Source organism: Enterovirga sp. CN4-39, from assembly GCF_049446235.1.
GTDB lineage: Bacteria > Pseudomonadota > Alphaproteobacteria > Rhizobiales > Beijerinckiaceae > Enterovirga.
The window spans coordinates 1-115343 of record NZ_JBMSEF010000006.1; the positions used below are offsets into that span (position 1 = coordinate 1).

The window sequence follows — 115343 nt, forward strand, 5'->3', positions numbered from 1 at the left end:
GAGGCCCAGGACCTTCAGCCCGAGCATCGCGACGGCCGCCACGATGACGCCGTCGATCAGCCGGAAACTCGGGAGCTTTCCCGAACCCGGGAGCTTTCTCTTGGGGTTCACGCCGCCCTGCTCTCGATCCGGCGCGCGCTCCGCTCCGCAAGGGCCTGTGCGGCCGCGAGGGCCGCGTCGAGGCCGGACCCGGCCGGAGGCTCCTCGGCAACGGGCACGGGCCGCACGGAGGTCTGGGCGTTCAGGGCGCGCCGCGTGCTGTCGAAAACGCGCTCGAGGCTGCCCATCACCTTTTCGCCGGCCGCCGTCGCCCGGGTGAGCTCCTGCGTCTGGCGATGCGCCATGTCCATGCGCTCGGCGAGATCGCGGTCGCAATCGGCGAGCGCGGCACGCAATCCGCCGACGGCGCGCTCGGCCCGCTCGGTCGCGCCGAGCAGTTCGGCGATCGTCGCCCGCATGGCGGCCTCGTCGGCCTTCAACCCGGAGATCCGGCGCGACAGCCGGAGGGAGGACACGATCGTGGCCACGAGAAGGATGGCGACGAGCAGGTCCGCCGTGACGCTGAGAAGGCTACTCATCGGATTACGATCTCATCGGGCTACTGGACGATCACGTCCTTGAAGAGGACCGCCTCGACGCGGCTCGGCGCGACGGCCACGTTCACCCGCCGCAGCAGCTCCTCCCTGAGGCGGTGGATGCCGCCCGAGCCCTCGAGGTCGCTTGCCCGCAGCTCGCGCAGGAAGACCTGGAAGATGTCCTCCACGCGCGGAAGCAGCGGCTGCACGTCAGCCACGATCTTGGGATCCCGCACCTCGAGCGCGGCCTTGAACTTGAGGAAGCGCGGTCGCTCCTGGTTCGGCTCGGCGGCGAGGTTCACGATCATCTCCCGCACGTCGACGAAGGCGACGGGCTTCTTCTCGGGAACGGCAGCCTGCTTCGCGCCCGCCCGGCCGAACATGAAGTACCCGCCCCCGCCGCCCGCGAGCGCGAGCACGGCCGCCAGGACGAGGACGAGCTTCTTCTTGCCGCTCTTCGGAGCGCCGGACTCGTCGGCGCCCTCTTCGGCCGCCTCCTTGGGCTTCTTCGCCATGCTCTAGATGCGTCCGGCCTCGACTCTTGGTCGGGCGATGATCGTCGGGCGGAGCTTCGGTCCGCAGGGTTAACCGGCGGTTAAGTCGGTAATTTCTGCCGCCTAAAAGCTGCCGGCCCGCCCGTTCTGCACTCCATGCTAAATCAAGAAATAAGGGCGTAAGTATCTGTCATAAAACGACTTTCAGCAGAGATTCCGGTTGGCACGCCGGCTGCGATGATGGGTCTGCCGGGTTCGCGCTGGGGAGCGTCGAGGGTCCGGCGGGGAATCACAGCGGGAGCGGTTCATGCAGAACGCGCTGCTCGTCGGCCTGTCGCGCCAGATGGCGCTCCGGCGCGAGCTCGACGTCATCGCCAACAACGTGGCGAACGTCACGACGAATGGCTTCAAGGCGCGGTCCTCGCGCTTCGAGAGCTTCCTGATGCCGAAGGCGAGCGGCGACGCGTTCAAGCGTCCCGACCGCTCGCTCGACTACGTCATCGACAAGGGCACGACGCTCGACGTCTCGGCGGGCGCGATCGAGATCACGCGCAATCCGCTCGACGTCGCGATCCGAGGAGACGGCTTCTTCGCCGTCCAGACGGAGGCCGGCGAGCGCTACACGCGGAACGGCGCCTTCTCGCTGGATGCGCAGGGCCGGCTCGTGACCAGCGACGGCCACCTCGTGCTCGGCGACAACGGGCCGATCAGCTTCGACCGCAGCGAGACGGACATCTCCGTCGCGCCGGACGGGACGATCGCCTCCGCGCAGGCGCAGCACGGCCGCCTCCGGGTTGTCCGCATCCCGGATAGCCGCGCGCTCAGGAACGAGGGCGGCAACCTCTTCTCCGCGGCCGTGCCGGCCGAGCCCGCCGGCGCGACGAGCCGCCTGGAATCGGGCGCACTCGAGCGCTCGAACGTCCGGGCCGTGCAGGAGATGACGCGCCTGATCGAGGTCAACCGCGCCTATGCGAGCGTCGCCAGCATGGTCGGCCAGCTCGACGAACTGAAGCGGTCGGCCGTGTCGAAACTGGGCGACGCCCAGGCGGCCTGAGGAGAGCCATCATGCGTGCATTGCAGACGGCCGCGACCGGGATGGCGGCCCAGGAACTCAACGTCCAGACGATCTCGAACAACATCGCGAACCTTCGCACCACCGGGTTCAAGCGGCAGCAGGCCCAGTTCCAGGACCTGCTCTACGAGAACCTTCGGCGGGCGGGGTCGGCGACCTCGGACCAGGGCACCCAGATGCCCGCCGGCCTGTCGATCGGCTCCGGCGTGAAGACGGTCTCGACCCCACGGGACATGTCCCAGGGCAACCTGAACTCGACGGGCAAGCCCTACGACGTCGCCATCCGGGGCGAGGGCTACTTCAAGATCCGCATGCCGGACGGAACGGCCGCCTACACGCGGGACGGGTCGTTCAACCTCGACGCGCAGGGCCAGCTCGTCACGCAGAACGGCTACCTCGTCGAGCCGGGCATCACGGTGCCCCAGACCGCGACCGCGGTGTCGATCTCCAACCAGGGCATCGTCCAGGCGACGCTGCCCGGCCAGACCGCGCAGCAGAACATCGGCACGATCCAGCTCTCCCGCTTCATCAACAAGACCGGGCTGAACTCGGTCGGCGACAACCTCTTCACCGAGACCGCCGCCTCCGGCCAGGCGGTCGACGGCAACCCCGGCCAGGACGGGTTCGGCAACCTCCAGCAGAACTACCTGGAGGATGCGAACGTGAACGCCGTCACGGAGATCTCCGGCCTGATCGCCGCCCAGCGCGCCTACGAGATGAACTCGAAGGTGATCACGGCCGCGGACCAGATGCTGTCCTCCACCAGCCAGATGTTCCGCGGCTGAGGTGGCGACGATGCTCCGCACCCCCCTCGCTTCGGCGCTCGCCGGCGCCCTGCTCTGGTCCGGCGCGGCGCTCGCGGCCGACCGGGCCGCCCTGCGCGGCGACGTCACGGCCCAGCGCGACACGCTCACCCTGGCCGACCTCGTCCATGGCGCGCCCGCCGCGATCGCGGACACGCCCCTCTTCCGGTCGCCGGCCCTCGGCCAGACCGGCACGATCCAGACGCGCCGCATCGTCGAGGCGGCCCAGGATCTCGGCCTCGCCCAGATCGAGACCGGTGGCCGGCTCCAGATCACGGTGTCGCGGGCCGCGCGGCAGATCGGGGCCGGCGAGATCGAGCAGGCCCTCCGCCGGGCGCTTGCCGAGAAGCTCGGCTTCGACCCTGCGGCGACGGGCGTCGCGTTCGACGGAGCCTCTCCGTCCCTGACGCTCGCCCCGGACCTCAAGGGGGAGCTCGTGGCAGGCGACCTCGTCCTGGACCGTCGCTCGCGCCGCCTCCAGGCCTCGGTCTGGGTCGGGCCCTCCCCGACCGAACGCCGCGCCTCCCTGCGCGTCACCGGCACGGTCGTCGACCTCGTCGAGGTCGCGGTCCTCACGCGGTCGCTCGAGCGCGGAGAGGTCGTGAAGGCGACGGACCTGTCGGTCGAGAAGCGGCCGCGCGAGCTGGTCTCGTCGGACGCGCTTCTCGACGGCACCCCGCTCGCCGGCCGCGTGGCGCGCCGCGCGCTCGGCGCCGGCACCTTCGTCAAGCTCGGCGACCTGGCCCGGCCCGAACTCGTCGGCAAGGGCGACATCATCAGCGCCGTCTACGAGGCGCCCGGGATCGTCCTCTCGATGCGCGTGAAGGCCAACGAGGGCGGCGCGCTCGGCGACGTCATCAGCATCACCAATCCGGGATCCAAGAAGGCCGTCCCGGCCACCATCGTCGGCCCCGGACGCGTGTCCGTGCGGCCCGGCCTGACCGAACGCGTGGTCGCCGCAAGCGCCCTCCCTGTCCAGAACTGACCCGCGAACACGCGAGGACGCCCATGTTCACCCTCCCCTCCCCGGCGCGCGCCGCCCTCGGCCTGTCGCTCGTCGCCCTGACGCTCGGCGGCTGCGGCTCGCTCGACCGGCTGTCCAATGTCGGCAAGGCGCCGGACCTCTCGGCCATCCAGGATCCGACCGCGCAGCCCGGCTACAAGCCCGTCCGGATGCCGATGCCGAACCCGCAGCCGTCCTCCTACGCGGCGAACTCGCTCTGGCGCACCGGCTCGCGGGCCTTCTTCAAGGACCAGCGCGCGCAGCAGGTCGGCGACCTCGTGACCGTGCAGGTGAAGGTCACGGACAAGGCCAACCTCGACAACGAGACCAAGCGGTCCCGCACGAGCGGCGACAAGCTCGGCATCCCGAACATGTTCGGCCTGGAGTCGAAGAACCTGCTGCCGGGATCCGACCCCAACTCGCTCGTCTCCTCGAGCTCGACGACCACCACCGAAGGCACCGGCTCGATCGCCCGCAAGGAAGAGCTCATCACGAACGTCGCGGCGGTCGTCACGCAGGTCCTGCCCAACGGCAATCTCGTCGTCGAGGGGAAGCAGGAGATCCGGGTGAACTTCGAGGTCCGCGAACTCATCGTCGCAGGCATCATCCGGCCCGAGGACATCCAGGCCGACAACACAGTGGATTCGACGAAGATCGCCGAGGCCCGGATCGCCTATGGCGGACGTGGCCAGATCACCGACGTCCAGCAGCCCCGCTACGGGCAGCAGGTGATGGATATCATCCTGCCCTTCTGAGCTCCCGTTCCCCGGGCGCAGCGGCACGCTCCCCACGTCCGCCGCTGTACCCAAGGCGGCCCCGGCGCTCCCGCCGGGGCCGCATCTCTGCTAGAGAACCGGCCATGATCGCGCCATTCGAGCGCTGCGGTGCAGCCCGCCTGGCGAGCGGTGCCCCGGCCAGCGCCAAGCCGTTCCCGAGGCGGGCATGACCACCGTCGCGTCCCGGATGCCATCGGCGCCGGATGCCCTGGCGCGCCCCGGGACGATCGGGCTGTCGGGACGCCTGATCCTGCTGACCATTCTCTTCATGATCGTCGGGGAGATCCTGATCTTCATTCCGTCGCTGGCGCGCTTCCGCTCGGACTGGATCAGCGACCGGGTCATGGGCGCCCAGATGATCGCGCTCGCGCTTTCGTCGGTGCCCCCGAGCGAGCGCGCCGGCCAGCTCGAGACGAGGTTGCTCGCCGCAGCGAAAGGCGCCCAGGCGATCGGCATCCGCGGCCAGGGCACGCAATGGCTCGTCACCACGGGCGCCACGGAGCCGCCCGCCTCCGACCGGAACATCGATCTGCGCAGCCCGCCCTGGTACGGCTGGATCAGGGGCGCGCTCCGGACGATGCTCATTCCCATCCCGCCCACCACGCGAATCGTCGCGCCCGGCCCGCCTGGCACGCCCGGCATGGAATGGGTGGAGATCGTCCTCGACGAGCGTCCCCTCCGGGACGCCATGCTCGCCTTCACGCGCACCTTTCTGCTGGTCTCGCTGCTGGTGGCGGGCGTGACGGCTGCGCTGCTGTACCTATCCCTGCACGTCCTGGTGGTCAGGCCGGTCCGGCGGCTCGCGACGAACGTCGCCGAGTTCGCCCGCGATCCCGAGAACGCGAGCCGGATCATCACGACGAGCGGGCGGACGGACGAGATCGGGGCGGCCGAGCGCGCCCTGGCCCATATGGAATCGGCCCTCGCCAGCGAGCTTCGCCAAAAGCGGCGGCTCGCCGATCTCGGGCTGGCGGTCAGCAAGATCAACCACGAGCTGCGCAACCTGCTGACGACGGCCCAACTCCTCGGCGACCGGCTGGGCGATGTCGACGACCCGGCGGTCAAGAAGATCGCTCCCCGCCTCGTCGGCACGCTCGCGCGGGCCGTCGAGTATTGCGGCGCGACGCTCGCCTATGGCCGCGCGAGCGAACCGCCGCCCCAGCGCAGGCTGGTCGACGTGAAGGCGATCGTGGCCGACCAGCTCGACCTCGCCAAGCTCGGGGACGGCCACCCGATCGCGATCCTCGACGAGACCCCGCCGGGCCTCATGGTGGACGCCGATCCGGAACAGCTCGGGCGCGTGTTTCTCAACCTCATCCGCAACGCCGTCGAGGCGCTCGCCCGCGCCAAGACCCCGGACGCCTGCGTGAGGCTGAGCGGGGAGCGGTCCGGCTCGACCGTCCGCCTGCGCGTGACGGATAACGGCCCGGGTGTACCCGAGCGCCTGCGCGACCGGCTCTTCTCGGCCTTCCAGGCCTCCGAGCGCAGCGGCGGCACGGGCCTCGGCCTGCCGGTCGCGGACGAGATCGTGCGGCTTCACGGCGGCACCATCGTGCTGGAGACGACGCCCGTGGGCGCCCGCTTCTGCATCACCATCCCGGACCGCCCGGCCGCGTGAACCGCGATGGGCGACGATGCACGACGGAGCGGCCTCGGGCCGCCTTGATGGATCCAGATGGAGCTTCCAGCCATGTCCGCAGCCGACCGCGATTGGGCGGAGCGCGAGTACAATCCGCGCCTGCTCGTCCCGAATGCGACCGAGATCTACGGACGCTGGCCGAGCCGGGCGGAGGAGACGCGACGCCGCCATCCCCCTCTGGCCGACATCCGCTACGGCGAGCACCCGCGCGAGGTGATGGACCTCTTCCGCGTGGAGAAGGCACGCGGGACGGTGCTCTTCATCCACGGCGGCTATTGGCGCGCCTTCTCGAAGGACGACTTCTCCTGGGTGGCGGACGGCTTCATGCGGTTCGGCCTCTCGGTCGCCGTGCTGAACTATCCGCTGACGCCCGACGTGCCGCTCGCCCGGATCGTGGAGGCGACCAGGACCGCCTTCGCGACGCTCTATGCCGACGTGCTGACGCCGGCCGAGCGGGCGCGCGTGGTGGTGACCGGGCATTCGGCGGGCGGCTACCTCTCCGCCCTGCATCTGGCGACGGCCTGGGACGATTACGGCCTGCCGGAGGATCCTCTCGCCGGGTGCGTGCCGATCTCGGGCGTGTTCTCGCTCGCGCCGCTCATCGACACCAGCATGAACGAGGCGATCGGCCTCGATCTCGCCCAGGCCGGCGAGCTCAGCATCTACGGCAAGCCGTGCCGCTCGCGCGCGCCGCTCACGCTCGTGGTCGGCGGAGACGAATCGGCCGAGTTTCACCGGCAATCGGAGGACCTCGCCGCGGGTTGGAACGACCTCGAGCCGAAGCTTCTCGACATCCCCGGCCGGAACCATTTCGACGTGATCGACGGCCTCGCGGAGCCGGGCTCCGCGCTTCACGCCGCCATCATGGAGCTGATCGAGAAGAGCCGGTAGGCCCGGACGCGGTGCCGGGGCTCCGGCCCGTCACTTCACCGGCTTGAACACGCCGCTCGACTTGGCGAGGAGCTCGCCCGCCTCGTCGCGGACCTGCGCCTCGCAGAAGAGGATCGAGCGGCCGGCCCTGAGGACCGAGCCCTCCCCGAAGAGGACGCCCGACCGGCCCGGCGCCAGGAAGGCGACCTGCATGTCGAGCGTCATCACCGGCCTGCCCGCATGGGTTCGGCCCGCCGTGCCCATCGAGACGTCCAGCAGGGTGCAGATGGCGCCGCCATGGACGATCCCGACATTGTTCATGTGCTGCGGCCCGAGGCGCATGCGCAGCCGGGTCCGCCCGTCCGCAAAGCCGATTTCCTCGATCTCGCAATGATCCGCGAACGGGATCTCGGCCCCGAAGATGGCGGCCATCTCAGATCGACCCGCCATCGACCACGATCGTCTCGCCCGTCATGTAGCCCGCTCCCGCCGCGAGGAAGAGCATCGCCTCGGCGATATCCTCCGGCCTGCCGAGCCGGGCCAGCATGGTGCGCTCGAGCGTCATGCGCCGGCGCTCGTCCGACCAGGCGCTCGTCAGCGGCGTCTCGACCAGGCCCGGGGCCACGGCATTCACCCGGACGTCCGGCGCCAGCGCCCGCGCGAGGCTCTTCGTCAGGTTGACGAGGCCCGCTTTGCTCGCCGCATAGGCGATCGAGCTTCCCCGCCGCCCGAGGCCGGCGACCGAGGCCGTGTTAACGATGGCGCCCCGCGCCTTGCGCAAGGCCGGCGCGGCAGCGCGCGAGCAGCGGAACGGACCGACGAGGTTCGTGTCGAGGATCCTGTCCCAGAAGCCATCCGTCATCTTGTCGAGGTCGGCGAAGTCGATCGGCTCGACCGTGCCCGTGATCCCGGCATTGTTGACCAGCACGTCGAGCGTGCCGCCGAGCGCCGCGATGGCGCGCCCGACCATCGCCTCGGCTTCCCCGCTCCTGGCGGCATCGCCGGGAGCGGCGATCACGTCGAGTCCTTCGGCGCGCAGCCTCTCGACCGCTTCCGCGCCGCGCCTGTCCTCGGCTAGGTGGTTCAGCGCAACTTTGGCGCCGCAACGCGCGAACAGGGTGGCGGCCGCGAGCCCGATCCCGGATGCGGCCCCGGTGACAAGGACGTTCCGGCCCGTGAGGTCGGCGGTGATCATGCGCGCTCCTCCATCATGCCCGCTCGGTTCCGGCCCGGAGCGGCCCGCGCCAGGGCCCGAGCCGTGCGAGCTCGCGCGCCCGGCGCTCCAGCCACCAGCCCGCCTGCTTCGGCCAGGACGCAAAGGGCTGGTCGGCCGGCGCTGCGGCGAGCGCCGCCTCGGCATGATGCGGCCAGTTCGGGTCGGAAAGCGCTTCCCGGCCGATCGCCAGGAGGTCGGCCCCGCCGGCGGCCACGACATCCTCCGCGTGACGCGGGTCGGTGATCAGACCGACGGCCATCGTGGTGATCTCGGCCTCGCGCCGGATCCGCTCGGCAAATGGCACCTGGAAACCGTAATCGCGCGTCACGCGGGCGGCCGTCGCGGAGCCGGCAAGCCCGCCGGACGAGCAATCCACCACGTCGACGCCGATCTCCCGCAGCCGCGCCGCAAAGGCGAGCGTATCCTCGATCGTGACGCCGCTATCGAGGCCGTCCACGGCCGAGACGCGCACGAAGAGCGGCTTCACCTCCGGCCAGGCCTCCCGCACGGCCTGCGCGATCTCCAGGGGGAACCGCATCCGACCGTCGCGGTCGCCGCCATAGCGGTCGCCACGCCTGTTCGAGAGCGGCGACAGGAATTCGTGCAGCAGGTAGCCGTGCGCGCAATGCAGCTCGACCGTGTCGAACCCGGCCCGGTCGGCGCGGCGTGAGGCCGCCACGAAGGCATCCCTGATTCGATCCATCGCGTCGGGCGTCAGCTCGGCCGGAACGAGCCAGCCCTCGTCCAGCGGGATCGGGCTCGGCGCCACGACCTCCCAGGGCACGTCCCCGCGCGCAAAATCCTCGGTCCCGAGCGGGCCGTTGCCGAACCAGGGCCGCTGCATGCTGGCCTTCCGGCCGGCATGGCCGATCTGGATCCCGGCGGCGGCGCCATGCGTCTTCAGGAAGGCCGCGATCCTGGCGAGATCCGGGACCTGAGCCTCCGACCAGATGCCGAGGTCGCCATGCGTGATCCGTCCCTCCGGCAGGACGGCGCTGGCCTCGAGGATGACGAGCCCCGCCCCGCCGAGGGCGAAGCGGCCGTAATGGACGAGGTGGTAGTCGGAGGCGATCCCGTTCTCGGCCGAGTACTGGCACATCGGCGAGATCACGATGCGGTTCTTCAGGACGAGTTCGCGGAGCCGAAGAGGTTCGAACAGGACGGCCATGAGGATTCCCGGCTGGGGGCTAGCGCCCGGCGCGACGCCGTGGCTCTCCGGCACGAGCCGGCAGGCGTGTCAACTCGGCCGCATCCGTCAGGCCGGCGGATCTCGACACTTCCGGTTGACCGATGGCCGCCCTGGCCCTATCTAGCGCCCACGCCGCGCCGATACCGTTCGGCGCGTCCGGCGTGCGCTCACATGCTGCGCCCGTTGGGGGATAGTTTAACGGTAGAACAGCGGACTCTGACTCCGTTAGTCGAGGTTCGAATCCTCGTCCCCCAGCCAAACGCTTTCGCCCGCGGGTCAAAGGACCTGGCGGGCTTTTTCCTGCCCCTGTGTGAGGCTGACGGACCGCGACACGCGGCTCTTTTCGTCCGCGCCTCCGCCCGATGGCGTCCGCGAGCCCTTCGCTTCCCCATGTTGCCGCTGAGTCACAGACAAACCAGGTACTACTGGGTAGTATTTTTGCGTTGTCACTTTCACTGATTACGAGTTCAAAAATGAAAAAGGTTCTGCTGGCGGGCGTCGCGCTGGTTGCGCTCGGCTCCGCCGCAATGGCCGCCGATCTTCCGAGCCGCCGCGCTCCCGCTCCCTATGCGGCGCCGGTTCCCATGTTCACATGGACGGGCCTGTATCTCGGTGCGCAGGCTGGCGGCGTGGCCGGCGGCGACTTCGATTTCCGCAACAACACGCTCGGCGCTGGTCCGGTCTCTGGCCGCGCGTCCGTCGGGGGCTTCGTCGCCGGTGGCCAGGTCGGCTACAACTGGCAGTGGGGCAACGTCGTCGTCGGTATCGAAGGTGACGTCCTCTACTCCGACTACGGCAACAGCCTGAGCCTCACGGTTCCCGGCGCTGGGACGGCCACCGCCCGCGCTCGCGCAGACGGCTTCTCGGCCAACATCACGGGACGCGTCGGCTACGCCTTCGGCCGGACCCTGGTCTACGCCAAGGGCGGTTGGGCCTACCTGGACACCGTCCGCTTCAGCGCAGGCGCCACGGGCGTCGGCACCTTCTCGCGCACGACCGACATGGACGGCTGGACCGTCGGTGCAGGCATCGAGCACGCGATCCTGGACAACGTGACCCTCGGCGTCGAGTACCGCTACACCCAGTACGGCGCGAAGACGGTCAACTTCGCCGCGGCTCCGGCCTCCGTGCCGGTTCGGGTCGAGCTCGACTCGCACGCCGTCGTCGGCAAGCTGAACTGGAAGTTCAACTCGTTCCCGGGTCTCTGATCTTCAGAGCCGGTCTGAGAGCCGGGGCAGCGATGCCCCGGCTTGGTCCAAGGGCCGTAGCAGAGATGCTACGGCCCTTTTTCGTGGCCTGCTGCCGCCGACCGCGCCGCCCCTAGGCGGGGGCGAGAACCGCAGCGGCCCGAACGCCGGACGGCTTGTCCTCCCGCAGGGCCCGCTTGCGCCGGCGCAGCTGCTTGGCGACCTTTTCCAGCGCGATGTCGAACGACTGGTACGGGTCGAGATGCCGTGCCTCGCCCGTGAGGATCGGCATCGAGCCGACCTGGACGTTGACCGTGCACCGGAAATCCAGGCCTTCGCGGCTGAAATACACGGTCGCGGCCGTGAGATTGTCGAAGTACTTCGACGTCACCCGGGCCACGGCGGCCTGGACGCGCTCGGGCAGCACGTCCCCGAGGTCGACCGCAGAGCTGCGAACAGTGACCGCGACCCCGACCGGTTCCCGTTCCATCTTCAATTCTCTTCCTCCTCTTCTTCGTCCGGATCCGGGATCACCCCGAAATCGGGGAATTGCAGCCCGACGCGCTCCACCCGGACCCGGTGCAACTGCCGTCCGCATTCCGACCTGAAACGATGCTCGTCCCCTTCGCGCAGGCCGATGAGCGCGATGCCGAGCGGCGAGAGCGCCGAGATCTCCGCCCCCGGCCAGCGCAGGTCGTCGGGATGGACGAGGAGATGGGTGCGGGCTCGCGGTTCGTCGTCCAGCCGATACGTGACGCGGCTGTTCAGGCGGACCGTCCCTTCCGGGAATCCGTCGGCAGGCGCGATCCGGGCCCTGGTGAGCTCGAAGAGAAGCTTCCGCCCGGCTTTCTCGTCCGGGCGGGAGGGGGACCAGACCTCGCGCATGAGCCGCACGTAGTCGGACATGGCGAGGGTGATGGGGGGTAACGGAGAATGCGACGAGGCGAACATGCTCGAATCCCGCAGGTTGCCGCCGTCTCTTCCCGCGAAGCGGGCGTGAGCCGACGAGAGGTCTAGGCGAGATGTTGACCGAGCGCGGCCGCGTGCGGGCCGGCTCGGGCTTAGAATCCTGCTTTGAGCAGGCCCGAGCGGACCACGAGGCGAATATTCAGGCCTTCGTGCATCATGTTCTTCGCCAATGTAGCTTCTTCTACATTCGTGTCAAAGGGCGATGCGTCGCGCCGCCGGCCTCGATCCTGGCAGAAATACAGTGGCCGACCCGGCTCAACCTCGTCACGATGGAGGGAGCCGCTTGAAGCAATCCGCGGCTACCTTTCCGCCGCGGGCATCCGCCCGCCCGCCGGTTCAGTCAGGTGTGCTGGCACACGGGAACAAAGCTCGGGCCACCCCACCTGACTCTCAAGAAGGACGCCACGTCACATCTGGAGATCCCGCATGAAGCATCGTCGTATCATCGCCTCCGCCACTGCCCTCCTCATGCTCGGCACCGCGGCGGCTTCCGCCCAGACGCGATCGATGCGGGAGAGGCGCCCTGCGCCGGCCTGGAGCGAGCGCGCGCCGCAGCCCTCCTGGCAGCGCTCGCGCGGTCCCGACCTCTATTCGCGGCAAGGCGGCAGCGGCACGATCACCGCCACCACCCCGAACCAGTGGGGCAATCTGGGCGGCCCGGGCACGGGCGGCGGTGGCGGCGGCGGCCCGTGATCGGTCGGGCCGACCAAAGCGCCATGGGCCGGCCCAGGTAGCCGGAGAGCGGATCAGGATCACCTCGACAAGCCGGATATGCCCCCTTAGCCTCCCCTCAAACAACTTGGGGGCGGGAAACGATGCGGGCGAGGTTCGTCGTGTGGGCCCTGGCGGCCGGCGTTGCGGGAGCCGCCTCACCGGCATTGGCGGCGCAGGATTGCGCAGGCCTCGCCAATCTCAAATTCGAGAACACCAACCTCCTCTCCGCGACCGAGGTGCCCGCGAGCGGGGACCTGCCCGGCTATTGCCGCGTCCTCGGCTTCGTGCGGCCCGCCATCAATTTCGAGGTCCGGCTGCCGCTCCAGGGCTGGAACGGCAAGTTCTACATGGCGGGCTGCGGAGGCTTCTGCGGCAGCGTCGATTCGGACCGGCCGGGCTTCACCAACGCCATGAACTACGGCCTGCGGCGCAACTACGCCGTCTCGACGATGGATTCGGGGCATTGGGGCACGAGCGTGCTGGATGGCCGCTGGGCCATGAACAACCCCGTCGCCCAGATGGATTGGGGCCAGCGCGCCGTCACCGAGACGGCCCGCGTCAGCAAGGGGCTGGTGAAGGCCTATTTCGGCACCGAGCAGCGGAAATCCTATTTCGCCGGCTGCTCGACCGGGGGACGCATGGCCGCGGTGGCGGCCCTCCGCAACCCGAAGGATTTCGATGGCATCATCAGCGGCGCCCCTGCCCTCGACTATACGGGCCTGGTCGCGACGCTGTTCTCCTGGGTCGCTAAGGCGAATGGCGGCCCGGACGGCCAGCCGATCTTCCCGGCGGCCAAGGTGAAGCTGGTCCAGGACGCGGTCTATGCGGCCTGCGACGAGACGGACGGCGTCAAAGACGGCATCATCGGCGAGCCGCGCAAGTGCAGCTTCAGGCCGGCCAGCCTCCAGTGCAAGGCCGAGAACGGGCCGACCTGCCTCACGGCGGACGAGGTCGCGGTGATCGAGAAGTGGTATGCCGGCCCGGTCGACAGCAAGGGGCGGAAGCTCTTCCCCGGCGGCATTCCGGTCGGGTCCGAGATGCATTGGCCGCGCTGGCTGACGGGAGCCGGGAACGCGCCTCCCCTGATGCCGCTCTTCGCGCGGGATTTCGTGCGCTACATGGCCTTCGAGCCCTCGGCGGGCCCGTCCTTCAACGTGACGGACTACGATTTCGACCGGGATCCCCCGCGCACGGCCGCAATGGCTGCCGTCTACAATGCCGGCACCTTCGATCCGGCGAGCGGCGAGATGAAGGTCGGCGACATCGGCGCGTTCCGCCAGGCGGGCGGCAAGCTCATCATGTATCACGGCTGGAGCGACCCGCTCGTGACGCCCGAGCCGACGGTCGCGTTCTACGATGCGATCGCGAAGAAGTCGGGCGGGCTCACCGCCGCCCAGGAGTTCGCGCGCCTCTTCATGGTGCCCGGCATGGACCATTGCGGCATCGGCACGGACGGCCCGGGAATCAGCGACACCGGCATCGACCCGCTCACCGCGCTCGAGCAGTGGGTGGAGGGGGGCAAGGCGCCCGACGCGCTCGTCGCGACGAAGACGGCCGCGACCGGTGGCCAGACACTCTGGACGCGGCCGATCTGCGCCTATCCGAAGGTCGCGCGGTACAAGGGATCGGGCGACGTCAACGATTCCGGCAGCTTCGCCTGCGCCGAACCGTGACGGCCGCCGCGCCCGCCCGGGAGCGGGCGCGAGATCCTAGGGAAGCTGGCCCGCCGCCTGCCGGGGATGCGCGAGGTGCTCCGCCACGATGCTGTCGAGCGCGTCGTCGTATTCCTGGAGGCACACGTCGTAGCCCCAGAGATCGGCAAGATGCTGGAGGACCTCGCGCGTCGGCTTGTCCTCCAGATGCGCGCCATCGAGCATGCGGTGCTCCAGGACGAGCCGCCGGTCGCCCGAAAGGTCCACGTCGATGACCTGGATGTCGGGATCGAGATGCGCGACGTCGTATTGCCGCCCGAGCAGGCGCCGTAGCTTCCGGTAGCCGCGCTCGTCGTGGATCGCCTCGACGCGGAGTTCCTCCGCGTCCTCCCCCTCGTCCATCAGCAGGAACATGCGCCAGCGCCGCATCAGGTTCGGGCTGAGATATTGGGAGATGAAGCTCTCGTCCCGGTAATTCGCCCAGACATGGCGCAGGACGCCGTAGGGATCGCCCGAGCCGGCGATCTCCGGGAACCATTCCCGGTCCTCCTCCGTCGGCTCCGTGCAGATGCGCTCGATATCCTGCATCATCGCGAAGCCGAGCGCATAGGGATTGATGCCGGAGAAGCGCGGGTCGTCGAATTCCGGCTGGAACACCACGTTCGTGTGCGAGGTCAGGAACTCGAAGAAGGCCCCATCCTCGATCAGCCCCTTCTCGTGGAGCCGGCTCATGATCTTGTAGTGGCAGTAGGTGGCGCAGCCCTCGTTGATCACCTTGGTCTGGCCCTGCGGATAGAAGTACTGGGCGATCATCCGCACGATGCGAAGGATCTCGCGCTGCCAGGGCTTGAGCCGCGGGGCGGATTTCTCGAGAAAATACAGGATGTTCTCCTGCGGCAACTCGAGCAGGGCGCGGCGGCGGGACTCGTCCAGCTTCCGCTTCTTGCCGTTCGCCTTGGCGGGCACCGTCCGCCACAGGTCGTTGTAGATCCGCTCCTGGTGCTGCCTGCGTTCCTGCTCGCGCTTGTCCTCGGTGAGCAGGTCGGGCTTCCGCTTGCGGGGATACCGGTGCACCCCGTGGCTCATCAGGGCGTGGGCGGAATCGAGGAGCCGCTCCACGCGCTCGTGCCCGTGCCGCTCCTCGCATTCCGCGATGTAGCGCTTGGCGAAGTCCAGGTACTGCAGGATGCCCTCGGCATCCGTCCATTGCCGGAACAGATAGTTGTTCTTGAAGAAGTGGTTATGCCCGAACGCCGCGTGCGCGATCACCAGCGCCTGCATCGTGGCGGTGTTCTCCTCCATGATGTAGCTGATGCAGGGATTGGAGTTGATCACGATCTCATAGGCGAGGGCGCGCGCGCCCTGCCGGTAGACGGTATCGTGGTGGGCGAAATGCTTGCCGAACGACCAATGCTTGTAGAGGAGCGGCATGCCGATCGACGAATAGGCGTCGAGCATCTGCTCGGTCGTGATCACCTCGATCTGGTTCGGGTAGACATCGAGGCCGAGTTCGCCGACGGCGATCTCCGCGATCGCATCGTGAACGCTCTGGATGAGCGCGAAATCCCAGTCCTTCCCCGTGAAGAGCGGCTTCCGTCTGTGAGCCGCCTTCTTCATGGCGCCTCGGCCCCCTCGTGCCTGCGCTCGAAGAGCTTCCGGAAGACGGGGTAGATGTCGGTGCGACGCGTGACCTTGCACATGGCGAGGCGCTCGCCCGCTTCGGCGCGCTCGTAGGTGCGCCAGAGCTCCGTCTGGTGCGGCATGAAGCCGAAGCTCCGCTCCTCGTCGCGCCCCACCTCGATATAGGCGAAGTACTGGCAGAGCGGCAGGATCGAGTCGCGCAGCAGGGCCGCACAGGGCTCCGAATCGCTAGGCGCATTGTCGCCGTCCGACGCCTGCGCGCCGTAGATGTTCCAGTCCTCGAGCCGGTACCGCTCGCGGGCGATCTGGTACATCTTCTCCAGCGCGCTGGAGACGACGGTGCCGCCCGTCTCGCGCGAGTGGAAGAAGGTCTCCTCGTCGACCTCGTCCGCCTTGTGGGTGTGGCGGATGAAGACGACCTCGACCCGCTGGTAGCGCCGCTTCAGGAACAGGTAGAGCAGCGCGAAGAACCGCTTGGCGAGATCCTTCATGTGCTCCGTCATGGAGGCCGACGTGTCCATGAGGCAGAACATGACGGCCTGGGAGACCGGCTTCGGCACCGGCTGGAACCGGCGGTAACGCAGGTCGATCGGGTCGATATACGACACGCGCCGGAGCCGGATGAGCATCGCGTCCAGCTCCGCCTGGAGCGCCGCGACGGTTTCGGGCTGCTCACCCGCCTCGGTGAGGCGCCGGATCTCCTCCTCGAGCCTGGCGATATCCTCCTGCTTGGGCCGGCGCAGCGCGAAGCGGCGCGACAGGCTGTTGCGCATCGTCCGGCCGACCGCGAGGTTCGCGGGAGAGCCCGACACGGAATAGCCCGCGCGCTGGAGCGAGTGGCTCTCGGTGACCGCCAGCGCCCGCTTGGCGAGGTTCGGCAGTTCGAGATCCTCGAAGAAGATGTCGAGGTATTCCTGCTGGGAGAGGACGAAGCTGAAGGCGTCCTCGCCCTCGCCGTCGAGGCTCCCCTCGGAGCCGCTGCCTCCGCCGCTCTGGTCCTTCGGAAGGGTGTCGCCGGGGACGAACTTCTTGTTGCCGGGCAGAACGGCCTGGCGGCGCCCTCCGGAGCTGCTGCGCTGGAAGCGCGGCTCGCTGATGCTGCCGCCCGGGATGGTGACCTCGCCGCCCTTGTCGATCTCCTTGATGCCCCGTCCTTCGGAGCTCTCCCGCACCGCCTGCCGGACCGCAGCTTTCGCCCGACGCAGGAACCGTTGCCGGTTCGCGAGGCTCTTCCCCCCTGGGTTCAGGCGCCGGTCGATGATGTGCATGTCATCAGCCAGCCTGCTTGGTGCGCATGTACCACTCCACAAGGCGGCGGACCTGCCGCTCGGTATAGCCGCGCGCGACCATCCGTTCGACGAACTCCCCGTGCTTCTTTTCGGTTTCGCTGTCCTTCTTGGAACCGAAGCTGATGACCGGCAGAAGCTCCTCGACCTGGCTGAACATGCGACGCTCGATCACCTCGCGGATCTTCTCGTAGCTCGTCCAGGACGGGTTTCGTCCGGCATTGCTGGCACGCGATCTCAGCGAGAATTTGACGACCTCGTTGCGGAAGTCCTTCGGGTTCGCGATCCCGGCCGGCTTCTCGATCTTGGTCAGCTCCTGGTTCAGGAGCTCCCGGTCGAGCAGCTGGCCCGTATCGGGATCCTTGAAGTCCTGGTGCTCGATCCAGGCATCCGCGTAATCGACGTAGCGGTCGAAGAGGTTCTGGCCGTAATCGTGGTAGGATTCCAGATAGGCCTTCTGGATCTCGTGCCCGATGAATTCGGCATAGCGGGGCGCCAGCTCGCCCTTGATGAACTCGAGGTAGCGCTTCTCGGTGTCGTCCGGGAACTGCTCGCGCCGGATCGACTGTTCCAGCACGTACATGAGGTGGACAGGGTCCGCGGCGACCTCGATCGCGTCGTGGTTGAAGGTCGCGGCGAGCACCTTGAAGGCAAAGCGGGTCGAGACACCGTCCATGCCTTCATCGACGCCTGCGGCATCCTTGTATTCCTGCATGGAGCGCGCGCGCGGATCGACCTCCCTCAGGCTCTCCCCGTCATAGACCCGCATTTTCGAGAAGAGGTTCGAATTCGCGTGCTCGCGCAGGCGCGACAGGACGGAGAACCGCGCCAGCATCTCGAGCGTGAAGGGAGCGCAAACGGCCCCCGCGAGCTCGGAGCTGGCGATGAGCTTGGTGTAGATCATCTGCTCTTCGGCGACCCGCAGGCAGTACGGGACCTTGATGACGAAGATCCGGTCGATGAAGGCTTCGTTGTTCCGGTTGCTCTTGAAGCTCTGCCACTCCGCCTCGTTCGAGTGCGCCAGGATCATGCCCGAGAACGGCAGCGCGCCGATGTTCTCCGTGCCGACGTAGTTTCCCTCCTGCGTGGCGGTCAGCAGGGGGTGCAGCATCTTGATCGGGGCCTTGAACATCTCGACGAACTCGAGAAGGCCCTGGTTGGCGCGGTTCAGGCCGCCGGAATAGCTGTAGGCATCGGGATCGTTCTGCGACAGCGTCTCGAGCTTGCGGATGTCGACCTTGCCGACCAGCGAGGAGATGTCCTGGTTGTTCTCGTCGCCCGGCTCCGTCTTCGCCACGGCGATCTGGCGCAGCCGCGAGGGGTTCAGCTTGACCACCCGGAACTTGGACAGGTCGCCGCCGAACTCGTCCAGGCGCTTGATGCACCACGGGCTTACGAGGCCGGTGAGCCGCCGCCGCGGGATCCCGTAATCCGTCTCCAGCGTGTCGCCCATCTGCTCGGGATCGAAGAGGCCGAGCGGGCTCTCGAAGACGGGGCTGATCTCCTGCCCGGCCTTGAGGACGTAGATCGGGTGGACCTCCATCAGGGCCTTCAGGCGCTCGGCGAGCGAGGACTTGCCGCCGCCGACCGGGCCCAGCAGGTAGAGGATCTGCTTGCGCTCCTCGAGGCCCTGCGCGGCGTGGCGGAAGAAGGAGACGATGCGCTCGATCGTCTCCTCCATGCCGTAGAACTCGGCAAAGGCCGGATAGCGCCGGATCGTCCGGTTCATGAAGATCCGGCCGAGCCGGGCGTCGCGGGACGTGTCGACCGTCTCCGGCTCACCGATGGCGGCCAGGATCCGCTCGGCCGGACCGGCATACATCATCGGATCGGTTCGACACGCCGCCAGGTACTCGGAGAGCGTCATCTCGGTGGCGCGCCGAGAGTCGTAGGAGCGAGCGAACCGTTGAAAGAGGTCGTCCATGTGGCCTCCGCTCTATCGAAGCGTAGCGTGCCGGTGGTTGGGCTTTCGCACAATGGGGTTCAGCTGCGAGATGTAAGCGCAGGCTACGTTGGTCTTATTTTGCGGTGGGTTTCGCCATCTGTGCCATTGCATGCGGCACATCTTGCCGGTGATTGCGGCAGGCCCCGATTCAATTCGTGTCGAATCAGCGGCGCGGGGAGGTGATCGAACCTCGCCCGGGAGGAATGCGGGGATGGAGGACGGTCCCATTCTGATCACCGGCGCGTCGGGCCGGATCGGGCAAACCCTCGCTCAGCATTGGCAGGCCCGACGGCTGGTCCTGCTCGACCGCCCCGAGGGCGACCTGATCCGCGATGACAACGCCTGGACGAGGCGTTTCGCCGGTGTCGGTACGGTGGTGCACCTTGCGGCCGATCCCGACCCGGCCTCGGCTTTCGACAGCGCCGCGGCCGGCAATATCCAGGCGACCCTGAACGTGCTGCGCGCGTGTTCGGACCACGATGTCGGCCGCCTCGTCTATGCGAGTTCCGTCTGGGCCGATTACCGCGCCTGGCGGCTTGCGCCGAAGATGACCTGGTATGCCGCCTCGAAGATCGCCGGCGAGGCGCTGGTCCAGGCCTGGGCCGACGAGCGCGGCCGGCCGGCGGTGTGCCTGCGCTTCGGCTTTTTCGACCCCGGCGCGGCGGATGTGCCGCCGGAGGCGGAAACCCATCGGCTCAATGAAGCCGCGCTCGCCTACCACCTCGACGAGGCGCTCGCCTGGTCCGAGCCGGCATGTGCGGTCCGCTACGCGATGGGGAAGCTCTGAGAGGCGGCGGATCCGAGGCGATCCGCCGGCCAGGCAGCCGGGCGCCGCGTCTTGCAGCTGCGCCCGGCGGAGGCCTATTGCTCGATCTTCACGCCGGCGTCGCGCACGACCTTGCCCCAGCGGCCGATCTCGCTCTTCACGAAGCTTCCGTACGCATCCCCGGACACCTTGGGGACATCCGAGCCGTTCCGCTCCCAGGTCTCCTTGATGTAGCTGGTGTCCAGCGCCTTGCCGATCTCGGCCCGCATCTTCTCGACGATGTCGGCCGGCGTGCCCTTCGGCGCCCAGACGCCGTACCAGGTCGCGACGTCATAGCCCTGCACGCCCGCCTCCGCGGCGGTCGGCACGTTCGGGATGGCGGGATTCCGGCCCGGGGCGGCGACGGCCAGCGCATTGATGTAGCCGCCCGAGATCTGCCCGGCCGAGCTGCCCAATCCGTCGAAGGCCATGTCCACCTGGCCCGCGACTAGGTCCTGCATGGCCGGCCCGGCGCCGCGATAGGGAACGTGGCGGATCTTGGTCCCGGTAATCAGCTTGAACAGTTCCGCCGCGAGATGGTGCGTCGTGCCGAGGCCTGCTGAGGCGTAGGTCAGCCCGTCGGGATTGGCCTTCGCGGCAGCGATCAGTTCGCCGAGGTTCTTCGCGGTCACGCGCTTCGGGTTGACCACGACGACATGCGGCGGGCGGGAGATCATCGCGATCGGAATGAAGTCGCGTTCCAGATCGTAGCTCAGGCTCGGATAGATCGCCGGTGCGATCGCGTGGTGCGTGGCGCCGACAAAGAACGTGTACCCGTCCGGCGTTGCGCGCGCGGCGGCAGCCGCCCCCGCGGTGCCGCCTGCCCCGGCCCGGTTCTCGATCAGCACGCGCTGCTTGAGCTGGTTGTCGAGCTGCTGCGCCAGCGGTCGGGCGAAAGCGTCGGTGCCGCCGCCGGCCGCGAAGGGAACGATGAAGCTGATCGCACGCTGCGGCCAGGCATCGGCTGCAGCCTGTCCCGCCATGAGGGACAGCGTGGCCGCAACGCCGAGCAGCAGCCCTTTTCCGAATCCCGTCACCCTCTCAGCCCTCCATCGCGCCTCGTCCGGGCGCTTCCGTCAGGACTCATGCCAGGATCGGGCCCGTTTAGCCCAGAGACCAGGACATCGACTTTAGATGCATCCGGAAGGAACGGGTGCTTCGCTGGAGCTCAGTTGCGCCAGAGCGGCAGGACGGCGGAGAGCCCGCTTCGGGCCGCCTTCCGGATCTCCTTGGTCCGCGCAGCCGCCGGGTGATGCTCCGGACCGGAGGGGGAGCGTTTCGTCAGCGCGGCGGGGTCCGGCAGCGCGGCCTCGAGCAGTTCGACGGATTCGAGCGCCGCCTTGCGGGCACCGTTCACGTCATGCCCGCGGTGAAGAGCCTTGAGGAGATCGAGGCTGGCGTCGCGGACGGTGTCCGACGCCTCCCCGAGCGCACGCGCCTCTCCTGCCTCCTTCGTGATGCGGGAGAGATGCCCGCCGATCGCCGCGGCCACCATCCTCGAATTCTCCGCGCGCACCCCAGCGAGCAGATCACGCATCGCACGCACACGATCGTCGTCCCGACGCCGCACCGACTCTCTCCTGTACAAAAATACTCTGTGGATAAGTCATTAGCGTACCGGGCAGGAGAGTCGAGTCTGCCGCGCTGAGCTATCCTTGCGCCCGCATGGGCGCGAGCGCACCTCAGGCCCGACGGCCCAGGACAGGCAGGCTCCAGCCCGCCCGTCCCGGGAGCCCGGTCAGTCCTCCGGATCGATGGCGCGGCGCTCGGCGTGATGCCGCATCTCCATCGCGCGCTCCTCCGCCTCCTGGCGGTTCTCGAGCATGTCCATCCGGTAGTCGCGGATCTCGTCGGCGGTCATCATGCCCTGCGGCGGGCCAGCCGGAGGCAGATAGCCGCTCGGACGGACTGTAACGCGGCGCTCGACATAGGTCTGCGCGGATGCCGCTGAAGCGACCAGGGCCACGGCCCCGGCCAGCACGACGGACGTAAGCTTCATTCGATATCTCCGTTCGTCAGCCCCAGCGCACAACGCATGATGGCCGGTGAGGTTCGGCCAAACCGTTGCCACCTTGGGCCGTTAACGAAGCGGCAACCAAACCGAGCGAGCCTTCGAGCTCCCGGGAATACGCACGCGGGGGTCAGCATGTCCCACATCAGTGCAGCCGAGTACCTGGCCGAGATGCGCCGCCTTGAGGCGATCCGGAACGAGGCCCTTCGCCACCATGATCGCTTCGCCGTGGCCGTCATCGAGATGCGGCTGAAAGCGGTCAACCGCGTGTTCTGGGGTCCCCTCGCCCGGGGCGGATGACAAAGTCCATCGAAGACGCAATCGGGACGAAACACGCCTGAGGCATGAGAGAGGCTCCTACGGAGTTCCCTCATGCTTTCGTCCTCCGCACGAAGCGGCAAAGGCTTTCACGCGTCCGATATCGTTCTTATCCTGGCCGCGATCGCGTTCCTCGTGGTCGGCCTGTCCGTCATGCTGCTGGCGGTCTGAGCGCCCCAGCCCAGCCGCCCGACGAGCGGCACACCGCGGGCCAGCTAGCCCCGCTCCCCCTTCTCCGTCCGTCCGGTGATCAGCTTCTCGGCATCCTTTCGGAAGGCCGCGCGGGATGCGTCGCGGGTGTAGAACATGTGGCCGCCAGGATAGGTCGTCAGCGCCGCCCGGGACTTGCCGCCATAGGCCGGGAGCTGCCGGAGCAGCAATTCGCTCGCGAAATAGGGGGTGACGAGATCCGTCAGCCCGTGCGCGACCAGGACCCGAAGATCAGGATCGAGCGCCAGCGTCTCCTTGAGTTCGTCCATGACCTGCGGCGACGTGCGGCCGCGGCCGTAGCGCCAGTTCGGCGAGACCGAGTTGTTCAGGAGCTCGTAGCGCTGGTTCGGCACGCGCCAGCCGAGGGTGCGGGAGAGGTGGTCGACCATCGCGGTCGAGAGCGGCGCCTGCATGGCGGTCAGCACCCCGTCGCTGCCGCTCCCGCGGTCGTCGGTCGGGTCCGGGTCGAAGGTCGTCACGCCCGTATCGTAGGCCGACGCGATCTTGCCGTCCCCCCGCTGGAACTCGCGCTGGAAGGTGCCGAGGCCGATCCGGCCCGCATGCCGCCGGACGAGATCCTTGTCGAGGCCGGTCAGTTCCGCCACGCGCGCCGCGATGCGGGCGATCGCGTCCTGGTCCTGCATCCCGCGGGTGAGGTCGACCAGGTATTCGCCGCCGGCGTAGCGCTCGGCATCCGCGAGTGCCTTCCGGTCCGACACGCCGTCTCGTTCGAGCTTCGCGGCCGCGAAGGATGGGAGGCGCGTGACGAATTCCATCGGGTTGTGCCGGGGCTGGCCCAGCATGCCGAAATCGAGAACGGGCGAGAGAAGGATCACGCCGGAGAGGCCGATCCCGAGATCCTTCTGGAGCTTCTGGGCGACGAGCGGACCGCGGAACCCGCCATAGCTCTCGCCGACGAAGAATTTCGGCGAGGCGAGCCGGTCGTTGGTGCGAAGCCAACGCGCGATCGCGGCCGCGATCGAGGAGACGTCTCCGTCTACCGTGAAGTAGCGGTCCCGGATCTCATCCCGCGAGCCCGTGGCGCGGCTGTAGCCGGTCTCCACCGGATCCAGGAAAACCAGGTCCGTGAAATCGAGCCACGTCTCGAGATTCGGCACGAGCGCCGGAGATTGCGACGGGCTGATGCTCGATTGGCCGAGCGGCAGCCGCCACGGCCCCGCCACCAGCAGGTGGAGATAGGCCGACGAGGCGCCGGGCCCGCCGTTCAGGAAGAACGTCACCGGGCGCGTGGCCGGATTGGTGTCGAGGGCCGTGTAGGCGACATAGCCGAGTTCCGCCTGGACGGCGCCCTGCGGGTCGACGAGCGGCAATGCGCCGGCGGTGGCCGAGAAACGAAGCGTCCGGCCGTCCGGCAGGTCGAGCGTGTGTACGGTCGTGACGTCCGGCGGCAGCCGCCGTCCGGTTATCTCCTGGCCCGTGGCGCCCTGCTGAGGGCGGCTGGGTGGCGCGGTTTGCGCCTGCTCGGCTGGACGGGGCGATGCGGCTGGGCTCGGCTGCGCGGCAGCCGGCAAGGCGAGAAGGGCGGCCAAGCAGGCCGCCGAGACGAGCTTTCGGACCATCGCTAACTCCACTCGGCCCGAAGGTAGATGCGGGCGGCGACGTTTGCGAGGGCGATCCGGTGGGACGGTCAGCCGCGCTTGGCCCAGCGGCCCTCTTCGTCCTGCTGCCAATAGGAGAGCTCATGCCCCGCCTCGCGCAGGGCGCGGTAGGCCTGCCGCCCGCCGGCGACAGCCTCCTCGTTCGAGCCGTCCAGGAGATACATGACGCGCGAATACCCGCCGAGGTCGGAGGGTAGCGGGGCGCCCTCGACGAGGAAGAGGATCTCGGCACCGTTGCGGTTCGCCTCCTCCGTCGTCAGCAGGACCGGATGCTCCGGGGCATCGGCCTCGCGAGCGGTGCCGTGCGGCAGGAAACTCTCGTCCGCGTAGGTCCAGAGATGGTCGTCGAGGGCGGATAGGCGCTCCTCGCTCCCGACCCGGACGAGCGCGCGCCAGCCGCGCTCGCGCGACTTCTCGAGCAGGCGCGGCAGCACCGCCTCAAGCGGCTGTCGCTGCAGGTGGTAGAAGAAGATCTCGCTCACGCGCGCATGTTAATGGGTCAGGATCTCCTGGCGACCAGTCCTGCCGACCACGGAGGCGACTTCCGCATTCTCGACCCCGTCTCCGATCAGCACCGCGACGCCATGCGCGACGGCGATCGGCACGAAGACGAGGAAGATCATGAGCCAGAGAACGAGTGTCGTTGCACGCATGTCTCGTCTCCCTGGTCAAACGATGCGGAGGGCGGGGCGGGCCGGAGCCGGCTCGCCGGGGGATGGGTCGACGGCCGCGGCGGAGACGAAGTGCTCCATCCGGCCCACGAGGAAGTCGACCTTCTCGTGAAGCTCCGAGATCGCCGTCTCGGCCTTGAGGTTGACCTCGTAGTCGAGCGACGCGGCGAGCCGGTCCTTCGCCGCCTGGCGGTTCTGGCTCATCATGATCACGGGCGCCTGCAGGGCCGCGAGCATCGAGAGCAGGAGGTTCAGGAAGACGAAGGGGTACGGGTCGAAGGCGTTCCGCGCCAGGACGACGACGTTCAGGCAGGCCCAGAGGGCGAGGAAGACGCCGAAGCCGAGGATGAAGGCCCAGGAGCCGCCGATGGCCGCAACGCGGTCGGACAGGCGCTCCCCGAAGCTCTGACGCTCCTCGAAGACCTGGTTCAGGCTGCGCGCCAGATAGGTCCGGCGCGCGACGCGCTGGATGACACGCCGATCCCGCCCGGGGAGCGGCGAGACGCCAGCATAGAGGAGATGCTGGGCGAGGTAGCGAATCTCGTTGTTCATGGCTCACCTTTCGACCGGGCCGCCGAGGCCGGTCTGGTGAGCCGATCAGGCGATCAGGCGTCCAGAGCGGGCCGCGACGGCGCGGTCAATCGACTATGACTGTCGCTTGGCATGGGACGGATCGGTTCCAGTGAATGTCCGGTCGACGCGAGAACGCTTTCCGGCCGGATAGGGTTCAGATGACCGTTCGGACGCGCCCGGTCAAGCGCATTTTGCGCCTGCGAGATGTCGCAGGCGCGGCTCGAAACCCCCAGCGCAGGAGGGTTCCGGCCTGGAGCAGGCAGGAAGGGCTACCCCTCCCGACCCGGGCCGCCTTGGCCGTTCAGCTCTCGTAGTGATCCCGCACGAGCTGGTCGAGGAGGCGCACGCCCCAGCCCGAAGCCCAGGACTTGTTGGTCTCCGTCTGGGGCGCGTTCATGCCCGTGCCGGCGATGTCCAGGTGCGCCCAAGGCGTATCCTTGACATAGCGCTGGAGGAACTGCGCCGCCGTGATGGAGCCGCCGTGCCGGCCGCCCGTGTTCTTCATGTCGGCGAAGCGCGAATCGATGAGCTTGTCGTATTCGGGCGCGAGCGGCATGCGCCAGACCTTCTCGCCCGTGCTCCGGCCGGCCGCGGCCAGCCGATCGGCGAGTTCGTCGTTGTTCGAGAACAGGCCGGCATGCTCCTGCGCCAGCGCGACGATGATCGCCCCCGTCAGGGTGGCCAGGTCGATCATGAAGGCGGGCTTGAAGCGCTCCTGCACGTACCAGAGCGCGTCCGCCAGAACGAGGCGGCCTTCGGCGTCCGAATTCACCATCTCGACCGTCTGGCCGGACAGCGTCCTGATGATGTCGCCCGGGCGCTGGGCGTTGCCGTCGGGCATGTTCTCGGTGATGCCGATCACGCCGACGACATTGGCCTTGGCCTTGCGGGAAGCGAGCGCATGCATGAGGCCGACCACCGCCGCCGCGCCGGCCATGTCGCCCTTCATGTCCTCCATGCCGCCCGACGGCTTGATGGAGATGCCGCCGGAATCGAAGCAGACGCCCTTGCCGATGAAGGCAAGCGGCGCCGCGTCGGCATCGCCGCCGTTCCAGCGCATGATCGCGACCCGGCTGCCATGGCCGGAGCCCTGGCCGACCGCGAGCAGCGCCCGCATGCCGATCCGCCGCAGATCCTCCTCATCGAGGATCTCGACCTCGACGCCGAGCTTCGAGAGTGCCTGGGTCCGGCGGGCGAACTCCGCCGGGAAAAGGACGTTTGGCGGCTCGTTCACGAGGTCGCGCGCCAGGTTCACGCCGTCCGCGAGGCCCGCCCGGCGCCTGTCCGCCCGGCGGCAGGCGGAGGGCTCCGCCACCGCGAAGGTGATCCGCGTAGCCGTGTCCGGCTCGGAATCGTCCTTCTTCTTCGTCTTGTAGGTGTCGAACTTGTAGGCGCGCAGCCGTGCGCCGAGGGCGATCTCCGCCATCGCGTCGGCCGGATGGTCGAGGCCGGGCAGATCGCCGACCACCGTCGCCTGCCGGCCGCCGACCTTTCCGGCCAGCACCCCTCCGATGGCGCGCCAGTCCTGCTTCTCGCGCTCCGAGGCCGGCCCGAGGCCGATCACCACGAGGCGGTCCACCCGGTCGAGGCCCGCCGGCGCGGGAATCACGAGGGCGCTCGCCGCCTTGCCCTTGAAACGCTCGCCCGGCGCGGCCCGGCGGAGGATGTCGCCGACCGCGCCGAAACGCTCCGTGACGGATGGGCCGAGGGCGAGCGCATCGTCCGTGAAGACGACGAGGTCCCCTCCTTCCGGCTGCTCCAGAGTGCCGAAATCGATCTTGATGCTGTCCACGCGCCAGGCTCCGAAGCCGGTGACCGTTCGCCGGCCGACGATCCAGGCCGAGAGCCATACAACATGCGGCGCATCGCGCCAGAGACCGAGAGGTCTTGTCGTCGCGCCTCGGCCACATTGCCCGCAAACCGCCGAACTTGGCGGCGAAGGGACGAGGTCCGGCTTGCTAGGCCCGACGCCCCGAGCTAGCCCGGATCGATCGCCACGCCCATGCACCTCGTCGAGCGCTACATATTCCGGATCACGACAGGCGCCTTCGTGACCTGCGTCGTGGTGCTGACGGCCGTCATCTGGCTGACGCAGGCCCTGCGGCAGCTCGACGTCGTGACCGCACAAGGCCAGACGATCCTGGTCTTCCTCTCCGTCACGGGCCTCACGGTGCCGACCATCGTGGCCGTGATCGCGCCGGTCGCCCTGTTCATCGCGGTGCTCTACGCCCTCAGCCGCCTCAACGGCGACAGCGAGCTCATCATCATGAGCGCGGCCGGCATGTCGCCCTGGCGGCTCCTCCGGCCGTTCGTGGCGCTCGGCGGCCTGGTCGCGGCCGGGCTGGCGATCCTGACGATCGTGCTGATCCCGTCGAGCTTCCAGGAGATCCGGGACCTCATCACCCGCATCCGCGCCGACTTCCTGGCAAACATCGCGCAGGAGGGGCAGTTCACGACGCTGGAGAACGGCGTCACCTTCCACTACCGCGAGCGGGCGGGCGGCGCCCTTCTCGGCATCTTTCTCCAGGACCGGCGCGAGCAGGGGCGGATCACCACCTACATCGCCGAGCGGGGACAGGCGGTCGACCACAACGGCGGCTCGTATCTCGTCCTCCAGAACGGGAGCATCCACCGGCAGCGGCCGAACGCGGTGGATTCCTCGATCGTCACCTTCGAGCGCTATGCGATCGACCTTTCGGCGCTCAGCCAGGAGGCCGCCGAGGTGGTCTACAAGCCGCGCGAGCGCTCGACGGGCGACCTCCTGATGCCGGACGTGAACGAGGCGCTCTACAAGGCCCAGCCCGGGCGCTTCCGGGCAGAATTGCACGACCGGCTCTCGGCCTGGCTCTTCCCGCTTGCATCCGTGCTCATCGCCTTCGCGGCCATGGGCAACCCGCGCACGACCCGGCAGGGACGTGGCCTTGCGATCGCGGGCGCCATCGCGGCCGTCGTCGCGCTGCGGATCGCGGTCTTCGCGGCCAACAGCGCGAGCGCGCGCTCCCCGGCAGCCGTGTGGCTCGTCTACGGGCTTCCGATCGGCGCCATGCTGGCCTGCTGCGTCCTGATCGCCGGCGGGCCGCGCCTCCACGCCGCCTTGCACCATTCGGGGACCCGGCTCCGGCAGGGCCTCGACGGGCTCCTCCCCGGGCGCCTTCGCCTCGCCGGACGCGCCTGACGTGCTCCTCGGCGCAACCCTCAGCCGGTATCTGTCGGTCCGGTTCCTCAAGACGATCCTGATCGTCTTCGCGACGGTCTTCGGGCTCGTCTTCACGCTCGACCTGGTCGAGCTCATGCGCCGCGCCGGTGACACCGAGGGCGCGACGCCGGCCCTGATGGCGCGGCTGTCGCTCTACCGGACGCCGTCCATCGCCGAGCAGGTCTTCCCCTTCGCCATCCTGTTCGGATCGATGGCGACCCTCCTGCAGCTCAGCCGCAAGCTCGAGCTGGTGGTCGCGCGCGCGGCGGGCATCTCCGCCTGGCAGTTCCTGCAGCCTGGCATCCTGGTCGCGGCCGGCCTCGGCCTGCTGGCGACCTTCGTCTACAACCCCATCTCGGCGAGCCTGAAGGAGGAGGCGACCCGCCTGGAGGCCAACCTCTTCGGCCGCCGGATGAAGGCCAGCGGCTCCGACCTGTGGATCCAGCAGCGAAGCATCGACGGCCATGCCGTGATCAAGGCCGAAGGAAGCGTCGGCTCGGCCCGGACGGTCACCGGCGTCACGGCCTTCGTGTTCGACAAGCAGGGACGCTTCATGGAGCGGATCGAGGCGCCAGAGGCCTCCCTGCGCGAGGGCTACTGGGAATTCACCGACGCGAAGGTGTTCACGACCGTGGAGGAGCCGCAGGCCTACGCGAGCTACCTTCTCGCCTCCAACCTCGATCCCACGCAGATCCGGCAGCGCATCACGCCCGCGGAGGCCGTGCCGTTCTGGCAACTCTCGGAAACGATCTCGCGGCGCGAGACCGCAGGGCTCGACGCGAGCCGGTATCGGCTGCAATACGACATCTTAATCGCACGTCCGCTTCTGTTCGTTGCGATGGTGCTCGTCGCCGCGTCCGTCTCGCTCCGCTTCTTCCGCTTCGGAGGGGTGACCAAGATGGTGCTTGGCGGCGTGGCGGCAGGGTTCGCGCTGTACGTGGCAACCGAGCTCATGCGCGACCTGGGCAACGCCGGACTGGTGGGCCCATCGGTGGCGGCATGGCTGCCGGCGGTGGTCGGCAGTTTGCTCGGAAGCTTGGCTTTGTTGTACCAGGAAGATGGCTGACCCTTCCGTTCGGGCCGGTCGAGGAGTGAGGATGAGGCGTCTCAAGGGCACGGTCGCAGGGTTCGCGATCGCGGTGGCGGGCCTCCTCGCCGCCCAGCCCTCCCCTGCGCGCGCGCAGGGGACGATGAACGACCTCATCGCCGCCCGTCAGCGCTCGGCCTCGCAATCCGATTCCCGCCTGCTCGTCGACGCGCGCGAGATCATCTACAACAACGACCGGAACACCATCTCGGCGTCCGGGGACGTCGAGATGAACTATGAGGGCCGCACCCTTCAGGCGGACCGGATCACCTACGACCGGAATACCGGGCGCGTTTACGCCGAAGGCAACGTGCGGCTGACCGATACCAGCGGCGCCGTCACGACCGGCTCTCGATTCGAACTCACAGATGATTTCAAAACAGGGTTTATAGACAGTTTACGCGTCGAGCAGACCGTCCAGGATCGCGGCGAGACGCTGCGGACCCGGATGTCGGCCGCCAGGGCGGAGCGCGTCGAGGGCGAAACGACGACCTTCCTGCGTGGCACCTACACGGCCTGCGAGCCCTGCCGCGAGAACCCGGAGCGGCCGCCGCTCTGGCAGGTGAAGGCCGCGCGCATCGTCCACAACAACGAAGAGCGGACGATCTACTACGAGGACGCGAGCATCGAGTTCCTCGGCGTGCCCATCGCCGCGATCCCGTATTTCTGGACGGCCGACCCGACCGTGAAGCGGATGACGGGCTTCCTGGCCCCGCACTACATCCATTCCACGGCCCTCGGGACCGGCGTCTCCATCCCGTTCTTCTGGGACATCGCGCCCGACAAGGACCTGACGATCCAGCCGACGCTCTACTCGCGGCAGGGCGTGCTGATGCAGGGCGAGTGGCGGCAGCGGCTGCTGACCGGCTCCTACAACATCCGCGCCGCGGGGATCTTCCAGCGCGGCCAGTCGGCGTTCCTGCCGCCCCCGCTCGGCCCGGCCAACCGCGAGGGCCGCGGCATGCTGGAATCGAACGGCCGCTTCAACATCAACCCGCAATGGCAGTTCGGGTGGAGCGTCGCCCTGCTCTCGGACAAGTGGTTCCTGCAGAACTACAAGATCCGCAGCGAGACCCTCGCCTCGAACTACCTGATGCTGGAATCGACCTCGCAGGCGTTCCTGCGCGGCGTGGGCGACCGGTCGTTCTTCGACCTGCGCGGCTTCTATTGGCAGGGGCTCTCCTACGCCGACTGGCAGAAGCAGATTCCCTTCGTGACGCCCTCGCTCGACTACGAGAAGCGCGTGAACGGGCCGGACCCGATCGGGGGCGAGACGCGCTTCCAGTTCAACGTCACCCACCTGTATCGCCAGGCGGCGCAGTTCGATCCCACGAGCTTCACCAACCTGGCCTTCCCGTTCGGATCGGGGCTGACGACCGCGGGCTATCAGAGCTGCGTGGTCTTCCAGCGCGGCGTGTGCCTCGTTCGCGGCCTTTCGGGCGATTTCGCGCGCTTCTCGGGCGAGGTGTCGTGGCGCCGCGCCTTCATCGACGATGTGGGGCAGGTCTGGACGCCGTTCACCTATCTGCGCGTCGACGGCTTCCTGAACAGCCCCGACACGACGGGCTACCAGAACCCCGAGATCGCGAACTTCATCAACCCGAACCAGGAATTCCTGGGCCGCACGATGCCGGCCGTCGGCATGGAGTACCGGTATCCGCTGCTGGCGAACGACAGCGGCGGCGGCGCGCATACCCTCACGCCGATCGGGCAGGTGATCGTCCGTCCGAACGAGGCGCGGATCGGGAAGCTGCCGAACGAGGATGCGCACAGCCTCGTCTACGACGACACCGTCCTGTTCGACTGGGACAAGTTCTCGGGCTACGACCGCGCCGAAGGCGGCGTCCGGGCCAATGTCGGACTGCAATACAACTACCTTGCCCCGACCGGCTGGACCGCGAATGCGCTGATCGGCCAGTCCTACCAGCTGGCCGGGCGCAACTCCTACGCGGTGCCGGACCTCATCAATACGGGCCTCCAGTCCGGGCTCGATTCCCAGGTGTCCGACGTCGTCGGGCGCATCCAGGTCAATCCGAGTCAGAATTTCTCGTTCATCACGCGCGGGCGCTTCGACCATTCAGACTTTGCGCTGAACAGCTTCGAGACGCAGGCGATCATGAACTTCAACCCGTGGGTGCCGATCACGGGCTCGCTCACCTACGTGTATTACCGGGCCCAGCCGCTGATCGGGTTCCTGCATCGCCGCGAAGGCCTGCAGCCGGCAGCCGCCTGGAACATCACGCCGAACTGGTCGATCGGCGGCTCCGTGCTCTTCGACCTCGACCGCTACATCGACGCGCGCGAGGACTTCCTGCGCACCTACCAGGCGAACTTCGCCCGCGGCGGGCAGGCCCTCGCGAACACCACGATCTACAACCGGTCCGACCCGTTCACGATCGCGCAGGCGGGGATCAGCCTCGGCTACAAGGACGAGTGCACCACCTTCAGCATCAACTACGCGATGACGCCGCGCACTGCCGCGACGGGCGAGCGGGAGACCGACCGGACCGTCATGGTTCGCCTGGAACTGCGGACACTCGGGCAGGCGAGCTTCGCGCAGTCGCTCAACACGTCGAACACCTCGGACGGCGTCGCGAGCCGCTGATGCCGCCCAAGCGGGCCGGAGCGGCGTGAGGACATGGCACTTGCATTGACGCAGGGCGACCCGGCCGGGATCGGGCCGGAGATCGCCCTCAAGTCCTGGGCGAGCCGGGTCGAGGCCGGATTGCCGCCCTTCTTCCTCCTGTCGGATCCCGATTTTCTCCGGCAGGCTGCACGGCGGCTTGATCTGGACGTTCCCGTGCGCGCGGTGGCTCCCGAGGAAGCTGCCGCGATCTTCGGCGAGGCTCTCCCGGTCGTTCCGCTTGCGAGGCAGGTCTCGGCCGAACCCGGCCGCCCCGACCCGGGCACCGCAGCCGCCACCCTGGAATCCATCGAGGTGGCCGTCGAACTCACCAGGGTGGGCCGGGCTGAAGCGGTCGTGACCTGCCCGATCGCCAAGCACGTGCTCTACGATGCCGGGTTCCGGCATCCGGGCCACACCGAGTTCCTCGCCGCCCTTGCGGCCGAGCCGGGGGCGGAGGCCCCGCTCCCCGTCATGATGCTGTGGAGCGAGGAACTGGCCGTCGTTCCCGTGACCATCCACATCCCGCTCCGGGATGTGCCGGGGGCGCTGACGGAAGACCTGATCGTCCGGACGGCCCGGATCGTCGCGCGCGACCTACGCGAGAGGTTCGGCCTCGACCGGCCCCGGCTCGCGCTTGCGGGCCTCAACCCGCATGCCGGAGAGGCTGGTGCGATGGGCACGGAGGACCGCGACGTGGTCGCGCCGGCGATCGCGCGCTTGCAGGCGGAGGGGATCGACGCCTCGGGCCCCTGGCCGGCGGACACGATGTTCCACGCGAGGGCGCGCCGGGGCTACGATGCCGCGCTTGCGATGTACCACGACCAGGCGCTCATCCCGATCAAGACGATCGCCTTCGACGAGGGCGTGAACGTCACGCTGGGCCTGCCCTTCATCCGGACCTCCCCGGACCACGGGACGGCTTTCGACATCGCCGCCAAAGGCATCGCCCGTCCGGACAGCCTGATCGCCGCGCTTCGCCTCGCCGGGCGCCTTGCCGCTTCGAGCCGCGTCTCCACGTGAGCGAGCCCGACGATCTGCCGCCGCTGCGGGAGGTGGTGCGCCAGCATGATCTCATGCCCAAGCGCGCGCTCGGGCAGAACTTCCTCTTCGACCTGAACCTGACCGGGCGAATCGCGCGCTCTGCCGGGCCGCTCGCCGGCCACGAGATCCTGGAGGTTGGCCCCGGCCCGGGCGGCCTCACCCGGGCGCTGCTGGCGGAAGGCGCCGACCGGGTGATCGCGATCGAGCGCGATCCCCGCTGCCTTCCCGCGCTCGCGGAGATCGGTGCCCGTTATCCCGGCCGGCTCGAGGTGATCGAGGCGGATGCGCTCGAGGTCGATCCGCGCTCCCTGTTCTCGGGAGGGAAGCCCGCCCGGATCGTGGCCAACCTGCCCTACAATGTCGGCACCCCGATCCTGATACGCTGGCTGACGGTGCCGGACTGGCCGCCGCCCTGGGCCAGCGCGACGCTCATGTTCCAGCGCGAGGTAGCCGACCGCATCGTGGCCGACGAGACGCGCCGGGACGATTACGGCCGCCTCGGGGTGCTCTGCGGCTGGCGCACCCGGTCGAGGATCCTGTTCGACGTGCCGCCGCAGGCCTTCGTGCCGCCCCCGAAGGTGACGTCCGCGGTCGTCCATGTCGAGCCGCGGCCCGATCCCCTGCCCTGCTCCGTCCAGGCGCTCGAGCGCGTCACACGCGCTGCCTTCGGCCAGCGGCGCAAGATGCTGAGGCAGAGTCTGAAGGGCCTCGGGAAGGATCCCGCCGAGCTGCTCAAGGCGGCCGGTCTTCCCGGCACTGCGCGTGCGGAGGAGATCCCCGTCGCGGGGTTCGTGGCGCTCGCGAACGCGCTCGCTTGACAGGCGGGGCTGCGCTCCTCGAACTCGCCTGATTGCGCCCGAGAGCGCGGACAGGAAACGCCCATGAATCTCAGCCGCATGCTGCGCGAGCGCGCCGCTGCCGGACGGCCCGTCACGGTCGGCCTTATCGGAGCGGGCAAGTTCGGCACGATGTTCATGGCGCAGGCCCGCGTCACGGAAGGCATGCACCTCGTCGGTATCGCCGACCTGAATGTCGCCCGTGCCCGCTACCAGCTGGCCGCAGCCGGCTGGCCTGCCGAGCAATATGCCCCCGCCTCGCTCGACGAGGCCGCACGCTCCGGCGGCACGGCCGTCGTCGAGGATGCCGAGGCGCTCATCCGCCATCAGGCGATCGAGGTGATCGTCGAGGCTACGGGCGATCCGCGGACCGGGATCCGCTTCTGCCTCGCCGCGATCGAGGCGGGAAAGCACATCGTCATGGTGAACGTGGAGGCGGACGCGCTCGCGGGTCCCCTCCTGGCCAGGCGAGCCGAGCAGGCGGGCGTCGTCTATTCGCTCGCCTGGGGCGATCAGCCGGCGCTGATCTGCGAACAGGTGGACTGGGCCCGAGCGGCCGGCTTCCGCGTCGTCGCGGCCGGCAAGGGCACGCGCTACCTGCCGACCTACCACGCCTCGAACCCGGACACCGTCTGGGAGATCCTGGACCAGTATCTCAAGATCGAGGACCGAGCCTCGATCAACCCGAAGATGTTCAACTCCTTCGTCGATGGGACGAAATCGGGGATCGAGATGACGGCCGTCTGCAACGCGACCGGGCTCGCGGCGCAAACGGGCGGGCTCGCCTTCCCGCCGGCCAGCCGGTTCGAGCTCGCCGAGATCTGTAAGCCGCGGGAGAGCGGCGGCACGCTGGAGCGGGCCGGCGTCACGGAGGTGACCTCGTCGGTCTACCGCGACGGGCGCGACGTGCCCCACCATCTCGCGATGGGGACCTATGTCGTGATCGAGGCGGAGAGCGACTACGCCCGCCGCTGCTTCTCCGAATACCACATGCTGCAGGACAGCTCGGGCCGGTACGCCTCGCTCTACCGCCCGACGCACATGATCGGGCTCGAACTCGGTATTTCGATCGCCTCGGCGGCTCTGCGGTGGGAGCCGACGGGAGCCCCGACCTGCTTCAACGCCGATGTCGTGGCGACCGCCAAGCGCGACCTTTCGGCGGGAGAGGTGCTCGACGGAGAGGGCGGATTCCTGGTCTGGGGCCGGCAATGCCCCGCCCAACATTCGCTCGCCGAAGGGTACCTGCCGCTCGGACTGGCGCAGCATGTCAGGCTGCGAAACCCGATCCGGGAAGGCGACCCGCTGCGCTGGCGCGACGTCGAGATGGACGAGGACGACCTCGCCGTGCGGTTCCGGCGCGAGATGGAGCGGGAATTCGGGGACCCTGCCGCGCGGGCCGACGCGGCCTGACGCGGGAAGTCGGTCAGGTCACCGTTTCGGAGAGGAGGCCGCCGACGAAGTCGGGCAGGCCGACCTGCCTGTCCCGCTTCAGCCGCTCGGCGAAGAGGATGGCCTTCAGGCCCTCGAAGGAGGCGCCGAGATCCTCGTTGACGACCACGTAGTCGTATTCGCTCCAGCGCTCGATCTCGACCCGGGCGTTGCCGAGGCGCTTGTCGATCGTCTCGCGGGTGTCCTCGGCCCGCCGCTCGAGCCGATGCTGCAACTCGGCCATGGTGGGCGGCAGGATGAACACGGTCACGACATCCTCGCCCATGGTGGCGCGCACCTGGCGGGTCCCCTGGTAGTCGATGTCGAAGATCATGTCCCGCCCGGCAGCGAGGGCCCGCTCCACCGGCCGGCGGGGCGTGCCGTAATAGTTGCCGTGGACCTCCGCCCATTCGAGCAGGTCGTCATGGTCGCGCATGGCCAGGAAGTCGTCGACCGAGATGAAGTTGTAGTCGCGGCCCGCGATCTCGGACGGGCGCTTCTGGCGCGTCGTGACCGAGACGGAGACTTCCAGCCCGAGCTCCTTCTCCTCCCGAAGGGCACGGGTAAGGCTCGTCTTCCCGGCCCCCGACGGAGACGAGAGGATCAGGATGAGGCCGCGGCGCCCGACCTTGCCCTGCACGGTCAGCTCACCTTCTTCAGTCGCACTCATTCTACGTTCTGAACCTGCTCGCGGAACTGGTCGACAACAGCCTTGAGCTCCAGCCCGATGCGGGACAGCGACACGTCGTTCGCCTTCGAGCAGAGCGTGTTCGCCTCCCGCCCGAATTCCTGAGCCAGGAAGTCCAGCTTCCGGCCGACGGGACCATCGGCGCCGAGAAGCTCCCGGGCGGCCGCGACATGAGCTCGGAGCCTGTCGATCTCCTCGCGGATATCGGCCCGAGTCGCAAGCAGGGCCGCCTCTTGGTGCAGCCGGACGGGATCGAGGCTGCCCGTGGCGGCCAGGAGGGTTTCCACCTGCTCGGTCAGCCTGGCCTGGATCGCCTCGGGGCGGCGAGCCGGGCAGGTTTCCGCGGCGTCGACGAGCTCGCCGATCGCCTGCAGGTGACCTTCGATGACGGCCTGGAGCGCAGCGCCTTCCGCTGCGCGCGAGGTGGAAAGCGCCTTCACCATGCGGGCCGCAGCAGCCGACAGGTCGGCCCGTAGGGCGTCCTCGGCCGCGGGGTCTCCGGCGTCGTCCTCCATCTCGACGATGCCCCGGATCGACAGGAGCCCATCCAGGGAGGCGGGACGAATCTCGGCCGGGAGCTTGAGGTCGGCGATGGCACCGACCAGGGTATCGAGCGCCTCGCGGTTCACCCGGACCCGAGGGGCCGTGGCGCTCTTGGACAGCGTAAGATTGAGCTGGCACTGGCCGCGGGAGAATGCGGCCGCGATCTGCCGCCGTGCATCCTCCGCCGCTGAATCGAATCCCGGCGGCACCCTCGTGCGGACCTCGAGGCCGCGCCCGTTGACGCTTCTCACCTCCCAGGCCCAGTTCACTGACGCCGTAGTGCCAGCCTCGCGCGCGAAGCCGGTCATCGAATTGATGGCCATGATGTCCCGATGCCCGGACGGGGCTCCAGATTCAAGCGTCTCGGACGGCTGATCCGCGTCCGTACTGCCTACTGGGTCGCCGAGCCCGCGTCCGAGGCTGCGGCGCTATCCGCGTCCCGCGGCTTCCGCTTCGGCTTCGCCGCCTGCCGCTTGCGGGGCTCGGGCTTCGCCGCCTCGGCGGGCGCAAGGCCCGGGGGCGGCTGGAAGGCCGGCACGTTCTTGGCGGAGGTAAGGTCCCAGCTCTGGTTCCGCAGCGGATCCCGCGGCGTCCCCTCCGAGGCGTCGAATGCTCGCGAGGAACCAAGCCCAGCCCCCGCGATCGCGGACACCGTTCCAGTGTCGAGGGCGGCACCCCGCCCGGGGCTCGGAGCCTGGAAGTTCTCCGTCCGCCCCTCCGGCAACGCAGGCGGATCGACCCGGTCCACCTCGGTGGGCGCAGCACCGGCCGCCTCGCGCGAGCGCTCGATCTGACGCCAGCGCGCGACGTTCCGGTTGTGCTGGTCGAGCGTCTCGGCAAAGGCGTGGCCGCCCGTCCCGTCCGCCACGAAGAAGAGGTCGCGCGTCTTCAGCGGGTTTGCGACCGCCTCGAGCGCCGCCCGGCCGGGATTCGCGATCGGCCCCGGCGGCAGACCCTCGATCACATAGGTGTTGTAGGGCGTCGCGCGCTCGATTTCCGACCGCAGGATGCCCCGGCCCAGCGTGCCCTTTCCGCCCACGAGCCCGTACACGATGGTCGGGTCGGACTGCAGCTTCATCCGCTTGGAGAGCCGGTTCATGAAGACGCTGGCGACACGCGGCCGCTCATCCGCCCGCCCGGTCTCCTTCTCCACGATGGAGGCCAGGATCACGAGTTCCGGTGCCGTCTTGATCGGCAGGTCGGGCGCGCGCTTCGCCCAGGCCTTGACCAGCGCCTCGCGCGCTTCGGCCTGCATCTTGTTGATAATTTGCTGCCGCGGGGTCCCACGCTCGAAATGATACGTGTCGGGGAGGAGCGTCCCCTCGCGCGGCACCTCGTTGATGGAGCCCGTCAGCAGCTCGTTCTCGCGCAGGCGAGCCACGATCTGCTCGCTCGTCAGGCCCTCCGGCACCGTGAAGGCATGCTGGACGGCCTTCCCCTGGATCAGGGTGTCGATCGCCTGCTCGATGCTGGTTCCGGCCTTGAACTGGAACTCGCCCGCCTTCAGGACGCCCCGGCTGCGATTCAGATAGGCGCTGATCTCGAACAGGTTCGGATCCGAGATGACGCCCTCCTTCGCCAGAAGCGTGGCCATCTCCGAGGTGCCGGTGCCCTTCGGGATCAGGACGACCTTGTCCTGGGCGAGCGGTCCCACCTCCTGGACCTTCCGTTCGAACACGAGGAGGCCGAAGACGACGACGGCCGCCAGCACGAGGCCGAAGGTCGTCAGACCGCTCATCAGGGAGAGCATCCCACCCCTCGGCCGGCGCACGCGCGGCGGGGGAGGAGGCGGGGGAGCCGAAGGCTTCAGCGCCTCGTTCGGGCTCTTCGGGGCATAACGGCCGAGGCCCGACGAGTCGGGCGGCGGCGGAACGGCGGGCGTCTGAGGTGTCTTGGGTCTGCCGAACATGCGGTGCTACTTCGGCCCGCGTAAAGCGCGAGCTCCTTCGACCCTCTCCCAAACCAATATGGCGAAATGGCGTGAGAGCGAGGCGATCAACGCCATCAGGTCACGCCGCTCGCCGGAAGACAAGCGATGCGTTGGTGCCGCCGAAGCCGAAAGAGTTGGAGAGCACGGTATCGATCTGCCGCGGCTTGGCCGTGTGCGGAACGAGATCGATCGGCGTATCCACCGAGGGGTTGTCGAGGTTGAGCGTCGGAGGCGCGATCCCGTCGCGCATCGCGAGCAGCGAGAAGATCGCCTCCACGGAGCCCGCGGCCCCGAGCAGGTGACCGACAGCCGACTTCGTCGAGGACATCGCCAGCTTCCCGGCCGCGTTCCCGACCAGCCGCTCCACTGCCTTGAGCTCGATCTCGTCGCCGAGAGGCGTCGAGGTCCCGTGGGCGTTGATGTAGTCGATATCCGAGGCCTCGATGCCGGCCCGCTTGAGCGCAGCCTTCATGCACCGGTAGGCGCCATCGCCATCCTCGGACGGCGAAGTGATGTGGTAGGCGTCGCCCGAAAGTCCGTAGCCGGCGACCTCGGCGTAGATCCGTGCGCCGCGCGCCTTCGCGTGCTCGTATTCCTCGAGCACGACGATTCCCGCACCCTCGCCCATCACGAAGCCGTCCCGGTCCTTATCGTAGGGACGCGAGGCCTTGGTCGGGGCGTCGTTGAATCCCGTCGACAGGGCACGGCACGCGGCAAAGCCGGCGAGCGAGAGCCGATTGACCGGCGATTCGCTGCCGCCCGCCACCATCACGTCGGCGTCGCCGAGCGCGATGAGGCGCGACGCATCGCCAATGGCATGGGCGCCGGTCGAGCAGGCCGTGACGACCGCGTGGTTCGGGCCCTTGAGCCCGTGCGCGATCGAAACGTAACCCGATGCCAGGTTGATGATGCGGCCCGGGATGAAGAAGGGCGAGATGCGCCGCGGGCCCTTTTCAAGAAGCGTCACGGAAGCATCGTAGATGCCCCCGATACCGCCGATGCCGGAACCGATCAGTACGCCGGATGCGACCTGGTCCTCGTAGGATTGCGGATCCCAGCCGGCGTCATCGAGCGCCTGCTTGGCCGCCGCCATCGCGAAGACGATGAAAGGATCGACCTTGCGCTGGTCCTTCGGGTCCATCCAATCGTCCGGATTGTAGGCACCCTCTCCGCTGCGCGGAACCTGGCAGGCAATCTGGCAGGCGAGGTCGGAAACGTCGAAGCTATCGACGCGCGCCGCCCCGCTCTTCCCGCTCAGAAGCTGCTGCCAGGTTGGCTCAACCCCGCAGCCGAGCGGGGTCACCATTCCGATCCCAGTGACGACCACTCGCCGCATACTGACCCCCGGCTGGGCGCCGCGTCACGAAAACGCCGGCGCCCGAACGCCTTATCCCGCGTTCTTCTCGAGGAAGCGGATCGCGTCACCAACGGTCACGATCGTCTCCGCGGCATCGTCCGGAATCTCGACGTTGAATTCTTCCTCGAACGCCATGACCAGCTCGACCGTGTCGAGGCTGTCGGCGCCGAGATCGTCGATGAAGTTCGCGTTGTCGGTCACCTTCTCGGGCTCGACGCCAAGGTGTTCAACAACGATCTTCTTCAGCCGGTCAGCAATATCGCTCATCTGGTCCCCGTCTCATTTGGCCGGAAAATATCCGCTCGCCGGCGGTTTGAACCCCGGCCTCAGGATCGAACGCAACGCCGAAGCCCGCCGAGATAGTTGCCGGTGCAAACCCGCATTTTCGCCCCTGGTCAAGTCCCCGGGGGCTGCCGAGGGGGTCCCTAGCACATGCTCCCGAAGGTGACGAGGGTCGTCGAGCGCCGATCATAGGCGCGCCATGCCACCATTCACATGAAGCGTGTGACCGGTGACATAGGCGGCCTCGCCGGACGAGAGATAGACCACCGCAGCGGCGATCTCGTCGGGGCTCCCCAGGCGCCCCATCGGCACGGTGCCGAGGATCGACGCCTTCTGCGCGTCGTTCAGTTCGTCCGTCATCGGCGATTCGATGAAGCCGGGTGCGACGCAGTTGACCGTGATGTTTCGGCTGGCGACCTCTGCGGCGAGCGCCTTGGTCATGCCCACGAGGCCAGCCTTCGACGACGCGTAGTTCACCTGGCCGGGATTGCCGATCGCCCCGACGACCGAGCCGATATTGACGATTCGGCCGTAGCGGCGGCGCATCATCCCCTTCACGGCGGCGCGGGAGAGACGAAAAGCCGCCGTGAGGTTCACGGCGATCACGGTGTCCCACTCATCGTCCTTCATGCGCATGAGGAGGTTGTCGCGCGTGACCCCGGCATTGTTGACGAGGATGTCGAGCCCGCCCATCGCGGCTTCGGCCGCCGGCACCAGCGCCTCGACCGAGGCCGCATCACCGAGGTTGCAGGCCGCGACGTGAGCGCGCTCGCCGAGCGCAGCCGCCAGCTCTTCCAGCGCCGCCTGCCTCGTGCCGGACAGCGTGACGGTCGCACCGCGGGTGTGCAATGCCCGCGCAATCGACCCGCCGATCCCACCGGTCGCACCGGTCACCAGCGCCTTGCGGCCTTCCAGATCGAACATGACGCGCCTCAGGAGACGAGAAGGGGACGAACGGCGTCGAGATCGCCGGGCTGGCCGAACGGAGCCGCCTTGGCGCCCGACGCGATGCGCTTGACGAGGCCGGTGAGGACCTTGCCGGCCCCGACCTCGACGAAGATGTCCACGCCGTCGCGCGCCATCCGGTCGACGCTCTCGCGCCAGCGAACCGTTCCGGTGACCTGACGCACCAGCGCATCCCGGATGTCCTCCGGGCCCGTGATGGGCGCCGCCTCGATATTGGCCACCACGGGCACCACCGGGGCCGCGATGGTCACCCCGGCGAGGGCCTCGCGCATGGCTTCGGCGGCGGGCGCCATCAGGGCGCAATGGAAGGGCGCGGAGACGGGCAGCATCACGGCGCGACGGGCTCCCCGGCCCTGCGCGATCGTGACGGCCCGCTGCACCGCGGCCGCGTGGCCCGAGACGACTACCTGGCCGGGCCCGTTATCGTTGGCGACGTCGCAGACTTCGCCCTGGGCCGCCTCGCGCGCGATCTCCTCGACAGGCTCGCGATCGAGGCCGAGCAGCGCCGCCATGGCGCCCTGTCCGACGGGGACGGCCTTCTGCATCGCATTGCCGCGGATTCGGAGGAGTCGGGCCGCGTCGGCGACGCTCAGGCAGCCGGCCGCGACGAGCGCCGAATACTCGCCGAGCGAATGGCCGGCCACGAACGCGACGTCACGATGCAGGTCGAGCCCGAGTTCCGATTGCAGCACGCGGAAAGCCGCGACGCTCACCGCCATCAGGGCGGGCTGGGCATTCGCTGTCAGGTTGATCTCTTCGGCCGGGCCGTCCCGCATCAGTCCGGACAAGTCTTGGCCCAGCGTGTCGTCGACTTCCTGAAAGATCGCGCGGGCCGCAGGAAAGCTCTCGGCGAGCGCCTGCCCCATTCCGACGCCCTGGCTGCCCTGCCCCGGGAAGATGAGTGCTCGCATACCTATCGTTTCCGCCCTGAAATGGCGCGCGAGGTCGCACCGCACGTCGCGCAGAGTCAAGCGTCGTCGCGTTACGGTTGCGATCTGCAGCGCCACAACACCGCGTTGCCCGCTGTGACTTCTGCCAAATCCCCGACCGGCCGACCCGCCCCGATCTTCCTCAGATCGGAGGTTAGGTCATGTCCAACAAGTCTTTCCTCACACTCGCAGTTGGAGCGGCAGCCCTTGTCGCGACCTCGCTCGCCACGGTGGAGACCGCCTCGGCCCGGGGCGGCGGTTTTCACGGCGGTGGGTTCGGCGGCGGCTTCCATGGGGGCGGTCTAGGCGGCTTCCACGCCGGCGGGTTCGGCGGTTTCCACGGCGGCGGGTTTGCGCCCGGATTGCGTGGCGGTGCTTTCGCCCCCCGTTTCGGACACGATTTCCATGGCCGCGGCTTCCGGCGCGGGCTCGGCTTCGCCGGGGCGGGGCTGGCGCTCGGAGCCTTGGCGTATCCGTTCTACGACGGCTACGGCTACGGCGATTACTATGGCTCGAACTGCTATATCGAGCCTCGGCGAGCTCCGGGACCTCACGGCTGGACGATCCAGGATTACCACGTCTGCTACTGAGATCGGCTGTCGCGCCTGTTTCTCTTGCGATTGCGAGCGGGACGCGCTATCTCTCCGCGATCCCCATTAGGCTTGAAGCGCAAGGAGCCGCCGCATGGCGCGCGTCACCGTCGAGGATTGCATCGACAAGGTCGAGAACCGCTTCGAGCTGGTGCTGCTTGCCAGCCACCGGGCTCGAATGATCTCGCAGGGCGCCCCGCTGACGATCGACCGCGACCGCGACAAGAACCCTGTCGTGGCGCTGCGGGAGATCGCCGAGGAGACGATCACGCCGGACGACCTGAAGGAGCAGCTGATCCACTCGCTCCAGAAGTACGTCGAGGTGGACGAGCCGGAGGCCGAGGCCGTGCCGATGATCAGCGGCACGACCGTCCTGGCACCGTCCTCCGCCGTCGACGACTCGGAGATCCAGTTCGACAAGATGAGCGAAGAGGATCTCCTTCGCGGCCTCGAAGGCCTGGTGCCTCCGGCCGAGACGGAGGAAGACGAGGGCTGAGCGTTCCCGCTCGGCTCCGGTTGCGAAGCCCGGCCGTCTGGTCGGGCTTTTCTGTTTCAGAATGTCGGTTTCCGGCGATCCCGCCGCACCGCATTCAACGCGCTTGCAAAGACGCCCGGCGCTGACCGATATCGATTCCATGCAACCCGTGGTGAGGCCCTGATCCCGCGATGATGCGGCAGTTCGAGCTCGTCGAGCGGGTGAAGCGCTACGACCCGTCCGCGGACGAGGCTCTCCTCAACCGGGCCTACGTCTATGCCATGGTCGCCCACGGCAACCAGAAGCGGGCCTCGGGCGATCCGTTCGTCGCACATCCGCTCGAGGTCGCTGCCATCCTGACGGACCTCAGGCTGGACGCGGCGACCATCGTGGCGGCGGTCCTGCACGATACGATCGAGGACACCGGCGCCACGCTCGACGAGATCAACCGGCTCTTCGGCCCGGAGATCGGCTCGCTGGTCGACGGCCTGACCAAGCTGAAGAAGCTGGACCTCGTCTCGAAACAGGCCGCGCAGGGCGAGAACTTCCGCAAGCTCCTGCTCGCCATCGCGGCCGACCTGCGCGTGCTCCTCGTCAAGCTCGCCGACCGACTGCACAACATGCGCACCCTCGGCTTCATGCCGGCCGAGAAGCGCCGGCGGATCGCGGAGGAGACGCTCGAGATCTATGCGCCGCTGGCCGGCCGCATGGGCATCCAGGAGATCCGCGACGAGCTCGAGGAGCTCGCCTTCAAGAACCTCAATCCCGAGGCCTACGAGACGATCAGCAGGCGGCTGAAGGATCTTACCGACCGGAATCACGGCTTGGTCGACGAGATCGAGAGCGCGCTGAAGGAGAAGCTGGCCGCGAAGGGTCTCGAGGCCAAGGTGTTCGGCCGGCAGAAGCGGGTCTATTCCGTGTGGCGGAAGATGGAGCGCAAGTCGCTCGCCTTCGAGCAGCTCTCGGACGTCTACGGCTTCCGCATCCTCGTCGGGACCCCCGGCGATTGCTACCAGGCGCTCGGCATCGTCCACACGGCCTGGCCGATGGTGCCGGGGCGCTTCAAGGACTACATCTCGACCCCGAAGCAGAACGACTACCGCTCTCTCCACACCACCGTCATCGGGCCGCAATCGCAGCGCGTCGAGTTGCAGATCCGGACGCAGGAGATGGACGAGATCGCCGAGTACGGCATCGCGGCGCACCCACTCTACAAGGAAGGCAAGACGGCCGGCGCCCAGCTCGGCGCGGAGAGCCGCGCCTATCAGTGGCTTCGCCGGACCGTGGACCTCCTGGCGGAGGGCGACAGCCCGGAGGAATTCCTCGAGCACACGAAGCTCGAGCTGTTCCACGACCAGGTCTTCTGCTTCACCCCGAAGGGCCGGCTGATCGCCCTCCCCCGCGGCGCGACCGCGATCGACTTCGCCTATGCGGTCCACACCGATGTCGGCAACTCGGCCGTGGGCGCGAAGATCAACGGCCGCATGTCGCCGCTGTTCAACGAGCTGCAGAACGGCGACGAGGTCGAGATCGTCCGGGCCGACGGGCAATTGCCTCCCCCGGCCTGGGAGGGGCTGGTCGCGACCGGAAAGGCCCGTGCCGCCATCCGGCGTGCGACCCGGGCTTCCGTGCGCCGGCAATATGCCGGGCTCGGGCGGCAGATCCTGGAGCGCGCCTTCCAGCGCGCCGGGAAGGCCTTCTCGGACGACAAGCTCAAGGGCGCCCTGCCCCGGCTCGCCCGGACCTCAATCGAGGACGTCCTGTCGGCCGTCGGGCGCGGGGAGATGTTCTCAGGCGACGTCGTTCGCGGCGTCTATCCCGACTACAAGGAGGAGCGGCGGGCCGGGAGCGAACGCGACGAGGCGCGAGCCAGCCGCTCGGGCCAGAACGGCGCCGGTGGCCCCTCGGCCAACGCGATCCCTATCCGGGGCATCGAATCGGACCTGCCGATCCGCTTCGCCCCGAATGGCGGCGCGGTGCCGGGCGATCGCATCGTCGGCATCCTGACGAAGGGCGAAGGCGTCACGATCTACCCGATCCAGAGCCCCGCCCTGGCGGCGTTCGACAATGACCCCGAAAGCTGGATCGACGTCCGCTGGGACGTGGAGCCCGGCGAGGAACGGCGCTTCCCGAGCAGGCTCGCGCTTCAGTCCATCAACGAGCCGGGCAGCCTCGCGACGATCGCGCAGGTCATCGCGGACCATAACGGCAACATCGACAACGTCTCGATGAAACGCCGCACGCCCGACTTCACCGAGGTCACCATCGACCTCACCGTGTTCGACCTGAAGCACCTCAATGCGATCATCTCGGAGCTTCGGGCCAAGCCGGCGGTCAGCAAGGTCGAGCGCGTTCTCTCCTGAGCCCCGTCAGGCCGCGCCGTAGAGCGCGGCGTTCTCCTGCCGCAGCACGTTCTTCTGGACCTTGCCCATCGTGTTGCGGGGAAGGTCGTCGACGAAGATCACGCGCTTGGGCAGCTTGAACTTGGCGAGCCGCCCCTCGAGGGCCGCGTGCACGGCCGCCTCGTCGATCGCGGCGTCCTTGTCCTTCACCACGACGGCCGTGACGCCCTCGCCGAAATCGGGATGGGGCAAGCCGATGACGGCGCTCTCGACCACGCCCGGCAGGAGGTCGATCTCGGTCTCGACCTCCTTCGGGTAGACGTTGAAGCCGCCCGTGATGATCAGGTCCTTGCCGCGCCCGACGATGTGGACATAGCCCGCCTCGTCGATCTTCCCGAGATCGCCCGTGATGAAGAAGCCGTCCGGCTTGATCTCGGCCGCCGTCTTCTCCGGCATGCGCCAGTAGCCCTTGAAGACGTTGGGGCCGCGCACTTCGATCATGCCGACCTCGCCGGCCGCGAGCTCCTGGCCCGAATCCGGGTCCACGACGCGGATCTCCACCTCGGGCAGCGGGAACCCGACCGTGCCGGCGATGCGGTCGCCCTCATAGGGGTTGGACGTGTTCATGCCCGTCTCAGTCATGCCGTAGCGCTCGAGGATGGCGTGACCGGTCTTGTCCCGCCACTCGCGATGGGTCTCCGCAAGGAGCGGCGCGGAGCCCGACACGAACAGGCGCATATGCGCCGTGGCCTCCTGGGTGAGCCCCGGATGCCTGAGCAGGCGCGTGTAGAAGGTCGGCACGCCCATCATGGCGGTCGCGCGCGGCATCAGCCGCATGATCTCGTCCGGGTCGAAGCGCGGGCAGAAGATCATGGACGCGTCGGAGATGAAGGTCACGTTCGACGCCACGAACAGCCCGTGCGTGTGGTAGATGGGCAGCGCGTGCAAGAGCACGTCCTCGGACGTGAAGCGCCAGTAATCCTTCAGGGTCAGGGCGTTCGAGACGAGGTTGCCATGGGTCAGCATGGCGCCCTTCGACCGGCCCGTCGTGCCCGACGTGTAGAGGATGGCTGCAAGGTCGTCCTCGCCGACGATGGCCGTCGGGAAGGCGCGGGAATCACCCTCGGCCAGGTCGACGATCGAGCCCTTTCCGTCCCGGTCCAGCGTCTCGAGCGCTGCGCCGGCGCGCTCCGCGACCGGCGCGAGGCCTTCGCGCATCTTGGGATCGCACACGACGAGGGCCGGCTCGGCATCGCCGATGAAATATTCGAGTTCGGCCAGCGTGTAGGCCGTGTTCAGCGGCAGGTAGACGGCCCCGGCCCGCAGGCAGGCCAAGTAGAGGATCACGGCCTCGACCGACTTCTCGACCTGCACGGCGACGCGATCGCCGGGCTTCACGCCGCGGTCGACGAGCGCGTTGGCGAAGCGCCCGGAGCCGAGGATCAGGTCCTCGTAGGTGTAGCGGCGGCCCGCACTCGTCTCGATGGCGACCTTGGCCGTATCGGCGACCGCATCGGAAATCCGCTGGAAAAGATTGGCGTTCATGAGCCGGCTATCGCCTCGTCGTCCCTTCGCGGCGCCGGGAAAAGGGCGCGGCGCGCATAGGGCTTTACTGGGGTGGGGTCGCATCGCGCAAGGAACTCCGATCGCGAGAAGCCTTCAAGCGCTGGAACAGCTTGGCATCGGGCGATTTGACTCGCGCCATGGCCAAGCTTGCCGCCTATCGCGCGAAGCGGGATTTCGAGAAGACGCCGGAGCCGGAGGGGGATCCGGGCGATACCGGCGGCTTCTCCTTCGTCATCCAGAAACATGCCGCCACGCGCCTCCACTACGACCTGAGGCTCGAGCTCGACGGCGTCATGCTGAGCTGGGCGGTGACCAAGGGTCCAAGCCTCATCCCGGGCGAGAAGCGGCTCGCGGTCCATGTCGAGGACCACCCCATCGCCTACAACACCTTCGAAGGCACGATCCCGAAGGGGCAGTATGGCGGCGGCACGGTCCTCATCTGGGACCGTGGCCGTTGGGAGCCGGAAGGAGACCCGCGCAAGGGGATGGCCAAGGGCCATCTCGATTTCCGGCTCGACGGCGAGAAGCTGCACGGACGCTTCCACCTCGTGCGGCTGAAGCCCAGGCCGCGCGAGAAGCAGGAGGCCTGGCTCCTCATCAAGTCGGACGACGACTTTGCACGCGGTGCCGCCGACCCCGACATCCTGGAGGAGATGCCGCTCTCCGTCGTGACGGGCCGAACGCTCGACGAGATCGCGAACGACAAGGGCAGCGCCGTCTGGAACTCCAATCGCGGCATGGCGGCCGAGGAGCGCGAGGCCAAGAAGGCGGCCGCGGCCCCTACTCGGAAAAGGAAGGCGGCGGCGAAGGCCAAGCCCGCGGGGGACACGGCTGCTGCGCTGCCGGACCCGAACGGGCCGCCAAGCCCGGATATCGGAAAGCTCGCGAGGGGAGGCACGAAGGCCGCGATGCCCGAGGCCATCGCGCCCTGCCTCGCGACGCTCGCTGCGGACGTGCCTCGCGGGCCGAACTGGATCCACGAGATCAAGTGGGACGGCTATCGGCTGATGGCGTTCAAGTCTGGTGAATCGACCCGCATCCTGACCCGGCGCGGCCACGACTGGACGGCCCGTTTTCCGGGGATTGCCGATGCCGTGAGCGCGCTGCCCGTGAAGACCGCGATCCTCGACGGCGAGGCGGTGGTCGAGGACCAGAACGGGCTGCCGGACTTCTCCGCCCTGCAGAACGCACTGTCCGACGAGCATGGGAAGGCCGCCAGGAACGCGGTCCTCTACGCCTTCGACCTCCTCTACCTGGACGGCTACGACCTTCGCGGCCTGCCGCTGGAGGAGCGCAAGGCGCGGCTCTCCGCGCTCGTGCCCGTCCGAAAGGACGGCGTCCTGCGCTTCAGCGAGCACATGGAGGCCGACGGGGCCGCCATGGTGAAGAGCGCCTGCCAGCTCGGCCTCGAGGGCGTGATCTCCAAGCGCCGCGACCGGCCCTACCGGTCCGGGCGCGGCGAGGACTGGCTGAAGATCAAGTGCACCGAGCGCCAGGAATTCGTGGTCGCCGGCTATGTGCCGTCCACCGTCTCGAGCACCGCGGTCGGCTCGCTCGTGCTCGGCTACTACGAGGGCGGGGAGCTGAAGCATGCCGGCAAGACCGGAACGGGGTTCACGGCGGAATCGGCTCGGCAGATCTTCCGAAAACTCAAGGACTTGAAGCGACCAACCTCGCCCTTCGCGTCAAAGCTCTCGGCGGCGGAGCGACGGGGGGTAGCCTGGGTCGAGCCGAAGCTCGTAGCCGAGGTCGAGTTCCGCGGCTGGACGGCGGATCGACGGCTGCGGCACGCCGCCTTCAAGGGCCTCAGAGACGACAAGACCGCCGAGGAGGTCATGCTCGAGCTGCCGAAGGGCGAGCCGCCCGCCGCGGCGCCACCGAAACGCTCCGCCTCCCTCCGATCACGCGGCGGGAGCGAGGTCGCCGGCGTCGCGCTCACCCATGCGGACCGCGTCCTCTGGGAGGAAGGTATCACCAAGCTCGACCTCGCCCGCTTCTATGAGGGGATCGCCGACTGGATCCTGCCGCATGTCGCCGGGCGCCCGCTCTCGTTGGTTCGCTGCCCGAACGGCGCCGAGAAGGGCTGCTTCTTCCAGAAGCATTCCTGGGCCGGACTCGGGGACGACATCCGCCGTGAGACCGTCCGTGACGAGGACGGCGAGGAGGAGGTCCTCTACATCGAGGACATCCGCGGCATCGTCTCCCTGGTCCAGGCGAGCGTGCTCGAGATCCACCCCTGGGGGGCGAGGATCGAGGACGTGGACCGGCCGGACCGCATCACGATGGACCTCGATCCCGGGCCCGACGTCGCGTGGCCGGACGTGATCGCGGGAGCCAAGGACATCCGCGAGAGGCTCAAGGCCGTCGGGCTGGAAAGCTTCGTCAAGACGACCGGCGGCAAGGGGCTGCACGTGGTGATCCCCCTCACCCCGAAGGCGGATTGGACGGAGGTGAAGACCTTCGCCCAGGCGCTCGCCCTCGCCATGGAGGCGGATTCGCCCGACCGCTACATCGCGAAGGCGTCGAAACAGGCCCGGAAGGGGCTGATCTATGTCGATTACCTGCGCAACGGCCGCGGTGCGACGGCCATCGCGGCCTATTCCACCCGCGCCCGGCCGGGAGCCCCGGTCTCGGTCCCGCTCGCATGGTCCGAGCTGTCGCCCGATCTCGCGCCTAACGGTCTGACCATTTCCAATCTCGGGGAGAGGCTGTCGAAGCTGAAGCGCGATCCCTGGGCCGAGATGTCCAGGGTCGACCAGGTCCTGCCGGCAATCGGAAAGCCGCGTCGCGCCCGCAAACGAGCGGCTTGAGCCCCGCAGCAGGCCCTTTGCCGTGGCTCGAACAGGCCGCGGCGTCGCAGTGGGGTCCGCCGGCCCGCGCCGGAACTCCGTCAGATTGGGGACGTTCACCCTTGCAACTACGGTGATTCAGAAGGTTCGCATATGGCCAAGGTAGTGGCAGATCAGCGTGCGCGGCAGGGCGGCCCGGGGCGCCCGGTTCTCATCGTGCTCGTCGCAAGCCTCGTGCTTCTCGGGATCTACATGGTGTCCATGATGAGCTGGTCGGGCTCCACCTCGCCGACTAGCCCGCAGCAGACGTCGGCCCAGCAGACGAACAACAGCGCGAGCTCCGCGAACACCTCCGGGGTTCCGACCGAAAATCCCGCCTACCCCTCGCCTGCGGCGCCCGCAGCGGGTACGACTGGCAGCACGACGCCGCGGTAATCGCCGCGGCAGCGCGCGCCTCCGGTCCTCGCGGCCGGAGGTTCCTTTGACCGGTCAAGACGAGTTTTGCTCCTGCTTCGTTGGTTAGTTCTCGCAGCAATGCTCGCCGCGGCCGGTCCGGCCGCGGCTCAAGCCGTTTCTGCGCCCGCTCCTCAGACCGAGGCCGCTCCTTCCACGCCGGCACAGCCGCCACCTCCGCAGGATGCCGGCGGACAAGGCGCATCTCCCGGTGAGCGCGTCCGGGCCAGCCTGGAGGCGGCTCGGGCGGAGCTGGCCCAGCTGCAGGCAGCCCTGCGGCGCGGTGACTTGTCCCAGACGGAGCTCCAGGACCTGCGGGCCCGGATCGATCCAATCGCGGAACGGCTCCGCGAGATCGTCGCCAACGTCGCCCCGTACGTCGAGTCTGCCAAGAACCTCCTCGAACAGCTGGGGCCTAAGCCGAAGGACGGCGGCACCGAGGGTCCGGAGGTTACGAGAGAGCGCGCCGAACGTGAGGCCGCCCTGTCGCGGACGGATGAGATCCAGCGCGTCGCCCGCTCGCTGCTCGGCCAGGCGGATCAGCTCGCCACCTCCATCAGCGACAGGCGAAAGACCGCCTTCACCAATGCGCTGTTCGAACGCAGCTACAGCCTGTTCAGCCCGGAGCTCTGGGTCTCCGCCACGACTTCGTTCCCTCGCGACCTGAAGGCCCTTCAGATCGTCGTGCAGGACGCCGCATCGCGGTTCGAGGGCCGCTCGTCGCCCGCAACGCTGACCTTGCTGGGGCTGGCGATCGGCGCGGCCGTTGCCCTTCATGTCGCGCGTCGTCACCTCGCGCCACGGCTGATACGACGCTCGGAGGCCGCCACCGAGGTGGGTCGCCGGCGCAAGGTCAGATCCGCCTTCGGCGTTCTCCTGCTCGAAGCGGTTCCGGCCGCCGCGGGCAGCTTCATCGTCTACCAGCTGCTGGTTACGGCGGATCTCTTCCCCTACCGGCTCTATCCCGTGCTGGCGGCCCTGTTGGCGGGGCTCGCCTTCGTGGCCTTCGTCCGCGCCGCGGCGGACGCCATTCTGGCCCCCGATCGTCCCGCCTGGCGGGTTGCACCGATGAACGACGGGCCGGCGAACTGGACCGCGACCTTCGCGGTCGCATTCGCCACGACCGTGGTGACCGGCAAGGTGCTGGACGCCCTGAACAAAGCCATCGCGGCCGGGCTCCCGCTCACCATCGCCACCCGGGCGGTGGTCGTCCTGGTCGCGGCGGGCATCGTGGCCGAGTTGCTTCGCCGCTTCGCGGTCAGGACCGAGACGGACGAGAGTTGCCTGGGGCCCTACGTCCCGACGGAGCCGGCCCTGGCAGGCCCCGCACGCCTGCTCGGCTGGGCCGTCATAGGCGCCGTCGCGATCGCTCTCCTCGGCGGCTACGTCGCCCTGGCGTCCTTCCTCATCGACCAGATCGCTTGGATCGGCTCGCTCGCCGTCCTCCTGTACCTCGGCGTTGCGCTGACAGACGAGTTCCTGGGCGAGACCCTCCGCAGCCAGAGCCGCGTTTCCACGACCCTGCAGGCCAATCTCGGCCTTCGGCGCAAGGCTCTCGAACAGCTCGGCACCCTCGCGGCCGGCCTCGCCCGCCTGGTGCTGTTCCTGGTGGTCGCCCTCCTGGCCCTCGCGCCTTGGGGAGTCGAATCCGGCGACTTCACCTCGAACCTCCGGGCCGCCTTCTTCGGCTTCCAGGTCGGCGACGTCACGATCTCGCTTTCGACCCTGTTCGGGGCATTGCTCCTGTTCGTCGGGGTGATCGGCGCGAGCCGCATCATCCAGCGCTGGCTCGCGAACACCTTCCTGCCGACCACCGAGCTCGATGCGGGGCTGCGCAACTCCATTCAGACGGCCACCGGATATATCGGCTTCTTCGGCGCGGCGGCGCTGGCGCTGTCCTATCTCGGCCTCGGCCTCGACAAGATCGCGATCGTGGCCGGCGCGCTGTCGGTCGGTATCGGCTTCGGCCTCCAGTCGATCGTGAACAACTTCGTCTCCGGCCTCATCCTGCTCTGGGAACGCCCGATCCGGGTCGGCGACCTCGTGGTGGTCGGCGACGGCGAGGGCTATGTCCGGCGCATCAGCGTGCGGGCGACGGAGATCGAGACCTACGACAGGTCGAGCGTCATCATCCCGAACTCGAACCTGATCTCCGGCATCGTGAAGAACCGGGTCCGCGGCGACCGGACCGGGCGGATCATCATCTCCATCGGGATCGGGCGCGAGAAGGACCCGACCCGCACGGCGGAGCTCCTGATCGAGCAGGCGAGCCGGCATGGCGACGTCCTCCACGAACCGCCGCCGCGGGTGCTGTTCAAGGCGATCGGAGGGTCATCGCTCGACCTCGATCTCGTGTGCTTCGTCGACGACGTCACCAAGCAGGGCCGCGTCCAGAGCGACCTGAACTTCGCGGTGTTCAAGGCTCTCGTCGCGGAGGGCATCATCCCGATGCCGGGTCCCGCGATCACGAACATCGCCGGGCTGGAACAGGTCCAGGCGGCGCTCCAGCACATCGCGGACGCGATCGCGGCCGAGCAGCGCAAATCCGGCCCGCCTCCACGCGAGGGCGGCGACAAGGGGTCGCCGCGCAAGGACCGGCGGGAGGATCGCTCCGGCGCCGAGCCGGCGCGAGGTCCGGCCCCGGCCTGACCGGGCTCAGGGCCTCAGGCCGGGAGGAAGAGGCGGCGCCTCGTTCATCAGCGTGATGGTCACGCGCCGGTTCGCGGCGAGGTACGGGTTGTCCGGGAACATGGGCTCGACATCGGCCTTGCCGGCAACGCTCGCGAATCGGTCGTCCGGCACGCCGCTCGAGGCGAGGACCTCGCGCACCACCGTCGCCCGCCCGGCCGACAGGTCCCAGGCGGGCCCTTCGGGCCGCTGGCCGGGACGGTTCGTCGCCGTATGGCCCGTGATGGAAACCCGATGGTTCACCCGCCGGAGGGTCGGTGCGATGTGCTCGAGAATGCGCCGGGTCCGGTCGTAGGGCTGGGTCGACCCGACCCCGAACATCGAGCGGCCGTCCTGGTCGATCAGGGACAGGTTCATCCCGTCCGTCGTGTCCTCGATGATGATGTTCTTGGAAAGCTCCGCCACGTCCGGAAGGTCCTGAAGCGCCTGGCGAAGTGCCGCCGCGGCCTGCGAGAAACCGGCCCCCGTGAGGTCGCGATTGGCCGGGTCGAGATCCATCTGCCCCGGTCGCGGCCTGTCGGTCGCGTGCTCGGGCGGCACCTTCTGCAGGTTCCGCACATGGGCCTTCACAGGGATCCCATCCTGCTCGACGATGCCCGCGTAGCGGCTCTCCTTGATCACGCCGAAGGCGTCGCGCATCGAGCCGGCAACCAGCTGGAGCTTCTTCTGGTCCTGCGTGGAATAGGCGGCGATCATCACGAAGAAGCTCATGAGGAGCGCCATGAGGTCGGCGAAGGTCACGAACCAGCCGTGACCGCCGTGGGCTCCGCCCTTCTTTCGCCGCGCCACCTCTCAGCCTCGCTCAGACCGCCTCGGCGAACTCGGCGCGGTGGTGCTCCGGCAGGTAGGCGACCAGCATCTCCTTGACCACGGCGGGGCTCTTGGAATCCCGGAGCAGCAGGACGCCGTCGATGATGAGGGAGCGGGAGATGTCCTCCTCCTCCATCTTCACGTGCAGCTTGTCGGCCAGGGGAAGGCAGAACAGGTTCGCGATCACCGCCCCGTAGAGGGTGGCGAGCAGGGCGGTCGCCATGGCGGGGCCGAGCTTTGAAGGATCCGACATGTTCGCGAACATGGTCACCATGCCCAGGATGGTGCCGATCATGCCCCAGGCCGGGGCGCAGTCGCCGTAGGCGCGATAGACCTTCGAGCCTTCGTCCAGCCGCATCAGGAAGTTGTCGCGGTCCTTCTCCATCGTGTCGCGGATGAAGTCCTTGTCGTAGCCGTCGACGAGGTAGCGCACGCCCTGCGCCAGGAACGGGTCCCTGATCGCCACGGATTCGAGCGCCATCGGGCCGCCCTTGCGCATCAGGTCGGCGATCTTCGTGAATTCCTCGATGAGGTCGCGCGGATGCATGGTGCGCGTGCCGAACGCGACCTTGATGCCCATGGGGAGCCCATGCGCGATGACCGAGAACGGGAAGCGGGTCATCGTGGCGGCGGTCGCGCCGCCCAGGATCACAATGACGGCGTGCTTGTCGTAGTAGGCGGCGAAGTTGCCGCCATCGATCATGATGAGGCCGACGACGACACCGATGCCCCCCAGCAGCCCGAGTCCGGTTGCGATATCCATGTGCTCTCGTGGCGCCCCGCCGGCTCGGGCACACCTGAGGCCCTCTGCCGGGCAAAGCTAAGTTCCCGCCCTGAATTTAGGGTTAAGCGAAGGTTCCGCCCGCGAAACAGACGCTGCCGGGGCCACGACATCCTCCTGAAATGCCACACCCCGAACTATCCGGACATAGGCGTGCAGCTTCCGGCTGACGGGGCGGCTTGGCCTATGGTAGTCGTACCGTAAGCGGGACGACATCTGCGGAGATCAATCCGCTCCGGGCCACGGCCAAAGTGCATCGTGGTTACACCGGAGCATTGGGGGAGCTACGGGCCGTGTTGACCGAAGACTTGGCCGGCGGCTGGTTCGACCTGCCGCTCGCATCCGCCAAGCCGTTGCGTCAGATCGAAATCGATCTTGATTCGGCCGAGAGCGTACGGATTCCCGATGCTCACCTGATGTTTCAGGGTGAGTACAGCCGGGAGGGGTTCGACCTCGTCATAGAGAACGAGACGTCCCGCCTTCTGATCAGCGACTACTTCCGGGCAGCGAAACGTCCTACCCTGGAGGGGCCCGATGGCGCCTTCCTGACGGGCGACGTCGTCGCCGCGCTGGCGATCTCGGAAGACGGGCTTCGCTACGCCCAGGCCACCCCCCCGGCACCGCAGGCCGCCATCGGACGGGTCGAGACGGTCACGGGCCAGGCGACCGTCATCCGCAACGGCACCCCCGTCGTCGTCAACCAGGGCGACCTGGTCTTCAAGGGCGACGTCGTCCAGACGGATCGGGGATCCTCGCTGGGCATCACCTTCATCGACGGATCGACGTTCAGCCTGGGCGCGGGCGCCCGGATGGTGCTGAACGACATGGTGTACCAGGCCGGAGGAGCGCAGAACTCCGCGCTGCTCAACATCGTCCAGGGTTCCGTCACCTTCCTGGCAGGCCAGATCGCCAAGAGCGGCGAGATGCGCGTCGGCACGCCCGTCGCCACGATGGGCATCCGCGGCACGCTCGTTAAGGCGGATATCGACGCCAATAACGGCACCACGAGCTTCGCCGTCATCCAGGAATCCGACGGCCGGGTCGGGTCCTTCGTCCTCCGGAACCAGGCGGGCGACATCATCGCCACGATCTCGCAGGCGGGCCAGGTCACGACCGTCTCCCCGAGCGGCACGGTGTCGGTGCAGCAGCTGTCACCGGCCGAGATGCAGGACCATGCGCTCGCGGCCGCCATCGTCTACCAGATCGCGGCGATCAGCGCGGCGAACCCGCTGCTGCCGGGCATGACGGGTCCGGGCGGGCCGGCGCCCGGTGGTGGTGGCGGCGGTGGCGGGGGCTCGAGCGACCCGGGCAACGGATCGGCCACGCCTCCCCTCGCGGGGCTCCAGGGATCGGGCGGCCTGGTGACCCCGTTCTCGCTGGCGAGCGCGGATGCCCCCTTCACGCCGGTCCCGACCGTAACCGTCCAGGCCATCGGGTTTGGAGGTGGCGGCGGCGGCTCGTCGTCCGGCGCCCAGACGGAGGCTTCCGCGCGGGTCGTCACCCTGGCCAAGGCCGGCCGGGCGCAGGACGCGGGCGACTTCGTGGCCGTCACGGGCGACCGGACGGCGGTTACGGGAGAGTGGGGCACGCTCTTCATCAACCCCGACGGCAGCTACAGCTACGTGGCGGACCGGGCAGCCCCCCTGCCGCAGGGTGCGGTCGGGCAGGACGTCTTCACCTATCAGCTCGGCAGCGGCGCCGATGCCGAACTGGTGACGCTCGACTTCACGGTGACCGGCGTCAACGACGCCCCGCAGCTGGCCAATTTCGAAATCAGCCTTCCGGAACAGGGCAGCGCGGGGAGCAGCTCTTCGGGCGCGGGGACCATCGGCAGCGTTCTCGACAACGCCAATGATCCGGACACCGGCGACACGCTGGCGGTGACCGATGCCCGCAGCGCGGGGGGGAACGGGTCCGGGCTCGTCAACGGGCAGTTCGTGGCGGTGGGCACCTACGGCACGCTCACCATGAACCCCGACGGCACCTTCACCTACACGGCGAACGCCGCGGCCGCGCGGGCTCTCGGCAGCGGCGAGGTCGGCCGCGATACGTTCACCTACACGGTGACGGATGCGGGCGGCCTCAGTTCCACGGCCCGGATGGACTTCCTGGTCCAGGGCGTGAACGACGTCGCCACGATTGCCGGCACCACCTCGGGCGATGCGGTCGAGATCGGGGACGGCCAGCCGGGTTCGGGGATTGCCACGGGCCTGCTCACGATCCAGGACCCCGATGCCGGCCAGGCCGCCTTCCGGGCGGTCACGACCCCGACCGCGAGCGCGAACGGCTACGGCACCTTCACGATCACGGCCGACGGGCTTTGGAGCTACACGCTCGACGACACCAATCCCGCCGTGCAGGCCCTCAAGGCCGGGCAATCGACGACGGACACCTTCACGGTCCTGTCCGCCGACGGCACGCAACAGACGATCACGGTCACGATCACGGGCAGCAACGACGCTCCGACCGTCTCGGGGCCCGTCCTCGCCACGATCGGCGAGGATACCGGCACGGCATCCCTCGATCTCCTCGCAGGCGCCAGCGACGTCGATGCCGACACGATCCTCGGCATCGAGAACCTCGCGCCGGAAGGCGGTACGCCGGGCGAGCTTCCGCCGGGCTTCTCGCTCTCCGAGGACGGCCGGACGCTGCTGGTCGATACCGGCCACTCGGCATTCGCGGATCTCGGCGCCGGCGAGAGCCGCATCTACCGCTTCACCTACGACATCGTCGACGACCAGGGCGCGCGCGTCTCCCAGACGGTGGAGATGTTGGTCCAGGGCGTGAACGATCCCGCCACGATCTCCGGCACCACCTCGGGCGATGCGGTCGAGATCGGGGATGGCCAGCCGGGTTCGGGGATTGCCACGGGCCTGCTGACGATCCAGGACCCCGATGCGGGCCAGGCCGCCTTCCGGGCGGTCACGACCCCGACCGCGAGCGCGAACGGCTACGGCACCTTCACCATCACGGCCGACGGACAGTGGAGCTACACGCTCGACGACACCAATCCCGCCGTGCAGGCCCTCAAGGCCGGGCAATCGACGACGGACACCTTCGCGGTCCTCTCCGCCGACGGCACGGAGCAGACGATCACGGTCACGATCACGGGCAGCAACGACGCCCCGACCGTCTCCGGACCAGTCACCGCCACAATCGGCGAGAATACCGGCACAGCGTCCCTCGACCTTCTCGCAGGCGCCAGCGACGTCGATGCCGATACGGTTCTCGGCATCGAGAACCTCGCCCCGGAAGGCGGTACGCCGGGCGAGCTTCCGCCGGGCTTCTCGCTCTCCGAGGACGGCCGGACGCTGCTCGTCGATACCGGCCACCCGGAATTCGCGGATCTCGCAGCGGGCGCGAGCCGCACCTACCGCTTCACCTGCGACGTCGTCGACGACCAGGGCGCGCGCGTCTCCCAGACGGTGGAAGTCACCGTGACGGGCAGCGGCGGAGGCCTCGAGGTCGATGGCAGCTTCGAGACGGGCTTCACCGGCTGGAGCCTCGCGGGCGACACGAGCCTCGTCCAAGAAGCCACGGACGGGGTGCAGGCCGCCAGCATCACGACCTCCTCCGAGGCCAGCATCGGCTATAGCGAGATCGAGAGCTTCCTCGGCGTGCCGGCCGACAGCCTCGCCCGCGACGAGAGCACCACACATACCAGCAACGACGCGACGATCGGCTCTGCGATCCGCACCAATGCGATCCGCCTCGAAGCGGGCCAGACCCTGCGGTTCGACTGGAACTTCAGCACGGACGATTACCGGCCCTTCAACGATTTCGCGGTCTTCACCATCGACGAGCTCGATGCGATCTTCGCGCTCGCCGATGTCGAGAGCGTCGGCGATTTCGGCTCCACGGGCTGGCGGACCTTCTATTTCACCGCGCGTGTATCGGGCGACTACCATTTCGGCTTCGCGGTCTTCGATACGGGGGACGGGGCCGTCGCCTCTACGCTCCTGATCGACAACCTGCGGGTCGAGAGCAACGGCGCGCCGATCCTGACAGGCGCCGTCACGGGGACGGGTCTGGAAGGGACCGGGACCTTCTCCGTCGATCTGCTCTCCGGGGCGAGCGACCCGCAGGGCTCCTCCCTCCATGTCGAGAATGTCAGGTCCGCGAATGCGCCGGAGGGCCTGCCGCCCGGCTTCTCGTGGAACGGGAGCTCGATCGAGGTCGATTCGGAGCACCCGGTCTTCCAGGCCCTCGCCCAGGGCGAGACGCGCGAGTTCAGCTTCACCTACGAGGTGGTCGACGAGACCGGAGCGCGCACCAGCCAGACGGCGCGCGTCACCGTCCAGGGCACGAATGACGGGCCGACCTCCGCCTCGGAAACCATCGCAGTCCAGGAGAACGGGATTGCCACCGCGGAAAGCCGTTCCGATGGCGTGTTGGCGAATGATTCCGATCCCGACGCGAACGAGACCGATACGCTCTTCGTCGGAGCTGCCCGAGCGGGCTCGGGGTCCGGGACCTTCACGACCGTGCCGGCGGCAGGCCTTACGATTGAGGGCCTCTACGGCACGCTGACGCTCTATCCCGACGGGACCTATTTCTACACGGCGGATCGCTCGGACGGGTTGCCGGCCGGCGAGACGGCCGAGGACAGCTTCCTCTACGAGGTCGTCGACACTCACGGGGCGCGCAGCACCGCGACGCTGACGTTCTCCGTGACCGGCGTAAACAACCCGCCGACGGCCGGAAGTGGGTCCTTCACGACGGAGGAGGACACAGCCGTCACAGGCAGCCTGCCCGCAGCCTCCGATCCGGACGGCGATGCGGTCACCTATGCGCTCGCGAGCGGGCCGGAGCATGGCAGCGTCGCGGTCTCGGCCTCCGGCACCTTCACCTATACGCCGAGCGCCGACTACAGCGGCCCGGACAGCTTCAGCTACACGGTCGCGGACGGGAACGGCGGCTCCGCCACCTACACGGTCGCCCTCACGGTCACCGGCGTGAACGACGCCCCGACGGCCCTCGCGGACAGCAGCAATGTCGCGGAGGATGAGACCGCGACGGGCAACGTCCTCGCGAACGACACCGATCCGGACAGCGACGCTGTCCTGACCGTCACGGGCATCCGGGCCTCCGCCGGCTCCGGCAGCTTCGCGAGCAGCGCGTCCGGCATCTACGGAACCGTCACGATCGCCAGCGACGGCACCTACAGCTACGTGGCCGACAACACAGCTGCCCAGGCACTCGCCGAGGGCGAGACCGCGACCGACATCTTCACGTACCGGATCACCGACGAGCACGGGGCGGCGAGCACGGCCAGCCTCACGGTCACGGTGACCGGCGCGAACGACGCCCCGACGGCCGTCGCGGACACCGGCGATGTCGCGGAGGATGCGACCTCGACAGGGAACGTCCTCACGAACGACACCGATCCGGACAGCGACGCCGTCCTGACCGTCACGGGCATCCGGGCCTCCGCCGGCTCCGGCAGCTTCGCGAGCAGTGCGTCCGGCGTCTACGGCACCGTCACGATCGCCAGCGACGGCACCTACAGCTACGTGGCCGACCACGCGGCGGCCCAGGCGCTCGCCCAGGGCGAGACGGCGACCGACACCTTCACGTACCGGGTTACCGACGAGCACGGAGCGGCGAGCACAGCCAGCCTCACGGTCACGGTGACCGGGGCGAACGACGCCCCCACCGCCGAGGATGCCGCCTTCACGACGGAGGAGGACACGGCCCTCGGCGGCATCCTGCCCGGCTCGGATCCCGATTCCGGGGACACGCTGACCTACTCGGCGTCGTTCTACTCGGCCAATAGCGGCACGATCTCCTTCGACACGACGACGGGCAACTTCACCTATACGCCGCCCGCCGACTTCTCCGGCACGGACAGCTTCACCTACACGGTCACGGACGCTGCGGGCGCCACGAGCACGGGAACGGTGTCGATCGAGATCGCGCCCGTGAACGACCCCGCTGTCTTCAACGAAGGCGAAGCTGGAACCGGCACCTATACGGGCTTCGTTGGGAACGAAGGCATTTGGGCCAGCCAGAATTTCACCGTCTTCGATCCCGACGGCGAGAACACGGCTACCCTGGTCGAAGACGGAGCGACCGAGAACGGCCACGGGATCTACTGGGTCTACGAGAGCGAGTCCGACGGCTTCACCTGGGAGTACTGGCTGGACTGGGAGAACCCGGCTGTCACCGCGCTCGCCGAGGGCGACCTCGCGACCGACAGCTTCGACCTCGTCGCGGCCGACGGAACGAGACGCACGGTCACCATCACGATCGAGGGATGGAACGACGGGCCCGTGGGCGAAAACGACGAGAATGCCTTGTCGGGCGGAGAGGCCGCGGGGAACGTGCTCGCCAACGACACCGATCCTGATCAAGGCGAGACCGGCCTCCTTCTAGTTTCCGGAGCCTACAGCGCGTCGGGATCCTTCATAGCGATCGACAGCGCGGACTCGCCTGCGACGGTCGCTGGAAATTACGGGACCCTGATCCTTCACGAGGATGGCAACTACGAATATCAGGTCGGCAGCGGAACGTTCTCGCCGGGCGAGTTCGACAGATTCGAGTACAGCCTCGTCGATCCGCACGGCTCAAGCTCAACCGCGGAGCTGTCCATCCAGCTCGCGCCTCCGGATCTTGCAGACGACCGGGTCATCACGACCCAGACAGGGCTGATTTCCATTCCTCAATCGGCCCTGCTCGTGAACGATGGTGCGGAAGGCCTTGCCGTTCGGGGGGTGACATCCCCCGCCTCGCTCTCAACCGATGGCACGATCGAGGTAGGCACGAGCCCCGGAACCTTCGGCTATACGGCGGACAGCATCTCCTCGACGAACCCTCCGGGAGCGAATGTCGAAATCGTCTCGGGTGCGACGGGCCTCACCGGAACGGGCGCGGACGAGATCATCCTGTCGAGCCCCGGATCGGTCATGACCGGCGGCGGTGGTCGAGACGTGTTCGTCGCGCATCTCTACGACCCTGACACCGAGGACCCGGCTATCGCGGCGCGGATCACCGACTTCGACACGTCGGAAGATGCGATCGACCTGAGCTTCTGGATCGCGACCGGAAACTATTCACCCGGTGACGGTTGGCTTCAGCTGAGGCCGGACCCGGAAAGCTGGGACCACCTCGTTGTGACCCTGAGGGGAGACGTCGTCGCGCATCTCGATAATCTCGACGTCACATCGGACGCGACCGCGTTCGTGTCCTGGCACGGCGGATCCGAAACCACGTATTACAGTCCCGCATACTGGGGCTACTGGGCCTGAGACGCGTGCCGCACGTCGTCGGCACGAATGGCGCCCGGCGCATGAGCCCGGGCTCGCCAACACTCCTCATCGCGACGCCCACCGCCGACGGGATCGCGATGGCGGGCTATGTCGAGGCGCTGGCCGGGCTCCTGCTTCGCCTCGGCGAGGTCGGGATCCGGGCGACGTTCCGGACACTCGACGGCGACAACCTCATCCTCCAGCGCAACCTCCTGGTGCGCGAGTTCCTGGCCTCGCAGGCCAGCCACCTGCTCTTCATCGACAGCGACATGACGTTTCCGGCCGACCTTGCCGAGAAGCTCCTGGCAACAGGCAAGCCCCTGATCGGCGCCGTGTACCCGAAGCGGCGGCTCGATCTCGCCGGGCTTCGCCGCCACCTCGACGGGGCATCCTTCGACGATGCCTTCGCGCTCGCCCAGGATTGGAACGTCCAGTTCGAGAGCGGCCGCATCACCCCGAGCGGCGCACTCGCGCGGGTCCAGGGGCTGCCTGGCGGCTTCCTGCTCATCGAGCGGCAGGTCTTCACCCTCATGCAGGGCCGGGCCGATGTCGCCGCGATGGCGGGAGCCCCCGACGCTCCGCTCTCCTTCTTCCGCGAATTGCGGCAGGTCCGGACGGCGATCGACCTCGATTACGGGTTCTGCCGACGCTATGCGGATTCGGGCGGCGAGGTCTGGGCCTATCTCGACGCCGATATCCGCCACATCGGCGAGGAGCGGAATGCTCCGCCCTACCAAGCCTTTCTCGACGCGATCGGCGCCCGGCCTGCCTGACGTGACCCATCCCCGGATCTTCATCGCCACCCCGACGGCGAACGGGATCGTCATGTCCGACCATGCGGCCTCGCTCGCCAACATGCTGATCCGGCTCCACGCCGAGGGTATCGGCGCGGCCTACCGGACGATCGACGGGCCGGACCGCGCGACGGAACGCGACATGCTGGCGGCCGACTTCCTCCGCTCCGATTGCAGCCACCTGCTCATGCTCGACGGCAACGTGGCCTTCGGCGCGGATCTCTGCGAGCGGCTTCTCCGGTTCGCAAAGCCCGTGATCGGCGGCGCAGTCACCCGCGGGGCGCTGTCGCCTGCCCGCCTGCGCGCGCTGCTGGAAACCCGTCCCTTCGACCAGGCCGTCATGCTGGCGCGGGACTGGAGCGTCCGCCTCGATGGCGGGAGCATCACGGTGACGGGCGGGATCGGCCGCGTCGCCGCGCTCGGTCCCGAATTCCTCCTGATCGAGCGCGCCGCCCTGCAGGCCCTGGCGGACAGGCTTGAGACGGACCGGTATCTCTCCCCGGACGGCCGAGCCGAGCTGGCGGCGCTGTTCCGGGACACCCGCTACGGGGGCGCCGTCGTGAGCCACGACCAGCGCTTCTGCGAGCAATGGCGGCAGGCAGGCGGCGAGGTCTGGCTTTATCCCGCGGCCGACCTCCGGCGCATCGGCGAGGCCCGGTTCGGTGTGCCGTTCAGCCGGTTCCTGGCGGCCCTGAAACGGCAGCCCGATGCGTCGGGCGCGCCTGCACCGCTTGCGTCCGACCCTGCCGGCTGAGAGCATCGGCCATGCACGGCGGTCCGGAAGTGGAAGGCACGCGAAAGGTCCGCCTTCGTCCCAAGCGCAGGCCCAGCGGCACGTGGCTCCGCCGCATGGCGCGGCGCTTCGGCTTCGGGCGGACCCTGTCCATCGCGCTTCTCGCGCTGCTGATCGCCATCCGGATCTGGGATCCCGCGCCCGTCGAGGCCGTGCGGCTGCGGACCTTCGATGCCTTCCAGGCGCTGAAGCCGCGCGAGCCGCATCCCGCGAAGCCCGTCATGATCGTCGATATCGACGAGGCGAGCATGCGCGAGCTCGGGCAATGGCCGTGGGCGCGGACCATCGTGGCGGACATGGTGAAGAATCTCACCGCAGCCGGCGCCGTCGTCGTCGCCTTCGACATCGTGTTCGCCGAGCACGACCGGCTTTCCCCGGCCTCGATCGCGTCCGCCCTCAGCCAGCTCGACGACACGACGCGGCAGACCCTGCGCGAGCTCCCGACCAACGACGATATCCTGGCGGACGCGATGCGCCGGTCGCGGGTGATCCTCGGGCAGACCGCCCTTTCCGTGGCAGTGCCCTGGCCGGATCCTGAACCGCCGCCCCAGACCGGCATCGGCAAGCTCGGGCCGGATCCCGCCTCCTTCCTGCCGAGCTTCCCCGGGGTGCTCCGGAACGTGCCGGCCCTGGAGAAGGCCGCGATCGGACGCGGGCTCTTCACGATCCTGCCGGAGCGGGACGGCATCGTCCGCCGGGTACCCATGATCGTGAGGGTGGAGGGTGCGGAGGTGCCGACGCTCTCGCTCGAGATCCTGCGCGTCCTCACGGGCGGGGATTCCATCCTGCTGCGCAGCGACGAGGCCGGTGTCCAGGCCGTGCGTCTCCCCGGCTTCGAGATGCAGACCGACCCGCACGGGCTGGTCTGGGTCCATTTCACGCCGCACGATTCGAGCCGGTTCCTCTCGGCGAAGGACGTGGTGGCCGGCCGCTTCCCGCCCGAGCAGGTCGCGAACAAGATCGTGCTCGTTGGCACCTCGGCGATCGGCCTGCTCGACAACAAGACGACGCCGCTCGAACGCTCGATGCCGGGCGTCGAGATCCACGCGCAGATCCTGGAGAGCATCCTCACAGGCCAGGTGCTGTCCGCCCCCGGGTACGCGACCGCTATCGAATTGCTGGTCACCGTCGCGGTGGCGGCCGCGATCATCATCTTCGCCCCGATCCTCGGGGCTGTGCCGCTGCTTCTCTTCGGGGCCGCCGTCGCGGGTAGCCTCGGGGCGGCATCGTGGTATCGCTACAGCCATTCCGGGCTGCTGATCGACGCGACCTTCCCGCTCGCGGCGAGTTTCCTGGTCTATCTTACGCTCGTCTTCACGAACTACTTTCGCGAGCAGGTCGACCGCAGCCGGATCCGCTCCGCCTTCGGCCAGTACCTCTCCCCTGCCCTCGTCGAGCAGCTCGCGCAGAACCCGGAGAAGCTGAAGCTCGGCGGCGAGCAGCGCGTCATGACCATCATGTTCTCGGACGTGCGCGGCTTCACGACCATTTCCGAGAGCTACAAGCACGACCCGCAGGGCCTGACCGCCCTGATGAACCGCTTCCTCACGCCGCTCACAAACGCGATCCTCGACCGCAACGGGACGATCGACAAATACATGGGCGACGCCATCATGGCGTTCTGGAACGCACCGCTCGACGATCCGCGGCAGGAGGAGAACGCGTGTCTGGCGGCGCTCGACATGCTGCGGCGCCTGAAGGCCGTGAATGCCGAGCGCGAGAGGGAGGCGGCCGAAGCCGGCCAGGCCTTCATCCCGCTGGATGTCGGGGTCGGGCTGAACACCGGCACCTGCGTGGTCGGCAACATGGGCTCGAACCTCCGGTTCGACTATTCGGTGCTCGGCGACACCGTGAACCTCGCCTCGCGCCTCGAAGGCCAGTCGAAATTCTACGGTGTGAAGATCGTGCTCGGCTCCTCCACGGCCGCCAAGGTGCGGGACAGCTTCGCCGTGATCGAGATCGACCTAATCCGGGTGAAGGGAAAGACGGAGCCGGAACAGATCTTCGCACTGGTCGGCGATGGCGCGGTCCGGACCTCCCCGGATTTCGAGAGCCTCGCCGAAAACCACGCCCGGATGATTGCCCGCTATCGCGAGCGCGACTGGGATGGAGCCGAGAGGGCGATGGAGGCCGCGCGCGAACCCGCGGGCCGGCTCGGGCTCTCCGGGCTCTACGACCTCTACGAAGAGCGGATCACGGCCTTCCGCAGCGATCCGCCGGGACCGGAGTGGAAGGGTATCTACGTCGCACTTTCCAAATAGTTCTGTGCGCGGGACGCATGAGTCCCCTGCAAGCTTTGCAATTGCGGGCAGGCGGCGTTCTCCGCATTCCACCTTCAGTTTTCAGCCCGAGCCGGAACCAGCCCCTGGTTCGCGTCACGGCTCCGGCATCTGTGAGGCGTGAGATGATGTTGGGGGCGAGTTTCACCTCCTTCGCCATTTCCCTGGCTGGACTCGTGCTGTTCGGCTCCAGCATGTCCAGCCTTGGAACCGAGATCCTCGGCGTTCTGGCCGTGACGAGCGGCTTCGTGGCAATCTGCTCGGCGGAAGCGCGCTTCGCGTCCTGAGCGGCCGCCGAGGCGGCGTAACCATCTCTTTCGAGCGAGCGACTAGTCTGCCCGGGCCCACCGTTCCGCAGGCATGACCTTCGTCGCCGTCTTCCTCGTCAATGCCGCGCTCAGCTTCGCGCTGTCGCTCGTCGTTGCGCATCTCGTCGGCCCGGAATCCTTCGGGCGCTACGCGGTGGCGCTCTCCATCTCCGTCGTCATCAACACCGCCCTCTTCGAGTGGCTGCGCCTGTCCACGACGCGGTTCTACTCGGAACGGGTGAGGGTCGGGCGGCCTGAGGTTCAGGGCACCCTGGACCTCCTCTACGCCATGACCTCCGCCCTCGTGGTGGCCGTGACAGCGATCCTGCTTGCCGCCCAGCTCGATCTCGGGCTGCCGCCGGCGCTCCTCGGCGCGGCGATCGCACTCGGCCTCTCGGTCGGCCTGTTCGACTACCGCACCGCGCAGGCACGAGCGCGCTTCCTCGACCGGCGCTATGCGGGGCTTCTCCTCGCACGCGGGATCCTCGCCTTCGCGCTCGCCACGGGCGCCGCCTGGCTCTTTCCCGACCCTCTCCATGTCATCTCGGCATCCGCATTTGCGGCAGTGGCGACAATGGCCATTCTGCGGGACCGGGAGACGCGCCTGAAGTTCCGGTTCGACCGCGCGCTCGCGCTCCGGTTCGCGCGCTACGCCGTGCCCCTGGTCGCCGCGAGCGCTCTCTACCAGCTCCTGCCGCTCCTCAACCGCTCCGTCCTGGCCGGGCGGGCCGGCTTCGCGGAGGCGGGCTATTTCTCGCTGGCGAGCGAGATCGCCGTGCGTCTCTTCCAGAACCTCGGCTCCGCCCTGGACCTTGCGCTGTTCCAGCTCGCCGTCCGGGAGGAGGAGCGCGCCGGCCGGGCGGCCGGGGAGCGGCAGGTCGCGCGCAACCTGGCGCTCGTCGTCGCGATCCTGCTTCCCGCCGCCATCGGCCTCTGCGCCGTGTGGCCGAGCTTCGAGGCCCTCTTCGTGCCGGCGTCGTTCCGGGGCGAGGTGGCGGGCCCGATGATGCTCGCAATTCCGGCCTTCGCGGCCTATGCGCTCGTCCAGTACGGGCTCAATCCGGTCTTCCAGATCCGGCACCGGACGGCGCCCGTCATCGCGGCAGCCGTCGCGGCGCTCGCCGTGAACCTCGCCCTCCTGTTCGGCTGGCCCGGAGCTTTCGGAGCGGAGGGCGTCGCGGCCGTCCAGCTGGCATCGCTCGCCGCCGGTCTCGTCGTCGTTGCGGCCGCGGCGCTTCTGGTGCGCGCCGTGTTCCCATGGCGCGACCTCGGGCTCGCGGTGGTGGCATCCGCCATCATGGGCGCCGCCCTCTGGCCATGGCGGGAGGCGTTTCCCCCGGCTCTCGGCCTCGCCGCCCAGGTCGCGGCCGGCGCCGCGATCTACGGAATGCTCGCCCTCGCCTTCGACATCGCCGACATCCGGCGAAACCTTGCAGGCCTCATGGCGCGGCTGCGCCGGGCAAAGAAGCATTAAGCACGACCGGCAAGCGCCCAGTAACCCTCAAGCATCGTTTCGAGCATATCCGGCGCTCTTTGCTCCAGCTGCGTCTCGCTTTGCAGCATCGGATTAAAGATCGACCCCGATGGTGTCTCGCAGCCACGGACGCTCTCCCTCCTTTCCGTGGAGCAACCTTCGCGAGACAGACCAATGAGATTGGGTTCCGCTGCCTTCGGGCTGGCGCTGGCGCTCGGATGCGGCGCCGCCGAGGCGCAGGTCATGTACAACCAGCCACGGTCAGGCCAGTACGGCGGCGGGTTCATCGAGTTGCTGATGACCGGGCGCGATCCCGGCAGGCCCGTCAGGCAGGTCGCGCCCTCCGCCCCGGCCTCCTCGGCAGCGATCCGGTATGCCGATCCCTTTGCGGAGCCCGAAGCACGCGCCGAGCGGCGTCGCATGGCCGCCCTCCCCTCGGCGCCGCACGAGGCCGTACCCCTGCGCGAGATCTCCCCGGAATTCCGGCGACAGGCCGTCGCCTATCAGGGCCCGGAGGCCCCCGGCACCATCGTCATCGATACGCCGTCCCGTTTCCTCTACCTCGTGCAGGGCAATGGGCAGGCGCTCCGCTACGGCATCGGGGTCGGGCGCCCCGGCTTCACCTGGTCGGGAATGAAGACCATCACGGCCAAGCGCGAATGGCCCGGCTGGACTCCGCCGCCCGCCATGCTGAAGCGCCGCCCCGACCTGCCCCGCCACATGGCGGGCGGCCCCGACAACCCGCTCGGCGCCCGGGCGCTCTATCTCGGCTCGAGCCTCTACCGGATCCACGGCACGAACGAGCCGCACACCATCGGCCAGAACGTCTCCTCCGGCTGCATCCGGATGATGAACGAGGACGTCGAGGACCTCTACGAGCGCGTCCGCGTGGGCACCCGCGTGAAGGTGATCTGAGGTTAGAAACAAAAACGGCCGGGATCGCTCCCGGCCGTCCTGAACTTGGCTGCGGACCCGGTCAGGTCCAGCTGGAATCGTCGCCGCCGAAATCGCCGCCATCGTCGAAGGAGGCGTCCTGGAAGGTGGCGTCGTCTCCGCCGAACCCGCCGAAGCCGCCATCCCCGCCACCAAATGACGCATCCTGCGCGGCTGCGTCACCGCCCTGCAGGGGCGCCCCGAGGGAGGCGAGGTCGTTGTTCGAGAAGTTGCCGAGCGCGCTATGCCCGCCCGAGAAGGCGTTCATCAGCGCGTTGCCGACGACCATGCCGCCCGCGACGCCCGCCGCCGTGGTCAAGGCCCCGCGGAGGAACCCGCCACCGCCGCCCGCGGCCTGAGGAGCCTGGGGCTGCCCACCCCAGGGACCGCCCTGCGGCCCGCCTTGCGGCTGGCCTCCCCAAGGGCCGCCCTGCTGCGGCGCATAGCCGGGCTGCTGGCCGTAGCCACCGCCCTGCCCGTGGCCGCCCTGCGGACCCTGGCCCGGACGGCCGAAGGGCTGCTGCTCGCGCCGCTGGCCGCCGCCGAAGATCGACGACAGGATCCCGCCGCCGCCGGCACCGGCACCGGACCGGCTGAGCTGCTCGTTCTCGGCGCGCAGCTGCTCCATCTGCTGCTCGAGACTCTTGAGCGCCTCTTCCTGCACGTAGAGCGCCTGCGCCATGGCGTAGGGCGCGTAGGGCTGCTGACGCACTTTGTCCGCGATGAAACGCTCCGCCTCGGGGTCCCGCTGCTGCCCGGCTGTCTGCTCGAGCCGCCTGAAGATGTCTGAGATGATCTGTCTTTCCTGGTCGTTCACGTTGGTCCCCTCTGGTGGAGGCCGGTAGACGGCCAATGAGAGACATGGGTGAGCTGCGGGCGTTTTGAAGCCCCCCGCGCACGAATGTTATGCGCCGAAACATTAAACCTTAGGCGGTCCGTCCCCTATCGGGGGCTGACGCTCCCACGGGGCGCTGTTAAGGACCGGCCAACAGTTCGAGTTTGCGGAGAGAAACGTGGGACGCATCGAGGCGGGCGGGCTGAAGATCGACCGCCAATTGCACGACTTCATCGTCAACGAGGCCCTGCCGGGGACCGGGGTCGAGCCCGACGCGTTCTGGAACGGCTTCGGCGCGATCGTCCGGGACCTCGCGCCGCGTGCACGCGAGCTTCTTGCGGTCCGTGACCGGCTGCAGGCACGGATCGATGCCTGGCACACGGAGCGGAAGGGTCGCCCGATCGACGAGGCCGAGTACGAGCGCTTCCTGCGCGAGATCGGATACCTCCTGCCGGATCCGGCTCCCACCACGGTTGAGACCGACAACGTCGACGCGGAGATCGGCACCATCGCCGGTCCGCAGCTCGTCGTCCCGATCTCGAACGCGCGCTATTCGCTGAATGCCGCCAATGCGCGCTGGGGGTCGCTGTACGACGCGCTCTACGGCACGGACGCCATTCCGGAAGACGGCGGCGCAACGCGCTCCGGCGGGTACAACAAGGTCCGGGGCGAACGCGTCATCGCCAAGGCGCGCGAGGTTCTAGACCTCGCGGCGCCGCTGGCGCAGGGCAGCCACAAGGACGCGGTCGCCTATTCGGTCGAGGGCGGCAGGGTGTCCGTGCGGCTCGGGAACGGGGATACGACCGCGCTCGCCTGCCCCGAAGGCTTCGTGGGCTATCTCGGCGATGCCGCGAGCCCGTCCGCCATCGTGTTCAGGCACAACAACCTGCATCTCGAGCTGAAGATCGACCGTTCGCACCCGATCGGGCGCGACGATCCGGCCGGGGTCGCCGACCTCGTGATCGAGTCCGCCGTGACGACGATCATGGACCTGGAGGATTCCGTCGCGACCGTCGATGCCGAGGACAAGATCGAGGTCTACCGCAACTGGCTCGGCCTGATGCAGGGCACGCTTACGGCGAACCTCGAGAAGGGCGGCCGGACCATCGAGCGCCGCCTCCATCCCGACCGGACCTATACGGCTCCCGCGGGCGGCGAGGTCTCGCTTCCCGGCCGCAGCCTCATGCTCGTGCGCAACGTCGGCCAGCATATCGATACCGGGGCCGTCCTCGACGCCTCCGGCGCCGAGATCCCGGAGCATATGCTGGACGCGGCGGTGACCTCGCTCATCGCCAAGCACGATCTCTCTGGCCGCTACCCGTTCCGCAACAGCCGGGCCGGCTCCGTCTACATCGTGAAGCCCAAGATGCACGGGCCCGAGGAGGTCGCCTTCGCGGACGAACTCTTCGGCCGTGTGGAGGACCTGCTCGGCCTCGAGCGCAACACGCTCAAGATGGGCATCATGGACGAGGAGCGGCGCACGACCGTGAACCTCGCCTCCTGCATTGCGGCCGCACGCCGGCGCGTCGTCTTCATCAACACCGGCTTCCTGGACCGCACCGGCGACGAGATCCACACCTCGATGGAAGCCGGGCCGATGATCCGCAAGAACGAGATGCGGGCGACGCCCTGGATCAAGGCCTACGAGGACCGCAACGTCGATGTCGGCCTCGCCATGGGGCTTCCGGGCCGCGCGCAGATTGGCAAGGGCATGTGGGCGATGCCGGACCGGATGGCCGACATGCTCGTCCAGAAGGTCGCCCACCCGAAGGCCGGCGCCAACACCGCGTGGGTGCCCTCCCCGACCGCCGCGACGCTGCACGCGCTCCACTATCACGAGGTCGACGTCGCGGCCCGGCAGCAGGAGCTGCGCTCGCGCGGCATGGCGAAGCTCTCCGACATCCTGACGATCCCGCTGTCGCAGTCCAACTTCGCGCCGGAGGCCGTCCAGGAGGAGCTGGACAACAACGCCCAGGGCATCCTCGGCTACGTGGTCCGCTGGATCGACCAGGGCGTCGGCTGCTCCAAGGTGCCGGACATCCATGATGTCGGCCTGATGGAGGACCGCGCGACGCTGCGTATCTCGAGTCAGCATATCGCGAACTGGCTGCGGCACGGCATCGTGAGCGAGGAGCAGGTGATGGCCACCATGCGCCGGATGGCCGAGGTGGTGGACCGGCAGAACGCGGGCGACGCGGCCTACAAGCCGATGGCGCCCAAGTTCGAAGGCCCGGCTTTCGCGGCCGCGTGCGACCTCGTCTTCAAGGGCCGTGCACAGCCCAACGGCTACACGGAGTGGATCCTGCACGAGCGCCGGCGCGAGGCGAAGGCGCTCGGCCGGCCGGACCGGTCCGGCGATGCCGCCGCACCGACCGATCGCAAGCCGACCAGCATCGCCTGACGAGCACAACCTTGGCCGGACCCGCAGCGGAGCCGCGACGGGTCCGGCCCGATTTCCGCCCCAGGAAAGTCACTTTTTCCTCAGGGACTTACGGTCAAGCTTCACGACCGGCTTAACCGTTTAGTAACCATACGGCGCCAACGTCTCCACAACTTGAGAGAAGTTGGAGACGACATGTCGGTTGCGTCTGAGCACGATCGGGTCGCCGCCCGCCCGGCAGCCGCGGGCCCGATCTACAAGATCATCGCCCGCCAGATCGGGCGGCGTTTGCGCGAGCACCTCGACCGGCCCGAGGCCGATCCCCTGCCGGTCGATCACGTCGATCTCCTGCTTCGGCTCCGGCACAAGGAGCGGGACCGCTCCCGGACGAGCGCCTGAACGTCAGGCAGGCGTGGGCGCGTCGTCCGGGATGAGTTTGCTGCTCCGGAGGGCCTCCCAGAATGCGGCCGGGATGTGCTGGCTCATCAGCTCGGCATTGGTTCTGACCCGCTCGGCGTTCTTCGCGCCCGGTATCACGGCCGCGACGGCCGGGTGAGCGGCGCAGAACTGGAGCGCCGCCGCCCTGATGTCGACGCCATGCTCCTTCGCGATGGCGGCGATCCGGTCCCGGGCCGCGACCTTGTCCGCGGGCGCCTCCTGGTAGTCGTAGTTCTTTCCGCCGGCGAGGAGGCCCGAATTGTAGGGGCCGCCGACCACCACGTGGACGCCGCGCTCCACGCAGGCGGGGAACAGCTCCCGCAGGCCTGAGAAATCGAGCAGGCTGTACCGGCCGGCGAGCAGGAACACGTCCGGGTCGGATTGCTCGAGCGCCCGCCGGCAGGGCTCGACCAGGTTGACCCCGAGGCCCCACCCCTTGATGACGCCCTCCTCGCGTAGCCGGATGAGGGCCTTCGCAGCGCCGCCCATCGCCGTCTCGAACACCTCTTCCCAGGCCGCGCCGTGATGGTCCTCGGCGAGGTCATGGATGAAGGCGATGTCGATTCGGGCGAGGCCCAGGCGGTTCAGGCTGTCCTCGATCGAGCGCCGGACGCCATCGGAGCTGTAATCGTACTCGACCCGGAACGGCAGGCCTTCCTTGAAGGGCGGGTTCTCCGGCGCGCTCTCGTCCGCGACCAGCAGGCGTCCGACCTTCGAGGACAGCACGAAGCTGTCGCGCGGATAACGCCGGAGGACGCGCCCGAAGCGGTGCTCCGACAGGCCCTGGCCGTAGTGCGGCGCGGTGTCGAAGTAGCGGACACCTGTGTCCCAGGCCGCCACGAGGGCGCCCTCGGCGGTTTCCTCGTCGACCGTGTTGAACATGTTGCCGAGCGGCGCCCCGCCGAAGCCGAGCGGGCCCGGGGGCCGGAAATGCTTGTCAGACATGCGAGCTCCTCTTCGCTCGCGGCCAACGCGCCCGGTCCCGGAGGGTTGCCCTCGCGGGGGCGGGTCGCCTATTCGGCCGCCGCGAGCGTCGGCCGACGATCCTGGTCGAGGCCCCGCGCGGCCAGCACGGCAGGCGGCGGCCCACCCGTCGCCCAGTCGAGCAGTTCGGCCGTGTGCACGATCGGGATGTCCGTGCCCTTCCCGATCTGCGTGATGCAGCCGATGTTGCCCGTCGCGATCACGTCCGGGCGGATACGTTCGATGTTGGCGACCTTGCGGGCGCGGAGCCGGCCGGCGATCTCGGGCTGCAGCAGGTTGTAGGTGCCGGCCGAGCCGCAACAGATATGCCCTTCCGGCACGTCCTTCACGGTGAAGCCGGCCTGCTTGAGCAGCGTCTTCGGTTCCGTGCGGATCTGCTGGCCGTGCTGCATCGAGCAGGCGGAGTGATATGCGACGACGAGATCGCTGTCCCGCACGGGGGCCTTGAGGCCGAGCGACAGGGTGTATTCCACGATGTCCTTGGCGGCCGCGGAGACCCGTTTCGCCTTCTCGGCATAGGCCGGCTCGTCCCGGAACATGAAGCCGTAATCCTTGATCGTCGTGCCGCAGCCCGAGGCGGTGACGATGATGGCCTCCAGCCCGCGGTCCAGTTCCGCCGACCAGATGTCGATCGCCCTGCGGGCGAGCGCCTTCGCCTGGTCCTCGCGCCCCATGTGGTGGACGAGCGCGCCGCAGCATCCCTCGTCCGCCTGGACGACTTCCACGCCGTGCCGGTTCAGCAGGCGGATCGCGGCCTCGTTGTACTGCGGTGCCAGTACCGATTGGGCACAGCCCTTGAGCATGGCGACGCGAGCGCGCGGGCTCCCCTCGGCCGGGAAGGTGCCCGCCCGGTCGCCCGCCGAGCGGTTCGGCACCTGGGCGGGGGCGAGTTCCAGCATCGCGGACAGCCGATTGCCGACCCGCGGCAGCCTCGCGAGCAGGGCCCGAAACGGCTTTCCGAAATGGGCGCCCAGCATCGCCAGCCTGAACCGGTTCCGGTAGGGCAGGACGCGGGCGAGAACCTCCCGCATCAGGCGGTCATGCAGCGGCCGCTTGTGGGTCTGCTCAATATGGGCGCGCGCATGGTCGACGAGGTGCATGTAGTGCACCCCCGAGGGGCAGGTCGTCATGCAGGAGAGGCACGACAGGCAGCGGTCGATATGCCGGACCACCTGCGCGGTCGCGGCCTTCCCGCCCTCGAACATGTCCTTGATAAGGTAGATGCGTCCGCGCGGCGAATCGAGCTCGTCCCCGAGCAGCAGGTAGGTCGGGCAGGTGGCCGTGCAGAAGCCGCAATGGACGCAGGTGCGGAGGATCTTCTCCGACGCTTCCATGTGCGGGTCGGCCAGTTGCGCCGGCGTGAAGTTGGTCTGCATCGGGCCTTACGCTCCCGCCTGCCACTGACGAATAGCATCCAGCGGATAGAGAAGCATGATGACGTTCAGGACGAGATTGTCACGAACCACGTAGCCGACACCGATCTCCATCGCGAGCGCCGCCACAACGGTGAGCACAACCGGAAGGCGCGACGCCAGGACGAATCCCACGATCATGGCCAGGATGTCGGCGACAGAGTTCACGATGCTGTCGCCGAAATAATGCTGCGCGATCGCCTCCGCCCGGTACCGCTCGATGATCATGGGGGTATTCTCGATGATCTCCCAGGCGCATTCCAGCACCGTCGCGGCAAGGAGGCCGGCCCAGAGCGGCATCTCGCGGCCCGCCAGCCTGAAGGCCGCCCACGCGCCGAAGTAGAAGAGGAAGCCGTGGATGACGTGGGAGAACGTGTACCAGTCCGTCAGGTGCTGCGAATTCTCGGCGCTCTGGACGACGCCATGCCAGAGCTTGACGGTGCCGCATGTGCAGATCGGAGTCCTGCCCAGCCAGAACAGGATGACGGCCGTGAGAAGGACGAGGATGGCGGGTAGCGCGAAGGCGCGCGCCGTCCAGCGCTGACCTTCACCTGACCCCGACAGCACGGCCGGCAGCGGCGCCGCCCGCTCAGATGCCGGCATACATGCGGCCCGGGTTGAAGATCCCGACTGGATCCAGGGATCCTTTGATCCCGGCGGTCAGCTTTCGCAGCGGGTCGGCGAGCGGCTGGAAGACGTCGACCGAGGCACGGATCTCCGCCGGGGCGCGCACGAGGGTCGCATGTCCGCCCGTCTGCGCGAGGGCGCCCCGGATGACGGCCGCGCCCGCGTCATCTCCCGGCGAACAGGCGAGCCACACGAGCCCGCCGCCCCAATCGTAGAACCAGCGGCACCGGAGATCGCGCGCGACGAGGGCCGTCAGGAGGTGGCCCTTGGTCGGCGCGACGGAGATCCGCCAGACCGCCTCGCTCGAGACGTTCGCCGCGAAGGGGGCGACATCGCGCACGCCGCGCCAGAGCGCACTATTGGCTTCCCCATCCACGATGTCGGTATCGTGGCGTCGGAACAGCCGCCGGAGCTCTCCGCCGCGGTGATCGACCGAATAGGCGAAGCCTTCCAGCCGAAGGAGCGTCTGGGCGCCGCCACGCAGCCCGGCGGGCAGATGCGCCGCGGCCGTGACCTCGTAGGGGGAGCCGAGCGCAGCCGCCATCGCGGCGGCAGCCTGCGCCTCGTCGAGGCCGCGCAACACCAGCGTCCGCGTGCGCTCGGGTTTGGGCAGGACCTTGAACGTGACCTCCGTCAGGAAGCCGAGCGTGCCCCAGGAGCCGCCGAGCAGCTTGACGAGGTCGAGCCCGGTCACGTTCTTCATGACCCGCCCGCCGTTCTTGATCACCTCGCCCCGCCCGTTCACGAACCGCACGCCGATGAGGCTGTCGCGGGCAGCGCCGGCCTGGATGCGGCGCGGTCCGGAGAGATTCGCGGCCGCGACCCCGCCGATGGTCGGCTCCCCGTTCGAGCCGAGGAGCGGGCGGTAGTCGATCGGCTCGAAGGTCAGCTGCTGGCCCTTCTCGGCGAGCGTTCGCTCGACCTCGGCCAGCGGCGTGCCGGCCCGGGCGCCGATAACGAGCTCTGCCGGCTCGTGAAGGGTGACGCCGGTGAGGCCGAAGGCGGAGAGCGTGCGCTCCGTCTGGGCCGGGCGGCCGATGGCCGACTTCGTGCCGCCTCCCGCTATCGCCAGGGGAATCCGGTCGGCCGCCGCCTCCGAGACGGCTGCGCAGGCTTCCTGTTCGTCACGAGGTGCGATGGTCGTCATGAGAGTTTCAGCGGACGTCGGCGGGCGTGTCGGACCTGAATGATCCGGAGCTCGCCGTCCGGGAAGATCCGGTAAAACACGAGATAGGGAAAGTGCGCCAGACGCAGCATACGCGTTCCCGGGCGATTGGTTTGCCGCCCTCCGCCAGGGAAGTCGGCTATCAGGGATCGTGCTGCGTCCAGCTCCTGGAAAAACCTCCGGACGACCTGCTCCGAGGCGGCAGCAGCATAATAGGCGCGAATAACCTGCAGGTTCCTCACCGCCTCGTTGCTGAAAGTGACGGGCCGGTTCAGCGGTAGCGCCCGAGCAGCGCCTCGACCTCAGCGGTCGACGCTACGCCGCTTGCCTCGGCCTGATCGAGCTCGACCATCTCCTCCGGCGTGAGTTCATAGGGCTCCGCGACTTCGCGCTCTATCCCTTGCAGAAGGAAGGCGGCATAGGCCTGCCGATCCAGCGGCCAGGTGCGAACCCTCTCGAGGACGGCCTCGATGTCGTCCTTCGTCATGGCGGATCCCTCGCTCATGCGGCGACCCGGCCGTCCAGCGGGAAAACCTTGGCGGGGTTCATGAGCCAGGCCGGATCGAAGACGTTGCGGATGCGCATCTGCTGCGCGAGGTCGGCCTCGTCGAACTGGCAGCGCATCAGGTCGCGCTTCTCGATCCCGACGCCGTGCTCGCCGGTCAGGCAGCCGCCCACCTCGACGCAGAGCTTGAGGATGTCCTCGCCCGCGCGCTCCGCCTTCTCCATCTCACCCGGCTTGTTGATGTCGAACAGGATCAAGGGATGCAGGTTTCCGTCGCCCGCGTGGAACACGTTGGCGACCCTCAACCCCTCCCGCTTCACGATCTCGTCGATGCGCCGGAGCACGAGCGGCAGCTGGCCAGTGGGGATGGTGCCATCCATGCAGATGTAGTCGGAGATCCGGCCCGTCGCCCCGAAGGCAGACTTGCGGCCCTTCCAGATCGCCGCGCTTTCGGCCTCGGAGCGGGAAACCTTGACGGTGCTGACCTTGTGGCCCTCCGCTATGGCGACGACGCGGCGGAGCTGCTCGTCGATCTCGGCATCAGAGCCCTCGACCTCGACGATCAGCATGGCCTCGACGTCGAGCGGGTAACCCGCCTGCGCGAAGCCCTCCGTGATCTCGATGGCGACCTTATCCATGTATTCCAGCGCGACCGGCACAAGCCCCTCGCCGATGATGGCCGCGACGCAGGCGCCGGCGTCCTCGGCGGACGGAAAGCCCAGCAGCGCAGGGCGCGCACCCTCGGCGGCCCGGAGGATGCGCACCGTCGCTTCCGTCACGATCCCGAGCTGGCCCTCGGAGCCAATGACGAGGCCGAGCAGATCGAGGCCGGGGCTGTCGAGATGGGGGCCGCCGATCTCCACGACCGTGCCGTCGAGCAGCACCATCGTGACGCCGAGGATGTTGTTCGTCGTCACGCCGTATTTCAGGCAGTGGGCACCGCCCGAGTTCATGCCGATATTCCCGGCGATCGTGCAGGCGAGCTGGCTCGACGGGTCGGGCGCGTAGAAGAAGCTCTCGTGCGAGACCGCCCCGGATATCGCCAGGTTGGTGATCCCGGCCTCGACGCGCGCGGTGCGGTTCTCGAAATCGAGGTCGAGCACCCGCGCCATCTTCGAGACACCGACGACGACGGCATCCTCCTGCGGGATCGCGCCGCCCGCGAGCGATGTGCCTGCCCCCCGCGGCACCACCTTCACGCCCTGCTCGCTCAGGTACTTCATCACCGCCGAGACCTCGGCCGTGGAGGACGGGAGCACGACCGCCATGGGCATCTTGCGATAAGCCGTCAGGCCGTCCGTCTCGAAGGCCCGGCGCTCGTCCTCGGAGGTGATCAGGGCCTCCGGATGAACGAGGCGCGCCAGCCCCGCGATGATCTCCCCGCGGCGAGCGAGAATGGATTGATCCGGCGCCGGAAAGGCGATGGACATGGCGCTCCCTCGTGGTCCTGGACCCTCGGGTCAGTTTAGACCGGAAGCAAGCTCGGCGCGAGCGACCTCAGGCCGCCAAGGCGCGCCGCACCACGACCCTGTTCCGCCCACCCTGCTTGGCGGCGTAGAGCGCGCCATCCGCTTCCCGCAGGAGCGCATCGATGTCGTCGACGGGCCCCGAGAGTTCGGCGCAGCCGATGCTGATCGTCACCGGGATGGGCCGTCCCTCGAAGGTCGGCACGAGACCGGCCGCTCCGCGCCGCAGCCGCTCCGCGACCATCTCCGCCCCCTGGATGTCGATCGACGGAAGCAGGATCGCGAATTCCTCGCCCCCGAGCCGGCCGATGACGTCGATCGACCGCAGCGTCGACTGGAGGGCGCCCGCGACCTGCTTCAGCACCTCGTCGCCGGCCGCATGGCCATGCGTGTCGTTGATCGCCTTGAAGTGATCCACGTCGATCATGAGCGCCGAGAGCGGCTGCGCGAATCGCTTCCAGCGCGTGAGCTCGGCCTCGCCGAGTTCGAAGAACCGGGCGCGGTTCGAAACGCCGGTCAGCTGGTCCGTCGTGAGCAGCCGGCGAATCTCGTCGCCGCTCGATTTCCGCTCGGTCACGTCGCGAAGCACGACCGAGAAGCCGGTGATCTCCCCCGTCTGCTCCTCCAAAGCCGAGACGAGGCTCTGGCACCAGTAGCGCGAGCCGTCCTTTCGGCGGCGCCATCCTTCGTCGATGTGCCATCCGTCGCGGCGGGCGAGATCCACCTGCTGCATCGCCCTGCCCTGCACGGCCTCGTCGGGAAAGTAGAACACGTTCAAGGTCCGGCCGAGCACATCGCGGCCCGAATAGCCGGTCTGGCGCTCGCCCGACCGGTTCCAGGCGTTGATCCGGCCGGTCTCGTCCAGCGACAGCAGCGCGAAGTCGTTCACGCCGGCGATGATCGCCGAGAACCACGCTTCCGCCTCCTTTAGGCGCCGCTCCTGCGCGACCTGTTCGGTGATGTCGGACAGGACGGTCATGAGGCGGCCAGCCTCGATCTTGATGATCGAGCAGGCGAGGACCTGGGCTGCCGCGCCCGCGCCGCGGCGGACGTGGATGCGGTGGTTCTCGCAGATGGCGCCCCGCTCTCCCCCGAAGCTCGACACCATGTAGCGCAGATCCGGCGCGTAGGGCTCGAGGGCGACGAACAGGTTCGCGAGAGCGGCGGAATCGGCGATCGGCAGGAGAAGCTGCGCGGCGAGCGGGTTCATCAGCCCGATCGTCCCAGCCTCGTCCATCTCGACCAACCCGACCGGGCAGACATAGAGGAACTGGAGGAGCCGCTCGTTCTCCTCGGCGAGGCTCGGGAGCTCCGCCGGCACCTGGGCCGACATGGTCAGCGCTGGATCAGGAGGTAGCGTCGCGAGGCGCCCGCACTCTGGAGCATGCGGAGCTTCACGGGCGTCGGCCGCATCCTGAGCGTGAGCACGTAGTCGATCGTCGCGTCGAGCTCCGGCTCGTCCTCGAAGCGCTGGGCGACCATGAAGTTGTTCATGCAGGGCGCGACCACGCCGAAGACGTGCCGGCCGACGACCTTGTCGGGAGACAGCCCGGCCATCCGGGACTCGGTCGCGGAATAGAGTTCGACCGTGCCGTCCCGGCCGAAGCCGATGACGCCGAAGGGTTGTTCATCGAGTTCCGCCGGCGAGGCAGCCTCGATCTCCCGGATCGAACATTTTGCAAAATCAATCATCAATCACTCCTGGCCGGAGTGAGGCACGGGAGCCGTGGAGGAGCCGTAAACGCCTCCACGGCAATGCTGACGGTACGGAACCGGACAGCCGGCGCAGCAGCTCAGGCGCGGGCCGGCTCCAGGACCGTGCTCCAGAGGTCGGCGCCGGCGACGTCCTTCAGGGTCACCTTCATGGCCTCCGTGTTGCCGTCGATGGCGACATGGCCGAAGAACTGCAGGCCGGCGCTCGGCGGCGTGTTCTGCCCCTGCTCGGCACTCGGCGCCTTCACGTAGCGGAGCTGCGGCCCGAACGTGTTGTCGAGGTCGCCCGGCCCGAAGCTGCCGGCATGAAGAGGCCCGGACACGAACTCCCAGAACGGGTCGAAATCCTGGAACTGCGCCTTGTTGGGATCGTAGTAGTGTGCGGCCGTGTAGTGCACGTCTGCCGTGAGCCAGACGGTATTGCGGATGCGGGCGTGCTTGATGAAGCGCAGCAGCGCCGCGATCTCGAGCTCGCGTCCGAGCGCCGGCCCGTCACCCTGGGCGATCGCCTCGGATCCCTTCTTCAGCCGGCCGTCATCGAAGACCACGACGCCGAGCGGCATGTCGGCCGCGATCACCTTCCAGGTCGCCCGCGAGTTGAGAAGCTCGCGCTTCAGCCAGGCGAGTTGCTCCTCGCCGAGGAACACGCTCTCCGGGCCTTCTTCGGTCTGGCGGTTGTCGCCATTCGCGGCCCGGTAGGTGCGCATGTCCAGGAAGAAGATGTCGAGCGAGGGCCCGTAGGACACTTTCCGGTAGACGCGGCCGACCTCCTCCGGAGAGGCGGACATCGGCATGTATTCGTGGAAGGCCCGCATGCCACGCGCGGCCAGGAGCCCGACCGACTTCACGCTGTAGCGCTTGTCGTCGGCGAGCTGCTTGGAGGCCGACCAGTTGTTGGTGACCTCGTGGTCGTCCCACTGCGCCATCATGGGGACCTCGGCCGCGAAGGCGCGCAGGTTCCGGTCCATCAGGTTGTACTTGTAGCGGCCGCGGAACTCGGCGAGCGTTTCGGCGACCTTGGAGACCTCATCAGTGACGAGGTTCTTCCACATCGAGCCATCGGGCAGCTTCTGCTCGGACGGGATCGGGCCGTCGGCGTAGATCGTGTCGCCCGAATGGATGAAGAAGTCCGGCCGCAGCTTCAGCATCGTGTCGTAGATGCGCATGCCGCCGCGCGCCTCGTCGATGCCCCAGCCCTGCCCGGCCGTGTCGCCGGACCAGACGAAGGAGATGTCCCGCCTGCCGGCAGGAGCGGTCCGGAAGCGGCCGACGAGCGGCTCGCTCGCGACGCCGCCCGCAAGGTCGCGGGCGGTCGCCCGGAAGAAGATGTCCTGCCCGGCCGGCAGGTCGCGGATCAGCGCCTTCACGGCGAAGTCGGTTTCGGGCAGGGAATCGAGGCCGACTGCCCGGTGGACCGCCTTGAAGCTGTCAGTGGTCGCGATCTCGAAGGTGACGCGCGAGGGCCGGTCGGCGCGGGTCCAGACGGTGGCGGAATTTAGATCCGCATCGCCCGACTGGACGCCATGAGTCAGGACCGGACGCTCACCCGCCCGGCCGATGGCCGGCCGGGCAATCCCGGTCGCGACCGTGATTGCGCCCGCACTGCCCGCCAGGAGCAATTGCCTGCGCCCCAGCTTGATCTTGCCCGCCATCGGAATCTCCGCTCGTTGAGAACGGCTCCAATGAACCCGGACACTTGTAGCCCTCGCGACGCCCGGATGACGCCGCGGTCACAGAGACGGGCTTCAGCCGCCGAGCTTTTTCCGGCGCTGGCCGAGCGTGCGCAGGCGCAGCGCGTTCAGCTTGATGAAGCCGGCCGCGTCGCGGTGGTCGTAGGCGACCGCGCCCTCCTCGAAGGTCACGAGGTCCTGGTCGTAGAGCGAGTTCGGGCTCTCGCGCGCGATCACGTGGACGCCGCCCTTGTAGAGCTTCAGCGTCACCTCGCCCGTGACCATCTCCTGGGACTTGTCGATCAGAGCCTGCAGCATCTCGCGCTCGGGCGAGAACCAGAAGCCGTTATAGATGAGCTCCGCATAGCGCGGCATCAGCTCGTCCTTGAGATGCGCGGCACCGCGGTCGAGGGTGATCGACTCGATGGCCCGGTGCGCCGGAAGCAGGATGGTGCCGCCGGGCGTCTCGTACATGCCGCGGCTCTTCATGCCGACGAAGCGGTTCTCGACGAGGTCCAGCCGGCCGATGCCGTTGGCGCGGCCGAGTTCGTTCAGCTTGGCGAGCAGCGTCGCGGGCGACAGCTTCTCGCCGTCGATCGAGACCGCATCTCCGCGCTCGAACCCGATCTTGATCACCGTCGGCTTGTCCGGCGCCTCCTCGGGCGAGAGCGTGCGGGAATAGACGTAGTCCGGCACCTCCTGCGCGGGATCCTCGAGCACCTTGCCCTCGGACGAGGCGTGGAGGAGGTTCGCGTCGACGGAGAACGGCGCCTCGCCGCGCTTGTCCTTGGCGATCGGGATCTGGTGCTTCTCGGCGAAGTCGATCAGCTGCTCGCGCGAGCGCAGGTCCCATTCCCGCCAGGGTGCGATGATGGTGATGTCCGGCTTCAGCGCGTAGTAGCCGAGCTCGAACCGGACCTGGTCGTTGCCCTTGCCCGTGGCGCCGTGGGAGACGGCGTCCGCTCCCACCTTCTCGGCAATTTCGATCTGCTTCTTGGCGATGAGAGGCCGGGCGATCGAGGTGCCGAGCAGGTAGACGCCCTCGTACTGGGCATTCGCGCGGAACATCGGGAACACGTAGTCCCGCACGAATTCCTCGCGCAGGTCCTCGATGAAAATGTTCTCGTCCTTGATGCCGAGGAGCTGCGCCTTCCGGCGCGCCGGCTCCAGTTCCTCGCCCTGGCCGAGATCCGCCGTGAAGGTGACCACCTCGCAGCCATAGGTGGTCTGCAGCCACTTCAGGATGATGGAGGTGTCGAGGCCGCCCGAATAGGCGAGCACGACTTTCTTCACTTGCTTGTCGGCCATCTGAGGAAGCGTCGGTCCGGTAAAGGGATGGCGGGGCTTAGCAGTCCGGGCGCGGCAGGCGCAACGGGCAGGTCGGCGGGACCGCAGCCGGAGTTATGGCGTTCTCCTGCCGGGCGGCATCCGGGAACAGCGGCCCCTCTGTGGATCGTTCTTCAAAAAGAACATTCCGTTGCGCAATGACGAACGATATGGCATTCATCGTTCGTCATTTCAGTCCAGAGCGATCGTTAGATCATCCCAGCGATGAACATGCCCTTGCGACAATCCGAGCTGGCGGGCGCCGAGCGGCTTTCTCCGCAGAAGCCCGCCATCAGCTTCGCGAACGTAACGAAGACCTTCTCTGCCCGCGGCAAGGTGGCCGAGGTGCGGGCGCTCTCCGGGATCGACCTCGCGGTCGCCCCCGGCTCGATCCTCGGCGTGATCGGGCGCAGCGGCGCCGGCAAGTCGACCCTCATTCGGCTGGTCAACGGCCTCGAGAAGCCGACGAGCGGCCGCGTGGTCGTAGACGGCACGGAGGTCTCGGCGCTGGACGAGCGCGGGCTGCGGGACGTGCGCCGCCGCGTCGGCATGATCTTCCAGCACTTCAATCTCCTGTCCTCGCGCACGGCCTTCGACAATGTCGCCTTGCCGCTGGAGATCGCCGGCACCCCTGCGGAGGAGATCAGGAAGCGCGTCGAGCCGCTGCTCGAACTCGTCGGCCTCGCCGACAAGCGCAACCGCTACCCGGCCGAGCTCTCGGGCGGGCAGAAGCAGCGCGTCGGCATAGCCCGCGCGCTTGCGACGCAGCCGAGGGTGCTGCTCTCCGACGAGGCGACCTCCGCGCTCGACCCCGAGACCACGCGCTCGATCCTGGAGCTCCTGTCCTCGATCAACCGGGAGCTCGGGCTCACGATCCTCCTCATCACGCACGAAATGTCGGTGATCCGCGGCGTTGCCCGCGAGGTCGCGGTGATCGATGCCGGCCGTATCGTCGAGCACGGGGACGTCTTCGACGTCTTCACCCGGCCCCGGCACCCGACCACGCGCTCTTTCCTCGGAGCGGAGACCGGCCACGAGCTTCCGCCCTACCTGCGCGCCCATCTGAAGCCGGAGCCCCTGCCTGGCGCCGCAGTCGCGATCCGGATCCTGTTCCGCGGCCCGCACGCCACCGATCCCGTGATCTCGGAGCTGTCGCGCGAGCTCGGGCTCGACCTCAATATCCTGTCCGGTTCGGTCGACGAGATCGCCGGCCGCCCCTTCGGGACCCTCGTGGTCAGCCTTCCCAACGATCCGCTGAAGCTCGGTCAGGCCCTGACCTTTCTCCAGGCCCGCGACCTCGACACGGAGGTGATCGGCTATGTCGCCTGAAATCCTGCGCCTCATCTGGGAGGCCACCCTCGACACCCTCTGGATGGTGGCGGTCTCCGCCTCGCTCGCCACGCTGATCGGCCTGCCGCTCGGCGTCTTCCTGGCCACCAGCGGCCGGGGCGAGCTCTTCGCAGCCCCGCTGGTGAACAAGGCGCTCGGCTTCGTCGTGAACGCGACGCGGTCGACGCCCTTCATCATCCTGGTCGTCGCCATTATCCCGTTCACGCGGCTTCTCGTCGGCACCTCCATCGGCACCAAGGCCGCCATCGTGCCGCTGACCATCGCGGCGGCGCCCTTCATCGCGCGCCTCATCGAGGGCGCGATCCGCGAGGTCGACCAGGGCCTCGTCGAGGCCGCACGCGCCATGGGGGCGACGCCCCTCCAGATCGTCCGGAAAGTACTCGTGCCGGAGGCGCTGCCGGCCATCGTCCTGGCCCTGACCCTCGCGGTCGTGAGCCTCCTCGGCTTCTCGGCGATGGTCGGTGCCGTGGGGGGCGGCGGGCTCGGCGACCTCGGCATCCGCTACGGCTACCAGCGCTTCATGCCCGACGTCATGGCCGTGGTGGTCGTCGTGCTCATCGTGCTCGTGCAGCTCGTCCAGAGCACGGGCGACCACCTCTCCCGCCGGCTGAACAAGCGCCTCCGGCACGGCTGACCGTACTCGCAACCTCAGGAGAACATCATGGTGAACTGGTCCCGGCGCGCCCTCTTGGGCGCGGCGATGGCGGCCCTGTGCCTGGGCACGGCCTCGGCGGACGCCCAGACCATCCGGGTGGGCGTCACGGCCGGCCCGCATGCCGAGGTCCTCGACGCCGTGAGGAAGGTCGCGGCCGAGCGCGGGCTCGAGCTCAAGGTGATCGAGTTCACCGACTACGTCGTGCCCAATCAGGCGCTCGCCTCCGGCGATCTCGAGGCAAACTCGTTCCAGCACGAGCCCTACCTCAAGAACCAGATCGCCAAGACGGGCTGGAAGCTGGTGAAGGCCGGCACGACCACGGCCTCGCCGCAGGGCATCTATTCGAAGAAGTACAAGAAGATCGAGGACCTGCCGGCCGGCGCCACCATCGCGATCCAGAACGATCCCTCGAACGGCGCCCGCTCCCTCCAGATCCTGGATGCGAACGGCGTGATCAAGCTGAAGGACCCGACGAACACCGCCTCGACGGTCGCCGACATCGCCGGCAATCCGAAGCGCTTCCGCTTCGTCGAGCTCGACGCCGCCCAGCTCGCCCGCTCGCTCGACGATGTCGATGCCGCCTCGATCAACAACAACTATGCGCTCCAGGCCGGGCTCTCTCCCGTGACCGATCCGCTCATCAAGGAACCGGTCGAGGGGCCGTGGGTCAACATCATCGCGGTGCGCGAACAGCACAAGGACAAGCCCTGGGTGAAGGCGCTCGTCGAGGCCTACCGCTCGGAGCCCGTGAAGGAGTTCATCCTGGCCCGCTTCAAGGGCGCCTACCAGCCGACCTGGTAGCGCCGCGCCACCTCTTCCGAGACTGCAACAAGAAGAAAGACCCTACGATGAAACAGCTTCTCCTCGCCGCCGGCATCGCGGCCTCGATCGTGGCGGCGCCTGCGCTCGCGCAATCGCCGCAGACCGTTCGGGTCGGCGTCACGCCGGGCCCGCACGCCCAGATCCTGGAAGCCGTGAAGCCCATCGCCGCCAAGCGCGGCCTGGACGTGAAGATCGTCGAGTTCTCCGACTATGTCGTGCCGAATGCGGCGCTCGATTCCGGCGAGCTGGAAGCGAATTCCTTCCAGCACGCCCCGTATCTCGACAACCAGAAGACCGATCGCGGCTTCAAGATCGAGGCCGTCGGCTCGACCGTGAACTTCCCGATGGGGATCTATTCGAGGAAGCACAAGAGCTTCGACGCCGTGCCTCAGGGCGGCTCGATCGCGATCCCGAACGACCCGACCAATGGCGGCCGCGCGCTTCTCCTGCTGCAGGACAAGGGGGCGCTCAAGCTGAAGCCGGATGTCGGTTTCAAGCCGTCCGTCGCGGATATCGTCGAGAACCCGAAGCGGCTGAAGTTCATCGAGGTCGACGCCGCCCAGACGCCCCGCTCGCTTGACGACGTGGACGCGGCTGCCGTCAACACGAATTATCTCGTCTCGGCCGGCCTCAACCCCGCGGACGCGATCGTGAAGGAAGACCCCAAGGGTCCCTACGTGAACCTCATCGCGGTGCGGGCGGCGGACAAGGACAAGCCCTGGGTCAAGGAACTCGTCGCGGCGTATCGCTCGCCGGAGGTGAAGGCCTTCATCGCCGACAAGTTCAAGGGCGCGGTCATCGCGAGCTGGTAAGGATGGTGGGCCGCCCTGGCGGCGGCCCCCATCAAGGCGGCGCGCACCCCGCCCGGGAACCCGCGAAGGAGGCTGTGCCTTGCAGGCCAGCCTCCCTCGCCTCGGCAACCTTCAGCGCAGCACGCGCACCACCCGCCGCGAAGCCGGGTCCAGGACGACGGTCCTCCGGTCGGGCGAGATGAAGTAGGTGTAGTAGCCATCCGGCTGCAGGCCCCCGACGGAGATGTTCTGCACGGGAGCGGTATCGATCCAGTCGGGGATGTAGGATCCACGCCCGATCCTGATCCCGCTCGGTTGCTCATAGCTCGGCCCCAGCACTTTCAGGCTGGGCGGGTCGGTTATCATCCAGCTATTGGACGTGTACCCGAATTGCCGGATCGGCACTCCGCCCGGCTCGACGTAGACGACATTCCCCGCATCACTCGGGCCACTGGGCGAGACCGGCACCTGGAGCGGCTGCGCCTGCGCAAGCGCCGGCAGCAGAACGGCCGAAACAAGAGCGATCATGGGAAGCTTTTGGGGCGCTAGGCGCATTTCCTATCTCCCTTTGGCTCATTCACTCGAATGCTGAGCACGACCAATCTGGCACCGATCCAAATCGGTTTCACGCCATAATCTGGAATCTCTTGAAAATTGTCCCAACTGATCAAGGGAACGGTCGGGATCGTCAGACTGTATACAGGGTACGATACGCGCCTATTCTGAGCTAATCGCCCGCATTTACGTAAGTCGGCAGCTGGAAGCGGCCGCGAATTCCCGGTCGCACACAAGCGTGGCGCTCCGCACCCGGGCGTGCGGGACAGCGGCCGGCCTGCACCTCGCCCCGCGGCGGGGGCGGTGCGCCCACCTACTTCTTGAGGCGGTATCCCGTCCGGAAGATCCAGGCGACGAGCCCCAGGCAGACCGCCAGGAACGCGAGCGTCGCGCCAAGGCTGATGGCGGGGTTCACGTCCGCCAGCCCGAAGAAGCTCCAGCGGAAGCCGCTCACCAGATAGACGACCGGATTGAGCAGCGCGACGGTGCGCCAGCCCTCCGGCAGCATGTCGATCGAGTAGAAGCTGCCGCCCAGGAAGGTGAGCGGCGTCACGACCAGCAGCGGCACCAGCTGAAGCTGCTCGAAGCCCTCCGCCCATATTCCGATGATGAAACCGAGGAGGCTGAACGTCACGGCGGTCAGGACCAAGAAGGCCAGCATGACGAACGGGTGGTCGATCCGCAGGGGAACGATGAAGGCCGCTGTCGCCAGGACGATCAGCCCCAGCATGACTGACTTCGTCGCCGCCGCTCCGACATAGCCGATCACGATCTCCGCGGCGGAGATCGGGGCGGACAGCACCTCGTAGATCGTCCCCGTGAAGCGGGGAAAGTAGATCCCGAAGGATGCGTTCGCGATGCTCTGCGTCAGCAGCGTCAGCATGATCAGGCCCGGCACGATGAAGGAGCCGTACGCGACGCCCTCGACCTCGCTGATCCGGCCCCCGATCGCGGCCCCGAACACAACGAAATAGAGAGCGGTCGACATCACGGGCGCGATGATGCTCTGGAGTAGCGTGCGCCGCGTGCGCGCCATCTCGAACAGGTAGATCGCCCGGATCGCGTGAAGGTTCATGCGTCGCTCCGGACGAGGTTCACGAAGATGTCTTCCAGCGAGCTCTGCTCCGTTCGCAGGTCCCTGAAGCGGATGCCGGCGCCGGTGAGCTCGCCGATGAGCGTCGCGATCCCGGTCCGCCCCGCCTTGGTGTCATAGGTGAAGACGAGCTCGGAGCCGTTCTCCGCCAGCTCCAGGCCCTCCCGCGCGAGCGAAGCCGGGATGGCGGCGAGCGGCTCGAGCAGCTCGAGGACCAGCCGTTTCCGGCCGAGCTTGCGCATCAGCTCGGCCTTCCTTTCGACGAGGATCAGCTCCCCGCGATTGATGACCCCGACCCGGTCGGCCATCTCCTCGGCCTCTTGGATGTAGTGGGTCGTCAGGATGATGGTGACGCCCTGCTCCTTGAGGCGCCGGACGAGCCCCCACATGTCGCGCCGGAGTTCGACGTCGACGCCCGCCGTGGGCTCGTCGAGGAACAGGATCTGCGGCTCGTGCGAGAGCGCCTTGGCGATCAGCACCCGCCGCTTCATGCCGCCGGAGAGCGAGAGCATCTTGTTGTCGCGCTTCTCCCAGAGAGAGAGGTCACGCAGCACGCGCTCGATGTGGTCCGGATCGGCCTTCCGGCCGAACAGGCCGCGGCTGAAGCTCACGGTGTCCCAGACGGTCTCGAAGGCGTCCGTGGTCAGCTCCTGGGGTACGAGCCCGATCAGCGAGCGCGTCCGGCGAGGTTCGGCCAGGATGTCGTGGCCCTCGACCAGGCAACGGCCCGATGTCGGGTTCACGAGCCCGCAGATGATCGAGATCAGCGTGGTCTTGCCGGCACCGTTCGGGCCGAGGAGCGCGAAGATCTCTCCGCACTGGATCTCGAGGGTGACCGATTTCAGCGCCAGGAATCCGGACGCGTAGGTCTTCTCGAGATGCGAGATCTCGATGGCTGCAGTCATGCAGAGAACCGGGGTTCAGGCCGCGAGGAGGTGGCGGCCGTCATGCCCCGCGATGCGCGCCCGCACAATCTCCCCCGCGGTCACCGATGTGCGGAAGCGCACAGGCGTGAACCCGGCGGTCCGGCCGATCTCACCCGTCTCGACGAGCACCTCGCGCTCTGCCCCGACCTCGCCCGACAGATGGCTTCGAAGAGCCGCCTCCCCGGCCTCGCGCAGGCGGGCGGCCCGCTCCTTGACGACCTCGCGCGCGACGGGCGGCATGCGAGCGGCCGGCGTGCCGGGGCGGGGGGAGAAGGGAAAGACATGCAGATGCGTCAGGCCGCACTCCGCAACAATGTCGAGGGAGCGCTGGAACATCTCCTCCGTCTCCGTCGGGAAGCCGGCGATGAGATCCGCCCCGAACACGATGTCGGGCCGCAGGCGCCGGGCCTCCTCGCAGAACGCGATCGCGTCACCGCGCAGGTGCCGCCGCTTCATGCGCTTCAGCACCATGTCGTCTCCCGCCTGGAGCGAGAGGTGCAGATGCGGCATGAGCCGCTCCTCGGTCGCGAGCGCGTCCAGGAGATCGTCGTCGGCCTCGACCGAATCGATGGAGGAGAGCCGCAGCCGGGGCAGTTCGGGGACGGCACGGAGGATCGCCTTGACGAGCGTGCCGAGGCGCGGCGCCTCGGGCAGGTCCGCCCCGTAGCTCGTGATGTCGACGCCGGTCAGCACGACCTCGCGCGCCCCCTCCCCCACCAGGCGGCGGATCTCGGCCGTGACGGTCTCGACCGGGACCGAGCGGGAATTGCCGCGCCCGAAGGGGATGACGCAGAAGGTGCAGCGATGGTCGCAGCCGTTCTGCACCTGCACGACGGCGCGGGTGCGGCCGAGCTCACGGCCCGCGACGGCGGCGGCGGTCGTGCGCTCGGCCATGATGTCGCCGACCTGGACCCGCCTGGAGCCGGCGCCGGCGAGCCCCCGCCATGTCTCGGGCTTCGTCTTCTCGCCGTTGCCGAGCACGGCCGAAACCTCGGGCATCGCCGCGAAATTCTCCGGCTCGATCTGGGCACCGCAGCCGGTGACGACGATGCGGGCCCCGTCACGCTCGCGCGCGGCCCGCCTGATCGCCTGGCGTGCCTGGCGCGTCGCCTCGGCCGTCACGGCACAGGTATTCACCACGACGAGGTTGTCGTGCCCCGCCCGCTCCGCCTCATGGCGCATCGCGTCGGATTCCGCCGCGTTCAGGCGGCAGCCGAAGGTGAGGACCTCGACGCCCATCAGGCCGCCCCGGCGAAGAGCTCCGGCGCGAGCACGCCGTCATATTCGAGCTCGACCGGCCCGGTCATGAGCACGTGGTTGTCGCTCTCGCGCCACGCGATGACGAGGTGGCCGCCCGGCAGCGTCACGGTCGCCTGGCGGCCGGTGAGCCGCTTGCGCGCAGCCGCCACGAGGGCGGCGCATGCGGCCGAGCCGCAGGCCCGCGTCATCCCGGCGCCCCTTTCCCAGACGCGCAGGACGATGTGGTCGGGCGAAGCCACTCGCGCGAGCGAGATGTTCGCGCGCTCGGGGAAGATCGGATGGTTCTCAAGGAGCGGCCCGACCTTCCCGAGGTCATACGCGTCAGGATCCTCCACCCAGAAGATCGCATGGGGATTGCCCATCGAGACGACGGAGGGCGAATGGAGGATCGGGGCGTCGATCGGCCCGATCTGCAGCTCGATCCGGCGCGTGTCTTGGAACGGCTCGGCGAGCGGGATCTCGTCCCAGCGCAGCCGCGGCTCCCCCATGTCGACCGTGAACAGCCGCTCGCCGGCTCGCGCAGCCGTGAGGCGGCCGGCATCGGAATCGAGCACGAGCGTGTCGCCGTGCTGGCGTGCCATCCCCGGGTCGTCCAGCATCGCCCAGGCGACGCAGCGCGTACCATTGCCGCAGGCCGCCGAGGACGAACCGTCGGTATTGTAGATCGCGAGGCGCGCGTCGGCGCCCGGCCGCTCCGGATCGTGGATGACCATCAGCTGGTCGAAGCGGGTCCGCGGCGCGGCCGCGATCGCCCGTGCCTCCCCGGGCTGGACGGAAAGCTGTGAGCCGCGCAGATCCAGGACGACGATCTCGTTGCCGAGGCCGTTCATCTTCAGATAGCGGCGATGCGCGAGGGAGTTCATCGGGAACAATCCGTAAGGGGTCCCGTATATCGGAGCCCGGTGTCTCTGTCGCGAGGGGTGGGTGCGGCGCTCCGGCCGGGGCGCCGCGACAGGCGGGATAAGGGTCGAACCAGATGGTCAGGCCAAGGCGGCTCATGATCGGCGCGATGCTGTTCGCGCTCGCATTCGCTCAACCTGCAGCGGCGCAGACGGCCACGCCGGCGGATAGCGCGCCGCCCGCATCGTCGACAAGCCCGGCTCCGGCGACGCCGCCCTCGTCCTCCCCTCCCGCCGTGATCCTCCAGCAGGCCCCCGCCCCAGGCGCGCCGAAGCCCGCGGCTCCTTCCACAAGCACCCTCGCGAGCCGGCCGACCCTCATTCCGAACAGCGGCGACACGTCCAATGTCGATGAGGTCGTCCTCCCGGAGAAGCCGGTCCTGATCCTGTCCGGCACGAGCGTGTGGGACGACGGCCTGAAGAACCTGCGGGCGGCCTTCGGCACGATCGAGGCCGAACTCGTCCGTCTCGGCATCCCGCCGGCAGGCAGGCCCCTCGCCGTCTTCGTCCAGACGACGGACGACAATTTCCGCTTCGACGCCATGGTGCCCGTGGGGGCCGCGCCCTCGCCGGTGCCGGGGCTCGGCCCGGAGATGCGCTTCGGCGTGACCCCGTCCGGCAAGGCGTACCGCTTCGTCCACAAGGGGCCTTACGACGACATCGACACGACCTACGAGACCATCACGACCTACCTGGACGCGAAGGACATCCTGGCGAAGGATTCGTTCATCGAGGAATACGTGAACGACGTGGCGGACCAGACCGATCCGGCGCTCGAGATCAACATCTTCGTGCAGCCACGCTGAGCCTCACTCGGGCGGCGCCCAGACCTGTCCGGGCTGCATCGCCGGGAAAAGCTCCGGCGCGATTCCGGCCTCGGCGAGCGCAGCCGTGAGGTCTATCAGCGGCTGGTCGACCTTCTCGTTCGTCAGCTGGAACGTACCCCAATGGATGCCGAGCGCCTGCTCGGCGCCGAGATCGCCAAAGGCCCGGACGGCGTCGGCCGGGTTCATGTGCTGCGGCTGCATGAACCAGCGCGGCTCGTAGGCGCCGATGGGCAGGGCCGCCACCTTCACGGAACCGAAGCGGTCCCGCACGGACCGGAAGGTATCGCCCTCGCCGTATCCGGTGTCGCCCGCCATGTAGATCGTCCCGGCCGCGCTGGTCAGGACATAGGCGCCCCACAGCGCCATGCGCCGGTCGTTGATGCCGCGCGCGGACCAATGATGCGCCGGCTCGAGATGGGCCGCGACCCCGCCGCCGAGTCCCGTCGACTGCCCCCAGTCCAGAACCTCGACCTTCACGGCATCGTCATGCGCGCGGATGATCGAATCGTTTCCGAGCGGCGCGATCACCTTCGGGGCGTGCCGGTGCCAGAGCCGCGCGATCGTCTCGACGTCGAGATGGTCGTAGTGGTTGTGCGTGATCAGGACGGCATCGATCGGCGGGAGGTCGTCGAAGGCGATGCCGGGCGGATTAGCCCGCCGCGGGCCCGCAAACCGGACCGGGCTCGCGCGCTCGGACCAGACCGGGTCGGTGATGATGTTGCGGCCGGCGACCTGGATCAGCACCGTCGCGTGGCCGACGAGCGCCACCCGCAGCCCGGCGACCCGCTCCGGCGGCTTGTCCGTGAACGGGCTCGGGAAGCTGTCGGGCCAGGCTGCGCGGCCGCCGCTGACCTGCCAGCGCGCGAGATCCAGGAGGCCACGATCTGCGACCGGCCCCGGGCCGTAGAAGCGCACCCCGTCGTAATGGTCCGTGACCGGGCCGTCGTAATACCGGTTGCGGCTTCGCGCGACGGCGGAATAGCCGACGCCGCCCAATGTCAGAACGGCAGCCGCACTCGCGATCCGCCCAACGCTTCGCCGGTTCATCGCGCCATGGATGCAAGACGCCGCCGCCCCGTCAAGCGCGACACGCTCACGGGAACGTCAGCACACCGTCCAGGTTGACTTCGTAGAACAGGCAGTCAGCAACTTTTGAAGGAGCGCGTCGGTGGGAGACCTCGGCAGCTACATCTGGTTCATCGGACTCGGGGCCGGCATCGTCATCCTGGGCATCACGATGGCCGTCGCCCGCTCACGCCGCCGCAAGACCTATATCGGCGACGAGAACCACGCCTGGAAGCAGGCCGCCGCGGAAACCGGCCGGCCGGAGGTGGCGAACCCCAACCTGCGATAGCCGCGCACGGGCGGCTGGGCCTCGACAGAGGCCCGCGGCATCCCGGTGGTCTCGCGCCCGGCTGCCGGGCTCGTTGAGCCCCTCGGGAGCGCTTTCTGCCCAGAAACCCCTCACCGGCTCGCCTGCTCTCGGCACCGCCGAGCAGCCTGCCGACTCCGGCGATCTAGGCCGCGGCACCGAAAGGCGCCAGCGAGGCAGCGACGGCGATGCAGTCCGTCGCAAGGCGGATTGCCCTCGCCTGGAAGCGCGCCGGCTCGGGTGACGAGTTTTTCGGCAGCCGTCGCGAAGGCCGCGGCAGGGTGCACCCATTCAACGAGGCCGACGCGGAGCGCCTCCAGGTCAGAGAGCCGCGTCGTACTGCAATCCATTCTGAGCCTGGACGGACGGGTTCGCCTCATCGCCGTAACTGTGCCCGCTGAAACGGCTGGCGACCAGGAGCTCACAATGGGGAACCGAGCGGAGCACCCGCTCTCCAGGTCACTCGCCCTAGGTCGCGACGTGTAAAGATCATGCGCGAGCCTGCATCGAGTCAGCTTGGCCAAGCGCTCAGAGGCACCTTGCGGCTGGCAGGCGCTACCACAGGAGCCTGGTTTCCCTTGCTCGCTGATCATGTTCGCAGTCACGATTCGCTCGTGGCTCTGCTCGCGTCGCTGACGTTCGCCCAAGCGCCTCCTTCGCCTCAGGGCCGAGCCCGCGGGCGACAATTCGACTCCGGCGGTTTGAACGGCCTATGTCGACTCATCGCTGATCCGTCTGGGGCGCTATAGCGTGAAGTTCTTCGGTTCGAAGGGCGGTAGCGTACTCCGCGAGATCTGCGCGGCTCCGGAATTATCTGCCTCGATCACGTGCCCTGGCCTCTTCAACCAAAGTACGTGGCTACCACCCCCCAAACCGCTTGGGCCCGACAGCCTGCTACAACGGGCATGCGTTTGACCGGGTCTGTCGCGAGAACGCCATCGAGCACCGCATCACAATGCCCAACCATCGATGGACCAACGGCAAGGTCGAGCGGATGAACCGGACGCTCAAGGTCGCGACCGTCAATCGCTACCTCTACGGGAGCCACGGCCTGCTCCGCAACTGCAACTCTTCCTACACTCCTACAACCACGCCCGCCAACTGAAGACCCTGCGGAGCCTTACACGCTAGAAAACACGTCCTTCCGGCCTGGACGAAAGAGCCTGAACTTCGAACTCGACCCATCACACTACACCCCGGACCGTACACACCGTCAACGCGTGCGTCAGACGCATAGCATCCGGGTGAGCGAAGGACAGCGTTCCCGGCCGGTGCTTGCCAACGGCTAAACCGCTGCCGACCACGAGTTCGGGCAGGTCGTTGCCTTTAACCGTCCATCGCGGTAGCTCGCTCGGGGCGCTCCTGAGTTAAGATGGGTAATGGACGAGATCCTGCGGCCGCTTATCGAGAAAGTACGGCACGCTTCGATGGTCGACGAGGAGGCGCTGCTTTTCTCCTGGCGAAGCGCCTGCGAGCTGATCAACGATGGGGTCCCCGGCGCCCTAGTCGAGTGCGGAACGTGGAAGGGCGGGTGCAGCTTCGGGCTCGCCCTTGCTCAAAGGGCCGTTTTCGGGCGGGTTGTCCGTCCGGTCTACATGCTTGACAGCTTTGAAGGCCTCCCGCCCGCTGATGGCAGAGACGGTCCGGCCGCGATCGAGTACCAGAGCCGCCCGGACGACCCGGGGTACCTAGACAATTGCCGGGCTCCCCTTCCGCAGGTCCTCGCAACGCGCGACAGCCTGTCCCTAAGCGAGTCCGAATGCCCGATAAGGCCCGGATGGTTCTCGGAGACGGTGCCGCCGTTGCGGTCGGAACTGCTCGCGCAGGGCATAGCCTGGCTGCGGGTTGATTGCGACTGGTACGCGCCGGTCCGGTTCGTCCTGGACGAACTCGAGCCGCTCGTCGCTGAGGGCGGAGTCGTAATTCTGGACGACTACTACGCCTGGGACGGATGCGCCCGGGCCGCGCACGATTACCTATCGCACAACGACATTCCCTACCGCCTGCGGCAAGAGGGCTCGGGCTTCATCTGGGCATGGTTCCGGAAGCAGCAGAGCCGTGGTCTCTCGGACCCCCTTTGACGCCGATTTTTCTCCAATCTCTACGAACTTGAAGGAATCGAAAAAGCCATGCCGATGGTGATGACCCCCGAACAGAATGATTGGTTCTCTCGCATGCGGGGGGAATGGCTCTCGGTCATGCGCCCATTTGATGGTTACGGTCCGAGCGCTCTCTTCCAACCTCTTCCCGCCCTGCCGCCCGAACTTCTGGCGGACTGCAAGCTCTTGCCGAATCGCTACGCTATTCTTCCCCTCCTGCCCAAGGGCGGCCGGGTCGCGGAGGTCGGTACCCAGGAGGGGCGCTTCGCCGATCATATCAGCGCGGAATGCCGACCGGAGGAGTTGCACCTGTTCGACATCGACTTCTCCCCGCTGACGCGGCGGACAGATACTGAGCTTGCGCGAACGGCAACCCTTCACGAGGGCGATTCGGCTAACATGTTGTCCAGGCTTCCCGACGACTATTTCGACTGGATGTACATCGACGGGGACCATAGCTACGCCGGGGTGAAGCGCGACGTCGAGGTTGCTAGGACGAAGGTGAAGCCTGGCGGGACCCTGGTCTTCAATGACTTCGTCATGTGGAGCCCGGTGGAGTGCATCGACTACGGCGTGCCGCACGCGGTCTGCGAGCTCGCTTTGAACCATAACTTCCGCTTCACGCATTTCGCTCTGCATCAGTTGATGTACTGCGACGTGGCGCTTCGTCGCCCCGAACGGTGAGTTCCACCGTGAGCCCGAGCCCTGCTGCCGACAGCCCTTCCCTCGGATTGGCTCCCGTGTGGTCCCACGAGCCCACGCGTATCCGGGTTTGTGCTCAGGATGGGATTGTCGATCCGCGCGCATTCTCTCCGGCCAACAACTTCGGAGCGGGCGCGCTCGCCCGCACCCTGGTCGAGACGGATCGGAATTATTCCGACGTCAACGTCACATGGCAGCAGGAGGTCTACGATCTCGCCCGCGACGTAATCCAAAGGGTCGGCGCCCGGCGGGTCGTTGATATCGGAACGGGCTCTGGGGCGAAATTTGTCTCCGCCTTTGCCGGAATGGACCTTATACGAATCCAGGTGGACTGGGACGACCGGCGCGAGGTCGTCGTTCCCAACGGATCGCCGGAAACGAGCCGCTTCGTCACGGCCAATCTCGAGGATCCCGGCGATCTCGAGCGTCTCGCGAGCGAGCTCGCCGACGGGCCTGCAACAGTCTTCGTTCTTTCCGACGTCATCGAGCATCTCATCGATGTCCGCCCCGTCCTGCGGATTCTTCGACGGCTCCTACGAGCGCACGAGCGGCATCGCCTCATCATCTCGACGCCGGATCGCGATCGGGTGGACGGATACGGCGCTTCACGGCTGCCAGACAATTTGGGCCATGTCCGCCAGTGGAACGCCGCTGAATTCGGCCTCGCTTTGAACTCGGCCGGGTTTGACGTGGTTCGGATCGGCCACCTCGCCCAGAATAACTTTGACGGCTTGGACCGGACAATCGCCGCGGAGTTGCGCTGCACGACCGAGGGCTACAGCGCCTTTCTGTCTCAACACGGCTTCCCTAAGCTCAACGACCATCTCGCAATTACGACCGAGCATGCTGATGCGAACGCGACCGGCGGGATCGGCTCGTACTACAGGTACAGTGACGCGGAATTAGACCGAGCCCGGATCTACCTGTTCGCCGGCGGTCACGGCCTTCCGCAGGACTGGCTGCCCTTCGTCCGTCGCAAGGGATGGATGCACGTTGCCGAGTTCAACAACCAAATTCGTGAAGATCTCGCGACGGTCTCGGCCCATTCACCGGAGGCGGTTCTCGAGGCAACTCTACAGATCGTCTTCTTCTACGACGATCTCAAGCTCATCGAGTACCAAGATTATCTTGGGCTTGGAGCGCGGGTGGCACAGGCCAAGCGCACGGGACTGTTGCCGCCCACGATCAGCGTCATTGCTTATGCGCACGGCAGCCACTTCTACCTGGACAACGCGAGCGGCGCGCTGCTGGACGTCCCGCGGGATGGGCAGGTCGACGTGCGAGAGCGGATCTCGCTCGAACAGGCCGACGTGGTCCTATTCCCGTCCCGCTTCCTGCGCGACCTGTATCTGTCGACCCAGGGGCTGCAACCGCGGCAGGTGGTCGAGCAGGCCTATCCGATGAGGCTGAGGGACGGGCCGATCTCCGAGGCCCTGCTCGGCCCGATCGACACCCTCCTCTTCTACGGGAAGCAAACTCCGCAGAAGGGCTATCCCGAGTTCTGCGACGCCGTCGTCGAGTTGTTCAGCGATAAGCGGTTCTCCGACGTAGCGGAGCAAATCCGCCAGATCGTGCTGATGGGTGTGCCTCAGCCGGACGAGCGGTTGCTGGCATTGGAGAATGTCAGGATCGTGCATGGGCAGTATACCCTCGACGCAGCACTCTCCTGCCTGAGGTCTCACGCTCCGAGGGCGCTCGCCGTTCTGCCCTACAAGGCAGATAATCATCCACTGTCGATCTTCGAAGTTGTCGACGCCGATTGCCAGTTGCTCGCCTTCGCAGCCGGCGGTCTCCCGGAGATCATTCCGGAAGAGCTTCACACCGATCTCTTATGCGCCCCAAAGGCGAAGCCGCTCGCGGAGGCGATCGCTCGACAGCTTCAGCGAACGTTTTGGGAGCGTGCCCGGCTCATCGAACGGACGCGTTCTTTGATCCGAGAGCATTACGAGACCGTGCGCGAGACGTTCCGCGATGTTGTGGACGGCTTGAGGAAGACTTCTTTGAATCCGAGGCCTGCCCGAGGGGCAGTCAGCGTCGTGGTCCCCAATCTGAACGGCGACGCCCACTTCTTCGACGATTTGGCCGTTGGGCTCAGGAATAGCTTTCTTCAACCTGCCATCGTCGAGGTGGTCGACGATGGATCTGACGAGGCCGGGCGTTCGCGGCTCGAGGCCAGCCTGACCAAATTTGGGCCGCTGAGATACAACCTCACCTATAACCCCACGAATCTCGGACTGGCGGGTGCCCGAAACGCTGGTCTCGCGCGAGTGCGGACGCCGTATGTCTGCGCGCACGACAATGACAATATCCTGCTCAATCGGTATCTCGACCTCGCCTGCCGGGTGCTCGACGAGAACCCCGATGTTGCCGCTGTCACGGCTTGGAGTTGGTGCTTCGTCGATGGGGTGTCTTGGAGGGCCCGGCGCGCCCGTTGGGATTTCGAGTACCAGCCGCTCGGGCAAGATCTTGGCCTGGGGCTGAACAGCAACTGCTTCGGGGATGCCCTGGCCGTCTACAGAACCGAATCTCTTCGAGCCCTCGGCGGCTGGGATGACTCCTCGAAGGGGCTCTGGGAAGACTGGCAGTTGTTCATGATGATGACCACCGCCGGGATGAAGATCCTGACAATCCCAGCGCCAATGTTCCTGTATCGCCTGCGCCCTGGCTCGATGCTGCAGTCCTACGCGCGTCTTCCAGGGGAGGCGCGGATCGGGCGAGCGCTCAGTCCCATTCCGCCCGCCGACGGGGTCAGTCTGATACGAACCGCGAAAACATTCCAGAAGCAGGCTGCGTCCGCGATGGCGCGCGTTAGCGCCGTTCAGGAGAAGCTGAACTACGATCGTCAGGAGCGCTTTAGGGCTGTCGCGCATAGGTCTCGCGCCCACGTGAGCTTCGAAGCGCAGATCGAGGCAGCGCAAAATCGACTGAACGTCTTTCGTCAGGAGCGCTTCAGGGCTGTCGCGCATAGGTCTCGTGCCCACGTGAGTTTCGAAGCGCAGATCGAGGCAGCGCAAGATCGACTGAACGTCTTTCGTCAGGAGCGCTTCAGGGCTGTCGCGCATAGGTCTCGTGCCCAAGTGAGTTTCGAAGCGCAGATCGAAGCAGCACAAAATCGACTGAACTTCTTCCGCCAGGAGCACTTCAAGGCGTTGGCTCACCGGTGCCGCACCCAAGTGAGCTATGAATTTCAAGCCGCCTCGATTCGAAGAGATCGATTCCTGAGGCCAGTGTTACGCCTTCTTCGGAAGCGCAAAGAGGGGCCCATGAGCAACGCAAATTACCAGGAAGACCGACGCATGGTAGAAGTGTCGGGCCTGTTCGACCCCATTTGGTATCGCGAGCAATATCCAGATCTAGCTGATTGGGGTGGGGATCTACTCGACCACTTCATGGCACATGGGGCGATCGAGGGTCGCTCGCCTGGGCCACACTTCTCGGGGTCGTACTATCTGGAGCAGAATCCGGACGTGCGCGACGCGGGGCTGAACCCGCTCGTTCATTTCCTTCGCTACGGAGCCGACGAGGGCCGGTATCCGGAGCCCCCCATCACACTCTGACCATCAAGTCTCGACTTCGAGGCTTTCGGACACCAGGCATTCCACCGCCAACCGCGAGCCGGCAGTGAGAGGACGGATGCTCATCTCATTGCCGAAGGCAACGCTGGTCAGGTCGAGGACCGCTCGATCGTGCCAGCGCTTGTAGAGGGCGGAGCCGAGAGCCTGCGTATCGAACTCGGCCACCTTTCGGCCCATGGCGTCGTGTAGGCCGAAGCCACCCTGCGAGTTCCGGAGGTCGATTTGCAGGAGGCGAGGCGCTTCTCCGACCAAGTCATAAGAGAGGTGGCCGTCACCCTCGACGGTCACGAGGTCGAGGGTCCAGCAGGCGGGTCGTTCGATTATCCCGCTCCGGTCGGACCTGCTGGGGACGCAACGGATGATCGGCTCCTTCATCTCGGTCGCGGGGTCGGCGCCGAAGTCGAACACCATTTCGAGCCAGTATCGAGCGAAAGCCGCGTGAGCGAGCGGCCCGTGCTGCTTTAGGTACCGGACCAGTTCAGCTTCGTCCCGCCGGATCGGCTCGTCCGCTGCAGGCCACGGACACCAGCCGTCGGATTTGATCGTCGGCAGTCGGCCCTCGCCGTCAGCCAGGAAGAGCTCGAATTCATGATAGCTTGCCGCCATCCCGAAGCGATACAATGCCTCGCAGGGATCGTCGCCACCAGCGACCTCCTTAGCGCCGATGCGTGGCGACCGCGCAATGTACTGGAGTGCGAGTTCAGTCGGTAGTGATTGGAAAAAGTGCAGAAATGTGGAGTGACTGTCGTGCGGGATCAGCCGGTTTGGCGTCTCAGACACGATAAGAAGGCCGTGCCCGGCGAGAAGTTCCCGGATCGCCGCCAAGACGATCCGGCGTTCATCGAGCGTGAGATGTTCGATAACAGCGTACATGATCACACAATCGATGCGATCCTCGATCCCATATGCCCGCGGCATGCGCATAACATCCGCCGCATTAGCGTCGAGGAAGTGTAAATTCTCCCGCCCACATGCTGCCGCAAGCTCGCGCGCTAGCCCGATAGCGTCCGTATCGAGATCGACGCCATAATAGCGGTGGAACAGATGCGACCAGGGGATCGCTTTTAGGCCGCGCCCACATCCCAGTTCGAGCACCGTCATAGACGACAGATCGTAGCCGAGGCTCGTCAGCCGCGGGACGCGATAGTAAATCGCGGACGCGAGCCTGTCGAGAAAGTAGGGTTCGGGCATCAATTTCTCGATCACCGGGAGATCGCGACGAAAGATATCCTGGACGAGATCGTCGATGGTGCTGGACGCCGCAGGCGAAAAGACTGACGGCTGGAACGCGCGAATGGCCTCGTCGGACAGGAAGGTCACTGATGCTCCGTGTAGCGCTCGATGTCGCGGGTCTGCCGAGATAACCAGCTTCCTATTATGTCCCAGTTTGGTTGGGCCGCCCAGTGAGCCGCGTGAAAATGGGCCGCGCGGGGGGGTTATCAAAGCCTCAGGTTAGCGTGGCGGCGATCAAGGGCCAAGCTCACCATTGCCGCTCCGTTCGACACATCTTACAAGGCAGCGTATGAATACGAAAGCGCCAGCCCTTGCTCTCGTTGCCGAGATTGCCCTTGCGTCTAGTAAACACGACCTCCACCGACCCACTCCGAATCCCGCTAGTATGCTGCCGCTCGGTTGGGGCTCTCGGTCAGCGCGGATTGTGAGGGAAATTGTCTGACGAGATCTATGCCTCTGCGCCCGGGTCGGAATTTGCAGGCCTGCGATGCCTGGTGCTGGGCGGAAGCGGATTCCTCGGAAAGAACCTGTGTCGATCACTGGCCTTGCATGGGGCGAACGTTACAAGCTTCGGGCGTCGCCCTGAGGATCCCGCCCCCCACTTTGGCATCCGCTCCATGACGGGCAGCTTCCATGATCAAGCAACATTATCGGGCGCGGTCAAAGGTCAGGACGTCGTTTTTCACCTTATCAGCGGGTCTATTCCAGAGTCGTCGAACCAGGACCCGTCCGCCGAGTTGCGGGGAGCCCCCCTGGCAACCATCCACTTCCTCGATCTATGCAGGTCGAACAACGTCAAGAAGATCGTCTTCGCATCGTCGGGCGGCGCGATCTACGGCATTCCTGACTTAATCCCAATAACGGAGGGGGCTCCGACCAATCCGATTTCCGCATATGGGATCGGCAAGCTGATAATCGAGAAGCACCTGTCCCTCTATAATCACCTGTACGGCCTAAACTACCACGTCCTACGGATTTCGAATCCATACGGGCGCTATCAGGTCGGACGCAACCGTCAGGGCATCATCGGTGCATTTCTGAATCGAGCGTTGGACGGCCTGCCGCTCGAGATTTGGGGAGCCGGAGACATCGTCCGAGATTTCATCCACGTCGATGACGTGAGCCGAGCGTTTATCGCGAGCATCTCCTATGACGGGCCACACCGTGTCATGAACATAGGCAGCGGCCGGGGACTGAGTGTGAACGACATCATTGATGCGCTCGAACGTGAACTGGGAGGCGGCCGGCTTGCTCGCGCCTTCCTCAGCGCTCGACCGGCCGACGTTCCTATCAACATCCTGGATACCAAACTAGCTCGCGAGGAACTCGGGTGGGCTCCGAGCATTGATCTTGTGTCAGGTCTTCGCGATACAATTGCGTGGCTCAGGGACGCCCGTAGGGTCCGCAACTCGGATTGAAAGTTGCGCGCTGCTGAGCCCAAGTCACAGGCGCGTGCTTCCTCCCGAGCGCACCCCAGTCCCCGATTGGGTCAAGGCTTGCTGATAGATTAGACGCGGGCGGCTACCGCAACGCCATAAGCAAGGAAGCAGGCTCTCCAGTGGCGAAGACGCTCCGATAGAACTGCGTCAGCGCACCCCGTTCCATCCCGTGCCGTGGCGTTCTAAAGCTCGTCGGTGCAAGGCGGCCCCAGCATGCCACGCGGTCGCGTCGGCGAACATGGTCCCCTTCTGGAGGCTCTCGTTGCTCTCGCGGCATCTCCCCCTTTCGAATCAGATCAACGTACTGAAGGCACTGATGCTGCGGGACATCCGCACACGCTTCTTCGGTCACGGCCTGGGATATCTGATCGCGATAGCCTGGCCTCTAGTCCACATCGGCGTGCTAATGGCGATCTGGGCGGGCACCGGCCGCGTAGTGCCGCTTGGAAACAACGTTGCCCTGTATTTCGGAGTCGTGCTCCTCCCCGTCATCAGCTTCATGTATGCGTCGCGCTGGATCATGCTTTCTGCGATCGGCAACAAACCCCTCCTTTATTTTCCGATCGTCAAGCTCATCGATGTGCTTGTTGCAAGAGCACTGCTCGAGGCAGCCGCGGCGTGTGTCATGACGGTCGCGCTATTCGCAGCTATGGCGTCGATGGGCTTCTATACCCCCCCGGCTTCGATAGTGGGCATCATGCAGGCCATGGGAGCGTCGATCCTGCTCGGGGTTGGCTGCGGGATGGTGAACGGCGTCGTTGCGCTAGGTTTCCCGCTGTGGGCTACCGGATATCAGCTGCTCCTGGTGATCATATACCTATTGTCCGGAGTCGTGTTCGTGGTCGATGACTTACCGGAGATCGCTCGTGAAATCCTCGCGTGGAACCCCGTCCTGCACGGGGTCGAATGGATGAAGAGCGCGTATTTCGGTGTCCACACGCGGACGCTTGATCGCCAATACATGCTGTCCTTTGGAGCCAGCACCCTCTTCATCGCCCTTCTCCTGGAGCGATACGTCGGACGGCGCCTCATGAAGGGCGGCTGAGCCACGCGCCACTTCGTCATCGGCAGATTATCGAGCAGTTTACTTAAGCAGCCTCAACCTGTGGCTTACAACCAACGCGCCAGGGCGCGCCGTAGCTTCCTAAGCCATGAGGCCCTTACTCTTTGAGATTGGGTCGACGCTCTCTCGATCGGGTTTGGCGCTTCAAGGATGGATTTCACGTAGCCTGAGGTCACGTCCGGTCTCTGTTTGGTCGCAGCCAGTTCGATCAGACGCTCGGGCAGATCGATGCCGTTTTGTATGGGACGCGGAAAGAACCTTTCCGCCTGGATGAAAAGGATAAGGTCGGGAGCAAAGGCACGGACGAAAGAGAAGTCCAGATCGGGCGAATGGATGAACATCGCCTCTTTGAATGAGAAGCTGATCGCCGGCAGGAGAACATACGTGAAACTGTCGTGAATGACGAGCACCCGCCCTTGCGCGCGAGGGTTGGAGCTGTGCGCGTGTATGACCAACCCTTCATTGATGATGTTGCCGTGGAACGCCAAGATCGGGGCTGGGTTACAGATGGTGGTGTTCAAATAGCGCTCGGGCGGGAGTTCGGCATGTACGCCAAGATCGCCCTTGACGTCCTCTTGCTTCGTCTCCAGCCGCAACGCGTCCAACCCGTCCGACAACGGAGTCACCCCGAATCGGTGTGCGAAGCTCTGGAGATACGTGACCGCGCCGTGTGTCGTCCAATGCGTGTCGGTGCGGGGATAGGTCGGGATCGCGCCGCCACCCGGCCTTAGAAGGTCGGGGTCGTAGTACGTGAAGCGGGCAGCGTCAGGGCACCGCCGGAGATACCGGCGAAGCGGCACCGGGCCTCTCTTCTCGAAGATGATCTCGCTCGGCAGAAAGCGACGATACACAGTCTCCTTGTTGGGCGCGACGAGATGGTAGTATTCGGCGCCGATGCCTCCGGCGAAGGCGACCCGCTCCTCATGTACACTCCCTATCGCGTCAAGCAATGCTGGCTCTAGCCGCAGCCTGCCTTCCGTTTGAGCTAGGACATCATTGCTGTCATTGCTCAGGAAATAGTATCCGTCGCGGCCCCTCACAAACATTGATTGTCTTCAATCTCGTGTAGCTGGCGGGGTACCGAACCCAAGTGCAGCGCTCAAGCGCTGCAGCCGGTCACGCTAGATTCGGCGTGTTTTCGGGCCTCCGGGGATTGTCATTCGACCAAGCGAGCCCATCGCGAGCGATATGCGGGCTGCTACCTGCGTTAACGTTGCTCGATTGAGCAACGTCCAACGGTCGAGCGTCGGCGAGGTGCACGTCCGCGATCAAGGCCTCCCACCGATCGAGTATGGATCCGAGTTCATGGTCCCCGGCGATCTCCCGAGCAGCCGCTCCAAGACTCTCCCGTTCAGCCTGGGAAGCCATAAGCCTGCGAAGGCACTGAGCGAGCGAGGTGGCCGAGAACTCTGCCGCTAGCAATCCGTTCACACCGTCAGTTATGAAATCCTCATTGCCGAAGCAACCCGCGAACCCAACGGCGGGAACACCTGCCGCCATTGCCTCGATCAAGGCCAAGCCCGCTCCCTCGAATTCCGATGATAGAACGAAGATGTCCGATTGTTCCAGAACGCTGACCATGTCGGTCGTTGTCCCAGGCAGCCTTACCCGTCCAGTCAGGGACTGATCTGCGATGCGACGCTCCAGAGGGGCCCGCAATTCGCCCTCCCCGTAGATGTCGAGTTCCCAATCCGGAAACTCGTCCGCGACCTGCGCGAAGGCGTCGATCAGCAGATCGAACCGCTTCTGCGGGGCGAGCCGGCCGATGCCGACAACACGCCTCGCTGCGCCGAGGCGCCTTGTCGCCGAGACGAACGCGGCATCAACAGGCTGCCCGATCACTTGAGCCTTCCCACGCTGCTCCTCCGGCAGAGACGCGAGATAGCGGCCGGACACGAGATGGATGGCGTCGACGCGATTGAAAGCCGCGAGTCGCCGCTCGCGAGACCACCATCGCTCTTCGATGACCCAAGGGTTGTTGTGCTCGGAGGCGATGATCCGGCATCCGGAGCCCTCTGCGGCCGAGAGCGCCTGCTCGAATAGCGATTCCGATAGCATCGGAATGAACACATCGACCGCTTCGTGGATTAGGTGACTGCGTAGCGCATTCCGTCCGGATTGGCGCTCGATGTCTACCGGAAAGACCTCCACCCCCGATCGCAAGTGGTAGATCGGGCAGGCGTTCGCCTGGGGTCGGCAAGCTATGCTGACCCGATAGCCACGCTCCAGCAACCCGGAGCTCAGTAGCGCTACCAGGCGCTCGATACCTCCCTTCGAGAACAGCAATCCGTGCACGTAGAAGCAAACGTGAATCGATCCGTCGACATAGTCTGGCTTGAAGGGGCGGTTTCCCACGGCAGAGATCTCGAGCCGCAAGGACGGGTCGTACCGCCCGGCGAACCGCTCGGCCTCGTGGTCGAGTTCGAACCGTATCCGCCTCCTGAGCGCTACCGTCGTGCGATAATGCGTAACGACGTACCGCGCTATCTCGAGGCGTTCTCTGAAATATGTGTCAGTACCCTCGAGGCGGTGAACTGCCGATTGGCTGTGTCGGCGAAACCGGTTGACGGCCTTCGGCTCATATACGACCGTCCCGTCGAGTAGCGCCTGAAGATAGATCCTCCAATCCCCGCACATGCGGTATCGCGTTGCGTCTTCCAGGGAGGGGAGCAAGGCCGACTTTCTCAGGAGGGCGCCGCTGGCGTTCACGATTGCGGACACTGCACCGAACCCGGCATTGACGAAACGCGCACCGGGCATCGTGAAAGCTTCATGACCGAAGCCAGGCCAAACGCGGTCCAGATACGGGCGAACTCCGTCCGACACCAGCCGGCTATTCTCGTCGATGACGTCCGTCCAACCGAAGGCGATCTTCACGTCAGGCCGGCTCATCTTCGGCAAGAGCATTCGCAGGAACTCGTGATCGCATTCGTCATCGCTTTCGGCGATCCAGACAATATCGCTCTTTGCCAATTCGAGCCCGCGACGCCACTGCCTAAACAGGGAGCCCGAATTCGCCCCGTTCGCAACTAAGCGAACCCGCGGATCCGACAGGTAGGGTTGAATTGCTGCGAGACTGCCGTCGGTCGACGCGTCGTCGAGAACGATAACCTCAACGTCCTTCACGCTTTGTTCGAGGATGCTGTCCAAGCGCCGGGAAATGAATCGCTCATGATTGTAGTTGGGCACCACCACCGAAACGGCGGGAACGCAGCCAGCCTCTTGCATGGTGGCCAGTATGCGGGGAGCCTGCACGGCGACTGTATGTTCCCGTTGTAACTCCCGTCGCGCAGCCTCACCCAAGACGCCCCTTCGCTCCGCGCTCGCGACGAGTGAGGTGATCGCCGCCGCAGCGGCCGCGGGGCTTCGTTCCTCGACCAGAATTCCACCCGATTCTAGAAAGCCTTCCATCCCGGTCGCTCCCCTAAACGCGACGGTCGGGATGGAGAATTGCGCGGCCTCCAGGACGACGAGGGGAAAGGGATCTTCCTGCGAAGACAAAAAGAAAAGATCTCCCACGTTCATCAGATTGGCCGCGTCCGAATGGTAGCCAAGCAGCTTGAAGCGATCCGCCAGCCCTAAATCCTGAACGGCTCTCTCCAGGTCGGCTCGCATCTCACCGTCGCCGATCCAGAGGAAGGCGAGCTTTTGCCAGGATAGCTGACGACACAGTGTTCGTGCCGTTTCGAGGAAGATACCGGGATCCTTCCTAATGTTCAGGGTGCCGCATCCGAGGACGAGAAACGCATCCTGATCGATGTCCAGGCGCCGACGCTCCCGAATGCGAAGCGCCCTACGCTCTTCCGCACTCAGCGAGGACGGGGATATAAACGCCGGGATGGTGCGGACGGGCTTTCCCGCGGTCGCCGCCGACTGACGAAGATAGTCCCCGCTGGCGGGAGATGCAGCGATCCAGAAATCCGCCACTGCGGCTAATTGCCGGAACTCGGTCTCGAAAAGACGCACGACCCCCCCCAGCTCGTGACTGTGGGCGAAGCAAATGCTGTCCTTCAGCAAGTCGCGGATACTGCCTTGAAAGAGCCGGCCACTCACGACGGTGTTGCAGTAAATGATATCCGGCTGCGGAGTGAGAAACCGCCTAATAGCGTCCTCGTCCTCGTCAAGGCTTTTTCCGATAGAGAAGCACGGAGCCAGCCTACCGTACTCATTCGAGAGATCACCAGAGCCTAGGAGGAGTATGCGGATATCGTAAGCCGTATGGTCCACGAACCAGCGAATAATCTCCAGAAGAACTCGTTGTGCACCGGCCGGATAGCCATCGTGTCCTACGAACAGGATGCTCTTACCGCCGCGCGGTTCGAGCTTTCCCCTCTTCGGCAGCCTACCCTGAGCCAAGCCGAATCGCGCGTAGTGCTCCAGCGCACCCATCCCGGAGGCACGCACGTCCCCGTAGAGATCCAGATAAAACTTCGGGTCGAAATACGGATTTGGCGCGCGGCCTTCCCGCTCCCCGTTGCAGAAGTAATGCGCGACGGGGTCGATCCCAGCCTCCCGCACGTCGTGATTCCGGGATAGGTACCAGTCGCGATCGACCGTTAGATGCGGGTGATCGCCGCCCGTCGCATCCGGCAGGATCGCGGGCAGCGGACGGCGCCCCTCAGCTTCGCCGTGCTTCCAGAAATGGACAAGCGGGTTAACTCCGCTACGCCGAACATCCTCGTAGCGCTCCAAATAATAGCTCGTGCTAAACGCCGGGCTGGGATCGCGGCCTTCAACGGCACCATGGCGGAGATAGTGTCTGTACGGGTCGACCCCACTGGCGCGCACGTCAGGATAGGTTGCAAGGTACCAGTCCGGATCGAAATGCGGGTTCTGACCTCTCTTGCTCAATTTCCTCCACGATCCCGAGACTGCTCGTTCTGCCCGTCGGAGGGCGGCCAACGCTTGCAGCGGGAAGGTTTGCTGTAGGCGAGCGAACTCCGCTTTGAGATAGCCGTTCTCCTCTTCAAGGCGCCTCAACGCGAACGCTTGGCGTTCGCCTCTGCTTCGCTCTCGAGCATAGTTCTCCGTCGCTGCGGACAGTCTTTCCGACAGCAAGTCGATAAGTTGATGAGCTTCTGATCGCAAGCGGTCCTCGCCCCGTTGCCGTACTACCCGGTCGGCCTGTTCCGCCGCCCTTCCCACACAGGCGACACTTTCCAGCGGGCCGCCCGCGGATCCTGACCCAGCGGTCTGGCCGTCGATCGACCCACGTGAGGCCATACTCCCCCCTTCACCCTTTCCAGAACCCGGCCGCATCATCGGAAGCACTCGCTACTCCGCGGATCTCCGACATACGTGGCGCACTCGCCGCTTCTTGGACAGCAGCGGCGAGGCAGACGCCTGAGCATCACCCCTTCTCGGGGCATATCAGCCTCGCGATCGTTGGTAAAAGCGGCGCAGCATTGGGCCGCAATCGTCGCACCGCCGCTACAATCCCAATCGGGATCTGGCATTCAAGCCTCGGTCCCTCGGCCCTCGAAAGAGTTGGTTGTGCGGGGAAGTCACCGGGCGCCTCCGGACAATCCTAGGCGTTGACCTCTGTAGTTGCGCGCCTGAATGGCCCGCCACCAGGGTTCGTTATCGAGGTACCAGCGCACAGTCTTCTTCAAGCCGGAGTCGAACGTCTCGCGAGGCGACCAGCCGAGTTCTCGGTTGAGCTTTGAAGGATCGATCGCGTAGCGCTGGTCGTGGCCGGGGCGATCCGGGACGAACGAGATCTGATCCTCGTAGGGACGACCATCCTGGCGAGGCAGCATACTGTCGAGCAAGCGACAGATCGCGCGGACGACTTCGAGATTAGTGCGTTCCGAGTTGCCGCCGATATTGTACGTTTCGCCCGGAACTCCTGCCTCAAACACTTGCTGCAAAGCACGTGCATGATCCTCGACGAACAGCCAGTCGCGCACGTTGTCGCCGCGACCGTACACGGGAAGGCTTTCCCCAGCGAGTGCCTTCACGATCATCAACGGTATCAACTTCTCGGGGAAGTGAAATGGCCCGTAGTTGTTCGAGCAATTCGTGATTAGGGTCGGAAGACCATAGGTGTGGTGCCACGCGCGGACGAGGTGATCGGATCCGGCCTTGCTCGCGGAATAGGGAGAGCGGGGATCGTAAGGTGTCTCCTCTACGAAGAAGCCCTCCGGCCCAAGCGACCCGAAAACCTCGTCCGTGGAGATGTGATGGAAGCGGAACCGGGTCTTCCGGTCCGGCGGCAGCGCTCGCCAGTGCGTCGTGGCGGCGGCGAGCATGCGATACGTCCCGACGACGTTCGTCTCGATGAAGATACCTGGGCCTTCGATCGAGCGGTCGACATGGCTCTCGGCGGCGAGGTGCAGCACCACGTCCGGATCGAAGGTCTCGAAAGCCCGCGCCACCGCATCCTGGTCGCAGATGTCTGCCTTAAGGAACCTGTACCGCGGGCTGTTCTCGATCGACGCGAGCGATGTGAGATTGCCTGCGTAGGTCAGCTTGTCGAGGTTCAGAACCTGGTAGTCACTGTCGGCAACGAGGTGGCGCACAACGGCCGAGCCGATGAAGCCGGCTCCGCCGGTGACGAGGACACGTGCTGTCACTTGAGCAATCCGGGCGTCAGTCGAGAATCGAGGAGAGCGGCTCGCCATCATACTCGAACGGGCTGTCGAAGTCCCTGAGGGCTGGGAGGCGCAGATCCTTGTCGGACAGCACTGGGCCGCTGGAAGGAAGTGGCCAGTCGATGCCCACGCTGTCCCACCGTATCCCACCGTCGCATTCGGGCGCGTAGTAGTCCGTGACCTTGTAGATCACCTCGCTGTCCGGCTGGAGCGTGACGAAGGCATGAGCGAACCCGACCGGAACCCAGAGCTGATGGCCGTTCTCCGCCGTCAGCTCTGCCGAGAGCCAGCGACCATAGGTTGGCGAGCCCCTGCGGACGTCTACCGCATAATCCATGATCGCGCCTCGGGAGCACCTGACGAGCTTCCCCTGCCCGTGCGGCGGAACCTGGAAATGCAAGCCCCGGAGCGTGCCCACGGCGGCTGACATGGAATGGTTGTCCTGAACGAACTCGGACGTGATGCCGAGCCCCGCATAGGCGCGCCGGCTGTAGGTCTCAGCGAACCATCCGCGCAAATCCCCGAACCGCCGGGGCTTGACGAGCCGAACGCGTGCCATCCGAGCCTCGATCAGTGCCGGGGCGAAGCGACGATACGCTTCAAGTAGGTGCCGTACTCATTTCGAAGTGTTCCCGCGACCTCGAGCAACTCCTCGGTCGAGATGAAGCCCTGCCTCCAAGCGACCTCCTCCGGACAAGCGATCTTGAAGCCCTGCCGATGCTCGACGGTCCTCACGAAGGCAGACGCCTCGTGCATCGCGTCGACGGTCCCCGTGTCGAGCCAAGCCGTTCCCCGAGGCAGCACCTCTACCTGCAGCTCTCCCCGCGTGAGGTAGGCTTCGTTCACGGATGTGATCTCGAGCTCACCGCGGGCGGACGGGCGAACCTGTCGGGCGATATTCACGACATCTGAATCGTAGAAGTAAAGGCCCGTCACAGCCAAGTCGCTCTTGGGCTGAGCAGGCTTCTCCTCGATGGACAGCGCTTTGCCTGACCGATCTACCTCCACCACCCCGAATGCACGCGCGTCCACGACGGGGTACGCGAACACCACAGCTCCGCTTTGGAGGGAAGCAGCCCGCACGAGCTGAGCCGTGAGCCCGGCTCCATAGAAGACGTTGTCTCCGAGCGCCAGCGCGCAGGCCTGCCCGCCGACGAACTGCTCGCCGATCAGGAAGGCCTCGGCCAGGCCGCGCGGTTCCGCCTGGGCGGCATACTGGATGCTGAGCCCCCATTGCGTACCCGAGCCGAGCAACTCCTCGAAAAGTGGCAGATGAGCGGGGGTTGATATGACGAGCACCTCCCGAACACCAGCGAGCATCAGGGTGGTCAACGGGTAGTAGATCAGCGGCTTATCGAAAATGGGCAGCAGTTGCTTCGAAACTGCCCGCGTTGTCGGATAGAGCCGCGTGCCGTGACCGCCCGCCAGTATGATGCCCTTTGTGACCATTTCTGCCTATCGCCATCTCGGTGCTGCTTCTAGCAGTTCCTGCCATCCGCGCCAGGATGCAAATGCGGCACCATGCATACTCCCCTGCCCAGCCGGACGACGCAGATCACAGCGCGGAAAGGGCAAAGCGAAGCTGCGACCTTCGTCACCGCCCGAGGCGGCCGCTCGCAAATCTCGCGAGGGCGAGGAACCCGACCCAAAGAAGCAGGCCGCCTGCGACGGTCAGGGCGATGTTCATGCCCCGCCTCGGATATTGAGCTTCTTCCGCATCCACAGGCCGAACGAACGTTGTCAGGTAGATTTGCTTCGAGAGGCTCGCAAGGCGCGCGCGCTCGAGGGCCGTGGCCGCGGCCGTGTACTGGGCCTGCGCAATCTGCTGTTCGAGCTGAAGTGCCGACAGCCTCGTCATCGAGGCGGAAAGGGCGGAGGGCCCTCCGACGGCGCCATCCAGCGCTGTCAGTTCGCTCTGGATCTCCTTAATCTGCCCGGCCAACGCTTCGATCCGCGATTTGAGATTGCGCATCTGCGGAGCATCTGCACTGACAGATTGCTTGAGGGAGACCGCATACTGCTGCTCGAGCTCGAGCTGCTGCGTGCGAAGAGTTGACAGGATCGTGTCCGCCTTCTTGGACTCCGTCGCCGCGTCGAGAATCCCCTCGCGGTTGCGAGCTGTTTCGAGCGCAGCGCGAGCCTGGGACAGACGCTCGCCTGCCAGCCGGAACTCCCGATCAGCATTCGCTACCGCGTCGCCGCGCGCGCGGTCATTCATTTCGTTTACGAGCTGCTCGCTAGCAGCGACGACCGCGTTTGCTAACGCAACAGCATCATCGGGACGAAATGCTCGAACGCTCAGGACTACAATACCTCCAGGCATCTCAATCTTGGCGTGGTGCATACCCTGCCAATACTTGACCACTCGCTCAATGGGCTTACTCGGATTCAAACTAGCGAAGAAGTCGGCCTCAGGTACGCTGTACCGCGCTCTAAGGCCCGCTTTCTCGTCCAGGAGCTCAACAAGAGCTCGGCTCTCGATATAGTTCGTTACGACCTGCGTGTCCTGGATGATCTGGACCGATGGCATGCCGGTCAGCGACGAAAGGGCATCAAGGCCGGCCATGGCGCCGCCGCGCACAGCGAACCTCGCCTCCGCAACGAACTGATCGGCAGCAATCAGTCCGAAGTAGACCGTCGATGCTAGCGTGGGGATCGCGACGAATGCGAGAAAGCTGAGCGCAAACGCCAAGCGCGCCAGGCGCTGGCTCCGCCTCGCTCGATGGCTTGTGGGCATCTGGGTCCGGCCAGCCGCACTGAAGCGCAGGCGTCGGGCCGCCTCCGACAGCGAGTCCGACATCCGTTGCGCGCGCTCGCGGGCGGGAACCCTCACAGGCGCAGCAGCGGACTCCGCACTCATTTAACGCACCTGCTCGAAAAGACGCGGGCGATGGGGACCAGATCACGCATACTGGGCATCATCGGTTCAGCCGATTATACATCTCGATAGCCTGATCGGCGTCATGAAACATCATCAATCGACCGTCAACGAGCACGGCGCCCCGGCTGCAGAAGGCTTTGATCGTTGCCATCGAGTGGGAGATCACGATGAGGTCGGTGTTCTCGCGCCGACGGCGAAACACCTCTTCGCAGCGGGCTTGGAAACGAGCATCGCCGACAGCTGTTACCTCGTCGATCAGATAGCACTCGAACTCAATCGCCATCGACAGCCCGAACGCGAGCCGAGCCATCATGCCCGAGGAATACGTCTTGACCGGCTCGTTGATGTAGTCGCCGATCTCGGCGAACTCCTCCACGAACCGCGACACCCTGACGGGATCCTCGCCATAAATCCGCGCGACGAAATGGACGTTCTCCCGCCCGCTCATCAAAGGGTCGAAGCCCCCAGTGAATCCTAGTGGCCATGAGACACGGGTCGACCGTCGGATTTTGCCTGCGTTTGGCATCTCAGTTCCGGCGATCAACCGCATGGTCGTCGATTTTCCGGCGCCGTTGACGCCGAGCAGACCATAGGACCAACCCTGCTCGAACACGGCTGAGACGTGGTCGAGGATGACCTTGCGCTGCGCTTCTGTCTTGTAGAATTTGTAAACGTTCGAAAGCTGGATCATCGTCAGTGGTGGCGCGAGCCAAGCCGGATGAGGAACCCGGTTCCTAGCCGCACCTTGGTCCGAACGCGTGCGTATCGCCTAGCTGTTGGCAGAGTTGGATGGCACTTTCAAGGCAGCACGTCCGCAATCGCACCTGCTCCCTCGTTGACATCATCGGGGATCCGCGAAACGTGGAAGCCGAGCCCAGCGGCGCCCGGTGCGCAAACTTTATCTTCCTCGCCCGAGCGGGCAAGAACGGCGGCAACCCGCCCACGACGAGAATCCATGATAAGTCTCCACCCGATGACGGCGCGGAAGGGTCTCGAGCGCCGCGGGCTGTTCGCTTGGCAAGCCACCGAGGATAATTCCAGCTTCTCCCTCCGAGTCGGATGGCTCGATCGCGCGGGATTTTTCGTCCTGGTTGTCGACGGGCTCGACAATCGGGTCGAGACCATCATCTCTCTCGACTTCGGGCAAGGCTTCGATGAAGGCCGGGCGATCTCGTATCTCCCGGCCGGCCGAACCGTATGCCGGCTTGACCTCCGCCGTATGCCTGGCCTTCGAGAAATTCGGATCGAGCCTACAAGAACCACCGGGAAGATACGCGTCTTAGCCTTCAGAACCTTCAGTCGGCACGTCGCGCGTTGGCTGACGAAGCGGTTCGACCGTGATCGCCCGGGCTTTGGCCCTACCCGCACACATTGGATCAGAAGCGCGGAATTCGACCCGGCGGAACTGGGCAGCGGGCGAGACGCGCGACGTTACCGATCGACGGCGGACCACTACAAGGACGTGCTCGCGATGGCGGCTGACGCGGGCCTGGACGAACCGGCACTGGATGCGTCCCGTCCGTTGATCTCGTTCCTCGTACCGACCTACGACACAGCGCCTGCTTACTTGGACGCGCTGCTCGGGTCCTTCCTGGCCCAGCCTCGAGGCCTTGCAGAGCTTATTTTCAGCGACGACGGGTCCAAGTCCGAGCGCACGCGGGCTTGGCTGGAAAGGCAGAAGGGCACGCCAGGACTGAAGATCGTCACTGGGGAACGGAACCGCGGTATTGCGGCCGCAACCAACCGGGCGCTCGAACAGGCATCGGCCCCGTGGGTCAGCTTCGCCGATCACGACGATGCCTTGGCCCCCGGCGCCGTTGCCCAGATCGCACGAGCCATCGAGAGCCGGCCGGACGCGATGTTCATTTATACCGACGAGGTCGTGACGGATCGCGACATGAAGCCCGTCGCCTACATGCTGAAGCCAGCTTACGACCCGATCCTTCTCTCAGGGGTGAATTACATCAATCACCTTTCTGTCTACCGCCGCGACCGCCTGCTTGCCGTCGGTGGACTGCGTGACGGCTTTCAGGGCTCGCAGGACTACGAGTTGCTGCTGCGCTACCTGAAGGGGATGGACCCGAGCAAGGTCCTGCACCTGCCATATCCGGCCTATCTCTGGCGGCGTCACGAAGGGAGTTTCTCGACCGAGCATAAGCAGACCGCGATCGAGAGTGCCCGACGAGCACTGGCCCTCCGGTACGCTCGGGCGGGGCAG

General features: G+C 67.1%; 99 protein-coding genes, 1 tRNA gene and 1 pseudogene (1 of these 101 running past the window's edge). 47 read left to right on the top strand and 54 right to left on the bottom strand.

The genetic code is table 11. The annotated features are described in order from the left end of the window. Positions 1-107 precede the first annotated feature (107 nt). Together ACO2SS_RS11670 and fliL are read right to left on the bottom strand one after the other, a co-directional pair. On the bottom strand, positions 108-578 hold the full coding sequence (locus ACO2SS_RS11670) for a DUF6468 domain-containing protein (protein ID WP_423277828.1): 471 nt from the start codon (positions 576-578) through the stop codon (positions 108-110). Between the two features lie 20 nt (positions 579-598). Continuing rightward, the gene (gene fliL, locus ACO2SS_RS11675; protein ID WP_423277829.1) at positions 599-1090 is read right to left on the bottom strand and encodes a flagellar basal body-associated protein FliL; all 492 of its coding nucleotides are present in this window, start codon (positions 1088-1090) and stop codon (positions 599-601) included. Positions 1091-1376: 286 nt separating this feature from the next. Here fliL and flgF point away from each other — a divergent pair, with 286 nt between their 5' ends. From flgF to ACO2SS_RS11705, 6 genes are all read left to right on the top strand, one after another. Continuing rightward, positions 1377-2123, top strand: a complete 747-nt coding sequence (gene flgF, locus ACO2SS_RS11680; RefSeq protein ID WP_423277830.1) for a flagellar basal-body rod protein FlgF — start codon at positions 1377-1379, stop codon at positions 2121-2123. An 11-nt stretch (positions 2124-2134) separates the two neighbouring features. Continuing rightward, complete coding sequence (gene flgG, locus ACO2SS_RS11685; protein ID WP_423277831.1) at positions 2135-2926, top strand: flagellar basal-body rod protein FlgG; 792 nt, start codon at positions 2135-2137, stop codon at positions 2924-2926. A gap of 10 nt (positions 2927-2936) precedes the next feature. Continuing rightward, the gene (gene flgA, locus ACO2SS_RS11690; protein ID WP_423277832.1) at positions 2937-3929 is read left to right on the top strand and encodes a flagellar basal body P-ring formation chaperone FlgA; all 993 of its coding nucleotides are present in this window, start codon (positions 2937-2939) and stop codon (positions 3927-3929) included. A gap of 23 nt (positions 3930-3952) precedes the next feature. Next, positions 3953-4702, top strand: a complete 750-nt coding sequence (gene flgH, locus ACO2SS_RS11695; RefSeq protein ID WP_423277833.1) for a flagellar basal body L-ring protein FlgH — start codon at positions 3953-3955, stop codon at positions 4700-4702. Between the two features lie 187 nt (positions 4703-4889). Continuing rightward, positions 4890-6341 carry a sensor histidine kinase gene (locus ACO2SS_RS11700; protein WP_423277834.1) on the top strand — a complete coding sequence of 484 codons (1452 nt, stop codon included), beginning with the start codon at positions 4890-4892 and terminating at the stop codon, positions 6339-6341. Positions 6342-6413: 72 nt separating this feature from the next. After that, the gene (locus ACO2SS_RS11705) at positions 6414-7253 is read left to right on the top strand and encodes an alpha/beta hydrolase (RefSeq protein ID WP_423277835.1); all 840 of its coding nucleotides are present in this window, start codon (positions 6414-6416) and stop codon (positions 7251-7253) included. Positions 7254-7283: 30 nt separating this feature from the next. Here ACO2SS_RS11705 and ACO2SS_RS11710 read toward each other — a convergent pair whose 3' ends face one another. The 3 genes from ACO2SS_RS11710 to ACO2SS_RS11720 are packed head-to-tail and all read right to left on the bottom strand — an operon-like array spanning position 7284 to position 9616. Continuing rightward, positions 7284-7682 (bottom strand): PaaI family thioesterase, encoded by a 399-nt coding sequence (locus tag ACO2SS_RS11710; RefSeq protein WP_423277836.1) that lies wholly within the window; start codon positions 7680-7682, stop codon positions 7284-7286. Beyond that, positions 7666-8427: an SDR family NAD(P)-dependent oxidoreductase gene (locus tag ACO2SS_RS11715; protein WP_423277837.1), complete on the bottom strand. Its 762-nt coding sequence runs from the start codon at positions 8425-8427 to the stop codon at positions 7666-7668. Before ACO2SS_RS11715 ends, ACO2SS_RS11710 begins: the two co-directional genes overlap by 17 nt. 13 nt (positions 8428-8440) lie before the next feature. Then, a complete protein-coding gene (locus tag ACO2SS_RS11720; protein ID WP_423277838.1) occupies positions 8441-9616 on the bottom strand; it encodes an NADH:flavin oxidoreductase/NADH oxidase in 1176 nt (391 codons plus the stop codon). Between the two features lie 205 nt (positions 9617-9821). Here ACO2SS_RS11720 and ACO2SS_RS11725 point away from each other — a divergent pair. Both ACO2SS_RS11725 and ACO2SS_RS11730 read left to right on the top strand, forming a co-directional pair. Then, positions 9822-9895 (top strand) — tRNA-Gln (locus tag ACO2SS_RS11725). 215 nt (positions 9896-10110) lie between these two features. Then, positions 10111-10845: an outer membrane protein gene (locus ACO2SS_RS11730; RefSeq protein WP_423277839.1), complete on the top strand. Its 735-nt coding sequence runs from the start codon at positions 10111-10113 to the stop codon at positions 10843-10845. A 112-nt stretch (positions 10846-10957) separates the two neighbouring features. On the opposite strand, the gene hpf is transcribed toward ACO2SS_RS11730, so the two are convergent. Then, positions 10958-11314: a ribosome hibernation-promoting factor, HPF/YfiA family gene (hpf, locus tag ACO2SS_RS11735; protein ID WP_423277840.1), complete on the bottom strand. Its 357-nt coding sequence runs from the start codon at positions 11312-11314 to the stop codon at positions 10958-10960. A gap of 2 nt (positions 11315-11316) precedes the next feature. After that, the gene (locus tag ACO2SS_RS11740; RefSeq protein ID WP_423277841.1) at positions 11317-11775 is read right to left on the bottom strand and encodes a GreA/GreB family elongation factor; all 459 of its coding nucleotides are present in this window, start codon (positions 11773-11775) and stop codon (positions 11317-11319) included. Between the two features lie 71 nt (positions 11776-11846). Here ACO2SS_RS11740 and ACO2SS_RS11745 point away from each other — a divergent pair, with 71 nt between their 5' ends. The 3 genes from ACO2SS_RS11745 to ACO2SS_RS11755 all read left to right on the top strand — a co-directional run bounded on the left by ACO2SS_RS11745 (position 11847) and on the right by ACO2SS_RS11755 (position 14180). After that, positions 11847-12080 (top strand): hypothetical protein, encoded by a 234-nt coding sequence (locus ACO2SS_RS11745; protein WP_423277842.1) that lies wholly within the window; start codon positions 11847-11849, stop codon positions 12078-12080. Positions 12081-12219: 139 nt separating this feature from the next. Next, positions 12220-12486, top strand: a complete 267-nt coding sequence (locus ACO2SS_RS11750; RefSeq protein WP_423277843.1) for a hypothetical protein — start codon at positions 12220-12222, stop codon at positions 12484-12486. A 122-nt stretch (positions 12487-12608) separates the two neighbouring features. Then, on the top strand, positions 12609-14180 hold the full coding sequence (locus tag ACO2SS_RS11755) for a tannase/feruloyl esterase family alpha/beta hydrolase (RefSeq protein WP_423277844.1): 1572 nt from the start codon (positions 12609-12611) through the stop codon (positions 14178-14180). A 36-nt stretch (positions 14181-14216) separates the two neighbouring features. Here ACO2SS_RS11755 and ACO2SS_RS11760 read toward each other — a convergent pair whose 3' ends face one another. Genes ACO2SS_RS11760 through ACO2SS_RS11770 form a run of 3 tightly spaced genes read right to left on the bottom strand, consistent with a single transcriptional unit; the run spans position 14217 to position 19010 of the window. Beyond that, entirely contained in the window at positions 14217-15776 is a 1560-nt protein-coding gene (locus tag ACO2SS_RS11760) for a SpoVR family protein (protein WP_423277845.1), read from the bottom strand. After that, a complete protein-coding gene (locus tag ACO2SS_RS11765) occupies positions 15773-17068 on the bottom strand; it encodes a YeaH/YhbH family protein (protein WP_423277846.1) in 1296 nt (431 codons plus the stop codon). The genes ACO2SS_RS11760 and ACO2SS_RS11765 overlap by 4 nt, the downstream gene beginning before the upstream one ends. A gap of 4 nt (positions 17069-17072) precedes the next feature. Beyond that, positions 17073-19010, bottom strand: a complete 1938-nt coding sequence (locus tag ACO2SS_RS11770) for a PrkA family serine protein kinase (RefSeq protein WP_423277847.1) — start codon at positions 19008-19010, stop codon at positions 17073-17075. Between the two features lie 232 nt (positions 19011-19242). Here ACO2SS_RS11770 and ACO2SS_RS11775 point away from each other — a divergent pair, with 232 nt between their 5' ends. Beyond that, the gene (locus ACO2SS_RS11775) at positions 19243-19818 is read left to right on the top strand and encodes an NAD-dependent epimerase/dehydratase family protein (RefSeq protein WP_423277848.1); all 576 of its coding nucleotides are present in this window, start codon (positions 19243-19245) and stop codon (positions 19816-19818) included. A 74-nt stretch (positions 19819-19892) separates the two neighbouring features. Here ACO2SS_RS11775 and ACO2SS_RS11780 read toward each other — a convergent pair whose 3' ends face one another. From ACO2SS_RS11780 to ACO2SS_RS11790, 3 genes are all read right to left on the bottom strand, one after another. Further along, the gene (locus ACO2SS_RS11780) at positions 19893-20873 is read right to left on the bottom strand and encodes a Bug family tripartite tricarboxylate transporter substrate binding protein (RefSeq protein ID WP_423277850.1); all 981 of its coding nucleotides are present in this window, start codon (positions 20871-20873) and stop codon (positions 19893-19895) included. Positions 20874-21004: 131 nt separating this feature from the next. Then, positions 21005-21406, bottom strand: coding sequence for a hypothetical protein (locus tag ACO2SS_RS11785; protein WP_423277851.1), 402 nt, complete (start codon positions 21404-21406; stop codon positions 21005-21007). Positions 21407-21574: 168 nt separating this feature from the next. Next, on the bottom strand, positions 21575-21835 hold the full coding sequence (locus ACO2SS_RS11790) for a hypothetical protein (protein ID WP_423277852.1): 261 nt from the start codon (positions 21833-21835) through the stop codon (positions 21575-21577). Positions 21836-21982: 147 nt separating this feature from the next. Here ACO2SS_RS11790 and ACO2SS_RS11795 point away from each other — a divergent pair, with 147 nt between their 5' ends. After that, on the top strand, positions 21983-22147 hold the full coding sequence (locus ACO2SS_RS11795; RefSeq protein ID WP_423277853.1) for a hypothetical protein: 165 nt from the start codon (positions 21983-21985) through the stop codon (positions 22145-22147). Between the two features lie 233 nt (positions 22148-22380). Here the strand turns inward: ACO2SS_RS11795 and ACO2SS_RS11800 are convergent, their stop codons facing one another. From ACO2SS_RS11800 to ACO2SS_RS11820, 5 genes are all read right to left on the bottom strand, one after another. Then, on the bottom strand, positions 22381-23955 hold the full coding sequence (locus ACO2SS_RS11800) for a S10 family peptidase (RefSeq protein ID WP_423277854.1): 1575 nt from the start codon (positions 23953-23955) through the stop codon (positions 22381-22383). A 68-nt stretch (positions 23956-24023) separates the two neighbouring features. Continuing rightward, positions 24024-24476, bottom strand: coding sequence for a DNA polymerase III subunit chi (locus tag ACO2SS_RS11805; protein ID WP_423277855.1), 453 nt, complete (start codon positions 24474-24476; stop codon positions 24024-24026). 9 nt (positions 24477-24485) lie between these two features. Continuing rightward, positions 24486-24647: a hypothetical protein gene (locus ACO2SS_RS11810; RefSeq protein ID WP_423277856.1), complete on the bottom strand. Its 162-nt coding sequence runs from the start codon at positions 24645-24647 to the stop codon at positions 24486-24488. 15 nt (positions 24648-24662) lie between these two features. Beyond that, positions 24663-25217: a DUF1003 domain-containing protein gene (locus ACO2SS_RS11815; protein ID WP_423277857.1), complete on the bottom strand. Its 555-nt coding sequence runs from the start codon at positions 25215-25217 to the stop codon at positions 24663-24665. Positions 25218-25539: 322 nt separating this feature from the next. Then, entirely contained in the window at positions 25540-27030 is a 1491-nt protein-coding gene (locus ACO2SS_RS11820) for a leucyl aminopeptidase (RefSeq protein ID WP_423277858.1), read from the bottom strand. A 210-nt stretch (positions 27031-27240) separates the two neighbouring features. On the opposite strand from ACO2SS_RS11820, the gene lptF reads away from it, so the two are divergent. From lptF to ACO2SS_RS11850, 6 genes are all read left to right on the top strand, one after another. Then, positions 27241-28413, top strand: a complete 1173-nt coding sequence (gene lptF / locus ACO2SS_RS11825; RefSeq protein WP_423277859.1) for an LPS export ABC transporter permease LptF — start codon at positions 27241-27243, stop codon at positions 28411-28413. A gap of 1 nt (position 28414) precedes the next feature. Further along, the gene (lptG, locus tag ACO2SS_RS11830) at positions 28415-29500 is read left to right on the top strand and encodes an LPS export ABC transporter permease LptG (protein WP_423277860.1); all 1086 of its coding nucleotides are present in this window, start codon (positions 28415-28417) and stop codon (positions 29498-29500) included. 31 nt (positions 29501-29531) lie between these two features. Beyond that, complete coding sequence (locus ACO2SS_RS11835) at positions 29532-32126, top strand: LPS-assembly protein LptD (protein ID WP_423277861.1); 2595 nt, start codon at positions 29532-29534, stop codon at positions 32124-32126. Positions 32127-32159: 33 nt separating this feature from the next. Continuing rightward, positions 32160-33167: a 4-hydroxythreonine-4-phosphate dehydrogenase PdxA gene (gene pdxA / locus ACO2SS_RS11840; RefSeq protein ID WP_423277862.1), complete on the top strand. Its 1008-nt coding sequence runs from the start codon at positions 32160-32162 to the stop codon at positions 33165-33167. A gap of 53 nt (positions 33168-33220) precedes the next feature. Beyond that, positions 33221-34006: a 16S rRNA (adenine(1518)-N(6)/adenine(1519)-N(6))-dimethyltransferase RsmA gene (gene rsmA / locus ACO2SS_RS11845; RefSeq protein ID WP_423278084.1), complete on the top strand. Its 786-nt coding sequence runs from the start codon at positions 33221-33223 to the stop codon at positions 34004-34006. A 63-nt stretch (positions 34007-34069) separates the two neighbouring features. Beyond that, entirely contained in the window at positions 34070-35434 is a 1365-nt protein-coding gene (locus tag ACO2SS_RS11850) for an NAD(P)H-dependent oxidoreductase (RefSeq protein WP_423277863.1), read from the top strand. A gap of 13 nt (positions 35435-35447) precedes the next feature. Here ACO2SS_RS11850 and gmk read toward each other — a convergent pair whose 3' ends face one another. The 7 genes from gmk to fabD all read right to left on the bottom strand — a co-directional run bounded on the left by gmk (position 35448) and on the right by fabD (position 42129). Further along, entirely contained in the window at positions 35448-36122 is a 675-nt protein-coding gene (gene gmk / locus ACO2SS_RS11855; RefSeq protein ID WP_423277864.1) for a guanylate kinase, read from the bottom strand. Further along, positions 36119-37006, bottom strand: coding sequence for a YicC/YloC family endoribonuclease (locus tag ACO2SS_RS11860; protein WP_423277865.1), 888 nt, complete (start codon positions 37004-37006; stop codon positions 36119-36121). Before ACO2SS_RS11860 ends, gmk begins: the two co-directional genes overlap by 4 nt. A gap of 68 nt (positions 37007-37074) precedes the next feature. Next, a complete protein-coding gene (gene mltG / locus ACO2SS_RS11865) occupies positions 37075-38592 on the bottom strand; it encodes an endolytic transglycosylase MltG (RefSeq protein WP_423277866.1) in 1518 nt (505 codons plus the stop codon). Between the two features lie 100 nt (positions 38593-38692). Beyond that, positions 38693-39949, bottom strand: a complete 1257-nt coding sequence (gene fabF, locus ACO2SS_RS11870) for a beta-ketoacyl-ACP synthase II (protein WP_423277867.1) — start codon at positions 39947-39949, stop codon at positions 38693-38695. 51 nt (positions 39950-40000) lie between these two features. Further along, the gene (locus tag ACO2SS_RS11875) at positions 40001-40237 is read right to left on the bottom strand and encodes an acyl carrier protein (RefSeq protein WP_423277868.1); all 237 of its coding nucleotides are present in this window, start codon (positions 40235-40237) and stop codon (positions 40001-40003) included. Positions 40238-40438: 201 nt separating this feature from the next. Beyond that, positions 40439-41176: a 3-oxoacyl-[acyl-carrier-protein] reductase gene (gene fabG, locus ACO2SS_RS11880; RefSeq protein ID WP_423277869.1), complete on the bottom strand. Its 738-nt coding sequence runs from the start codon at positions 41174-41176 to the stop codon at positions 40439-40441. 8 nt (positions 41177-41184) lie between these two features. Beyond that, positions 41185-42129, bottom strand: a complete 945-nt coding sequence (gene fabD / locus ACO2SS_RS11885; protein WP_423277870.1) for an ACP S-malonyltransferase — start codon at positions 42127-42129, stop codon at positions 41185-41187. 179 nt (positions 42130-42308) lie between these two features. Between fabD and ACO2SS_RS11890 the strand changes: the two genes are divergently transcribed. From ACO2SS_RS11890 to ACO2SS_RS11900, 3 genes are all read left to right on the top strand, one after another. Next, positions 42309-42737 (top strand): hypothetical protein, encoded by a 429-nt coding sequence (locus ACO2SS_RS11890; protein WP_423277871.1) that lies wholly within the window; start codon positions 42309-42311, stop codon positions 42735-42737. 94 nt (positions 42738-42831) lie between these two features. Next, entirely contained in the window at positions 42832-43233 is a 402-nt protein-coding gene (rpoZ, locus tag ACO2SS_RS11895) for a DNA-directed RNA polymerase subunit omega (protein WP_423277872.1), read from the top strand. Between the two features lie 170 nt (positions 43234-43403). After that, positions 43404-45575 carry a RelA/SpoT family protein gene (locus ACO2SS_RS11900; protein ID WP_423277873.1) on the top strand — a complete coding sequence of 724 codons (2172 nt, stop codon included), beginning with the start codon at positions 43404-43406 and terminating at the stop codon, positions 45573-45575. Between the two features lie 6 nt (positions 45576-45581). Here ACO2SS_RS11900 and ACO2SS_RS11905 read toward each other — a convergent pair whose 3' ends face one another. Continuing rightward, positions 45582-47099 carry a malonate--CoA ligase gene (locus tag ACO2SS_RS11905; RefSeq protein ID WP_423277874.1) on the bottom strand — a complete coding sequence of 506 codons (1518 nt, stop codon included), beginning with the start codon at positions 47097-47099 and terminating at the stop codon, positions 45582-45584. Between the two features lie 158 nt (positions 47100-47257). On the opposite strand from ACO2SS_RS11905, the gene ligD reads away from it, so the two are divergent. The 3 genes from ligD to ACO2SS_RS11920 all read left to right on the top strand — a co-directional run bounded on the left by ligD (position 47258) and on the right by ACO2SS_RS11920 (position 53011). Continuing rightward, a complete protein-coding gene (gene ligD, locus ACO2SS_RS11910) occupies positions 47258-49930 on the top strand; it encodes a DNA ligase D (protein ID WP_423277875.1) in 2673 nt (890 codons plus the stop codon). Between the two features lie 132 nt (positions 49931-50062). After that, complete coding sequence (locus ACO2SS_RS11915) at positions 50063-50344, top strand: hypothetical protein (protein ID WP_423277876.1); 282 nt, start codon at positions 50063-50065, stop codon at positions 50342-50344. A 306-nt stretch (positions 50345-50650) separates the two neighbouring features. Further along, complete coding sequence (locus ACO2SS_RS11920; protein WP_423277877.1) at positions 50651-53011, top strand: DUF3772 domain-containing protein; 2361 nt, start codon at positions 50651-50653, stop codon at positions 53009-53011. 6 nt (positions 53012-53017) lie between these two features. Here ACO2SS_RS11920 and ACO2SS_RS11925 read toward each other — a convergent pair whose 3' ends face one another. Both ACO2SS_RS11925 and ACO2SS_RS11930 read right to left on the bottom strand, forming a co-directional pair. Continuing rightward, positions 53018-53839, bottom strand: a complete 822-nt coding sequence (locus ACO2SS_RS11925; protein ID WP_423277878.1) for an OmpA/MotB family protein — start codon at positions 53837-53839, stop codon at positions 53018-53020. 13 nt (positions 53840-53852) lie between these two features. Then, a complete protein-coding gene (locus tag ACO2SS_RS11930) occupies positions 53853-54623 on the bottom strand; it encodes a motility protein A (RefSeq protein ID WP_423277879.1) in 771 nt (256 codons plus the stop codon). A 311-nt stretch (positions 54624-54934) separates the two neighbouring features. Here ACO2SS_RS11930 and ACO2SS_RS11935 point away from each other — a divergent pair, with 311 nt between their 5' ends. The 7 genes from ACO2SS_RS11935 (at position 54935) to ACO2SS_RS11965 (ending at position 68451) form a co-directional block, all read left to right on the top strand. Continuing rightward, complete coding sequence (locus ACO2SS_RS11935) at positions 54935-61888, top strand: VCBS domain-containing protein (RefSeq protein WP_423277880.1); 6954 nt, start codon at positions 54935-54937, stop codon at positions 61886-61888. Between the two features lie 5 nt (positions 61889-61893). Continuing rightward, on the top strand, positions 61894-62661 hold the full coding sequence (locus ACO2SS_RS11940) for a hypothetical protein (RefSeq protein WP_423277881.1): 768 nt from the start codon (positions 61894-61896) through the stop codon (positions 62659-62661). Beyond that, positions 62609-63436, top strand: coding sequence for a hypothetical protein (locus ACO2SS_RS11945; protein ID WP_423277882.1), 828 nt, complete (start codon positions 62609-62611; stop codon positions 63434-63436). The genes ACO2SS_RS11940 and ACO2SS_RS11945 overlap by 53 nt, the downstream gene beginning before the upstream one ends. 95 nt (positions 63437-63531) lie before the next feature. After that, complete coding sequence (locus ACO2SS_RS11950) at positions 63532-65736, top strand: CHASE2 domain-containing protein (protein ID WP_423277883.1); 2205 nt, start codon at positions 63532-63534, stop codon at positions 65734-65736. 143 nt (positions 65737-65879) lie between these two features. Beyond that, positions 65880-66041, top strand: coding sequence for a hypothetical protein (locus ACO2SS_RS11955; RefSeq protein WP_423277884.1), 162 nt, complete (start codon positions 65880-65882; stop codon positions 66039-66041). Positions 66042-66114: 73 nt separating this feature from the next. Next, positions 66115-67536 carry a lipopolysaccharide biosynthesis protein gene (locus ACO2SS_RS11960; RefSeq protein ID WP_423277885.1) on the top strand — a complete coding sequence of 474 codons (1422 nt, stop codon included), beginning with the start codon at positions 66115-66117 and terminating at the stop codon, positions 67534-67536. Between the two features lie 174 nt (positions 67537-67710). Then, positions 67711-68451 carry a L,D-transpeptidase gene (locus ACO2SS_RS11965; RefSeq protein ID WP_423277886.1) on the top strand — a complete coding sequence of 247 codons (741 nt, stop codon included), beginning with the start codon at positions 67711-67713 and terminating at the stop codon, positions 68449-68451. A 61-nt stretch (positions 68452-68512) separates the two neighbouring features. Here ACO2SS_RS11965 and ACO2SS_RS11970 read toward each other — a convergent pair whose 3' ends face one another. Beyond that, on the bottom strand, positions 68513-69286 hold the full coding sequence (locus ACO2SS_RS11970; protein ID WP_423277887.1) for a DUF2076 domain-containing protein: 774 nt from the start codon (positions 69284-69286) through the stop codon (positions 68513-68515). A gap of 196 nt (positions 69287-69482) precedes the next feature. On the opposite strand from ACO2SS_RS11970, the gene ACO2SS_RS11975 reads away from it, so the two are divergent. Both ACO2SS_RS11975 and ACO2SS_RS11980 read left to right on the top strand, forming a co-directional pair. Then, on the top strand, positions 69483-71705 hold the full coding sequence (locus tag ACO2SS_RS11975; protein ID WP_423277888.1) for a malate synthase G: 2223 nt from the start codon (positions 69483-69485) through the stop codon (positions 71703-71705). 174 nt (positions 71706-71879) lie between these two features. Further along, positions 71880-72083: a hypothetical protein gene (locus ACO2SS_RS11980; RefSeq protein ID WP_423277889.1), complete on the top strand. Its 204-nt coding sequence runs from the start codon at positions 71880-71882 to the stop codon at positions 72081-72083. Positions 72084-72086: 3 nt separating this feature from the next. Here the strand turns inward: ACO2SS_RS11980 and ACO2SS_RS11985 are convergent, their stop codons facing one another. From ACO2SS_RS11985 to ACO2SS_RS12035, 11 genes are all read right to left on the bottom strand, one after another. After that, positions 72087-73067, bottom strand: coding sequence for an aldo/keto reductase (locus ACO2SS_RS11985; protein ID WP_423277890.1), 981 nt, complete (start codon positions 73065-73067; stop codon positions 72087-72089). Positions 73068-73135: 68 nt separating this feature from the next. Continuing rightward, positions 73136-74482 carry a glycolate oxidase subunit GlcF gene (gene glcF / locus ACO2SS_RS11990; protein WP_423277891.1) on the bottom strand — a complete coding sequence of 449 codons (1347 nt, stop codon included), beginning with the start codon at positions 74480-74482 and terminating at the stop codon, positions 73136-73138. Positions 74483-74488: 6 nt separating this feature from the next. After that, the gene (locus ACO2SS_RS11995) at positions 74489-75121 is read right to left on the bottom strand and encodes a DUF2585 domain-containing protein (protein ID WP_423277892.1); all 633 of its coding nucleotides are present in this window, start codon (positions 75119-75121) and stop codon (positions 74489-74491) included. Then, on the bottom strand, positions 75108-76292 hold the full coding sequence (gene glcE, locus ACO2SS_RS12000; protein WP_423277893.1) for a glycolate oxidase subunit GlcE: 1185 nt from the start codon (positions 76290-76292) through the stop codon (positions 75108-75110). The genes ACO2SS_RS11995 and glcE overlap by 14 nt, the downstream gene beginning before the upstream one ends. Further along, the gene (locus tag ACO2SS_RS12005; RefSeq protein ID WP_423277894.1) at positions 76289-76552 is read right to left on the bottom strand and encodes a type II toxin-antitoxin system RelE/ParE family toxin; all 264 of its coding nucleotides are present in this window, start codon (positions 76550-76552) and stop codon (positions 76289-76291) included. Before ACO2SS_RS12005 ends, glcE begins: the two co-directional genes overlap by 4 nt. 29 nt (positions 76553-76581) lie before the next feature. Continuing rightward, positions 76582-76797, bottom strand: coding sequence for a hypothetical protein (locus ACO2SS_RS12010; RefSeq protein WP_423277895.1), 216 nt, complete (start codon positions 76795-76797; stop codon positions 76582-76584). 14 nt (positions 76798-76811) lie between these two features. Next, complete coding sequence (locus tag ACO2SS_RS12015; protein ID WP_423277896.1) at positions 76812-78245, bottom strand: FAD-linked oxidase C-terminal domain-containing protein; 1434 nt, start codon at positions 78243-78245, stop codon at positions 76812-76814. Positions 78246-78312: 67 nt separating this feature from the next. Beyond that, entirely contained in the window at positions 78313-79614 is a 1302-nt protein-coding gene (locus tag ACO2SS_RS12020; RefSeq protein WP_423277897.1) for a sensor domain-containing diguanylate cyclase, read from the bottom strand. Between the two features lie 2 nt (positions 79615-79616). Further along, positions 79617-79973 carry a hypothetical protein gene (locus tag ACO2SS_RS12025; protein ID WP_423277898.1) on the bottom strand — a complete coding sequence of 119 codons (357 nt, stop codon included), beginning with the start codon at positions 79971-79973 and terminating at the stop codon, positions 79617-79619. Between the two features lie 101 nt (positions 79974-80074). Next, a complete protein-coding gene (locus ACO2SS_RS12030; RefSeq protein ID WP_423277899.1) occupies positions 80075-81646 on the bottom strand; it encodes an alkaline phosphatase D family protein in 1572 nt (523 codons plus the stop codon). 93 nt (positions 81647-81739) lie between these two features. Further along, positions 81740-82972 carry an argininosuccinate synthase gene (locus tag ACO2SS_RS12035; RefSeq protein ID WP_423277900.1) on the bottom strand — a complete coding sequence of 411 codons (1233 nt, stop codon included), beginning with the start codon at positions 82970-82972 and terminating at the stop codon, positions 81740-81742. A 243-nt stretch (positions 82973-83215) separates the two neighbouring features. Between ACO2SS_RS12035 and ACO2SS_RS12040 the strand changes: the two genes are divergently transcribed. The 4 genes from ACO2SS_RS12040 to ACO2SS_RS12055 are packed head-to-tail and all read left to right on the top strand — an operon-like array spanning position 83216 to position 86629. After that, positions 83216-84319: a methionine ABC transporter ATP-binding protein gene (locus tag ACO2SS_RS12040; RefSeq protein ID WP_423277901.1), complete on the top strand. Its 1104-nt coding sequence runs from the start codon at positions 83216-83218 to the stop codon at positions 84317-84319. Continuing rightward, positions 84309-84974 (top strand): methionine ABC transporter permease, encoded by a 666-nt coding sequence (locus ACO2SS_RS12045; protein WP_423277902.1) that lies wholly within the window; start codon positions 84309-84311, stop codon positions 84972-84974. Before ACO2SS_RS12040 ends, ACO2SS_RS12045 begins: the two co-directional genes overlap by 11 nt. A 27-nt stretch (positions 84975-85001) precedes the next feature. Further along, positions 85002-85796 carry a MetQ/NlpA family ABC transporter substrate-binding protein gene (locus ACO2SS_RS12050; protein ID WP_423277903.1) on the top strand — a complete coding sequence of 265 codons (795 nt, stop codon included), beginning with the start codon at positions 85002-85004 and terminating at the stop codon, positions 85794-85796. Between the two features lie 47 nt (positions 85797-85843). Continuing rightward, a complete protein-coding gene (locus tag ACO2SS_RS12055; RefSeq protein ID WP_423277904.1) occupies positions 85844-86629 on the top strand; it encodes a MetQ/NlpA family ABC transporter substrate-binding protein in 786 nt (261 codons plus the stop codon). A 111-nt stretch (positions 86630-86740) separates the two neighbouring features. Here the strand turns inward: ACO2SS_RS12055 and ACO2SS_RS12060 are convergent, their stop codons facing one another. The 5 genes from ACO2SS_RS12060 to dapF all read right to left on the bottom strand — a co-directional run bounded on the left by ACO2SS_RS12060 (position 86741) and on the right by dapF (position 91305). Then, positions 86741-87136 (bottom strand): hypothetical protein, encoded by a 396-nt coding sequence (locus ACO2SS_RS12060; RefSeq protein ID WP_423277905.1) that lies wholly within the window; start codon positions 87134-87136, stop codon positions 86741-86743. A gap of 340 nt (positions 87137-87476) precedes the next feature. Beyond that, entirely contained in the window at positions 87477-88238 is a 762-nt protein-coding gene (locus ACO2SS_RS12065; RefSeq protein ID WP_423277906.1) for an ABC transporter permease, read from the bottom strand. Further along, positions 88235-89161: an ABC transporter ATP-binding protein gene (locus tag ACO2SS_RS12070; RefSeq protein WP_423277907.1), complete on the bottom strand. Its 927-nt coding sequence runs from the start codon at positions 89159-89161 to the stop codon at positions 88235-88237. The genes ACO2SS_RS12065 and ACO2SS_RS12070 overlap by 4 nt, the downstream gene beginning before the upstream one ends. A gap of 15 nt (positions 89162-89176) precedes the next feature. After that, entirely contained in the window at positions 89177-90421 is a 1245-nt protein-coding gene (mtaB, locus tag ACO2SS_RS12075; protein WP_423277908.1) for a tRNA (N(6)-L-threonylcarbamoyladenosine(37)-C(2))-methylthiotransferase MtaB, read from the bottom strand. After that, positions 90421-91305 (bottom strand): diaminopimelate epimerase, encoded by an 885-nt coding sequence (dapF, locus tag ACO2SS_RS12080; protein WP_423277909.1) that lies wholly within the window; start codon positions 91303-91305, stop codon positions 90421-90423. The genes mtaB and dapF overlap by 1 nt, the downstream gene beginning before the upstream one ends. Before the next feature lie 113 nt (positions 91306-91418). Here dapF and ACO2SS_RS12085 point away from each other — a divergent pair, with 113 nt between their 5' ends. Further along, positions 91419-92147, top strand: a complete 729-nt coding sequence (locus ACO2SS_RS12085) for a GyrI-like domain-containing protein (protein ID WP_423277910.1) — start codon at positions 91419-91421, stop codon at positions 92145-92147. A 3-nt stretch (positions 92148-92150) separates the two neighbouring features. Here ACO2SS_RS12085 and ACO2SS_RS12090 read toward each other — a convergent pair whose 3' ends face one another. Beyond that, positions 92151-93215, bottom strand: a complete 1065-nt coding sequence (locus ACO2SS_RS12090; protein WP_423277911.1) for an MBL fold metallo-hydrolase — start codon at positions 93213-93215, stop codon at positions 92151-92153. Between the two features lie 121 nt (positions 93216-93336). On the opposite strand from ACO2SS_RS12090, the gene ACO2SS_RS12095 reads away from it, so the two are divergent. The 5 genes and pseudogenes from ACO2SS_RS12095 to ACO2SS_RS12115 all read left to right on the top strand — a co-directional run bounded on the left by ACO2SS_RS12095 (position 93337) and on the right by ACO2SS_RS12115 (position 99898). Beyond that, positions 93337-93522: a hypothetical protein gene (locus ACO2SS_RS12095; protein WP_423277912.1), complete on the top strand. Its 186-nt coding sequence runs from the start codon at positions 93337-93339 to the stop codon at positions 93520-93522. 922 nt (positions 93523-94444) lie between these two features. Next, a pseudogene (locus ACO2SS_RS12100) lies at positions 94445-94777 on the top strand (integrase core domain-containing protein); the annotation flags it as partial. Positions 94778-94919: 142 nt separating this feature from the next. Beyond that, positions 94920-95621, top strand: coding sequence for a TylF/MycF/NovP-related O-methyltransferase (locus tag ACO2SS_RS12105; protein ID WP_423277913.1), 702 nt, complete (start codon positions 94920-94922; stop codon positions 95619-95621). A 48-nt stretch (positions 95622-95669) separates the two neighbouring features. Beyond that, entirely contained in the window at positions 95670-96323 is a 654-nt protein-coding gene (locus ACO2SS_RS12110; RefSeq protein ID WP_423277914.1) for a class I SAM-dependent methyltransferase, read from the top strand. A gap of 56 nt (positions 96324-96379) precedes the next feature. After that, on the top strand, positions 96380-99898 hold the full coding sequence (locus ACO2SS_RS12115) for a glycosyltransferase (protein ID WP_423277915.1): 3519 nt from the start codon (positions 96380-96382) through the stop codon (positions 99896-99898). A gap of 3 nt (positions 99899-99901) precedes the next feature. Here ACO2SS_RS12115 and ACO2SS_RS12120 read toward each other — a convergent pair whose 3' ends face one another. Continuing rightward, on the bottom strand, positions 99902-101236 hold the full coding sequence (locus tag ACO2SS_RS12120) for a class I SAM-dependent methyltransferase (protein WP_423277916.1): 1335 nt from the start codon (positions 101234-101236) through the stop codon (positions 99902-99904). A gap of 347 nt (positions 101237-101583) precedes the next feature. Here ACO2SS_RS12120 and ACO2SS_RS12125 point away from each other — a divergent pair, with 347 nt between their 5' ends. Then, entirely contained in the window at positions 101584-102567 is a 984-nt protein-coding gene (locus tag ACO2SS_RS12125) for an NAD-dependent epimerase/dehydratase family protein (RefSeq protein ID WP_423277917.1), read from the top strand. Positions 102568-102904: 337 nt separating this feature from the next. Further along, the gene (locus tag ACO2SS_RS12130; RefSeq protein ID WP_423277918.1) at positions 102905-103633 is read left to right on the top strand and encodes an ABC transporter permease; all 729 of its coding nucleotides are present in this window, start codon (positions 102905-102907) and stop codon (positions 103631-103633) included. A 65-nt stretch (positions 103634-103698) separates the two neighbouring features. Here the strand turns inward: ACO2SS_RS12130 and ACO2SS_RS12135 are convergent, their stop codons facing one another. The 7 genes from ACO2SS_RS12135 to ACO2SS_RS12165 form a co-directional block, all read right to left on the bottom strand. Then, entirely contained in the window at positions 103699-104697 is a 999-nt protein-coding gene (locus tag ACO2SS_RS12135; protein ID WP_423277919.1) for a hypothetical protein, read from the bottom strand. 70 nt (positions 104698-104767) lie between these two features. Continuing rightward, complete coding sequence (locus tag ACO2SS_RS12140; RefSeq protein WP_423277920.1) at positions 104768-108502, bottom strand: glycosyltransferase; 3735 nt, start codon at positions 108500-108502, stop codon at positions 104768-104770. Positions 108503-109155: 653 nt separating this feature from the next. Further along, positions 109156-110226, bottom strand: coding sequence for a dTDP-glucose 4,6-dehydratase (rfbB, locus tag ACO2SS_RS12145; RefSeq protein WP_423277921.1), 1071 nt, complete (start codon positions 110224-110226; stop codon positions 109156-109158). A gap of 16 nt (positions 110227-110242) precedes the next feature. Beyond that, a complete protein-coding gene (gene rfbC, locus ACO2SS_RS12150; RefSeq protein WP_423277922.1) occupies positions 110243-110803 on the bottom strand; it encodes a dTDP-4-dehydrorhamnose 3,5-epimerase in 561 nt (186 codons plus the stop codon). 11 nt (positions 110804-110814) lie between these two features. Beyond that, entirely contained in the window at positions 110815-111693 is an 879-nt protein-coding gene (gene rfbA / locus ACO2SS_RS12155; protein WP_423277923.1) for a glucose-1-phosphate thymidylyltransferase RfbA, read from the bottom strand. 145 nt (positions 111694-111838) lie between these two features. Next, on the bottom strand, positions 111839-112936 hold the full coding sequence (locus tag ACO2SS_RS12160) for a lipopolysaccharide biosynthesis protein (protein WP_423277924.1): 1098 nt from the start codon (positions 112934-112936) through the stop codon (positions 111839-111841). Positions 112937-113162: 226 nt separating this feature from the next. Beyond that, positions 113163-113816, bottom strand: coding sequence for an ABC transporter ATP-binding protein (locus ACO2SS_RS12165; protein ID WP_423277925.1), 654 nt, complete (start codon positions 113814-113816; stop codon positions 113163-113165). A gap of 282 nt (positions 113817-114098) precedes the next feature. Here ACO2SS_RS12165 and ACO2SS_RS12170 point away from each other — a divergent pair, with 282 nt between their 5' ends. After that, positions 114099-115343: the 5' portion of a glycosyltransferase family 2 protein gene (locus ACO2SS_RS12170; RefSeq protein WP_423277926.1), read on the top strand. It continues 921 nt past the right edge of the window; 1245 of the gene's 2166 nt are visible here — the first part of the coding sequence; the start codon lies at positions 114099-114101; its stop codon lies off the right edge, out of view.

Coding starts and splice junctions, on each gene's coding strand:
- ACO2SS_RS11670 (WP_423277828.1), bottom strand. CDS start 578: ATGAGTAGCCTTCTCAGCGTCACGGCGGACCTGCTCGTCGCCATCCTT.
- fliL (WP_423277829.1), bottom strand. CDS start 1,090: ATGGCGAAGAAGCCCAAGGAGGCGGCCGAAGAGGGCGCCGACGAGTCC.
- flgF (WP_423277830.1), top strand. CDS start 1,377: ATGCAGAACGCGCTGCTCGTCGGCCTGTCGCGCCAGATGGCGCTCCGG.
- flgG (WP_423277831.1), top strand. CDS start 2,135: ATGCGTGCATTGCAGACGGCCGCGACCGGGATGGCGGCCCAGGAACTC.
- flgA (WP_423277832.1), top strand. CDS start 2,937: ATGCTCCGCACCCCCCTCGCTTCGGCGCTCGCCGGCGCCCTGCTCTGG.
- flgH (WP_423277833.1), top strand. CDS start 3,953: ATGTTCACCCTCCCCTCCCCGGCGCGCGCCGCCCTCGGCCTGTCGCTC.
- ACO2SS_RS11700 (WP_423277834.1), top strand. CDS start 4,890: ATGACCACCGTCGCGTCCCGGATGCCATCGGCGCCGGATGCCCTGGCG.
- ACO2SS_RS11705 (WP_423277835.1), top strand. CDS start 6,414: ATGTCCGCAGCCGACCGCGATTGGGCGGAGCGCGAGTACAATCCGCGC.
- ACO2SS_RS11710 (WP_423277836.1), bottom strand. CDS start 7,682: ATGGCGGGTCGATCTGAGATGGCCGCCATCTTCGGGGCCGAGATCCCG.
- ACO2SS_RS11715 (WP_423277837.1), bottom strand. CDS start 8,427: ATGATCACCGCCGACCTCACGGGCCGGAACGTCCTTGTCACCGGGGCC.
- ACO2SS_RS11720 (WP_423277838.1), bottom strand. CDS start 9,616: ATGGCCGTCCTGTTCGAACCTCTTCGGCTCCGCGAACTCGTCCTGAAG.
- ACO2SS_RS11730 (WP_423277839.1), top strand. CDS start 10,111: ATGAAAAAGGTTCTGCTGGCGGGCGTCGCGCTGGTTGCGCTCGGCTCC.
- hpf (WP_423277840.1), bottom strand. CDS start 11,314: ATGGAACGGGAACCGGTCGGGGTCGCGGTCACTGTTCGCAGCTCTGCG.
- ACO2SS_RS11740 (WP_423277841.1), bottom strand. CDS start 11,775: ATGTTCGCCTCGTCGCATTCTCCGTTACCCCCCATCACCCTCGCCATG.
- ACO2SS_RS11745 (WP_423277842.1), top strand. CDS start 11,847: ATGTTGACCGAGCGCGGCCGCGTGCGGGCCGGCTCGGGCTTAGAATCC.
- ACO2SS_RS11750 (WP_423277843.1), top strand. CDS start 12,220: ATGAAGCATCGTCGTATCATCGCCTCCGCCACTGCCCTCCTCATGCTC.
- ACO2SS_RS11755 (WP_423277844.1), top strand. CDS start 12,609: ATGCGGGCGAGGTTCGTCGTGTGGGCCCTGGCGGCCGGCGTTGCGGGA.
- ACO2SS_RS11760 (WP_423277845.1), bottom strand. CDS start 15,776: ATGAAGAAGGCGGCTCACAGACGGAAGCCGCTCTTCACGGGGAAGGAC.
- ACO2SS_RS11765 (WP_423277846.1), bottom strand. CDS start 17,068: ATGCACATCATCGACCGGCGCCTGAACCCAGGGGGGAAGAGCCTCGCG.
- ACO2SS_RS11770 (WP_423277847.1), bottom strand. CDS start 19,010: ATGGACGACCTCTTTCAACGGTTCGCTCGCTCCTACGACTCTCGGCGC.
- ACO2SS_RS11775 (WP_423277848.1), top strand. CDS start 19,243: ATGGAGGACGGTCCCATTCTGATCACCGGCGCGTCGGGCCGGATCGGG.
- ACO2SS_RS11790 (WP_423277852.1), bottom strand. CDS start 21,835: ATGAAGCTTACGTCCGTCGTGCTGGCCGGGGCCGTGGCCCTGGTCGCT.
- ACO2SS_RS11795 (WP_423277853.1), top strand. CDS start 21,983: ATGTCCCACATCAGTGCAGCCGAGTACCTGGCCGAGATGCGCCGCCTT.
- ACO2SS_RS11800 (WP_423277854.1), bottom strand. CDS start 23,955: ATGGTCCGAAAGCTCGTCTCGGCGGCCTGCTTGGCCGCCCTTCTCGCC.
- ACO2SS_RS11810 (WP_423277856.1), bottom strand. CDS start 24,647: ATGCGTGCAACGACACTCGTTCTCTGGCTCATGATCTTCCTCGTCTTC.
- ACO2SS_RS11815 (WP_423277857.1), bottom strand. CDS start 25,217: ATGAACAACGAGATTCGCTACCTCGCCCAGCATCTCCTCTATGCTGGC.
- lptF (WP_423277859.1), top strand. CDS start 27,241: ATGCACCTCGTCGAGCGCTACATATTCCGGATCACGACAGGCGCCTTC.
- ACO2SS_RS11835 (WP_423277861.1), top strand. CDS start 29,532: ATGAGGCGTCTCAAGGGCACGGTCGCAGGGTTCGCGATCGCGGTGGCG.
- pdxA (WP_423277862.1), top strand. CDS start 32,160: ATGGCACTTGCATTGACGCAGGGCGACCCGGCCGGGATCGGGCCGGAG.
- rsmA (WP_423278084.1), top strand. CDS start 33,221: ATGCCCAAGCGCGCGCTCGGGCAGAACTTCCTCTTCGACCTGAACCTG.
- ACO2SS_RS11850 (WP_423277863.1), top strand. CDS start 34,070: ATGAATCTCAGCCGCATGCTGCGCGAGCGCGCCGCTGCCGGACGGCCC.
- gmk (WP_423277864.1), bottom strand. CDS start 36,122: ATGAGTGCGACTGAAGAAGGTGAGCTGACCGTGCAGGGCAAGGTCGGG.
- ACO2SS_RS11860 (WP_423277865.1), bottom strand. CDS start 37,006: ATGGCCATCAATTCGATGACCGGCTTCGCGCGCGAGGCTGGCACTACG.
- mltG (WP_423277866.1), bottom strand. CDS start 38,592: ATGTTCGGCAGACCCAAGACACCTCAGACGCCCGCCGTTCCGCCGCCG.
- fabF (WP_423277867.1), bottom strand. CDS start 39,949: ATGCGGCGAGTGGTCGTCACTGGGATCGGAATGGTGACCCCGCTCGGC.
- ACO2SS_RS11875 (WP_423277868.1), bottom strand. CDS start 40,237: ATGAGCGATATTGCTGACCGGCTGAAGAAGATCGTTGTTGAACACCTT.
- fabG (WP_423277869.1), bottom strand. CDS start 41,176: ATGTTCGATCTGGAAGGCCGCAAGGCGCTGGTGACCGGTGCGACCGGT.
- fabD (WP_423277870.1), bottom strand. CDS start 42,129: ATGCGAGCACTCATCTTCCCGGGGCAGGGCAGCCAGGGCGTCGGAATG.
- ACO2SS_RS11890 (WP_423277871.1), top strand. CDS start 42,309: ATGTCCAACAAGTCTTTCCTCACACTCGCAGTTGGAGCGGCAGCCCTT.
- rpoZ (WP_423277872.1), top strand. CDS start 42,832: ATGGCGCGCGTCACCGTCGAGGATTGCATCGACAAGGTCGAGAACCGC.
- ACO2SS_RS11900 (WP_423277873.1), top strand. CDS start 43,404: ATGATGCGGCAGTTCGAGCTCGTCGAGCGGGTGAAGCGCTACGACCCG.
- ACO2SS_RS11905 (WP_423277874.1), bottom strand. CDS start 47,099: ATGAACGCCAATCTTTTCCAGCGGATTTCCGATGCGGTCGCCGATACG.
- ligD (WP_423277875.1), top strand. CDS start 47,258: ATGGCCAAGCTTGCCGCCTATCGCGCGAAGCGGGATTTCGAGAAGACG.
- ACO2SS_RS11915 (WP_423277876.1), top strand. CDS start 50,063: ATGGCCAAGGTAGTGGCAGATCAGCGTGCGCGGCAGGGCGGCCCGGGG.
- ACO2SS_RS11930 (WP_423277879.1), bottom strand. CDS start 54,623: ATGGATATCGCAACCGGACTCGGGCTGCTGGGGGGCATCGGTGTCGTC.
- ACO2SS_RS11945 (WP_423277882.1), top strand. CDS start 62,609: ATGCTCCGCCCTACCAAGCCTTTCTCGACGCGATCGGCGCCCGGCCTG.
- ACO2SS_RS11950 (WP_423277883.1), top strand. CDS start 63,532: ATGGCGCGGCGCTTCGGCTTCGGGCGGACCCTGTCCATCGCGCTTCTC.
- ACO2SS_RS11955 (WP_423277884.1), top strand. CDS start 65,880: ATGATGTTGGGGGCGAGTTTCACCTCCTTCGCCATTTCCCTGGCTGGA.
- ACO2SS_RS11960 (WP_423277885.1), top strand. CDS start 66,115: ATGACCTTCGTCGCCGTCTTCCTCGTCAATGCCGCGCTCAGCTTCGCG.
- ACO2SS_RS11965 (WP_423277886.1), top strand. CDS start 67,711: ATGAGATTGGGTTCCGCTGCCTTCGGGCTGGCGCTGGCGCTCGGATGC.
- ACO2SS_RS11980 (WP_423277889.1), top strand. CDS start 71,880: ATGTCGGTTGCGTCTGAGCACGATCGGGTCGCCGCCCGCCCGGCAGCC.
- ACO2SS_RS11985 (WP_423277890.1), bottom strand. CDS start 73,067: ATGTCTGACAAGCATTTCCGGCCCCCGGGCCCGCTCGGCTTCGGCGGG.
- glcF (WP_423277891.1), bottom strand. CDS start 74,482: ATGCAGACCAACTTCACGCCGGCGCAACTGGCCGACCCGCACATGGAA.
- ACO2SS_RS11995 (WP_423277892.1), bottom strand. CDS start 75,121: ATGCCGGCATCTGAGCGGGCGGCGCCGCTGCCGGCCGTGCTGTCGGGG.
- glcE (WP_423277893.1), bottom strand. CDS start 76,292: ATGACGACCATCGCACCTCGTGACGAACAGGAAGCCTGCGCAGCCGTC.
- ACO2SS_RS12010 (WP_423277895.1), bottom strand. CDS start 76,797: ATGACGAAGGACGACATCGAGGCCGTCCTCGAGAGGGTTCGCACCTGG.
- ACO2SS_RS12015 (WP_423277896.1), bottom strand. CDS start 78,245: ATGTCCATCGCCTTTCCGGCGCCGGATCAATCCATTCTCGCTCGCCGC.
- ACO2SS_RS12020 (WP_423277897.1), bottom strand. CDS start 79,614: ATGTCGGCCCAGGTGCCGGCGGAGCTCCCGAGCCTCGCCGAGGAGAAC.
- ACO2SS_RS12025 (WP_423277898.1), bottom strand. CDS start 79,973: ATGATTGATTTTGCAAAATGTTCGATCCGGGAGATCGAGGCTGCCTCG.
- ACO2SS_RS12030 (WP_423277899.1), bottom strand. CDS start 81,646: ATGGCGGGCAAGATCAAGCTGGGGCGCAGGCAATTGCTCCTGGCGGGC.
- ACO2SS_RS12035 (WP_423277900.1), bottom strand. CDS start 82,972: ATGGCCGACAAGCAAGTGAAGAAAGTCGTGCTCGCCTATTCGGGCGGC.
- ACO2SS_RS12040 (WP_423277901.1), top strand. CDS start 83,216: ATGAACATGCCCTTGCGACAATCCGAGCTGGCGGGCGCCGAGCGGCTT.
- ACO2SS_RS12045 (WP_423277902.1), top strand. CDS start 84,309: ATGTCGCCTGAAATCCTGCGCCTCATCTGGGAGGCCACCCTCGACACC.
- ACO2SS_RS12050 (WP_423277903.1), top strand. CDS start 85,002: ATGGTGAACTGGTCCCGGCGCGCCCTCTTGGGCGCGGCGATGGCGGCC.
- ACO2SS_RS12055 (WP_423277904.1), top strand. CDS start 85,844: ATGAAACAGCTTCTCCTCGCCGCCGGCATCGCGGCCTCGATCGTGGCG.
- ACO2SS_RS12060 (WP_423277905.1), bottom strand. CDS start 87,136: ATGATCGCTCTTGTTTCGGCCGTTCTGCTGCCGGCGCTTGCGCAGGCG.
- ACO2SS_RS12065 (WP_423277906.1), bottom strand. CDS start 88,238: ATGAACCTTCACGCGATCCGGGCGATCTACCTGTTCGAGATGGCGCGC.
- ACO2SS_RS12070 (WP_423277907.1), bottom strand. CDS start 89,161: ATGACTGCAGCCATCGAGATCTCGCATCTCGAGAAGACCTACGCGTCC.
- mtaB (WP_423277908.1), bottom strand. CDS start 90,421: ATGGGCGTCGAGGTCCTCACCTTCGGCTGCCGCCTGAACGCGGCGGAA.
- dapF (WP_423277909.1), bottom strand. CDS start 91,305: ATGAACTCCCTCGCGCATCGCCGCTATCTGAAGATGAACGGCCTCGGC.
- ACO2SS_RS12085 (WP_423277910.1), top strand. CDS start 91,419: ATGGTCAGGCCAAGGCGGCTCATGATCGGCGCGATGCTGTTCGCGCTC.
- ACO2SS_RS12090 (WP_423277911.1), bottom strand. CDS start 93,215: ATGAACCGGCGAAGCGTTGGGCGGATCGCGAGTGCGGCTGCCGTTCTG.
- ACO2SS_RS12105 (WP_423277913.1), top strand. CDS start 94,920: ATGGACGAGATCCTGCGGCCGCTTATCGAGAAAGTACGGCACGCTTCG.
- ACO2SS_RS12110 (WP_423277914.1), top strand. CDS start 95,670: ATGCCGATGGTGATGACCCCCGAACAGAATGATTGGTTCTCTCGCATG.
- ACO2SS_RS12130 (WP_423277918.1), top strand. CDS start 102,905: ATGCTGCGGGACATCCGCACACGCTTCTTCGGTCACGGCCTGGGATAT.
- ACO2SS_RS12135 (WP_423277919.1), bottom strand. CDS start 104,697: ATGTTTGTGAGGGGCCGCGACGGATACTATTTCCTGAGCAATGACAGC.
- rfbC (WP_423277922.1), bottom strand. CDS start 110,803: ATGGCACGCGTTCGGCTCGTCAAGCCCCGGCGGTTCGGGGATTTGCGC.
- rfbA (WP_423277923.1), bottom strand. CDS start 111,693: ATGGTCACAAAGGGCATCATACTGGCGGGCGGTCACGGCACGCGGCTC.
- ACO2SS_RS12165 (WP_423277925.1), bottom strand. CDS start 113,816: ATGATCCAGCTTTCGAACGTTTACAAATTCTACAAGACAGAAGCGCAG.